120 protein-coding genes, 1 tRNA gene and 1 pseudogene are annotated in these 110,173 nt (G+C 69.1%); 88 read left to right on the forward strand and 34 right to left on the reverse strand.

Annotated features, from left to right (window positions below):
- The first annotated feature begins 80 nt into the window (after positions 1 to 80).
- Complete coding sequence (locus ACZ7IB_RS06740) at positions 81 to 1,136, forward strand: UDP-N-acetylmuramate dehydrogenase (RefSeq protein ID WP_470909799.1); 1,056 nt, start codon at positions 81 to 83, stop codon at positions 1,134 to 1,136.
- Positions 1,137 to 1,148: 12 nt separating this feature from the next.
- Here the strand turns inward: ACZ7IB_RS06740 and ACZ7IB_RS06745 are convergent, their stop codons facing one another.
- Positions 1,149 to 1,784, reverse strand: coding sequence for an NAD(P)-dependent oxidoreductase (locus ACZ7IB_RS06745; RefSeq protein WP_470909801.1), 636 nt, complete (start codon positions 1,782 to 1,784; stop codon positions 1,149 to 1,151).
- 87 nt (positions 1,785 to 1,871) lie between these two features.
- On the opposite strand from ACZ7IB_RS06745, the gene ACZ7IB_RS06750 reads away from it, so the two are divergent.
- Positions 1,872 to 2,477, forward strand: coding sequence for a TetR/AcrR family transcriptional regulator (locus ACZ7IB_RS06750; protein WP_470909802.1), 606 nt, complete (start codon positions 1,872 to 1,874; stop codon positions 2,475 to 2,477).
- On the opposite strand, the gene ACZ7IB_RS06755 is transcribed toward ACZ7IB_RS06750, so the two are convergent.
- Positions 2,384 to 3,547, reverse strand: coding sequence for an adenosine deaminase (locus ACZ7IB_RS06755; protein ID WP_470909804.1), 1,164 nt, complete (start codon positions 3,545 to 3,547; stop codon positions 2,384 to 2,386). The genes ACZ7IB_RS06750 and ACZ7IB_RS06755 overlap by 94 nt on opposite strands.
- A 120-nt stretch (positions 3,548 to 3,667) precedes the next feature.
- Positions 3,668 to 4,894, reverse strand: coding sequence for a pyridoxal phosphate-dependent aminotransferase (locus ACZ7IB_RS06760; protein ID WP_470909805.1), 1,227 nt, complete (start codon positions 4,892 to 4,894; stop codon positions 3,668 to 3,670).
- 225 nt (positions 4,895 to 5,119) lie between these two features.
- Between ACZ7IB_RS06760 and ACZ7IB_RS06765 the strand changes: the two genes are divergently transcribed.
- The 15 genes from ACZ7IB_RS06765 to tuf all read left to right on the forward strand — a co-directional run bounded on the left by ACZ7IB_RS06765 (position 5,120) and on the right by tuf (position 23,764).
- A tRNA-Trp gene (locus tag ACZ7IB_RS06765) sits at positions 5,120 to 5,192 on the forward strand.
- Positions 5,193 to 5,298: 106 nt separating this feature from the next.
- Entirely contained in the window at positions 5,299 to 5,586 is a 288-nt protein-coding gene (secE, locus tag ACZ7IB_RS06770; RefSeq protein ID WP_470909807.1) for a preprotein translocase subunit SecE, read from the forward strand.
- A gap of 73 nt (positions 5,587 to 5,659) precedes the next feature.
- On the forward strand, positions 5,660 to 6,568 hold the full coding sequence (nusG, locus tag ACZ7IB_RS06775; protein WP_470909809.1) for a transcription termination/antitermination protein NusG: 909 nt from the start codon (positions 5,660 to 5,662) through the stop codon (positions 6,566 to 6,568).
- 176 nt (positions 6,569 to 6,744) lie between these two features.
- Entirely contained in the window at positions 6,745 to 7,179 is a 435-nt protein-coding gene (gene rplK, locus ACZ7IB_RS06780) for a 50S ribosomal protein L11 (protein WP_006126872.1), read from the forward strand.
- Positions 7,180 to 7,260: 81 nt separating this feature from the next.
- Positions 7,261 to 7,983, forward strand: a complete 723-nt coding sequence (rplA, locus tag ACZ7IB_RS06785) for a 50S ribosomal protein L1 (RefSeq protein ID WP_266358741.1) — start codon at positions 7,261 to 7,263, stop codon at positions 7,981 to 7,983.
- Between the two features lie 162 nt (positions 7,984 to 8,145).
- Entirely contained in the window at positions 8,146 to 9,045 is a 900-nt protein-coding gene (locus ACZ7IB_RS06790) for an SCO4651 family lipoprotein (protein WP_470909811.1), read from the forward strand.
- A gap of 275 nt (positions 9,046 to 9,320) precedes the next feature.
- Positions 9,321 to 9,851, forward strand: coding sequence for a 50S ribosomal protein L10 (rplJ, locus tag ACZ7IB_RS06795; protein WP_266358738.1), 531 nt, complete (start codon positions 9,321 to 9,323; stop codon positions 9,849 to 9,851).
- 111 nt (positions 9,852 to 9,962) lie between these two features.
- Complete coding sequence (gene rplL, locus ACZ7IB_RS06800; RefSeq protein WP_470909812.1) at positions 9,963 to 10,346, forward strand: 50S ribosomal protein L7/L12; 384 nt, start codon at positions 9,963 to 9,965, stop codon at positions 10,344 to 10,346.
- Between the two features lie 598 nt (positions 10,347 to 10,944).
- Positions 10,945 to 14,430: a DNA-directed RNA polymerase subunit beta gene (gene rpoB, locus ACZ7IB_RS06805; RefSeq protein WP_470909813.1), complete on the forward strand. Its 3,486-nt coding sequence runs from the start codon at positions 10,945 to 10,947 to the stop codon at positions 14,428 to 14,430.
- A 129-nt stretch (positions 14,431 to 14,559) separates the two neighbouring features.
- Positions 14,560 to 18,459: a DNA-directed RNA polymerase subunit beta' gene (locus ACZ7IB_RS06810; RefSeq protein WP_470909815.1), complete on the forward strand. Its 3,900-nt coding sequence runs from the start codon at positions 14,560 to 14,562 to the stop codon at positions 18,457 to 18,459.
- A gap of 147 nt (positions 18,460 to 18,606) precedes the next feature.
- The gene (locus ACZ7IB_RS06815) at positions 18,607 to 19,134 is read left to right on the forward strand and encodes a DUF1707 and DUF4190 domain-containing protein (protein ID WP_351265509.1); all 528 of its coding nucleotides are present in this window, start codon (positions 18,607 to 18,609) and stop codon (positions 19,132 to 19,134) included.
- A 263-nt stretch (positions 19,135 to 19,397) separates the two neighbouring features.
- Complete coding sequence (gene rpsL / locus ACZ7IB_RS06820; protein WP_003948652.1) at positions 19,398 to 19,769, forward strand: 30S ribosomal protein S12; 372 nt, start codon at positions 19,398 to 19,400, stop codon at positions 19,767 to 19,769.
- Positions 19,770 to 19,771: 2 nt separating this feature from the next.
- Positions 19,772 to 20,242, forward strand: coding sequence for a 30S ribosomal protein S7 (gene rpsG / locus ACZ7IB_RS06825; protein ID WP_093897234.1), 471 nt, complete (start codon positions 19,772 to 19,774; stop codon positions 20,240 to 20,242).
- 38 nt (positions 20,243 to 20,280) lie between these two features.
- A complete protein-coding gene (gene fusA, locus ACZ7IB_RS06830; RefSeq protein ID WP_327273519.1) occupies positions 20,281 to 22,410 on the forward strand; it encodes an elongation factor G in 2,130 nt (709 codons plus the stop codon).
- A gap of 160 nt (positions 22,411 to 22,570) precedes the next feature.
- Complete coding sequence (tuf, locus tag ACZ7IB_RS06835) at positions 22,571 to 23,764, forward strand: elongation factor Tu (RefSeq protein WP_093897236.1); 1,194 nt, start codon at positions 22,571 to 22,573, stop codon at positions 23,762 to 23,764.
- Positions 23,765 to 23,868: 104 nt separating this feature from the next.
- On the opposite strand, the gene ACZ7IB_RS06840 is transcribed toward tuf, so the two are convergent.
- The 4 genes from ACZ7IB_RS06840 to ACZ7IB_RS06855 all read right to left on the reverse strand — a co-directional run bounded on the left by ACZ7IB_RS06840 (position 23,869) and on the right by ACZ7IB_RS06855 (position 30,728).
- Positions 23,869 to 25,938: a PIG-L family deacetylase gene (locus tag ACZ7IB_RS06840; protein WP_470910433.1), complete on the reverse strand. Its 2,070-nt coding sequence runs from the start codon at positions 25,936 to 25,938 to the stop codon at positions 23,869 to 23,871.
- Between the two features lie 209 nt (positions 25,939 to 26,147).
- A complete protein-coding gene (locus ACZ7IB_RS06845) occupies positions 26,148 to 26,606 on the reverse strand; it encodes a GNAT family N-acetyltransferase (RefSeq protein ID WP_470909818.1) in 459 nt (152 codons plus the stop codon).
- A 37-nt stretch (positions 26,607 to 26,643) separates the two neighbouring features.
- On the reverse strand, positions 26,644 to 28,857 hold the full coding sequence (locus tag ACZ7IB_RS06850) for a poly(A) polymerase (RefSeq protein ID WP_470909820.1): 2,214 nt from the start codon (positions 28,855 to 28,857) through the stop codon (positions 26,644 to 26,646).
- 200 nt (positions 28,858 to 29,057) lie between these two features.
- Positions 29,058 to 30,728: an RNA ligase family protein gene (locus ACZ7IB_RS06855; RefSeq protein ID WP_470909822.1), complete on the reverse strand. Its 1,671-nt coding sequence runs from the start codon at positions 30,726 to 30,728 to the stop codon at positions 29,058 to 29,060.
- Between the two features lie 509 nt (positions 30,729 to 31,237).
- On the opposite strand from ACZ7IB_RS06855, the gene rpsJ reads away from it, so the two are divergent.
- The 32 genes from rpsJ (at position 31,238) to truA (ending at position 49,526) form a co-directional block, all read left to right on the forward strand.
- On the forward strand, positions 31,238 to 31,546 hold the full coding sequence (gene rpsJ / locus ACZ7IB_RS06860; protein ID WP_003948644.1) for a 30S ribosomal protein S10: 309 nt from the start codon (positions 31,238 to 31,240) through the stop codon (positions 31,544 to 31,546).
- A 13-nt stretch (positions 31,547 to 31,559) separates the two neighbouring features.
- A complete protein-coding gene (rplC, locus tag ACZ7IB_RS06865; RefSeq protein WP_031080467.1) occupies positions 31,560 to 32,204 on the forward strand; it encodes a 50S ribosomal protein L3 in 645 nt (214 codons plus the stop codon).
- 4 nt (positions 32,205 to 32,208) lie between these two features.
- Positions 32,209 to 32,859: a 50S ribosomal protein L4 gene (rplD, locus tag ACZ7IB_RS06870; RefSeq protein WP_093897249.1), complete on the forward strand. Its 651-nt coding sequence runs from the start codon at positions 32,209 to 32,211 to the stop codon at positions 32,857 to 32,859.
- A complete protein-coding gene (rplW, locus tag ACZ7IB_RS06875) occupies positions 32,859 to 33,182 on the forward strand; it encodes a 50S ribosomal protein L23 (RefSeq protein ID WP_014154589.1) in 324 nt (107 codons plus the stop codon). Before rplD ends, rplW begins: the two co-directional genes overlap by 1 nt.
- A 39-nt stretch (positions 33,183 to 33,221) precedes the next feature.
- The gene (gene rplB / locus ACZ7IB_RS06880; RefSeq protein ID WP_093773282.1) at positions 33,222 to 34,058 is read left to right on the forward strand and encodes a 50S ribosomal protein L2; all 837 of its coding nucleotides are present in this window, start codon (positions 33,222 to 33,224) and stop codon (positions 34,056 to 34,058) included.
- 12 nt (positions 34,059 to 34,070) lie between these two features.
- The gene (gene rpsS, locus ACZ7IB_RS06885) at positions 34,071 to 34,352 is read left to right on the forward strand and encodes a 30S ribosomal protein S19 (RefSeq protein WP_003966956.1); all 282 of its coding nucleotides are present in this window, start codon (positions 34,071 to 34,073) and stop codon (positions 34,350 to 34,352) included.
- 43 nt (positions 34,353 to 34,395) lie between these two features.
- Positions 34,396 to 34,743, forward strand: coding sequence for a 50S ribosomal protein L22 (rplV, locus tag ACZ7IB_RS06890; RefSeq protein ID WP_004571827.1), 348 nt, complete (start codon positions 34,396 to 34,398; stop codon positions 34,741 to 34,743).
- Positions 34,743 to 35,579 (forward strand): 30S ribosomal protein S3, encoded by an 837-nt coding sequence (gene rpsC, locus ACZ7IB_RS06895; RefSeq protein ID WP_037688007.1) that lies wholly within the window; start codon positions 34,743 to 34,745, stop codon positions 35,577 to 35,579. Before rplV ends, rpsC begins: the two co-directional genes overlap by 1 nt.
- A gap of 5 nt (positions 35,580 to 35,584) precedes the next feature.
- The gene (rplP, locus tag ACZ7IB_RS06900; protein WP_014047785.1) at positions 35,585 to 36,004 is read left to right on the forward strand and encodes a 50S ribosomal protein L16; all 420 of its coding nucleotides are present in this window, start codon (positions 35,585 to 35,587) and stop codon (positions 36,002 to 36,004) included.
- Positions 36,004 to 36,228, forward strand: a complete 225-nt coding sequence (rpmC, locus tag ACZ7IB_RS06905) for a 50S ribosomal protein L29 (protein WP_124716937.1) — start codon at positions 36,004 to 36,006, stop codon at positions 36,226 to 36,228. The genes rplP and rpmC overlap by 1 nt, the downstream gene beginning before the upstream one ends.
- Complete coding sequence (rpsQ, locus tag ACZ7IB_RS06910) at positions 36,228 to 36,512, forward strand: 30S ribosomal protein S17 (protein ID WP_030977953.1); 285 nt, start codon at positions 36,228 to 36,230, stop codon at positions 36,510 to 36,512. The genes rpmC and rpsQ overlap by 1 nt, the downstream gene beginning before the upstream one ends.
- 107 nt (positions 36,513 to 36,619) lie before the next feature.
- Positions 36,620 to 36,988 (forward strand): 50S ribosomal protein L14, encoded by a 369-nt coding sequence (rplN, locus tag ACZ7IB_RS06915; protein WP_003966950.1) that lies wholly within the window; start codon positions 36,620 to 36,622, stop codon positions 36,986 to 36,988.
- 2 nt (positions 36,989 to 36,990) lie between these two features.
- Positions 36,991 to 37,314, forward strand: a complete 324-nt coding sequence (gene rplX / locus ACZ7IB_RS06920; RefSeq protein WP_003966949.1) for a 50S ribosomal protein L24 — start codon at positions 36,991 to 36,993, stop codon at positions 37,312 to 37,314.
- A complete protein-coding gene (gene rplE, locus ACZ7IB_RS06925; protein ID WP_093897251.1) occupies positions 37,314 to 37,871 on the forward strand; it encodes a 50S ribosomal protein L5 in 558 nt (185 codons plus the stop codon). Before rplX ends, rplE begins: the two co-directional genes overlap by 1 nt.
- Positions 37,872 to 37,873: 2 nt before the next feature.
- Positions 37,874 to 38,059 carry a type Z 30S ribosomal protein S14 gene (locus tag ACZ7IB_RS06930; RefSeq protein ID WP_003948630.1) on the forward strand — a complete coding sequence of 62 codons (186 nt, stop codon included), beginning with the start codon at positions 37,874 to 37,876 and terminating at the stop codon, positions 38,057 to 38,059.
- A gap of 224 nt (positions 38,060 to 38,283) precedes the next feature.
- Positions 38,284 to 38,682 carry a 30S ribosomal protein S8 gene (gene rpsH / locus ACZ7IB_RS06935; protein WP_124716936.1) on the forward strand — a complete coding sequence of 133 codons (399 nt, stop codon included), beginning with the start codon at positions 38,284 to 38,286 and terminating at the stop codon, positions 38,680 to 38,682.
- A 21-nt stretch (positions 38,683 to 38,703) separates the two neighbouring features.
- Positions 38,704 to 39,243: a 50S ribosomal protein L6 gene (rplF, locus tag ACZ7IB_RS06940; RefSeq protein WP_124716935.1), complete on the forward strand. Its 540-nt coding sequence runs from the start codon at positions 38,704 to 38,706 to the stop codon at positions 39,241 to 39,243.
- 2 nt (positions 39,244 to 39,245) lie between these two features.
- Complete coding sequence (gene rplR / locus ACZ7IB_RS06945; protein WP_093540756.1) at positions 39,246 to 39,629, forward strand: 50S ribosomal protein L18; 384 nt, start codon at positions 39,246 to 39,248, stop codon at positions 39,627 to 39,629.
- A 47-nt stretch (positions 39,630 to 39,676) separates the two neighbouring features.
- On the forward strand, positions 39,677 to 40,282 hold the full coding sequence (gene rpsE / locus ACZ7IB_RS06950) for a 30S ribosomal protein S5 (RefSeq protein WP_030914151.1): 606 nt from the start codon (positions 39,677 to 39,679) through the stop codon (positions 40,280 to 40,282).
- Positions 40,282 to 40,464: a 50S ribosomal protein L30 gene (rpmD, locus tag ACZ7IB_RS06955; protein ID WP_018550611.1), complete on the forward strand. Its 183-nt coding sequence runs from the start codon at positions 40,282 to 40,284 to the stop codon at positions 40,462 to 40,464. The genes rpsE and rpmD overlap by 1 nt, the downstream gene beginning before the upstream one ends.
- A gap of 1 nt (position 40,465) precedes the next feature.
- Positions 40,466 to 40,921, forward strand: a complete 456-nt coding sequence (gene rplO / locus ACZ7IB_RS06960) for a 50S ribosomal protein L15 (RefSeq protein ID WP_018550610.1) — start codon at positions 40,466 to 40,468, stop codon at positions 40,919 to 40,921.
- A 215-nt stretch (positions 40,922 to 41,136) separates the two neighbouring features.
- Positions 41,137 to 42,456, forward strand: coding sequence for a preprotein translocase subunit SecY (gene secY / locus ACZ7IB_RS06965; protein ID WP_093540755.1), 1,320 nt, complete (start codon positions 41,137 to 41,139; stop codon positions 42,454 to 42,456).
- On the forward strand, positions 42,456 to 43,112 hold the full coding sequence (locus ACZ7IB_RS06970; RefSeq protein WP_470909829.1) for an adenylate kinase: 657 nt from the start codon (positions 42,456 to 42,458) through the stop codon (positions 43,110 to 43,112). The genes secY and ACZ7IB_RS06970 overlap by 1 nt, the downstream gene beginning before the upstream one ends.
- A 133-nt stretch (positions 43,113 to 43,245) precedes the next feature.
- Positions 43,246 to 44,082, forward strand: coding sequence for a type I methionyl aminopeptidase (gene map / locus ACZ7IB_RS06975; RefSeq protein WP_327273498.1), 837 nt, complete (start codon positions 43,246 to 43,248; stop codon positions 44,080 to 44,082).
- Positions 44,083 to 44,526: 444 nt separating this feature from the next.
- On the forward strand, positions 44,527 to 44,748 hold the full coding sequence (gene infA, locus ACZ7IB_RS06980; protein ID WP_003956442.1) for a translation initiation factor IF-1: 222 nt from the start codon (positions 44,527 to 44,529) through the stop codon (positions 44,746 to 44,748).
- A gap of 60 nt (positions 44,749 to 44,808) precedes the next feature.
- Positions 44,809 to 44,922: a 50S ribosomal protein L36 gene (gene rpmJ / locus ACZ7IB_RS06985; RefSeq protein WP_003956441.1), complete on the forward strand. Its 114-nt coding sequence runs from the start codon at positions 44,809 to 44,811 to the stop codon at positions 44,920 to 44,922.
- Between the two features lie 194 nt (positions 44,923 to 45,116).
- Entirely contained in the window at positions 45,117 to 45,497 is a 381-nt protein-coding gene (gene rpsM, locus ACZ7IB_RS06990; protein ID WP_018519286.1) for a 30S ribosomal protein S13, read from the forward strand.
- 105 nt (positions 45,498 to 45,602) lie between these two features.
- On the forward strand, positions 45,603 to 46,007 hold the full coding sequence (gene rpsK / locus ACZ7IB_RS06995; protein WP_003956432.1) for a 30S ribosomal protein S11: 405 nt from the start codon (positions 45,603 to 45,605) through the stop codon (positions 46,005 to 46,007).
- Between the two features lie 31 nt (positions 46,008 to 46,038).
- Entirely contained in the window at positions 46,039 to 46,665 is a 627-nt protein-coding gene (gene rpsD, locus ACZ7IB_RS07000) for a 30S ribosomal protein S4 (RefSeq protein WP_093897256.1), read from the forward strand.
- Positions 46,666 to 46,772: 107 nt separating this feature from the next.
- Positions 46,773 to 47,795, forward strand: a complete 1,023-nt coding sequence (locus ACZ7IB_RS07005) for a DNA-directed RNA polymerase subunit alpha (protein ID WP_024755423.1) — start codon at positions 46,773 to 46,775, stop codon at positions 47,793 to 47,795.
- 285 nt (positions 47,796 to 48,080) lie between these two features.
- Positions 48,081 to 48,584, forward strand: coding sequence for a 50S ribosomal protein L17 (gene rplQ / locus ACZ7IB_RS07010; protein ID WP_470909833.1), 504 nt, complete (start codon positions 48,081 to 48,083; stop codon positions 48,582 to 48,584).
- Positions 48,585 to 48,671: 87 nt separating this feature from the next.
- The gene (gene truA, locus ACZ7IB_RS07015) at positions 48,672 to 49,526 is read left to right on the forward strand and encodes a tRNA pseudouridine(38-40) synthase TruA (RefSeq protein WP_470909835.1); all 855 of its coding nucleotides are present in this window, start codon (positions 48,672 to 48,674) and stop codon (positions 49,524 to 49,526) included.
- Positions 49,527 to 49,548: 22 nt separating this feature from the next.
- Here the strand turns inward: truA and ACZ7IB_RS07020 are convergent, their stop codons facing one another.
- On the reverse strand, positions 49,549 to 51,444 hold the full coding sequence (locus tag ACZ7IB_RS07020; RefSeq protein ID WP_470909837.1) for a hypothetical protein: 1,896 nt from the start codon (positions 51,442 to 51,444) through the stop codon (positions 49,549 to 49,551).
- Positions 51,445 to 51,461: 17 nt separating this feature from the next.
- Positions 51,462 to 52,313, reverse strand: a complete 852-nt coding sequence (locus ACZ7IB_RS07025) for a hypothetical protein (protein WP_470909839.1) — start codon at positions 52,311 to 52,313, stop codon at positions 51,462 to 51,464.
- Positions 52,314 to 52,371: 58 nt separating this feature from the next.
- On the opposite strand from ACZ7IB_RS07025, the gene ACZ7IB_RS07030 reads away from it, so the two are divergent.
- From ACZ7IB_RS07030 to glmM, 4 genes are all read left to right on the forward strand, one after another.
- Positions 52,372 to 54,000 (forward strand): ABC-F family ATP-binding cassette domain-containing protein, encoded by a 1,629-nt coding sequence (locus ACZ7IB_RS07030; RefSeq protein ID WP_470910435.1) that lies wholly within the window; start codon positions 52,372 to 52,374, stop codon positions 53,998 to 54,000.
- Between the two features lie 227 nt (positions 54,001 to 54,227).
- Positions 54,228 to 54,671 (forward strand): 50S ribosomal protein L13, encoded by a 444-nt coding sequence (rplM, locus tag ACZ7IB_RS07035; RefSeq protein WP_072486702.1) that lies wholly within the window; start codon positions 54,228 to 54,230, stop codon positions 54,669 to 54,671.
- Positions 54,672 to 54,715: 44 nt separating this feature from the next.
- Positions 54,716 to 55,243 carry a 30S ribosomal protein S9 gene (gene rpsI / locus ACZ7IB_RS07040; RefSeq protein WP_030914197.1) on the forward strand — a complete coding sequence of 176 codons (528 nt, stop codon included), beginning with the start codon at positions 54,716 to 54,718 and terminating at the stop codon, positions 55,241 to 55,243.
- A gap of 228 nt (positions 55,244 to 55,471) precedes the next feature.
- Positions 55,472 to 56,830, forward strand: coding sequence for a phosphoglucosamine mutase (gene glmM, locus ACZ7IB_RS07045; protein WP_470909842.1), 1,359 nt, complete (start codon positions 55,472 to 55,474; stop codon positions 56,828 to 56,830).
- Positions 56,831 to 56,977: 147 nt separating this feature from the next.
- On the opposite strand, the gene ACZ7IB_RS07050 is transcribed toward glmM, so the two are convergent.
- From ACZ7IB_RS07050 to ACZ7IB_RS07085, 8 genes are all read right to left on the reverse strand, one after another.
- Complete coding sequence (locus ACZ7IB_RS07050; RefSeq protein WP_470909844.1) at positions 56,978 to 57,934, reverse strand: DUF389 domain-containing protein; 957 nt, start codon at positions 57,932 to 57,934, stop codon at positions 56,978 to 56,980.
- Between the two features lie 27 nt (positions 57,935 to 57,961).
- Positions 57,962 to 58,957, reverse strand: a complete 996-nt coding sequence (gene coaA / locus ACZ7IB_RS07055; protein WP_327273490.1) for a type I pantothenate kinase — start codon at positions 58,955 to 58,957, stop codon at positions 57,962 to 57,964.
- 86 nt (positions 58,958 to 59,043) lie between these two features.
- Positions 59,044 to 59,541, reverse strand: a complete 498-nt coding sequence (locus tag ACZ7IB_RS07060) for a hypothetical protein (RefSeq protein ID WP_470909846.1) — start codon at positions 59,539 to 59,541, stop codon at positions 59,044 to 59,046.
- A 248-nt stretch (positions 59,542 to 59,789) separates the two neighbouring features.
- The gene (locus ACZ7IB_RS07065) at positions 59,790 to 60,773 is read right to left on the reverse strand and encodes a CU044_5270 family protein (RefSeq protein WP_470909848.1); all 984 of its coding nucleotides are present in this window, start codon (positions 60,771 to 60,773) and stop codon (positions 59,790 to 59,792) included.
- On the reverse strand, positions 60,761 to 61,360 hold the full coding sequence (locus tag ACZ7IB_RS07070) for an RNA polymerase sigma factor (protein WP_470909850.1): 600 nt from the start codon (positions 61,358 to 61,360) through the stop codon (positions 60,761 to 60,763). Before ACZ7IB_RS07070 ends, ACZ7IB_RS07065 begins: the two co-directional genes overlap by 13 nt.
- A 151-nt stretch (positions 61,361 to 61,511) precedes the next feature.
- Positions 61,512 to 61,796: a hypothetical protein gene (locus ACZ7IB_RS07075; RefSeq protein WP_470909852.1), complete on the reverse strand. Its 285-nt coding sequence runs from the start codon at positions 61,794 to 61,796 to the stop codon at positions 61,512 to 61,514.
- A 35-nt stretch (positions 61,797 to 61,831) separates the two neighbouring features.
- The gene (locus ACZ7IB_RS07080; protein ID WP_470909853.1) at positions 61,832 to 62,806 is read right to left on the reverse strand and encodes a helix-turn-helix domain-containing protein; all 975 of its coding nucleotides are present in this window, start codon (positions 62,804 to 62,806) and stop codon (positions 61,832 to 61,834) included.
- Positions 62,807 to 63,101: 295 nt separating this feature from the next.
- Positions 63,102 to 63,521: an ATP-binding protein gene (locus tag ACZ7IB_RS07085; protein WP_470909855.1), complete on the reverse strand. Its 420-nt coding sequence runs from the start codon at positions 63,519 to 63,521 to the stop codon at positions 63,102 to 63,104.
- Between the two features lie 144 nt (positions 63,522 to 63,665).
- On the opposite strand from ACZ7IB_RS07085, the gene ACZ7IB_RS07090 reads away from it, so the two are divergent.
- The 15 genes from ACZ7IB_RS07090 (at position 63,666) to ACZ7IB_RS07160 (ending at position 79,081) form a co-directional block, all read left to right on the forward strand.
- Positions 63,666 to 64,529: a helix-turn-helix domain-containing protein gene (locus ACZ7IB_RS07090; protein WP_470909857.1), complete on the forward strand. Its 864-nt coding sequence runs from the start codon at positions 63,666 to 63,668 to the stop codon at positions 64,527 to 64,529.
- A complete protein-coding gene (locus ACZ7IB_RS07095) occupies positions 64,526 to 64,732 on the forward strand; it encodes a DUF397 domain-containing protein (protein WP_470909859.1) in 207 nt (68 codons plus the stop codon). The genes ACZ7IB_RS07090 and ACZ7IB_RS07095 overlap by 4 nt, the downstream gene beginning before the upstream one ends.
- 276 nt (positions 64,733 to 65,008) lie before the next feature.
- Positions 65,009 to 65,836 carry an alpha/beta fold hydrolase gene (locus tag ACZ7IB_RS07100; protein ID WP_470909861.1) on the forward strand — a complete coding sequence of 276 codons (828 nt, stop codon included), beginning with the start codon at positions 65,009 to 65,011 and terminating at the stop codon, positions 65,834 to 65,836.
- Positions 65,837 to 66,298: 462 nt separating this feature from the next.
- Positions 66,299 to 66,445 carry an SCO0268 family class II lanthipeptide gene (gene lanA / locus ACZ7IB_RS07105; protein WP_470909863.1) on the forward strand — a complete coding sequence of 49 codons (147 nt, stop codon included), beginning with the start codon at positions 66,299 to 66,301 and terminating at the stop codon, positions 66,443 to 66,445.
- A 133-nt stretch (positions 66,446 to 66,578) separates the two neighbouring features.
- On the forward strand, positions 66,579 to 69,752 hold the full coding sequence (locus ACZ7IB_RS07110) for a lantibiotic dehydratase (protein ID WP_470909864.1): 3,174 nt from the start codon (positions 66,579 to 66,581) through the stop codon (positions 69,750 to 69,752).
- Positions 69,749 to 71,077: a lanthionine synthetase C family protein gene (locus tag ACZ7IB_RS07115; protein ID WP_470909866.1), complete on the forward strand. Its 1,329-nt coding sequence runs from the start codon at positions 69,749 to 69,751 to the stop codon at positions 71,075 to 71,077. The genes ACZ7IB_RS07110 and ACZ7IB_RS07115 overlap by 4 nt, the downstream gene beginning before the upstream one ends.
- 3 nt (positions 71,078 to 71,080) lie before the next feature.
- Positions 71,081 to 71,275 (forward strand): hypothetical protein, encoded by a 195-nt coding sequence (locus tag ACZ7IB_RS07120; protein ID WP_470909868.1) that lies wholly within the window; start codon positions 71,081 to 71,083, stop codon positions 71,273 to 71,275.
- Positions 71,276 to 71,480: 205 nt separating this feature from the next.
- Positions 71,481 to 73,328: a glutamine--fructose-6-phosphate transaminase (isomerizing) gene (gene glmS, locus ACZ7IB_RS07125; protein WP_470909869.1), complete on the forward strand. Its 1,848-nt coding sequence runs from the start codon at positions 71,481 to 71,483 to the stop codon at positions 73,326 to 73,328.
- Positions 73,329 to 73,348: 20 nt separating this feature from the next.
- Complete coding sequence (locus tag ACZ7IB_RS07130) at positions 73,349 to 73,717, forward strand: holo-ACP synthase (protein WP_093897275.1); 369 nt, start codon at positions 73,349 to 73,351, stop codon at positions 73,715 to 73,717.
- A gap of 4 nt (positions 73,718 to 73,721) precedes the next feature.
- Complete coding sequence (locus ACZ7IB_RS07135; protein WP_470909871.1) at positions 73,722 to 75,182, forward strand: NAD(P)H-hydrate dehydratase; 1,461 nt, start codon at positions 73,722 to 73,724, stop codon at positions 75,180 to 75,182.
- Between the two features lie 61 nt (positions 75,183 to 75,243).
- Complete coding sequence (locus ACZ7IB_RS07140) at positions 75,244 to 75,630, forward strand: DUF488 domain-containing protein (RefSeq protein ID WP_327273480.1); 387 nt, start codon at positions 75,244 to 75,246, stop codon at positions 75,628 to 75,630.
- Positions 75,631 to 75,727: 97 nt separating this feature from the next.
- The gene (alr, locus tag ACZ7IB_RS07145; protein WP_470909874.1) at positions 75,728 to 76,882 is read left to right on the forward strand and encodes an alanine racemase; all 1,155 of its coding nucleotides are present in this window, start codon (positions 75,728 to 75,730) and stop codon (positions 76,880 to 76,882) included.
- A gap of 93 nt (positions 76,883 to 76,975) precedes the next feature.
- Positions 76,976 to 78,250 (forward strand): alpha/beta fold hydrolase, encoded by a 1,275-nt coding sequence (locus ACZ7IB_RS07150; RefSeq protein WP_470909876.1) that lies wholly within the window; start codon positions 76,976 to 76,978, stop codon positions 78,248 to 78,250.
- Positions 78,219 to 78,767 carry a tRNA (adenosine(37)-N6)-threonylcarbamoyltransferase complex ATPase subunit type 1 TsaE gene (gene tsaE / locus ACZ7IB_RS07155; protein WP_470909878.1) on the forward strand — a complete coding sequence of 183 codons (549 nt, stop codon included), beginning with the start codon at positions 78,219 to 78,221 and terminating at the stop codon, positions 78,765 to 78,767. The genes ACZ7IB_RS07150 and tsaE overlap by 32 nt, the downstream gene beginning before the upstream one ends.
- A 131-nt stretch (positions 78,768 to 78,898) precedes the next feature.
- Positions 78,899 to 79,081 carry a hypothetical protein gene (locus ACZ7IB_RS07160; protein ID WP_470909880.1) on the forward strand — a complete coding sequence of 61 codons (183 nt, stop codon included), beginning with the start codon at positions 78,899 to 78,901 and terminating at the stop codon, positions 79,079 to 79,081.
- Positions 79,082 to 79,172: 91 nt separating this feature from the next.
- Here the strand turns inward: ACZ7IB_RS07160 and ACZ7IB_RS07165 are convergent, their stop codons facing one another.
- Positions 79,173 to 79,712, reverse strand: coding sequence for a hypothetical protein (locus ACZ7IB_RS07165; protein ID WP_470910437.1), 540 nt, complete (start codon positions 79,710 to 79,712; stop codon positions 79,173 to 79,175).
- Positions 79,713 to 79,881: 169 nt separating this feature from the next.
- Between ACZ7IB_RS07165 and tsaB the strand changes: the two genes are divergently transcribed.
- Genes tsaB through ACZ7IB_RS07185 form a run of 4 tightly spaced genes read left to right on the forward strand, consistent with a single transcriptional unit; the run spans position 79,882 to position 82,443 of the window.
- Positions 79,882 to 80,544 (forward strand): tRNA (adenosine(37)-N6)-threonylcarbamoyltransferase complex dimerization subunit type 1 TsaB, encoded by a 663-nt coding sequence (tsaB, locus tag ACZ7IB_RS07170; protein WP_470909882.1) that lies wholly within the window; start codon positions 79,882 to 79,884, stop codon positions 80,542 to 80,544.
- A complete protein-coding gene (gene rimI, locus ACZ7IB_RS07175) occupies positions 80,541 to 81,062 on the forward strand; it encodes a ribosomal protein S18-alanine N-acetyltransferase (protein ID WP_383075948.1) in 522 nt (173 codons plus the stop codon). The genes tsaB and rimI overlap by 4 nt, the downstream gene beginning before the upstream one ends.
- Complete coding sequence (gene tsaD, locus ACZ7IB_RS07180; RefSeq protein ID WP_470909884.1) at positions 81,062 to 82,162, forward strand: tRNA (adenosine(37)-N6)-threonylcarbamoyltransferase complex transferase subunit TsaD; 1,101 nt, start codon at positions 81,062 to 81,064, stop codon at positions 82,160 to 82,162. The genes rimI and tsaD overlap by 1 nt, the downstream gene beginning before the upstream one ends.
- On the forward strand, positions 82,159 to 82,443 hold the full coding sequence (locus ACZ7IB_RS07185) for a hypothetical protein (RefSeq protein WP_470909886.1): 285 nt from the start codon (positions 82,159 to 82,161) through the stop codon (positions 82,441 to 82,443). The genes tsaD and ACZ7IB_RS07185 overlap by 4 nt, the downstream gene beginning before the upstream one ends.
- A 44-nt stretch (positions 82,444 to 82,487) precedes the next feature.
- On the opposite strand, the gene ACZ7IB_RS07190 is transcribed toward ACZ7IB_RS07185, so the two are convergent.
- Entirely contained in the window at positions 82,488 to 83,195 is a 708-nt protein-coding gene (locus tag ACZ7IB_RS07190) for a TetR/AcrR family transcriptional regulator (RefSeq protein WP_470909887.1), read from the reverse strand.
- Positions 83,196 to 83,309: 114 nt separating this feature from the next.
- Here ACZ7IB_RS07190 and ACZ7IB_RS07195 point away from each other — a divergent pair, with 114 nt between their 5' ends.
- From ACZ7IB_RS07195 to ACZ7IB_RS07210, 4 genes are all read left to right on the forward strand, one after another.
- The gene (locus ACZ7IB_RS07195) at positions 83,310 to 84,794 is read left to right on the forward strand and encodes an MFS transporter (protein ID WP_470909888.1); all 1,485 of its coding nucleotides are present in this window, start codon (positions 83,310 to 83,312) and stop codon (positions 84,792 to 84,794) included.
- Positions 84,795 to 84,833: 39 nt separating this feature from the next.
- Entirely contained in the window at positions 84,834 to 85,199 is a 366-nt protein-coding gene (locus ACZ7IB_RS07200; protein WP_470909890.1) for a YciI family protein, read from the forward strand.
- Positions 85,200 to 85,240: 41 nt separating this feature from the next.
- The gene (locus tag ACZ7IB_RS07205) at positions 85,241 to 86,512 is read left to right on the forward strand and encodes an RNA polymerase sigma factor (RefSeq protein ID WP_470909892.1); all 1,272 of its coding nucleotides are present in this window, start codon (positions 85,241 to 85,243) and stop codon (positions 86,510 to 86,512) included.
- A gap of 77 nt (positions 86,513 to 86,589) precedes the next feature.
- A complete protein-coding gene (locus ACZ7IB_RS07210; protein ID WP_470909894.1) occupies positions 86,590 to 87,054 on the forward strand; it encodes a VOC family protein in 465 nt (154 codons plus the stop codon).
- Positions 87,055 to 87,072: 18 nt separating this feature from the next.
- On the opposite strand, the gene ACZ7IB_RS07215 is transcribed toward ACZ7IB_RS07210, so the two are convergent.
- Complete coding sequence (locus tag ACZ7IB_RS07215) at positions 87,073 to 87,693, reverse strand: class I SAM-dependent methyltransferase (RefSeq protein ID WP_470909895.1); 621 nt, start codon at positions 87,691 to 87,693, stop codon at positions 87,073 to 87,075.
- 94 nt (positions 87,694 to 87,787) lie between these two features.
- Here ACZ7IB_RS07215 and ACZ7IB_RS07220 point away from each other — a divergent pair, with 94 nt between their 5' ends.
- Together ACZ7IB_RS07220 and ACZ7IB_RS07225 are read left to right on the forward strand one after the other, a co-directional pair.
- Entirely contained in the window at positions 87,788 to 88,453 is a 666-nt protein-coding gene (locus ACZ7IB_RS07220; protein WP_470909896.1) for a hypothetical protein, read from the forward strand.
- A gap of 51 nt (positions 88,454 to 88,504) precedes the next feature.
- Complete coding sequence (locus tag ACZ7IB_RS07225) at positions 88,505 to 88,870, forward strand: hypothetical protein (protein WP_470909897.1); 366 nt, start codon at positions 88,505 to 88,507, stop codon at positions 88,868 to 88,870.
- A gap of 16 nt (positions 88,871 to 88,886) precedes the next feature.
- Here ACZ7IB_RS07225 and ACZ7IB_RS07230 read toward each other — a convergent pair whose 3' ends face one another.
- On the reverse strand, positions 88,887 to 90,059 hold the full coding sequence (locus ACZ7IB_RS07230; RefSeq protein ID WP_470910439.1) for a THUMP-like domain-containing protein: 1,173 nt from the start codon (positions 90,057 to 90,059) through the stop codon (positions 88,887 to 88,889).
- Between the two features lie 228 nt (positions 90,060 to 90,287).
- On the opposite strand from ACZ7IB_RS07230, the gene ACZ7IB_RS07235 reads away from it, so the two are divergent.
- The 4 genes from ACZ7IB_RS07235 to groL all read left to right on the forward strand — a co-directional run bounded on the left by ACZ7IB_RS07235 (position 90,288) and on the right by groL (position 94,147).
- Entirely contained in the window at positions 90,288 to 91,259 is a 972-nt protein-coding gene (locus ACZ7IB_RS07235) for a polysaccharide deacetylase family protein (RefSeq protein WP_470909899.1), read from the forward strand.
- Positions 91,256 to 91,588, forward strand: coding sequence for a hypothetical protein (locus ACZ7IB_RS07240; protein WP_470909901.1), 333 nt, complete (start codon positions 91,256 to 91,258; stop codon positions 91,586 to 91,588). Before ACZ7IB_RS07235 ends, ACZ7IB_RS07240 begins: the two co-directional genes overlap by 4 nt.
- Before the next feature lie 527 nt (positions 91,589 to 92,115).
- Entirely contained in the window at positions 92,116 to 92,424 is a 309-nt protein-coding gene (groES, locus tag ACZ7IB_RS07245) for a co-chaperone GroES (RefSeq protein WP_383970738.1), read from the forward strand.
- Positions 92,425 to 92,524: 100 nt separating this feature from the next.
- Positions 92,525 to 94,147 (forward strand): chaperonin GroEL, encoded by a 1,623-nt coding sequence (gene groL / locus ACZ7IB_RS07250; RefSeq protein WP_470909904.1) that lies wholly within the window; start codon positions 92,525 to 92,527, stop codon positions 94,145 to 94,147.
- Positions 94,148 to 94,753: 606 nt separating this feature from the next.
- On the opposite strand, the gene ACZ7IB_RS07255 is transcribed toward groL, so the two are convergent.
- From ACZ7IB_RS07255 to ACZ7IB_RS07265, 3 genes are read right to left on the reverse strand one after another with little or no spacing between them, the layout of a single operon-like run.
- Positions 94,754 to 95,077 carry a LysR substrate-binding domain-containing protein gene (locus ACZ7IB_RS07255; protein WP_470909906.1) on the reverse strand — a complete coding sequence of 108 codons (324 nt, stop codon included), beginning with the start codon at positions 95,075 to 95,077 and terminating at the stop codon, positions 94,754 to 94,756.
- A complete protein-coding gene (locus ACZ7IB_RS07260) occupies positions 95,065 to 95,478 on the reverse strand; it encodes a LysR family transcriptional regulator (protein ID WP_470909907.1) in 414 nt (137 codons plus the stop codon). The genes ACZ7IB_RS07255 and ACZ7IB_RS07260 overlap by 13 nt, the downstream gene beginning before the upstream one ends.
- Positions 95,475 to 95,648 carry a LysR family transcriptional regulator gene (locus ACZ7IB_RS07265; protein ID WP_470909909.1) on the reverse strand — a complete coding sequence of 58 codons (174 nt, stop codon included), beginning with the start codon at positions 95,646 to 95,648 and terminating at the stop codon, positions 95,475 to 95,477. The genes ACZ7IB_RS07260 and ACZ7IB_RS07265 overlap by 4 nt, the downstream gene beginning before the upstream one ends.
- A 253-nt stretch (positions 95,649 to 95,901) precedes the next feature.
- Between ACZ7IB_RS07265 and ACZ7IB_RS07270 the strand changes: the two genes are divergently transcribed.
- The 4 genes from ACZ7IB_RS07270 (at position 95,902) to ACZ7IB_RS07285 (ending at position 98,888) form a co-directional block, all read left to right on the forward strand.
- A complete protein-coding gene (locus tag ACZ7IB_RS07270) occupies positions 95,902 to 96,558 on the forward strand; it encodes a CatB-related O-acetyltransferase (RefSeq protein WP_470909911.1) in 657 nt (218 codons plus the stop codon).
- Positions 96,555 to 97,490: a Vgb family protein gene (locus ACZ7IB_RS07275; RefSeq protein ID WP_470909913.1), complete on the forward strand. Its 936-nt coding sequence runs from the start codon at positions 96,555 to 96,557 to the stop codon at positions 97,488 to 97,490. Before ACZ7IB_RS07270 ends, ACZ7IB_RS07275 begins: the two co-directional genes overlap by 4 nt.
- Positions 97,487 to 97,834, forward strand: coding sequence for a YciI family protein (locus ACZ7IB_RS07280; RefSeq protein ID WP_470909915.1), 348 nt, complete (start codon positions 97,487 to 97,489; stop codon positions 97,832 to 97,834). The genes ACZ7IB_RS07275 and ACZ7IB_RS07280 overlap by 4 nt, the downstream gene beginning before the upstream one ends.
- Positions 97,835 to 97,952: 118 nt before the next feature.
- On the forward strand, positions 97,953 to 98,888 hold the full coding sequence (locus tag ACZ7IB_RS07285; RefSeq protein ID WP_470909917.1) for a GNAT family N-acetyltransferase: 936 nt from the start codon (positions 97,953 to 97,955) through the stop codon (positions 98,886 to 98,888).
- Positions 98,889 to 99,075: 187 nt separating this feature from the next.
- Here the strand turns inward: ACZ7IB_RS07285 and ACZ7IB_RS07290 are convergent.
- The 7 genes and pseudogenes from ACZ7IB_RS07290 to ACZ7IB_RS07320 form a co-directional block, all read right to left on the reverse strand.
- A pseudogene (locus tag ACZ7IB_RS07290) lies at positions 99,076 to 99,225 on the reverse strand (IS110 family transposase); the annotation flags it as partial.
- A 195-nt stretch (positions 99,226 to 99,420) separates the two neighbouring features.
- Positions 99,421 to 100,149, reverse strand: a complete 729-nt coding sequence (locus tag ACZ7IB_RS07295) for a DUF3995 domain-containing protein (protein WP_470909918.1) — start codon at positions 100,147 to 100,149, stop codon at positions 99,421 to 99,423.
- On the reverse strand, positions 100,040 to 101,068 hold the full coding sequence (locus ACZ7IB_RS07300; RefSeq protein ID WP_470909920.1) for a hydroxyacid dehydrogenase: 1,029 nt from the start codon (positions 101,066 to 101,068) through the stop codon (positions 100,040 to 100,042). The genes ACZ7IB_RS07295 and ACZ7IB_RS07300 overlap by 110 nt, the downstream gene beginning before the upstream one ends.
- Positions 101,069 to 101,103: 35 nt before the next feature.
- On the reverse strand, positions 101,104 to 101,958 hold the full coding sequence (locus tag ACZ7IB_RS07305; protein ID WP_093893467.1) for a carbohydrate ABC transporter permease: 855 nt from the start codon (positions 101,956 to 101,958) through the stop codon (positions 101,104 to 101,106).
- Positions 101,955 to 102,848 (reverse strand): carbohydrate ABC transporter permease, encoded by an 894-nt coding sequence (locus ACZ7IB_RS07310; RefSeq protein ID WP_470909922.1) that lies wholly within the window; start codon positions 102,846 to 102,848, stop codon positions 101,955 to 101,957. The genes ACZ7IB_RS07305 and ACZ7IB_RS07310 overlap by 4 nt, the downstream gene beginning before the upstream one ends.
- Complete coding sequence (locus ACZ7IB_RS07315; protein WP_470909924.1) at positions 102,848 to 104,176, reverse strand: ABC transporter substrate-binding protein; 1,329 nt, start codon at positions 104,174 to 104,176, stop codon at positions 102,848 to 102,850. The genes ACZ7IB_RS07310 and ACZ7IB_RS07315 overlap by 1 nt, the downstream gene beginning before the upstream one ends.
- A gap of 214 nt (positions 104,177 to 104,390) precedes the next feature.
- Entirely contained in the window at positions 104,391 to 105,479 is a 1,089-nt protein-coding gene (locus tag ACZ7IB_RS07320; protein ID WP_470909926.1) for a LacI family DNA-binding transcriptional regulator, read from the reverse strand.
- A gap of 198 nt (positions 105,480 to 105,677) precedes the next feature.
- On the opposite strand from ACZ7IB_RS07320, the gene ACZ7IB_RS07325 reads away from it, so the two are divergent.
- On the forward strand, positions 105,678 to 107,207 hold the full coding sequence (locus tag ACZ7IB_RS07325) for a hypothetical protein (protein ID WP_470909929.1): 1,530 nt from the start codon (positions 105,678 to 105,680) through the stop codon (positions 107,205 to 107,207).
- 35 nt (positions 107,208 to 107,242) lie between these two features.
- Here the strand turns inward: ACZ7IB_RS07325 and ACZ7IB_RS07330 are convergent, their stop codons facing one another.
- Positions 107,243 to 108,016, reverse strand: a complete 774-nt coding sequence (locus tag ACZ7IB_RS07330; protein WP_470909931.1) for an SDR family NAD(P)-dependent oxidoreductase — start codon at positions 108,014 to 108,016, stop codon at positions 107,243 to 107,245.
- Between the two features lie 35 nt (positions 108,017 to 108,051).
- On the reverse strand, positions 108,052 to 108,726 hold the full coding sequence (locus ACZ7IB_RS07335; protein WP_470910442.1) for an MOSC domain-containing protein: 675 nt from the start codon (positions 108,724 to 108,726) through the stop codon (positions 108,052 to 108,054).
- A 90-nt stretch (positions 108,727 to 108,816) separates the two neighbouring features.
- On the opposite strand from ACZ7IB_RS07335, the gene ACZ7IB_RS07340 reads away from it, so the two are divergent.
- The gene (locus ACZ7IB_RS07340; RefSeq protein ID WP_383976119.1) at positions 108,817 to 109,707 is read left to right on the forward strand and encodes a LysR family transcriptional regulator; all 891 of its coding nucleotides are present in this window, start codon (positions 108,817 to 108,819) and stop codon (positions 109,705 to 109,707) included.
- A gap of 86 nt (positions 109,708 to 109,793) precedes the next feature.
- On the opposite strand, the gene ACZ7IB_RS07345 is transcribed toward ACZ7IB_RS07340, so the two are convergent.
- Positions 109,794 to 110,129, reverse strand: coding sequence for a WhiB family transcriptional regulator (locus ACZ7IB_RS07345; protein ID WP_093893461.1), 336 nt, complete (start codon positions 110,127 to 110,129; stop codon positions 109,794 to 109,796).
- Between the last annotated feature and the right edge of the window lie 44 nt (positions 110,130 to 110,173).

The following is a 110,173-nucleotide window of genomic DNA, read 5'->3' on the forward strand; positions in this document are numbered from 1 at the left end:
TAGCGCTGGGACCGGTGGGGGCGGTGCCTGTTTTGTGCCCCCGCCGGGGGGCGGGGCCCACGGACCGTACTCTTGTCCCCGTGCAGGAACTCCACGACGCCCCCCTCGCCCCCCTGACCACCTTCCGGCTCGGCGGCCCCGCCGCCCGCCTTCTCACGGCGACGACCGACGCCGAGGTGATCGAAGCCGTGCGCGAGGCCGACGAGAGCGGCACCCCGCTCCTCGTCATCGGCGGCGGCAGCAACCTGGTCATCGGCGACAAGGGCTTCGACGGCACCGCCCTGCGCATCGCGACCGAGGGCTTCGCCCTGGACGGTACGACGCTGGAACTGGCCGCCGGGGAGGTCTGGACGGACGCCGTCGCCCGCACCGTCGAAGCCGGTCTCGCAGGCATCGAGTGCCTGGCCGGAATCCCCGGTTCCGCGGGGGCGACGCCGATCCAGAACGTGGGCGCCTACGGCCAGGAAGTGTCCTCCACTATCACGGAGGTCGTCGCCTACGACCGGTACACCCGCGAAACGGTGATCATCCCGAACACCGAGTGCGCATTCTCGTACCGGCACAGTCGTTTCAAGGCCGAACCCGACCGCTTCGTGGTGCTGCGTGTCCGCTTCGAACTGGAAGAGGCGGGCGGTCTGTCCGCGCCCCTGAAGTACCCCGAAACGGCCCGCGCCATGGGCGTCGAACAGGGCGAGCGCGTGCCCGCCGCGGCCGCCCGTGAAACGGTGCTCAGGCTCCGCGCCGGCAAGGGCATGGTGCTGGACCCGGAGGACCATGACTCCTGGTCGGCCGGCTCCTTCTTCACCAACCCGATCCTGGAAGAGGCGGAGTACGAGGCGTTCCTCGCCCGCGCCAAGGACCGGCTCGGCCCCGAGGTGACGCCCCCCGCCTTCCCCGCGGGCGGGGGACGCACCAAGACCTCCGCGGCCTGGCTCATCGACAAGGCCGGTTTCACCAAGGGATACGGCGCGGGACCGGCCCGTATCTCCACCAAGCACACGCTCGCGCTCACCAACCGCGGCGGCGCGACCACCGAGGACCTCCTCGCGCTCGCCCGTGAGGTCGTCGCCGGAGTCCACGAGGCATTCGGCGTCACGCTCGTCAACGAACCCGTGACGGTCGGCGTGAGCCTGTAGCAGGCGCGCCGCTCAGTACGCCACGCCCACGCCCTGCTTCACCGCCGCCGGATCGTCGACCAGCGCCAGCATCGCGTGCGCCACGTCGGCCCGCGAGATGGACCGGCCGCTGCGCGGGTTGCTGCCGTAGACCGTGCGGTACGTCCCCGTCAGCGGCCCGTTGGTGAGCTTCGGCGGCCGTACGGACGTCCAGTCCGTCGCGCTGCGGGCCAGCGCGGCCTCCATCAGCGTCAGGTCCGCGTAGACCTCCTTGAGGATCGCCCCGATCACCTTCAGCATCATCCGGTCCAGCAGCGGGTCGTCCGCGGGCTTCGGCGCGACCGGGGCCGCGCTGACCACCAGCAGCCGCCGCGTCCCCTCGGCCTCCATCGCCCGCAGCACCGACCGGGTGAGCCGCTCGGCGATCCCGTCGGCCTTCCGGCCGCGCGAGCCGAGACCGGAGAGCACCGCGTCCCGGCCCGCGACCGCCTCGCGCAGCGCCTCCGGGTCGTCGATGCGCGCCGCCGTGTGGACCTGCACGTCGGAGAGCGGGACGGGCAGTCGCGCCGGATCGCGGACCACCGCCGTCACGTCATGGCCCGCCGCCACCGCCTGGCGGACGATTTCCCGACCGATGCCGCCCGTCGCACCGAACACCGTGATCCTCATTGCGCACCCTCCCAGGGTGGGTAAGTATTCACTCACCCCTAGAGTGAGCGGATACTCACCACCTCGTCAAGCTTCATTGGAGTGCACATGGAGCAGAAGCCGGCCCGCGTCCGCATCATCGACGCCGCCCATCAGCTGATGCTCACCATCGGCCTGGCCCGCGCCACCACCAAGGAGATCGCCAGAGCCGCAGGCTGCTCGGAGGCCGCGCTCTACAAGCACTTCCCCAGCAAGGAAGAGCTGTTCGTGGCCGTGCTCAAAGAGCGGCTGCCCAGGCTGAACCCGCTGCTGAATCGGCTCATCGCGACCCCTGGAGCGGGGGAGCGCACCGTCGAGCAGAACCTCACCGAGATCGCCCGCCAGGCCGCCCTCTTCTACGAACAGAGCTTCCCGATCGCCGCCTCGCTGTACGCCGAGCCCAGGCTCAAGGAACGCCACAACGCGGCGATGAGGGAGCTGGGCACCGGCCCGCACATGCCCATCCGCGGCCTGGACGCGTATCTGCGCTCCGAGCAGGCCGCCGGGCGGGTGCGGGCCGACGCGGACACCTATGCGGCCGCGTCGCTGCTCCTGGGAGCCTGTGCGCAGCGGGCGTTCGCCTACGACGCCACGGAAGGCGGGGGGCCGCCGCAGTCCCTCGACGCGTTCGCCGCGTCCGTGGCCAGGACGCTGGTACAGGGCGTCGGGGCGTAGGCCGGGCCCGTCCGGCGGCCGGGGGAAAACAATCCCGGACCAGGTTCCTGGCCCGCCGGCTTCGACAGCCAGTCATCGATGCCCGCCAGGAGCTCCGTCCGTACCGTGGCCGGCGCTGCGGAGCCGCGTACCGACTGCCTTGCCAGTTCCGCCAGCTCCTCGTCCGTGAACGCGTGGTGGCGCCGTACGAGGTCGTACTGCGCGGCCAGCCGGGAGCCGAAGAGCAGTGGATCGTCCGCACCCAGCGCCATCGGCACCCCGGCTTCGAACAGTTTGCGCAGGGGTACGTCGGCGGGCTTCTCGTAGACGCCCAGCGCAACGTTCGACGCCGGGCACACCTCGCAGGTCACCCCGCGCTCCGCCAGCCTGCGCAGCAGCCGCGGGTCCTCGGCAGCCCGTACGCCGTGCCCGATCCGGGCCGCGTCCAGATCGTCCAGACAGTCCCGCACGCTCGCAGGGCCGGCCAGCTCGCCGCCGTGCGGGGCCGCCAGCAGACCGCCGTCGCGGGCGATGGCGAAGGCCCGGTCGAAGTCCCGGGCCATTCCGCGGCGCTCGTCGTTGGAGAGCCCGAATCCGACGACGCCCCGGTCCACGTACCGCACCGCGAGCCGGGCCAGCGTCCGGGCGTCCAGCGGATGCTTCATCCGGTTCGCCGCGATCACCACCCGGATCGGCAGACCGGTCTCGCGCGACGCGCTGTCCACCGCGTCCAGGATGACCTCGATCGCCGGGATCAGCCCGCCGAGCAGCGGGGCGTACGACGTGGGATCGACCTGGATCTCCAGCCAGCCGGAGCCGTCCGCGACGTCCTCCTGAGCCGTTTCGCGCACGAGCCGCTGGATGTCCTCGGGGGCCCTCAGACAGGACCGGGCGATGTCGTAGAGCCGCTGGAAGCGGAACCATCCGCGCTCGTCCGTGGCCCGCAGCCTGGGCGGCTCGCCGCCGGTCAGGGCCTCCGGCAGATGCACGCCGTACTTGTCGGCGAGTTCGAGCAGGGTCGTGGGCCGCATCGACCCGGTGAAATGCAAGTGCAGGTGGGCCTTGGGCAACAGCCGTACATCACGCTCCATCCCAAGATCCTGCCGCACACGTGGGGTCCAGCGGTAGCCGCTTTCCCCATCGGGTTGACCAACGAACAGACAAGCGACCCCCGGCCGGAGCCGGGGGTCGCCCACTGAATTCAGTACGTGCTAGGCCTTGGCCTCGCCCAGCAGCTTCTGGAGCCGCGAGATGCCCTCGACGAGGTCGTCGTCACCCAGGGCGTACGAGAGCCGCAGGTAGCCCGGTGTGCCGAAGGCCTCGCCCGGTACGACCGCGACCTCGGCCTCGTCCAGGATGAGCGCCGCCAGCTCGACCGCGGTGGCCGGACGCTTGCCGCGGATCTCCTTGCCGAGCAGCTCCTTCACCGAGGGGTACGCGTAGAACGCTCCCTCGGGCTCCGGGCACAGCACGCCGTCGATCTCGTTGAGCATCCGGACGATGGTCTGCCGGCGCCGGTCGAAGGCGGTACGCATCTCGGCGACCGCGTCCAGGTTCCCGGAGACGGCGGCCAGCGCTGCGACCTGGGCGACGTTGGAGACGTTGGACGTGGCGTGCGACTGCAGGTTGGTCGCGGCCTTGACGACGTCCTTCGGGCCGACGATCCAGCCCACCCGCCAGCCGGTCATCGCGTACGTCTTGGCGACACCGTTGACCACGATGCACTTGTCACGCAGTTCGGGCACGATCGCGGGCAGTGAGGTGAACTTCGCGTCGCCGTAGACCAGGTGCTCGTAGATCTCGTCGGTGAGCACCCACAGGCCGTGCTCGACGGCCCAGCGGCCGATCGCCTCGGCTTCGGCCTCGCTGTACACGGCGCCGGTCGGGTTCGACGGGGAGACGAACAGGACGACCTTCGTACGCTCGGTGCGCGCCGCCTCCAGCTGCTCGACGGAGACCCGGTAACCGGTGGTCTCGTCGGCCACGACCTCCACCGGGACACCGCCGGCCAGCCGGATCGACTCGGGGTAGGTGGTCCAGTACGGAGCCGGGACGATGACCTCGTCGCCCGGGTCGAGGATCGCGGCGAACGCCTCGTAGATGGCCTGCTTGCCGCCGTTGGTCACCAGGATCTGGGAGGTGTCGACCTCGTAGCCGGAGTCGCGCAGCGTCTTCTCCGCGATGGCGGCCTTGAGCTCCGGGAGCCCTCCCGCCGGGGTGTAGCGGTGGTACTTCGGGTTGCGGCAGGCCTCGACCGCGGCCTCGACGATGTAGCCGGGGGTCGGGAAGTCGGGCTCACCGGCACCGAAGCCGATCACCGGACGGCCGGCGGCCTTGAGGGCCTTGGCCTTGGCGTCGACGGCGAGGGTGGCGGACTCGGAGATTGCACCGATGCGGGCGGAGACCCGGCGCTCGGAGGGAGAAGTTGCAGCGCTCATGGCCCCCATGGTCCCAGACCGCGATCCCTGTCGGCGCAGGGGTTTCAGGGACCGGACAGGACTCGGACAGCATGCGGACAACATGCGACCAGGAGTTGTCGGGAGCTATCTGTTCGACGCCGGGCCGCTGAACACGTACACTCACCTGTCGTTGGCCTTCACCAGCCGCACCGTTCCTGCACCCGGAGCATCGGGGAAGATGCGGTAGGTTGGTGGAAACCACAAAGGGTCGTAGCTCAATTGGTAGAGCACTGGTCTCCAAAACCAGCGGTTGGGGGTTCAAGTCCCTCCGGCCCTGCTACACACTCCTTCGCCAGGATGTGTGCGCATGTACGTACTTCAATGCATCGCCGTGCGGCTCCACCGGGCGCGGCACGGCCATGACCCGGAATCAGGTGAGAAGCGTGACGGACGCCGTGGGCTCCATCGACATGCCTGATGCCGAGGATGAATTGCCCGAGTCGAAGAAGAAGACCCGGAAGGGCGGCAAGCGCGGTAAGAAGGGTCCTCTGGGCCGCCTCGCGCTGTTCTACCGCCAGATCGTCGCCGAGTTGCGCAAGGTTGTCTGGCCGACTCGAAATCAGCTGACGACGTACACCACAGTGGTGATCGTCTTCGTCGTCGTCATGATTGGTCTGGTGACCGTGATTGACTTCGGATTCCAGCGGGTCATCAAGTACGTCTTCGGCTGATCCCGCGGAGGGCGCCTCATGGGCGCCCCTTTCGCATGTTCCACCCATTTGTATCCAGGAAGAAGCAGCCACCGTGTCTGACCCGAACCTGAACGACGCCGTCGAGCCGACGGCGGGCGCCTTCGAGTCCGCCGAGGACGAGCTCGACATCGTCGAGGGGGCGGACGCCGAGGAGCCGGACCAGGCCGAAGCTGCCGACGCCGCCGCAGACGAGCCCGCCGAGCAGGCCGCCCTGCACACCGAGGACGACGACGAGGCCGCCGAGGCCGACGCCGGTTCCGAGAGCGGCGAGAACGACGAGAGCGACGACGAGTCCGCCGAGGCCGATGAGGAAGCCGGGGAAGAGGCCGAGCCGGCCGCCCCCGTCGATGCCGTCACCGCCCTGCGCGAGGAGCTGCGCGGCCTTCCCGGCGAGTGGTACGTCATCCACACGTACGCCGGTTACGAGAAGCGCGTGAAGGCCAACCTGGAGCAGCGCGCCGTCTCGCTCAACGTCGAGGAGTTCATCTACCAGGCCGAAGTGCCCGAGGAAGAGATCGTCCAGATCAAGAACGGCGAGCGCAAGAACGTCCGCCAGAACAAGCTCCCGGGCTATGTCCTGGTGCGCATGGATCTGACGAACGAGTCCTGGGGCGTCGTGCGTAACACCCCCGGCGTCACCGGCTTCGTGGGCAACGCCTACGACCCGTACCCGTTGACCCTGGACGAGATCGTCAAGATGCTCGCCCCGGAGGCCGAGGAGAAGGCCGCCCGCGAGGCCGCCGAGGCCGAGGGCAAGCCGGTTCCGTCCCGCAAGGTCGAGGTGCAGGTGCTCGACTTCGAGGTGGGCGACTCGGTCACCGTCACCGACGGCCCGTTCGCGACGCTGCAGGCGACGATCAACGAGATCAACGCCGACTCGAAGAAGGTCAAGGGTCTCGTCGAGATCTTCGGCCGCGAGACGCCGGTCGAGCTCAGCTTCGACCAGATCCAGAAGAACTAGCGGCTTCCCGCCAGTTTCTGGACACATGCCTACCCAGCAGGTCAGACCGGCTTCACAGCCTGTCTGACCTGCTCGGTTTTTGGTCGCGCAGCTATACCCGTTATCGTTGTGCGGTATGCCTCCATCCGGATGACCGGACGGCGGCGAAAAACTCTCACTAGGACCCGGAGAGAGCAATGCCTCCCAAGAAGAAGAAGGTCACGGGGCTTATCAAGCTCCAGATCAACGCCGGTGCGGCCAACCCGGCCCCGCCGGTCGGCCCCGCGCTCGGCCAGCACGGCGTCAACATCATGGAATTCTGCAAGGCCTACAACGCCGCGACCGAGTCGCAGCGCGGCATGGTCGTGCCGGTGGAGATCACGGTCTACGAAGACCGTTCCTTCACCTTCGTCACCAAGACTCCGCCGGCCGCGAAGCTGATCCTCAAGGCCGCGGGAGTGGAGAAGGGCTCCGGCGAGCCGCACAAGACCAAGGTCGCCAAGCTGACGGCTGCCCAGGTCCGTGAGATCGCCACGACGAAGCTCCCCGACCTGAACGCCAACGACCTCGACGCCGCGTCGAAGATCATCGCTGGCACCGCCCGTTCCATGGGCATCACGGTCGAAGGCTGATTCAGCCCCTCACGTCCTCAGTGGTAGGGCCAAGCGCTGGCCCGCACCACGACTCCACACCCTGAAACCACAGGAGTAGAAGTGAAGCGCAGCAAGAACCTCCGCGCTGCGGACGCCAAGATCGACCGGGCGCGCAACTACGCCCCGCTCGAGGCCGTCCGTCTCGCCAAGGAGACCGCCTCCACCAAGTTCGACGGCACCGTCGAGGTCGCGTTCTGCCTGGGTGTTGACCCTCGCAAGGCCGACCAGATGGTCCGTGGCACCGTGAACCTCCCGCACGGCACCGGCAAGACCGCCCGGGTCCTGGTCTTCGCGACCGGTGACCGTGCTGCGGCCGCGGAAGCCGCGGGCGCCGACATCGTCGGCGCCGACGAGCTCATCGACGAGGTAGCGAAGGGCCGTCTGGACTTCGACGCCGTCGTCGCCACCCCGGACCTCATGGGCAAGGTCGGCCGCCTCGGCCGGGTGCTCGGTCCGCGTGGTCTGATGCCGAACCCGAAGACCGGCACCGTCACCCCCGATGTCGCGAAGGCTGTCAACGACATCAAGGGCGGCAAGATCGAGTTCCGCGTCGACAAGCACTCGAACCTGCACTTCATCATCGGCAAGGTCTCGTTCGACGACACCAAGCTGGTGGAGAACTACGCAGCGGCGCTGGAGGAGATCCTCCGTCTGAAGCCGTCCGCCGCCAAGGGCCGCTACATCAAGAAGGCCACCCTGGCCACCACGATGGGCCCCGGCATCCCGCTGGACGCCAACCGCACCCGTAACCTCCTCGTCGAGGAGGACCCGGCCGCCGTCTGAGCCTCAGCGCTCGGCAGCAAGCCGCGTCACGTGTGACATTGACGGGCCCCGCAACCTTTCGAGGTGCGGGGCCCGTCCTCGTATCCGTATGTAACCGGTGGCTGTGTCGGAGCTGTGCGTTAGCGTGAGGCTCCGAGAGCCGAACGAGGGGTGGAAGCGGACATGAGGACCAGTACCGTGCGACGTTTGAGTCTGTCGATAGCGGTGGCGGCGGCGCTGACGTCGGTCGCGGCCTGCGGGGGATCTGACGGCAGCGGCGACAACCGCGGCAGCGCCGTGGTGAAGGCCGACCCCATCGCCGCGTTGCGCGACGTACAGAAGAAGACCGGTGGGGAGAACTCGGCGAAGGTCGAGGGCACCACCCAGATGGGCACCACCATGTCCATGAAGCAGAGCGGCACCATCGACTGGACCGACGGTCTCACCGGCACCATGGAGATCACGTACACCGGCGGCAGCATGGCGGACGCCATGAAGCAGAACGGTGGCGGCGGCACGATGCAGGCCCGCTATTTCAAGGACGGCTACGTCGTCAACATGGGCGACGCCTTCGCCAGGCAGGCCGGCGGCAAGCACTGGATCAGCTACGGCTACGCCGACCTCGCCAAGCTCGCGGGCGCCTCCGGCGAGGCGATGAAGCAGCAGATGCAGAACACCACCCCCGACCAGGGTGTGAAGTCCCTGCTGGCCTCCGGTGACGTGAAGAAGGTCGGCCAGGAGGACGTACGCGGGGTCTCCGCCACGCACTACTCGGGCACCGTCGACGTCGCCGAACTGACCGCGAAGAACTCCGCGCTCGATGCCGGCCAGCTCGACCAGCTGAAGAAGCAGCTGAGCGCCGCCGGAATCACCACGGAGAAGGTCGACATCTGGGTCGACGAGAACAACCTGCTGGTCAAGAAGACCGAGCGCGGCCAGATGAAGACCGGCGAGCTCAATTCGACGGTGTACTACAGCGACTACGGCACCGAGGTCTCGGCCGAGAAGCCTCCGGCCGGCGACACGGTCGACTTCACCGATCTTGTGAAGCAGCAGCAGGGGGCCGGTTCGGGCACGAACTAAACCTCCCGCACCGCCCGAAGAGGGACGGATTTGCTCGGCGCGACCCCGGTCGCGTACTCTCCTACAGAAGCCAAAGACCGCTGGTCGTTGCTGTGCTCTCGCAAGAGGGAACAGCAACCGAAGGATCCGTTGAGTACGGGCGACCTGCGCAGGTGACTGTGGAAAGCTCCCGGACTTCGTTCGGTCGAGCTACGCCCTGGCGCCTGCGCCGGGGCGTTTCGTCTTTCCCGGCCCCTTCTGAGCGGTCCTCATCACCCGGAAGGAGGCCGACGCTCATGGCAAGGCCCGACAAGGCTGCCGCGGTAGCCGAGCTGACGGACCAGTTCCGCAGCTCGAACGCCGCCGTGCTGACCGAGTACCGGGGTCTCACTGTGGCGCAGCTCAAGACGCTGCGTCGTTCGCTCGGTGAGAACGCCCAGTACGCCGTGGTGAAGAACACGCTGACCAAGATTGCGGCCAACGAGGCCGGGATCACTTCGCTGGACGACCAGTTCACTGGTCCGACGGCGGTTGCCTTCATCACCGGTGACCCGGTGGAGTCGGCGAAGGGTCTTCGTGACTTCGCCAAGGACAACCCCAACCTCATCATCAAGGGCGGTGTCCTTGATGGTAAGGCGCTGACCGCGGATGAGATCAAGAAGCTCGCGGACCTCGAGTCCCGCGAGGTTCTGCTCGCCAAGCTGGCGGGCGCCATGAAGGGCAAGCAGACTCAGGCTGCTCAGGTCTTCCAGGCGCTCCCGTCGAAGTTCGTCCGCACCGCGGAGGCGCTTCGTGCCAAGCAGGCCGAGCAGGGCGGTGCCGAGTAATTCGGCTCGCGCAATGATCGTCGCTTGACTGAGCGACGGTCGCAGCGGGCCGAACGTACGCCCGCCTACATGTAACTCCGGCACCTGCCGAATTAGTGGAAGGACGCCATCATGGCGAAGCTGTCCCAGGACGACCTGCTCGCGCAGTTCGAAGAGATGACCCTCATCGAGCTCTCCGAGTTCGTGAAGGCCTTCGAGGAGAAGTTCGACGTCACCGCCGCCGCCGCGGTCGCCGTTGCCGCCCCGGGTGCCCCGGGCGCCCCGGTCGAGGCCGCTGAGGAGCAGGACGAGTTCGACGTCATCCTCACCGGCGCCGGCGAGAAGAAGATCCAGGTCATCAAGGTCGTGCGTGAGCTGACCTCGCTGGGTCTGAAGGAGGCCAAGGACCTCGTCGACGGCACCCCGAAGCCGGTCCTCGAGAAGGTCGCCAAGGAGGCCGCCGAGAAGGCTGCCGAGTCCCTCAAGGCCGCCGGCGCTTCCGTCGAGGTCAAGTGACTCAGGGAGTCTGCTGACTCCTTCTGACTGCCTGTGCCGCACGGCACGGACGTCAAAACGTGAAGGGCGATCACCCATCCGGGTGGTCGCCCTTCGGCGTACCCGCGGCGGCTGCCTTGCTCTTCCGGCGGCGACGAGTATGGTGATCTTCGCCGTTGCCTCTCGGGGGCGGCCGGCCGGCGCCGGGAGGCGGTCCGGTGAGGACCGCGCGGCGCTGTCCCGGCAGGGGGGCCTTGACGAACCGCACGCGGCGCGCAATTCTCAGGACGCGTCGTCACATCGATCCGAATCCGAGGCATGGATCGTGGGCGAAGAGGGCAGTAAAGAAAAGCGCACCGCGCGCAAGGGCTAGCCATAGGTGTTGAGAACAGCTGTTGAGAGCAACGTGGGTCTCTGAGAACCCCGACTGGACATCAGTGTGCCGTTTGGCTACACTGACCCTTTGCGCTGCCTGTTAGCTGCCTCCTGCCCGTCACCAGAGGCATGCCCACGCTTGAGCACCGATGGCCGATCCTCCCTGACCTGGGATTTCTGTCTCCGTGTCCAACTTGGGACCGGTACGCGCGTAGTGAGTCCGAGCCCTCGGAAGGACCCCCTCTTGGCCGCCTCGCGCAACGCCTCGACCGCGAATACGAACAACGGTGCCAGCACCGCCCCGCTGCGCATCTCCTTTGCAAAGATCAAGGAGCCCCTCGAGGTTCCGAACCTCCTCGCGCTGCAGACCGAGAGCTTTGACTGGCTCCTCGGCAATGCCGCCTGGAAGGCTCGCGTCGAGGCTGCTCTGGACAGTGGACAAGACGTCCCCACCAAGTCCGGCCTGGAGGAAATCTTCGAGGAGATTTCACCGATCGAGGACTTCTCCGGGTCGATGTCGCTTACGTTCCGCGACCACCGCTTCGAGCCCCCGAAGAACTCGATCGACGAGTGCAAGGAGCGCGACTTCACGTTCGCCGCCCCGCTCTTCGTCACGGCCGAGTTCACCAACAACGAGACCGGCGAGATCAAGTCCCAGACGGTCTTCATGGGCGACTTCCCGCTCATGACCAACAAGGGCACCTTCGTCATCAACGGCACCGAGCGTGTCGTCGTGTCGCAGCTGGTCCGCTCGCCGGGTGTCTACTTCGACTCCTCCATCGACAAGACGTCCGACAAGGACATCTTCTCCGCCAAGATCATCCCGTCCCGGGGTGCCTGGCTGGAGATGGAGATCGACAAGCGCGACATGGTCGGTGTCCGTATCGACCGCAAGCGCAAGCAGTCCGTGACCGTTCTCCTGAAGGCTCTCGGTTGGACCACCGAGCAGATCCTCGAGGAGTTCGGCGAGTACGAGTCCATGCGCGCCACCCTGGAGAAGGACCACACCCAGGGCCAGGACGACGCGCTGCTCGACATCTACCGCAAGCTCCGCCCGGGCGAGCCGCCCACGCGCGAGGCTGCTCAGACGCTGCTCGAGAACCTCTACTTCAACCCGAAGCGCTACGACCTTGCGAAGGTCGGCCGCTACAAGGTGAACAAGAAGCTCGGCGCCGACGAGCCGCTGGACGCCGGCGTTCTCACCACCGACGACGTCATCGCGACCATCAAGTACCTGGTCAAGCTGCACGCCGGTGAGACCGAGACGGTCGGCGAGTCCGGTCGTTCGATCGTCGTCGAGACCGACGACATCGACCACTTCGGCAACCGTCGTCTGCGCAACGTCGGCGAGCTCATCCAGAACCAGGTCCGTACGGGTCTGGCCCGTATGGAGCGCGTCGTGCGTGAGCGCATGACGACCCAGGACGTCGAGGCGATCACGCCGCAGACCCTGATCAACATCCGGCCGGTCGTCGCCTCCATCAAGGAGTTCTTCGGCACCAGCCAGCTGTCCCAGTTCATGGACCAGAACAACCCGCTGTCGGGTCTGACGCACAAGCGTCGTCTCTCGGCTCTGGGTCCCGGTGGTCTGTCCCGTGAGCGGGCCGGCTTCGAGGTCCGTGACGTGCACCCGTCCCACTACGGACGCATGTGCCCGATCGAGACCCCTGAAGGCCCGAACATCGGTCTGATCGGTTCGCTCGCCTCGTACGGCCGCGTCAACGCGTTCGGCTTCATCGAGACGCCGTACCGCAAGGTCGTCGACGGCCAGGTCACCGACGAGGTCGACTACATCACGGCCGACGAGGAAGACCGCTACGTCATCGCTCAGGCGAACGCGACCCTCTCCGAGGAACTGCGTTTCGTCGAGCCCCGCGTCCTGGTCCGCCGCCGTGGCGGAGAGGTCGACTACGTGCCCGGCACGGACGTCGACTACATGGACGTCTCGCCGCGCCAGATGGTGTCCGTCGCCACCGCGATGATCCCCTTCCTGGAGCACGACGACGCCAACCGTGCCCTCATGGGCGCGAACATGATGCGTCAGGCGGTGCCGCTGATTAAGTCGGAGGCCCCGCTCGTCGGCACCGGTATGGAGTACCGCTGCGCCACCGACGCCGGTGACGTGCTGAAGGCCGAGAAGGACGGTGTGGTCCAGGAGGTCTCCGCGGACTACATCACCGTGACCAACGACGACGGCACGTACACCACGTACCGCATCGCCAAGTTCATGCGCTCCAACCAGGGCACCTCGGTCAACCAGAAGGTTGTCGTCTCCGAGGGCGACCGGGTCGTCGCCGACCAGGTCCTCGCCGACGGTCCGGCCACCGAGAACGGTGAGATGGCCCTCGGCAAGAACCTGCTCGTGGCGTTCATGCCGTGGGAGGGTCACAACTACGAGGACGCGATCATCCTGTCGCAGCGCCTCGTGCAGGACGACGTCCTCTCCTCGATCCACATCGAGGAGCACGAGGTCGACGCCCGTGACACCAAGCTCGGCCCGGAGGAGATCACCCGGGACATCCCGAACGTCTCCGAAGAGGTCCTCGCCGACCTCGACGAGCGCGGCATCATCCGTATCGGTGCCGAGGTCGTCGCCGGTGACATCCTCGTCGGCAAGGTCACGCCCAAGGGTGAGACCGAGCTGACCCCCGAGGAGCGCCTGCTCCGCGCGATCTTCGGTGAGAAGGCGCGCGAGGTGCGCGACACCTCGCTGAAGGTGCCGCACGGCGAGATCGGCAAGGTCATCGGCGTCCGCGTCTTCGACCGCGAAGAGGGCGACGAGCTGCCGCCGGGCGTGAACCAGCTGGTCCGCGTCTACGTCGCGCAGAAGCGCAAGATCACCGATGGTGACAAGCTCGCCGGCCGTCACGGCAACAAGGGCGTCATCTCGAAGATCCTCCCGATCGAGGACATGCCGTTCCTGGAGGACGGCACCCCGGTCGACATCATCCTCAACCCGCTGGGTGTCCCGTCCCGAATGAACCCGGGACAGGTCCTGGAGATCCACCTCGGCTGGCTCGCCAGCCGCGGCTGGGACGTCTCCGGCCTCGGTGACGAGTGGGCCAAGCGCCTGCAGGCCATCGGCGCCGACCAGGTCGCCCCCGGCACCAACGTCGCCACCCCCGTCTTCGACGGTGCGCGCGAGGACGAGATCTCCGGTCTCTTCGAGGCCACGATCCCGAACCGCGACGGCGACCGGCTGGTGCAGGCATCCGGCAAGGCCAACCTGTTCGACGGCCGCTCCGGTGAGCCGTTCCCCGAGCCGGTTTCGGTCGGCTACATGTACATCCTCAAGCTCCACCACCTCGTCGACGACAAGCTGCACGCTCGTTCGACGGGTCCGTACTCCATGATCACCCAGCAGCCGCTGGGTGGTAAGGCTCAGTTCGGTGGACAGCGCTTCGGTGAGATGGAGGTGTGGGCCCTTGAGGCTTACGGCGCCGCATACGCCCTCCAGGAACTGCTGACGATCAAGTCCGACGACGTGACCGGCCGCGTGAAGGTCTACGAGGCGATCGTCAAGGGCGAGAACATCCCCGAGCCCGGCATTCCCGAGTCCTTCAAGGTGCTCATCAAGGAAATGCAGTCGCTCTGCCTCAACGTGGAGGTGCTGTCCTCGGACGGCATGTCCATCGAGATGCGCGACACGGACGAGGACGTCTTCCGCGCGGCGGAGGAGCTCGGTATCGACCTGTCCCGGCGCGAGCCGAGCAGCGTCGAAGAGGTCTGACGGGTTGGCCGGCCGGATCTTTGTGATCCGGCCGGCTCTCCCCGGACCCGTTCAGACCATTGCTGAAGTGCCCCGATTTCTCGCGTGACGCGAGGGGGCTCGAACCCCCGAAAGAGGGATTGACGACAAGTGCTCGACGTCAACTTCTTCGACGAGCTGCGGATCGGCCTTGCCACCGCGGACGACATCCGGACCTGGTCCCACGGCGAAGTGAAGAAGCCGGAGACCATCAACTACCGCACGCTCAAGCCCGAAAAGGACGGACTCTTCTGCGAGAAGATCTTCGGTCCGACCCGGGACTGGGAGTGCTACTGCGGCAAGTACAAGCGTGTCCGCTTCAAGGGCATCATCTGTGAGCGCTGTGGCGTGGAGGTCACGCGCGCCAAGGTGCGTCGTGAGCGCATGGGCCACATCGAGCTTGCCGCTCCCGTCACCCACATCTGGTACTTCAAGGGCGTCCCGTCGCGCCTCGGCTACCTGCTCGATCTCGCGCCGAAGGACCTCGAGAAGGTCATCTACTTCGCCGCGTACATGATCACGTTCGTGGACGAGGAGCGCCGTACGCGTGACCTGCCTTCGCTGGAGGCACACGTCTCCGTCGAGCGTCAGCAGGTCGAGAACCGTCGCGACGCCGACCTTGAGGGCCGCGCCAAGAAGCTCGAGACCGACCTGGCCGAGCTCGAGGCCGAGGGTGCCAAGGCCGACGTGCGCCGCAAGGTGCGCGAGGGTGCCGAGCGTGAGATGAAGCAGCTGCGCGACCGTGCGCAGCGCGAGATCGACCGTCTCGACGAGGTGTGGAGCCGCTTCAAGAACCTCAAGGTCCAGGACCTGGAGGGCGACGAGCTGCTCTACCGCGAGCTGCGTGACCGCTTCGGCACGTACTTCGACGGCTGCATGGGTGCCGCTGCCCTGCAGAAGCGCCTCGAGTCGTTCGACCTCGACGAGGAGGCCGAGCGCCTCCGCGAGATCATCCGTACCGGCAAGGGCCAGAAGAAGACCCGTGCGCTCAAGCGCCTCAAGGTCGTCTCCGCGTTCCTGCAGACCAGCAACAAGCCCAAGGGCATGGTGCTCGACTGCGTGCCGGTCATCCCGCCGGACCTGCGTCCGATGGTGCAGCTGGACGGTGGCCGCTTCGCGACCTCCGACCTGAACGACCTGTACCGCCGTGTGATCAACCGCAACAACCGCCTCAAGCGTCTCCTTGACCTCGGTGCCCCCGAGATCATCGTGAACAACGAGAAGCGGATGCTGCAGGAGGCCGTCGACGCGCTGTTCGACAACGGCCGCCGCGGTCGCCCGGTCACCGGTCCCGGTAACCGCCCGCTCAAGTCCCTCAGCGACATGCTGAAGGGCAAGCAGGGTCGTTTCCGTCAGAACCTTCTCGGTAAGCGTGTGGACTACTCCGCGCGTTCCGTGATCGTCGTCGGTCCGCAGCTGAAGCTGCACCAGTGCGGTCTGCCCAAGGCCATGGCGCTGGAGCTCTTCAAGCCGTTCGTGATGAAGCGCCTGGTCGACCTGAACCACGCGCAGAACATCAAGTCGGCGAAGCGCATGGTCGAGCGTGGCCGCACCGTGGTGTACGACGTCCTCGAAGAGGTCATCGCCGAGCACCCGGTGCTGCTGAACCGTGCACCGACCCTGCACCGCCTCGGCATCCAGGCCTTCGAGCCGCAGCTGGTCGAGGGCAAGGCCATCCAGATCCACCCGCTCGTCTGCACCGCGTTCAACGCGGACTTCGACGGTGACCAGATGGCCGTGCACCTGCCGCTCTCCGCGGAGGCGCAGGCCGAGGCCCGCATCCTGATGCTGTCCTCGAACAACATCCTGAAGCCGGCCGACGGTCGTCCCGTCACCATGCCGACCCAGGACATGGTGCTGGGCCTGTTCTTCCTCACCACGGACGAGGAGGAGCGCAAGGTCGTCGGCCAGGGCCGTTCCTTCGGTTCCACGGCCGAGGCGATCATGGCCTTCGACGCCCGCGAGCTGTCGCTCCAGGCGAAGGTCGACATCCGCTTCCCGGTGGGCACCATCCCGCCGCGTGGCTGGGTGCCGCCGGTCGCCGAGGAGGGCGAGCAGGAGTACCAGCAGGGCGACACGTTCCGGCTGCGTACGTCCCTGGGCCGCGCGCTCTTCAACGAGCTGCTGCCCGAGGACTACCCGTTCGTCGACTACTCCGTCGGCAAGAAGCAGCTCTCCGAGATCGTCAACGACCTCGCCGAGCGCTACCCCAAGGTCATCGTGGCGGCGACGCTCGACAACCTGAAGGCGGCGGGCTTCTACTGGGCGACCCGTTCCGGTGTCACCGTGGCCATCTCCGACGTCGTGGTCCCCGAGGCCAAGAAGGCGATCGTCGCCGGCTACGAGGCGCAGGACGAGAAGGTCCAGAAGCAGTACGAGCGCGGTCTGATCACCAAGGACGAGCGCACGCAGGAGCTCATCGCGATCTGGACCAAGGCGACCAACGAGGTTGCCGAGGCGATGAACGCGAACTTCCCCAAGACGAACCCCATCTTCATGATGGTTGACTCGGGTGCCCGAGGAAACATGATGCAGATGCGTCAGATCGCCGGTATGCGTGGTCTGGTGTCCAACGCCAAGAACGAGACGATCCCGCGTCCCATCAAGGCGTCCTTCCGTGAGGGCCTCACCGTTCTGGAGTACTTCATCTCCACGCACGGTGCCCGTAAGGGTCTGGCGGACACCGCCCTGCGTACCGCCGACTCGGGTTACCTGACCCGTCGTCTGGTGGACGTCTCACAGGACGTGATCATTCGCGAGGAGGACTGCGGCACCGACCGTGGCCTCAAGCTGAAGATCGCCGTCAAGGGTGCGGACGGCGTGCTCCGCAAGACGGAGGACGTCGAGACCTCGGTCTACGCCCGCATGCTCGCCGAGGACGTCGTCATCGACGGCAAGGTCATCGCGCCTGCCAACGTCGACCTCGGTGACGTCCTGATCGACGCCCTGGTGGGCGCCGGCGTCGAGGAGGTCAAGACCCGTTCGGTCCTGACCTGTGAGTCCGCGGTCGGCACCTGTGCCTTCTGCTACGGACGCTCGCTCGCCACCGGCAAGCTGGTCGACATCGGTGAGGCGGTCGGCATCATCGCCGCCCAGTCCATCGGTGAGCCCGGTACCCAGCTGACGATGCGTACCTTCCACACCGGTGGTGTGGCCGGTGACGACATCACCCAGGGTCTGCCCCGAGTCGTCGAGCTCTTCGAAGCCCGTACGCCCAAGGGTGTCGCCCCGATCTCGGAGGCGGCAGGCCGCATCCGGATCGAGGAGACCGAGAAGACCAAGAAGATCGTCGTCACCCCGGACGACGGCAGCGACGAGACGCCGTTCCCGATCTCGAAGCGTGCCCGTCTGCTGGTGGGCGAGGGCGACCACGTCGAGGTGGGCCAGAAGCTCACCGTGGGTGCCACCAACCCGCACGACGTGCTGCGGATCCTCGGTCAGCGCGCGGTCCAGGTCCACCTGGTCGGCGAAGTCCAGAAGGTCTACAACAGCCAGGGCGTGTCGATCCACGACAAGCACATCGAGATCATCATCCGGCAGATGCTCCGCCGCGTGACGATCATCGAGTCCGGCGACGCGGAGCTGCTGCCGGGCGAGCTCGTCGAGCGGTCGAAGTTCGAGACCGAGAACCGTCGTGTGGTCCAGGAGAGCGGTCACCCCGCCTCCGGTCGTCCGCAGCTGATGGGTATCACCAAGGCCTCGCTCGCCACCGAGTCGTGGCTGTCGGCGGCGTCCTTCCAGGAGACGACCAGGGTTCTGACCGACGCGGCGATCAACGCCAAGTCGGACTCCCTGATCGGCCTCAAGGAGAACGTCATCATCGGTAAGCTCATCCCGGCCGGTACGGGTCTGTCCCGCTACCGCAACATCCGGGTCGAGCCGACCGAGGAGGCCAAGGCCGCGATGTACTCGGCCGTCGGCTACGACGACATCGACTACTCGCCGTTCGGCACGGGCTCCGGCCAGGCCGTTCCGCTGGAGGACTACGACTACGGTCCGTACAACCAGTAAGCGAGTCGCTTGATCGACCGGAGGGCGGTCACCCCGTTGTGTACGGGGTGGCCGCCCTCCGGCGTACGCGCGAAGGCGCAAAGTCGTTCCCCTCACCCCCGCGGTGACGGATGATGAGGGGATACAGATCTTCCGGGGGAGTTGGTTGTGTCGTATCCGCCGAGGCAGCCGGACCGGCTGCCGGCGCAGAGCCCGTCGATGCTGGCCTCGCACGCGGAGCGCGAGCGCGCTGTCGATGTGCTGCGGGCCGGTTTCGCCGAGGGGCGTCTTGATGACGAGGAGCTGGAGAAGCGGGTCGCGCGGGCCCACGAGGCCCGGACTGTGGGGGAACTGAGCCTTCTCGTCGACGACCTGCCCCAGGGCCCTGTCTTCTCCGGGCCCGCCCCCGCCGGCCACTACGGCCCCGCTGTGCCGGCGACCTTCCTGCCCGCGCCGCAGCTCAGGACGAACGGCAAGGCCAAGGGTGCGCTGGTCTTCGGCATCCTGGCCCCGGTGACCGCGGTGACGGGGGTGCCCGCGGTCGTTCTCGGGCACATGGCACGCAAGGAGATACGGCGCAGTGACGAGCAGGGCGACGGCCTGGCGGTCGCCGGGCTAGTGCTGGGATGGGCGTCGATCATCGGCTGGATATTGCTCGTGGCCGGGTTCGTCACCGCCGTGATCGTCACGCGCTGAGGTCGTCGGCGTGCGGCGTGTGGAGGCGCGCCGCATTTGTTTTGACCGGAGTCGATGAGGTAGGTACGCTCAGACCTTGTGCCTGGGGTGTGCCTGGGCTCCCGTGCGTGTCCTCAACCGCATGCGAGTCCGTCACTGGCCACCGCGATCTGCAGCCTTCCCTGCCTTGCGGCAGGAGCTTGCAGTATTCGACACACCCGACCGCGTGGGTCGGTGACGTTCCAGGTTAGTTTCACGAACGGCACACAGAAACCGGAGAAGTAGTGCCTACGATCCAGCAGCTGGTCCGGAAGGGCCGGCAGGACAAGGTCGAGAAGAACAAGACGCCCGCACTCGAGGGTTCGCCCCAGCGCCGCGGCGTCTGCACGCGTGTGTTCACGACCACCCCGAAGAAGCCGAACTCGGCACTCCGTAAGGTCGCGCGTGTGCGTCTGACCTCCGGTATCGAGGTCACGGCCTACATCCCGGGTGAGGGACACAACCTGCAGGAGCACTCCATCGTGCTCGTGCGTGGTGGCCGTGTGAAGGACCTGCCGGGTGTTCGTTACAAGATCATCCGCGGCTCGCTCGACACCCAGGGTGTCAAGAACCGCAAGCAGGCCCGCAGCCGCTACGGCGCCAAGAAGGAGAAGTAAGAATGCCTCGTAAGGGCCCCGCCCCGAAGCGCCCGGTCATCATCGACCCGGTCTACGGTTCTCCTCTTGTCACCTCGCTGATCAACAAGATCCTGCTCAACGGCAAGCGTTCCACTGCCGAGCGGATCGTGTACGGCGCCATGGAAGGCCTCCGCGAGAAGACCGGCAACGACCCGGTCATCACGCTGAAGCGCGCGCTTGAGAACGTCAAGCCCTCGCTCGAGGTCAAGTCCCGCCGTGTCGGTGGCGCCACCTACCAGGTGCCGATCGAGGTCAAGCCCGGTCGCGCCTCCACCCTCGCGCTGCGCTGGCTCGTGGGTTACTCCCGCGCCCGCCGCGAGAAGACCATGACCGAGCGCCTCATGAACGAGCTGCTCGACGCCTCCAACGGTCTTGGCGCTGCCGTCAAGAAGCGCGAGGACACCCACAAGATGGCCGAGTCCAACAAGGCCTTCGCGCACTACCGCTGGTAGTCGCTACCCACATCGAGACCGAGAGAAGATTGAGCCTTATGGCCACCACTTCGCTTGACCTGGCCAAGGTCCGCAACATCGGGATCATGGCCCACATCGACGCGGGCAAGACGACCACCACTGAGCGGATCCTGTTCTACACCGGCGTTTCGTACAAGATCGGTGAAGTCCACGACGGCGCTGCCACGATGGACTGGATGGAGCAGGAGCAGGAGCGCGGCATCACGATCACGTCCGCCGCGACGACCTGTCACTGGCCGCTCAATGATGTTGACCACACCATCAACATCATCGACACCCCGGGTCACGTCGACTTCACCGTCGAGGTGGAGCGTTCGCTCCGCGTCCTCGACGGCGCTGTCACCGTGTTCGACGGTGTGGCGGGCGTCGAGCCGCAGTCCGAGACCGTCTGGCGTCAGGCGGACCGCTACGGCGTGCCGCGTATCTGCTTCGTCAACAAGCTCGACCGCACCGGTGCCGAGTTCCACCGCTGCGTCGACATGATCGTCGACCGCCTCGGTGCGGTTCCGCTGGTCATGCAGCTCCCCATCGGCGCCGAGGCCGACTTCAAGGGCGTCGTCGACCTCGTGTCGATGAAGGCCTTCGTGTGGCCGGAAGAGGCCGCCAAGGGCGAGATGTACGACACGGTCGACATCCCGGACACCCACATCGAGGCGGCTCAGGAGTGGCGCGGCAAGCTGCTCGAGGCCGTCTCCGAGAACGACGACCAGATGATGGAGCTGTACCTGGAGGGCGTCGAGCCCACCGAGGAGCAGCTGCACGAGGCGATCCGTCGGATCACCCTCGCATCGAAGGGCAGTGCCGACTCGGTCACCGTCACCCCGGTGTTCTGTGGCACGGCGTTCAAGAACAAGGGCGTCCAGCCCCTGCTCGACGCGGTCGTCCGCTACCTGCCTTCCCCCCTGGACGTCGAGGCCATCGAAGGCCACGACGTCAAGGACCCCGAGGTTGTCATCAAGCGCAAGCCCTCGGACGACGAGCCGTTCTCCGGCCTGGCGTTCAAGATCGCGAGCGACCCGCACCTCGGCAAGCTCACCTTCGTCCGGATCTACTCCGGCCGCCTCGAGGCCGGCACCGCGGTGCTGAACTCGGTCAAGGGCAAGAAGGAGCGCATCGGCAAGATCTACCGCATGCACGCGAACAAGCGTGAGGAGATCTCGTCGGTGGGCGCGGGCGACATCATCGCCGTCATGGGCCTGAAGCAGACCACCACCGGTGAGACGCTGTGTGACGACAAGAACCCGGTCATCCTGGAGTCCATGGACTTCCCGGCGCCGGTCATTCAGGTCGCCATCGAGCCCAAGTCCAAGGGCGACCAGGAGAAGCTGGGTGTCGCCATCCAGCGCCTCTCCGAGGAGGACCCGTCCTTCCAGGTGCACTCCGACGAGGAGACCGGCCAGACCATCATCGGTGGTATGGGCGAGCTTCACCTCGAGGTGCTCGTCGACCGCATGAAGCGCGAGTTCCGCGTCGAGGCGAACGTCGGCAAGCCGCAGGTCGCGTACCGCGAGACGATCCGCAAGGCCGTCGAGCGCATCGACTACACGCACAAGAAGCAGACTGGTGGTACCGGCCAGTTCGCGAAGGTGCAGATCGCCCTTGAGCCCATCGAGGGTGGCGACGCGTCCTACGAGTTCGTCAACAAGGTCACCGGTGGCCGCATCCCCCGTGAGTACATCCCCTCGGTGGACGCGGGTGCTCAGGAGGCCATGCAGTTCGGCATCCTGGCCGGCTACGAGATGGTGGGCGTCCGCGTCACCCTTCTCGACGGTGGTTACCACGAGGTCGACTCCTCCGAGCTCGCCTTCAAGATCGCCGGTTCGCAGGCGTTCAAGGAGGGTGCCCGCAAGGCGTCCCCCGTGCTCCTCGAGCCGATGATGGCCGTCGAGGTCACCACGCCCGAGGACTACATGGGCGATGTCATCGGCGACCTCAACTCCCGCCGTGGCCAGATCCAGGCCATGGAGGAGCGCAGCGGCGCTCGCGTCGTGAAGGGCCTCGTGCCCCTCTCGGAGATGTTCGGCTACGTCGGAGACCTCCGCAGCAAGACCTCGGGTCGCGCAAGCTACTCGATGCAGTTCGACTCCTACGCCGAGGTTCCGCGGAACGTCGCCGAGGAGATCATCGCGAAGGCCAAGGGCGAGTAACTCTCCCGAGCTCACGCTTTAGGCTTGTCACCGGAGCCTGGTGGGGCATTCGTCGCAGAGCGCAAGCAATGCGGTGAATGCCCCCGGCCCCGGCATCCCAGCAAAGATCACCTGGCGCCGATGAAGCAAGGCGTACAGAACCACTCCACAGGAGGACCCAGTGGCGAAGGCGAAGTTCGAGCGGACTAAGCCGCACGTCAACATCGGCACCATCGGTCACATTGACCACGGTAAGACGACCCTCACGGCCGCCATTACCAAGGTGCTGCACGACGCGTACCCGGACCTGAACGAGGCCTCGGCCTTCGACCAGATCGACAAGGCTCCCGAGGAGCGCCAGCGCGGTATCACGATCTCGATCGCGCACGTCGAGTACCAGACGGAGTCGCGTCACTACGCGCACGTCGACTGCCCGGGTCACGCCGACTACATCAAGAACATGATCACGGGTGCGGCGCAGATGGACGGCGCCATCCTCGTGGTCGCCGCCACCGACGGCCCGATGCCGCAGACCAAGGAGCACGTGCTCCTGGCCCGCCAGGTCGGCGTTCCGTACATCGTTGTCGCCCTGAACAAGGCCGACATGGTGGACGACGAGGAGATCCTGGAGCTCGTCGAGCTCGAGGTCCGTGAGCTCCTCTCCGAGTACGAGTTCCCGGGCGACGACCTTCCGGTCGTCAAGGTCTCGGCGCTCAAGGCTCTTGAGGGCGACAAGGAGTGGGGCCAGACCGTCCTCGACCTGATGAAGGCCGTCGACGAGTCGATCCCGCAGCCCGAGCGCGACGTCGACAAGCCGTTCCTGATGCCGATCGAGGACGTCTTCACGATCACCGGTCGTGGCACCGTCGTCACCGGTCGTATCGAGCGTGGTGTCCTGAAGGTCAACGAGACCGTCGACATCGTCGGTATCAAGACCGAGAAGACCACCACCACGGTCACCGGCATCGAGATGTTCCGCAAGCTGCTCGACGAGGGCCAGGCCGGTGAGAACGTCGGTCTGCTCCTCCGTGGCATCAAGCGCGAGGACGTCGAGCGCGGCCAGGTCATCATCAAGCCCGGTTCGGTCACGCCGCACACCGAGTTCGAGGCCCAGGCCTACATCCTGTCGAAGGACGAGGGTGGCCGTCACACCCCCTTCTTCAACAACTACCGCCCGCAGTTCTACTTCCGTACCACGGACGTGACGGGCGTTGTGACCCTTCCCGAGGGCACCGAGATGGTCATGCCGGGCGACAACACCGTCATGAACGTCTCGCTGATCCAGCCCGTCGCCATGGAAGAGGGCCTGAAGTTCGCCATCCGTGAGGGTGGCCGGACCGTGGGCGCCGGCCAGGTCACCAAGATCGTCAAGTAATTACCTGACTGTCTGACCTGGTTGCTCCGCACAGAGCACCAAGAAGGGCCCCGGCCCGCCGCGCAAGCGGTGGACCGGGGCCCTTCGGCATGTTCCGAGACTTCTCAGGGGCGCCAGAGCCACGGCAGGGCGTCGACCCCCAGCGCCACCACCGTCGACCGCCCCTCCCTGCCGACATGCAGCGCGGGCCCGTCCAGCGCCACCGGCCCGCGCTCGCGTACGGAGATCCCTTGGGATGTACGGATCTGGATCAGGCCCTTCTCGGTGCGGCCGAGCAGCACCGGGCCGCGCGGCGACCCCGCGGCGGACACCGGCCCGTACCCGTCGAAGCCCACCCGGTCCTTGATCAGCCGCCCGTATCCGTCGATGCCGGTCTTGTCAGCCGTCTCCCCGGTCATTACGGTCGTCAGGCGGGCCTTCGCCGCCGCGCGGTAGAACAGCTCGACCGTCCCGTCCGCACCGGGCAGCGCGGCCGGGCCGTCCCCCGGCACCGGTACGCCGCTGATCTGGGTGCGTGCGGTGACCTCATCCCCGGGCGCGTCCTGCGTCCAGTGATGCACCGCGTAACGGCCCGCCGCGAAGACATGGACACACCCCGCGTCGTCCACCACAGCGGTCAGCCCGTCCTGGACCTCGCCCCCGCCGGTGTCCCGCCATCCGCCCCACCGGCCGTCCGTGTTCCGTACCCGCGTGCTGAGACCCTTCTCCGCGTTCCGTACGAAGAGATGGACGCGCCCGTCGGGGGCGGCGACCGCGACCGGGACGCCGATCCGGCGCCCGCCGTCGTGATCCCGCACCGGGTTCCCCAGCCCCTGCCAGGCCCGGAAGCCGCCGCCCGGAGAGCGCTGCTCCAGGGCGACGATCTCGCGCTCGTTGTCCGCCCCGTGCCCGCTGAGCGCCGCGAACCGCAGTCCGAAGAGCAATTGCCGCCCGTCCGGCAGGGTCGCGCTGCCCAGGATCGGGGCGAGCGGGCCGCCACCGAGGTCGTCCGGCGCGTCCCACACCCCGCTGCCCGGGGCGCTCTCGCGCCAGCGCACCGCCCGCAGCCCCAGCACCCCGTATGCGACGAGCCTGCCGTCCGGGTCGGTGGCGACGGCGGGCCGAGGGCCCGGATAACGGTAATGGGTGGACCGTACCCAGCCCTTCCGGTTGGTCAGCGGCCGGTTGCCGCCCACGCCGTAGTCCCCGCAGCCCGCGGAGTTGCCGCAGCGCCAGTGGATCGAACCCCCGTACGGCACCAGGTGAGAGGCCTTCTCCGCCAGCACGGCGGGCGGCAGATTCTTCGGCCAGTGCCGGTTGTAGTAGCCGCGGAACGCCGTGGTGACGAAGCTCGGCACCTCACCGCCGTCCTCGGTGGCCCGCGCCACCCACCGGATCAGCGCCGTCCAGGTGAACAGCGCGGTCGCGGTGTGGTCGGGGTGGTCGGAGTAGCCCTGCTGCTCGCTGTCCCGGCGGCGGACGGCTTCGCTGCTGTGCTGGATGTCGGGGTCCGGGTCCATGGTGTGCACGGCGGTCGGCCGGAACCGGTCGAACAGCCCGACCAGGACGTCGATCAGCCCGTCGTACGTGTACGAACCGGCCCGCTCCAGCGGGGAGTTGTCGGCGACGACGGTCGGCAGGACGAGCCTCCGGTCCTGCCAGAGGCTGGGCAGCCCGAGACGCCCGTACGAGGTGTGCATGGCGGTGTTGATGAAGATCAGCTCTACCTTGCGGCCGCCGTTGCTGAGGCGGTTGATCTCGGCGCGGTGGTTGCCGTGCAGGCTGATGACGGACTTCTGCCAGTCCGTGAACCTGCCGAGGCCCAGCAGCGTCGCGTACGCCTGCCGGAGCCCCTGATGGCGGGAGGAGGAGTACGCGGCCTTGTCGGGGGCGGGCTGCGGGCGGCCGGGCGCGCGGTTGATGCCGGTGGCCTCGCCCGCGGTCAGATAGACACAGACCAGCGGCGTTCCGGTGTCGAGGGCCTGCTGCGTGTCCGGGTTCATGAAGTACAGGTCGTCGTCCGGGTGGGCGAGGATCTGCATCATCAGGGCCCGGTGCGAGGTGCTGATCGGCAGACCGGGCGTCGGGTCCGCGGTGGGGTTGCGGCGGCGGGGCGGCGAAGGCGCGGTGCAGGCGCTCAGGACTGCCGGGCTCATCGCGCCGGCCGCCGCCGTCAGCAGGGTGCGCCGCGGCACTCCTGTGAGAGATGCGCGCAACGCAGGTCGATCCGTCACACCGTGCTCCGTCCACTTCCCCCGCAGCGGGCGGCTGTGCGGCCCTGCGCTGCGTACCGAATCCGTGCAGGCGGCGGCGGGGGGCGACCGCTGCTGCGGGGGGATAGACGGAGATTCCCAGGGGTGGGTTGCCTGGTTTTTACGGGTGTGGGCCGAAGGGCCCGGACGGCCTAGCGGGCGGGCGTGCGCACCATGAACACGTCGATCGGGTCCTGTCGTTCCTCGGTGAACCCGTGCCGTTCGTAGAGCGCGCGGGCGGCGCTGCCCTGCAGCACGTCCAGGCGCACGGTCACGCCTTCCTCATCGGCCCGCGCGAGCAGCGAGCGCAGCACGGTGGTGCCGATGCCGCGGCCCTGGACGGTGGGGGAGAGGTAGAAGTTCTCCAGCCACAGCCCGTCCTCGACCGGCCGCAGGGTGACGCAGCCCGCGAACTCGCCGTCCGCGACGACGACCGAGGTGTGCTCCGGTGCGTAGACGTCCCGCAGCCGCTGCCGTACGCGGTGCTCGTCGTAGCGCCCGAGCCGCTCCAGGTCGGGGCGCATCACGATGGCCCTGAGCTCGGCGATGACCTCGACGTCCTCCGGTTCGGCGGGGCGCAGGGCCCAGGCCGCAATGGCGCTCCCGTTCACGGCTGGATTCTCGCAGGTGGGCTGCCGCCGGTCTCCGTCACCGCAGCTCCGGTGCCGCGCCCCGGCCCGTCCGGCGCAGGCCCGCTTCCGGGATGCCACCCAGCAGCCGGGCGCCGATTTCCGCGAGCCGGGCCTCGTCCGGCGGGGTCCGTCCCAGACCGATGGCGTACTGGATGTGGGACGCGTCCGCGCCGAACGGGCGGGGCCAGGCATGGGCGTCCGGGGAGCCCGCTTCGGCGAGAGCGGCGAGCAGGGCCAGGAGCCGGCCCCGGAAGCGGCCCTCGTCGGGGCCGGGGCGTACCGAGACGATCGCCCAGGCGGCGTGACGGAGGTGCAGGGGCGGCGGGGCGCAGAGCAGGGTGTGCGGTACGGGGTCAAAGACGGCGACGGACTCCAGGATCTCCCAGGCGCGGAAGAGTTCCTCGGCGATGAGGTCGCGGCCTGCGGGGGAGACCTGCGAGGTGCAGGAGCGGACGGGGGCGGTCGGAGTCAGCACGGTGAGGGGGAGTTCGCCCGCCTCCCCGGAGCCGACCGGCCGGTTCCAGTCCCACGCGGCCCAGGTCGCGAAGAAGTGCCGGAGCAGGGGGAGCGGCGGCAGATCACCGGCCTCGTGGGCGGTGCGGGCCGCCAGTACGGACCAGGCAAGGCCGGGCAGTTGGCCGCACGGAGCGGAGTCCAGGCCGCGTGCCCGGGCCCAGGCCTTCACCTCGCGCGCGAGGCGGGTGAACGCGGCCCGGTGCGGGTCCGCCGCCGCGAGCACCGCGTCCGCGTCGCTCACAGCGCTGAGAGCCGTGGCCGCCGCCTCGCCCAGTTCGGTACGGCGGGCGACCGCCACGTCCGGGGAGAGGTCACCGGTCGCGACGATCACCAGGTCCACCCGGAGCCCGTCGAGGCAGAAACGCAGACCGGGTACGCGCGCACCGGTCACCTCGCGCAGATCGACGGCCTCCGGCAGAGCAGCGGTCAGCCGCTGCCGTATCCCCGGGAGATCCCCGTCACCGGACAGCGCCGCGACCAGGTCCACATCGGCGCCGGGCAGCGCACAGCCCATCCGCCGCGAGCCGACCGGATGGACGCGGCCCTCGGGCAGGGCGGCGGCCACCCGGCGGACGATCTCCGCCACGTCGGCTTCCGATCCGTCCGCCGCCGCCCCGGTCAGCTCCACCCGTACCCCGAAGTGGTCCGACACGTACAGCCCATCCGGCGTCGGTACGTCGCCCAGCAGCGCCGCCGACACGGGCCGCAGCCGCTCCGAGCGGACCAGCACCCGGTCCAGCCGGGACACACGCCCCGTCAGGGAGGAGACGGCGGCCAGCGGATTGACGGACGGATCGAAGGTCGGCGTCCGGTCGCCCGCGCCGTGCACCCGGCTCCAGGCGTCCGCCATCCCCAGCCGGTCCTGCGGAGTGTCGCCGCCGTCGTTGAAGTCGCCGAGCAGCATCACATCGCCCTCGATCGCGGCCAGCCCCGCTGCCAGATCGGCCAGTTCGGCATCGCGCCGGGCGGCGCCGTTCGCCGAGTGGTCGCTGCTGAGGTGGGTGACGGCGACCGAGACCGGTCCTTCCGCGGTCTCCACGACCACGGCGGCGACCGCCTTGTGCGGGCCGAGGACATGCAGGCCCGCCTCCCGCACGGGGACTCTGCTGAGCAGCAGCAGACCGCAGTCGGCGATATCCCGGCCGGCCGGGTCCGACCAGAGGATGTAGCTCTCGCGGACCCAGGGTGTGGCCAACAACAGGCCGAGCAGGGCGGGTTCGGCCTCCTGGAGAGCGATGACATCCGCGTCCGCCGCGCGCAGGGCGTCGAGGAGCAGTGGCCGGCGCCGGGCGGTGTCGATGCGGTCGCCGTCGTAGCGGTCCCAGAGGGTGTTCCAGGTCAGCAGCGCCAGGGAAGCGGACTGCGCGGGCGCCGGTGCGTCCTCGGGCACGGGTGTCCAGGCGGCCTCCGGTCCGGAGTACGCGTGCGGCGTACGGGAGGTGAAGTACGGGGACGGCAGCCGGCGCGGGGTGCGTACCCGTCCGGCGTCCGTCGCGTCGATCCGGTCCACGCCCGAGGACCGGTCCCACACCACCTCACCGTCGGCCTCGAAGAACAGCACCCGGTGCCAGGGAATGTCCCCGCCGGGCGTGAACCGGGGCAGCGGCACCCGCTTGGGCACGGTCCCGCGCTGCGCCACGCCCATCACGAAGCGCGCCGGGTCGAACCGGGCGTCCCAGCGGACCCGGTGGTAGATCTCCTCGCTGGTACGCATTCAGGGCCTTCCGTCTGGATCACGCCGGGCTCGTGTGCCCCGGTGCCGCGCCTCGCGGCGTTGTCGTCACTCGCCATGGCTCCTTCCCCAAGCTCTCGGCTCCGCTCGAGCAGGGGAGACCCCATCGACTCCTTCCTCCGCCTTGCGATCCACGGCACCGGACCCCGCTCCCCGATCCGGCCTGATCCAGACGGAAGGCCCTACGCCCTGTCCTCCACGCTTCCGCTCGCGCCGATGTACCAGGTGCGGTGCGCCTGGCCGGGGTACGGGGGCACGAACCGGTGCAGTTGCGAGGTCAGCACCTGAGGGGGCACGGGGTGGGTGCGGCGTTCGTTGCGCCGGATCAGTTCCGCCTCGTCGACCAGGGCCACGGCGTGGGTGAGCAGCGCGTCCCTGCGCCGGGCGACCGCATGCACCAGGGAGCGCTGGTGCGCGTTGAGCGAGGTGGCGTCCCAGACGACCGTGCCACCCGCGGCGAGCGCGGTGTCCAGCCGGTCGAGCCCCACGCGCAGCACCTCCCCGTTGGCCTTCTGATCGGCGCGCGATCCCCGGGCCAGCCGTAGATCGTCGAGCGAGAGATACGCGTCGACACCGGGCAGAGCGCGCGCGAAGGTGCTCTTGCCGCTGCCGGAGGGGCCGACCAGTTGCACCAGGCGCGGGAAGTCCCCGGTCCGCCACCGCCACGTCGCGGCGACGGCCTCCTCGGCGGTGGTGACCCGGCCCCGGGCGTATGCCTCACGTGCCTGCGCCCGGCAGCGGTCGGCGGCCGCCGGCTCCAGATCCGCGAATGCCTCGCGCAGCCCGTCCGGTTCCCGTACGTCCTGTGCGTGCAGCGCCGACCACTCCACCTGTTCGCGCGCCCCGTCGGTGTCCGCCACGGCGGCGGCCAGCGCGTGCAGCAGTGGCAGATCGGCGGCGAACGACATCCGGACCAGGCCGGTCCTGCGCTCCTCGTCCGGGTACGGGCGGTGCAGTGCGGGGTGCAGTCCGACGAGATCCGCGATGCGCCGGGCCGATGGCATCCCCAGCGCCCCCGCCAGCGCGGGCGCCAGCTCCGCACGCCGTCCGCGGTGCAGCAACGCGGCCAGTACGCCGGTCAGCCGGTCGTCGCCCGTCCGGCCCAACGCGTCGAGGGAATCGCCCATCGCGACGGCAGCCCCGGCGTCACCCGGTGCCGTGCCTGCCGCGTCGGCCAGTGCAGCCGCGTCGACCGGTGCCCCTGACCGTACGGCCCACAGGGCGGCTGCCGGGCCGAGCCCGTTCTCCACGACGGAGGCGTGCATCCAGTGCGTATCGGTCTGTACGTGGCCGGGCCGCACCCACTTCGCCACCCGGCGTCCGAAGTCCGCTGCGTCGAAGCCGTCCGCGGGCCGTACGACGTACCCCTCCTGCCGTCCGGTGTCCGGCCTCAACGCCCGCAGTGCCTTCTCGGCCCGCGTGTCGAACACTCCGCGCCACAGCACCGGCGGCACCGGAATCCCCAGCTCGCGCAGGAAGACGACGGTCCGGTCCCAGTCCAGGCAGTGCTCCCCGTCCCAGACGGAGAAGCCGTAGAAGAAGCTCTCCAGGCCGTCGTACGGGATCGAATGGCGCGCGAACATGTTCTCCCCGCACACCCGCCACCCCTCGGGTATACGGGCACCGATCCGGCCCTGCAGCGCCTTCACCCACCCCCGCGAGGGGTGATGGGCGGAATCGAGCGAGCGGGCGTGGAGTCCGTCGGCGTAGAGCGTGGTGTTCTCGCCGTCCAGCTTCTCGGTGACGACGACCTCGCGACCGGTCAGCCCGGAGAGGTCCGCGATCCGTACGTCGTCCGAGGTGGCCCCCGGGGACCAGGGCAGATGCGCGGTGCGCGGATAGTGCGTACGCATGATCGATGCCCCTGATGACGACGGCGTGCCCGGCGGGTCACTGTAGGGGCGGGGTCGTACGACGCTCGACCGAATTACGATGAGCGGTGCCCGGCACTGCTCCCGCTGCGCGCCCGCGTTTGACCCGGCGATCACGCGGGGTAAGATCCTCCGCCCGATTGGCCAGGCTCACGCCCCGTATGGCACACTGACCAGGTTGCTCGGTTGAGTGTCAATGCTGCGCGCCTCCCGCCGGGAGGACCGGAAGCGAGTCCCACAGTACTCGTCGACCCCCTGCGGGTCGGACGTACGGGAATCTTCCGGGAAGCGTCAGTGGGGCACCGGCCAGGCACCCGGTGGGTGTTCCGCCCCCGGTCTCGCGGTCCTTGGGCCCGCACCCCCTTGGTTGGGAAATCCTTCGGGAGATCTGCGTAGAGGGGATGCGACACGCCCGACCGCGTGGGTCGGAGACGGAGTCCTTAGAACCCCCGGGTTCCAGAGCGTTACGAGAGACAGGACTACTAGTAGCCATGGCGGGACAGAAGATCCGCATCCGGCTCAAGGCCTACGACCACGAGGTCATCGACTCCTCGGCGAAGAAGATCGTCGAGACGGTGACCCGCACTGGTGCGTCGGTCGCGGGCCCGGTGCCGCTGCCCACTGAGAAGAACGTGTACTGCGTCATCAAGTCGCCGCACAAGTACAAGGACTCGCGCGAGCACTTCGAGATGCGCACGCACAAGCGCCTCATCGACATCCTCGACCCCACGCCGAAGACGGTTGACTCGCTGATGCGTCTCGACCTGCCGGCGGGCGTCGACATCGAGATCAAGCTCTGAGGTGACGCGCGAGATGGCTAAGAACATTAAGGGCGTCCTGGGCGAGAAGCTCGGCATGACCCAGGTCTGGGACGAGAACAACCGGGTCGTCCCGGTGACCGTCGTCAAGGCCGGGCCCTGCGTCGTCACCCAGGTCCGCACCAACGACAGCGACGGCTACGAGTCGGTCCAGATCGCCTTCGGCGAGATCGACCCGCGCAAGGTGAACAAGCCCCTCAAGGGCCACTTCGCCAAGGCCGACGTGACCCCGCGCCGCCACCTGGTGGAGCTCCGCACCCCTGACGCCAGCGAGTACACGCTGGGCCAGGAGGTCACTGCCGAGGTGTTCGAGTCCGGCGTCAAGGTTGACGTCACGGGCAAGAGCAAGGGCAAGGGCTTCGCCGGTGTGATGAAGCGTCACAACTTCAAGGGTGGCAAGGCGTCCCACGGTGCCCACCGTGTGCACCGCATGCCCGGCTCCATCGGTGGCTGTGCCACCCCCGGCCGTGTCTTCAAGGGCATGCGCATGGCGGGTCGCATGGGCAACGAGCGTGTCACCACCCAGAACCTGACCATCCACGCGGTTGACGCGGAGAAGGGTCTGCTCCTCATCAAGGGCGCAGTCCCCGGTCCGAACGGCGGCCTCGTCCTGGTCCGTACCGCGGCCAAGGGGGCTTGAGGTAATGAGCACCATTGACATCCTTTCGCCGGCAGGCGACAAGGCCGGTACCGTCGAGCTCCCCTCGGAGATCTTCGACGCGAAGACCAGCGTTCCGCTGATCCACCAGGTCGTCGTCGCACAGCTGGCAGCTGCCCGTCAGGGCACGCACAAGACCAAGACCCGCGGCGAAGTCCGTGGTGGTGGCCGCAAGCCGTACCGCCAGAAGGGCACCGGCCGCGCGCGCCAGGGTTCGACCCGTGCGCCGCAGTTCGCCGGCGGTGGCGTCGTCCACGGCCCGCAGCCGCGTGACTACTCGCAGCGGACCCCGAAGAAGATGAAGGCCGCCGCCCTGCGCGGTGCCCTCTCCGACCGGGCACGCCACTCCCGTATCCACGTCGTCACCGGCGTGGTCGACGGTGCAGTCTCCACGAAGGCCGCGAAGACGCTGTTCGGCAAGATCTCGGAGCGCAAGAACCTGCTCCTGGTCGTCGACCGTGCCGACGAGGCCGCGTGGCTGTCCGCCCGCAACCTGCCCCAGGTGCACATCCTGGAGCCGGGCCAGCTGAACACGTACGACGTGATCGTCTCTGACGACGTGGTCTTCACTCAGGCCGCCTTCGAGTCCTTCGTGTCTGGCCCCCAGACCGCTGAGACCGAAGGGAGCGACGCCTGATGAGCGAGGCGACCGTTACCAGCAAGACCTACTCGGACCCGCGCGACGTTCTCGTCAAGCCGGTCGTTTCCGAGAAGAGCTACGCGCTGCTCGACGAGAACAAGTACACGTTCATCGTCGCGCCCGGCTCCAACAAGACCCAGATCAAGCAGGCCGTGGAAGCGGTCTTCTCGGTCAAGGTCACCGGGGTCAACACGATCAACCGGCAGGGTAAGCGCAAGCGCACCAAGACCGGTTTCGGCAAGCGCGCTGACACCAAGCGCGCCATCGTGACCCTCGCCGAGGGCGACCGTATCGACATCTTCGGCGGCCCGACCTCCTGACGGAGGTCGAGTCGTCCGGAATCGGACGAGGACTGAGAAATGGGTATCCGCAAGTACAAGCCGACGACCCCGGGCCGTCGTGGCTCCAGCGTCGCCGACTTTGTCGAGATCACGCGGTCCACGCCGGAGAAGTCGCTGGTCCGCCCCCTGCACAGCAAGGGCGGCCGTAACAACGCCGGTCGTGTGACCGTTCGCCACCAGGGCGGTGGCCACAAGCGCGCCTACCGAGTGATCGACTTCCGTCGTCACGACAAGGACGGCGTGCCGGCCAAGGTCGCGCACATCGAGTACGACCCGAACCGCACCGCGCGCATCGCGCTCCTGCACTACGCGGACGGCGAGAAGCGCTACATCATCGCGCCGCGTGGCCTGACGCAGGGCGACCGTGTCGAGAACGGCCCGGCCGCCGACATCAAGCCCGGCAACAACCTGGCGCTGCGCAACATCCCGGTCGGTACGACCATCCACGCCATCGAGCTGCGGCCCGGCGGCGGCGCGAAGTTCGCCCGTTCCGCGGGTGCCTCCGTGCAGCTGCTGGCGAAGGAGGGCACCATGGCCCACCTTCGTATGCCGTCGGGTGAGATCCGCCTGGTCGACGCCCGCTGCCGCGCCACGATCGGCGAGGTCGGCAACGCCGAGCAGTCGAACATCAACTGGGGCAAGGCCGGCCGCATGCGCTGGAAGGGCGTCCGCCCGACCGTCCGCGGTGTCGCGATGAACCCGGTTGACCACCCGCACGGTGGTGGTGAGGGCAAGACCTCCGGTGGTCGCCACCCGGTCTCGCCGTGGGGTCAGAAGGAGGGTCGTACTCGCTCGCCGAAGAAGGCATCGAGCAAGTACATCGTCCGCCGCCGCAAGACGAACAAGAAGCGCTAGGAGCGGGTTTAGATGCCGCGCAGTCTCAAGAAGGGGCCCTTCGTCGACGGCCACCTCATCAAGAAGGTGGACGTACAGAACGAGGCAGGCACCAAGAACGTCATCAAGACCTGGTCCCGTCGCTCGATGATCGTCCCGGCCATGCTGGGTCACACCATCGCGGTGCACAACGGCAAGATCCACGTCCCGGTGTTCGTCACCGAGTCGATGGTCGGCCACAAGCTCGGCGAGTTCTCGCCGACTCGCACCTTCCGCGGCCACGTCAAGGACGACCGGAAGTCGAAGCGCCGCTAACCGCGGGGTGGAAACGACTATGACTTACACCGAAGGGACAACCATGGAAGCCAGGGCCCAGGCGCGGTACATCCGCGTCACGCCCATGAAGGCCCGCCGCGTGGTGGACCTCATCCGTGGCATGGACGCCACGGAGGCTCAGGCGGTCCTGCGTTTCGCCCCGCAGGCCGCGAGCGTGCCGGTTGGCAAGGTGCTGGACAGCGCCATTGCCAACGCTGCACACAACTACGACCACACCGACGCCTCTTCGCTGGTCATCAGCGAGGCGTACGTGGACGAGGGCCCGACCCTGAAGCGGTTCCGTCCGCGTGCTCAGGGCCGTGCCTACCGGATCCGTAAGCGGACCAGCCACATCACCGTGGTCGTCAGCAGCAAGGAAGGAACCCGGTAATGGGCCAGAAGGTAAACCCGCACGGGTTCCGGCTCGGCATCACCACGGACTTCAAGTCCCGTTGGTACGCCGACAAGCTGTACAAGGACTACGTCAAGGAAGACGTTGCCATTCGTCGCATGATGACGAAGGGCATGGAGCGAGCCGGTATCTCGAAGGTTGAGATCGAGCGCACCCGCGACCGCGTCCGCGTTGACATCCACACCGCCCGCCCGGGCATCGTCATCGGTCGCCGTGGCGCCGAGGCCGACCGCATCCGTGGCGAGCTGGAGAAGCTGACCGGCAAGCAGGTCCAGCTGAACATCCTCGAGGTCAAGAACCCCGAGGTGGACGCTCAGCTGGTGGCCCAGGCCGTCGCCGAGCAGCTCTCCTCCCGCGTCTCCTTCCGTCGTGCGATGCGTAAGAGCATGCAGAGCTCGATGAAGGCCGGCGCCAAGGGCATCAAGATCCAGTGCGGTGGCCGCCTCGGCGGCGCCGAGATGTCCCGCTCGGAGTTCTACCGCGAGGGCCGTGTGCCCCTGCACACGCTCCGCGCGAACGTCGACTACGGCTTCTTCGAGGCCAAGACGACCTTCGGCCGCATCGGTGTGAAGGTCTGGATCTACAAGGGCGATGTCAAGAACATCGCCGAGGTCCGCGCCGAGAACGCTGCTGCCCGCGCAGGCAACCGCCCGGCCCGTGGCGGCGCTGACCGCCCGGCCGGCCGTGGTGGCCGCGGTGGCGAGCGTGGCGGTCGCGGTCGCAAGCCGCAGCAGTCCGCGCCGGCAGCCGAGGCCCCCAAGGCCGACGCTCCCGCCGCCGCTGCTCCGGCTGAGAGCACCGGAACGGAGGCCTGACCGAAATGCTGATCCCCCGTAGGGTCAAGCACCGCAAGCAGCACCACCCGAAGCGCAGCGGTATGTCCAAGGGTGGCACGCAGGTTGCGTTCGGCGAGTACGGCATCCAGGCGCTGACCCCGGCGTACGTGACGAACCGCCAGATCGAGGCAGCTCGTATCGCGATGACCCGCCACATCAAGCGTGGCGGCAAGGTCTGGATCAACATCTACCCGGACCGCCCCCTGACGAAGAAGCCTGCCGAGACCCGCATGGGTTCCGGTAAGGGTTCTCCCGAGTGGTGGATCGCGAACGTCAAGCCGGGTCGGGTGATGTTCGAGCTGTCCTACCCGAACGAGAAGATTGCTCGTGAGGCGCTTACCCGCGCTGCTCACAAGCTTCCGATGAAGTGCCGGATCGTTCGGCGCGAGGCAGGTGAGTCGTGATGTCGGCCGGTACCAAGGCGTCCGAGCTGCGCGAACTGGGCGGCGAGGAGCTCCTCAACAAGCTCCGCGAGGCCAAGGAAGAGCTGTTCAACCTCCGCTTCCAGGCGGCGACCGGGCAGCTCGAGAACCACGGTCGGCTCAAGTCCGTCCGTAAGGACATCGCCCGGATCTACACCCTGATGCGCGAGCGCGAGCTGGGCATCGAGACGGTGGAGAGCGCCTGATGAGCGAGAAGACTGTGACTGAGACGAACACCGACCGCGGTTTCCGCAAGACCCGTGAGGGTCTGGTCGTCAGCGACAAGATGGACAAGACCGTCGTCGTCGCTGTCGAGGACCGTGTCAAGCACGCGCTGTACGGCAAGGTCATCCGCCGTACGAACAAGCTCAAGGCGCACGACGAGCAGAACGCCGCAGGCGTCGGCGACCGCGTCCTCCTGATGGAGACCCGGCCGCTGTCCGCCACGAAGCGGTGGCGCGTCGTCGAGATCCTCGAGAAGGCCAAGTAATTCCTGAGGGGCATTCCCCTCAGGCAGGTTCCGCCAGGCTCGGTGGGGGTCCGCTCCGGTAACGGAGCGGCCCCCGCCGGGAACCGGCAGACGATCAGGAGATAGACGTGATCCAGCAGGAGTCGCGACTTCGCGTCGCCGACAACACGGGTGCGAAGGAAATCCTCACCATCCGTGTTCTCGGTGGTTCGGGTCGCCGCTACGCGGGCATCGGTGACGTCATCGTCGCCACCGTCAAGGACGCGATCCCCGGTGGCAACGTGAAGAAGGGTGACGTCGTCAAGGCCGTCATCGTTCGCACCGTCAAGGAGCGTCGTCGTCAGGATGGCTCGTACATCCGCTTCGACGAGAACGCCGCCGTCATTCTGAAGAACGACGGCGACCCCCGCGGCACCCGTATCTTCGGCCCGGTGGGCCGTGAGCTGCGCGAGAAGAAGTTCATGAAGATCATCTCGCTCGCGCCGGAGGTGCTGTAAGCATGAAGATCAAGAAGGGCGACCTGGTTCAGGTCATCACCGGTAAGGACAAGGGCAAGCAGGGCAAGGTCATCGTGGCCTACCCCGCTCAGGACCGCGTCCTCGTCGAGGGTGTCAACCGGGTCAAGAAGCACACCAAGGCCGGTCAGACCGCTCGCGGTTCGCAGACCGGTGGCATCGTCACGACCGAGGCCCCCATCCACGTGAGCAACGTTCAGCTTGTCGTGGAGAAGGACGGCAACAAGGTCGTCACGCGCGTCGGTTACCGCTTCGACGACGAAGGCAACAAGATCCGCGTTGCCAAGCGGACGGGTGAGGACATCTGATGGCTACCACCACCACTCCGCGTCTGAAGACGAAGTACCGCGAGGAAATCGCCGGCAAGCTGCGTGAGGAGTTCTCGTTCGAGAACGTCATGCAGATCCCCGGCCTGGTCAAGATCGTGGTCAACATGGGTGTGGGCGACGCCGCCCGCGACTCCAAGCTGATCGATGGCGCCGTGCGCGACCTCACCACGATCACCGGCCAGAAGCCGGCTGTCACCAAGGCCCGCAAGTCCATCGCGCAGTTCAAGCTGCGCGAGGGTCAGCCGATCGGCTGCCACGTCACCCTTCGTGGCGACCGGATGTGGGAGTTCCTGGACCGTACGCTGTCGCTCGCGCTGCCGCGTATCCGTGACTTCCGTGGCCTGTCGCCGAAGCAGTTCGACGGCCGTGGCAACTACACCTTCGGTCTCACGGAGCAGGTCATGTTCCACGAGATCGACCAGGACAAGATCGACCGGGTCCGGGGCATGGACATCACCGTGGTCACCACGGCGACCAATGACGACGAGGGTCGTGCCCTCCTTCGTCACCTCGGCTTCCCGTTCAAGGAGAACTGACCGTGGCGAAGAAGGCTCTGATCGCTAAGGCCGCCCGTAAGCCGAAGTTCGGCGTTCGCGGGTACACCCGCTGCCAGCGCTGCGGCCGGCCCCACTCCGTCTACCGCAAGTTCGGCCTGTGCCGCGTGTGCCTTCGTGAGATGGCTCACCGTGGCGAGCTGCCGGGCGTGACCAAGAGCTCCTGGTAAATCTCCTTCGCCCTTTGGGCGTTGGGATTACCCGGAGACTCTCGGTAAGCATCTGGTCGGCAGGAGCCCCTCCTTTCATGCCGTAGGCTTGAAGGGTTGGGCGCCTGTCGCCCAAGACCGACTTACTACGCCGTAGGTCCCCGCACCGCACCCGTCCTGCCTCTGAGTGGGGAGAGGGATGGCGCATACAGGAAACCCCGGCGAGAGAGGCCGAAGGCCAACTCATGACCATGACTGATCCCATCGCAGACATGCTCACGCGTCTGCGTAACGCGAACTCGGCGTACCACGACGATGTCGCGATGCCGCACAGCAAGATCAAGTCGCACATCGCGGAGATCCTCCAGCAGGAGGGCTTCATCACCGGCTGGAAGGTCGAGGACGCCGAGGTTGGTAAGAACCTCATCCTCGAGCTGAAGTTCGGCCCGAACCGCGAGCGCTCGATCGCCGGCATCAAGCGAATCTCGAAGCCGGGTCTGCGTGTATACGCAAAGTCCACCAACCTGCCGAAGGTCCTCGGCGGCCTGGGCGTGGCGATCATCTCCACGTCCCACGGTCTCCTGACCGGCCAGCAGGCCAGCAAGAAGGGCGTAGGTGGGGAAGTCCTCGCCTACGTCTGGTAGTCGGGAACGGAGGAATAGCTCATGTCGCGAATCGGCAAGCTCCCCATCCAGGTTCCCGCCGGTGTGGACGTCACCATCGATGGCCGCACGGTCGCAGTGAAGGGCCCCAAGGGCACCCTCTCGCACACCGTCGCGTCGCCGATCGAGGTCACCAAGGGTGAGGACGGCGTTCTGAACGTCGCCCGCCCGAACGACGAGCGTCAGAACAAGGCCCTTCACGGCCTGTCCCGCACGCTGGTGGCGAACATGATCACCGGTGTGACCCAGGGATACACCAAGGCGCTCGAGATCAGTGGTGTCGGTTACCGCGTCCAGGCGAAGGGCTCCAACCTGGAGTTCGCCCTGGGCTACAGCCACCCGATCCTGATCGAGGCCCCGGAGGGCATCACCTTCAAGGTGGAGTCCCCCACGAAGTTCTCCGTCGAGGGCATCGACAAGCAGAAGGTCGGCGAGACCGCGGCCAAGATCCGCAAGCTGCGGAAGCCTGACCCGTACAAGGCCAAGGGCGTCAAGTACGCCGGCGAGGTCATCCGCCGCAAGGTCGGAAAGGCTGGTAAGTAGCCATGGCATACGGCGTGAAGATCGCCAAGGGCGACGCCTACAAGCGTGCCGCCCTCAAGCGTCGCCACATCCGCGTCCGCAAGCACATCTCCGGTTCGCCGGAGCGTCCGCGCTTGGTCGTGACGCGGTCCAACCGCCACATGGTGGCTCAGGTCATCGACGACATCGCGGGCCACACGCTCGCGTCGGCGTCGACCCTGGACGTCTCCATCCGTGGTGGCGAGGGCGACAAGAGCACCCAGGCCAAGCAGGTCGGCGCCCTGGTCGCTGAGCGTGCCAAGGCCGCAGGCGTCGAGGCCGTCGTGTTTGACCGCGGTGGTAACCAGTACGCCGGGCGGATTGCCGCTCTGGCTGACGCCGCCCGTGAAGCCGGGCTGAAGTTCTAAGCCCCGGTTCCTACGCACAGCGGACGTAACAGAGAGAGGTAAATCCAATGGCTGGACCCCAGCGCCGCGGAAGCGGTGCCGGTGGCGGCGAGCGGCGGGACCGGAAGGGCCGTGACGGCGGCGCAGCTGCCGCCGAGAAGACCGCGTACGTTGAGCGCGTTGTCGCGATCAACCGCGTCGCCAAGGTTGTGAAGGGTGGTCGTCGCTTCAGCTTCACCGCGCTGGTCGTGGTGGGCGATGGTGACGGCACCGTCGGTGTCGGCTACGGCAAGGCCAAGGAAGTTCCCGCGGCCATTGCCAAGGGCGTGGAAGAAGCCAAGAAGAACTTCTTCAAGGTTCCGCGTATCCAGGGCACCATTCCTCACCCGATCCAGGGCGAGAAGGCTGCGGGCGTCGTCCTGCTGAAGCCTGCTTCCCCCGGTACCGGTGTTATCGCCGGTGGCCCGGTGCGCGCCGTTCTGGAGTGCGCCGGCGTTCACGACATCCTGTCGAAGTCGCTCGGCTCCGACAACGCGATCAACATCGTGCACGCGACCGTGGCGGCCCTCAAGGGCCTGCAGCGTCCCGAGGAGATCGCGGCTCGCCGTGGTCTGCCCCTCGAGGACGTCGCCCCCGCGGCTCTGCTTCGTGCACGTGCGGGAGCGGGTGCGTAATGGCTCGCCTCAAGATCACGCAGACGAAGTCGTACATCGGTAGCAAGCAGAACCACCGCGACACCCTTCGTTCGCTCGGGCTCAAGCGCCTGCACGACGTGGTTGTCAAGGAGGACCGCCCCGAGTTCCGCGGAATGGTGCACACCGTCCGCCACCTCGTGACGGTTGAGGAGGTCGACTGACATGGCGGAGAACAAGCCGCTGAAGGCCCATGACCTCCGGCCCGCCCCGGGCGCCAAGACCGCCAAGACCCGTGTGGGTCGTGGTGAGGCGTCCAAGGGTAAGACCGCCGGTCGTGGCACCAAGGGCACCAAGGCCCGTTACCAGGTTCCGGAGCGCTTCGAGGGTGGGCAGATGCCCCTCCACATGCGTCTCCCGAAGCTCAAGGGCTTCAAGAACCCGTTCCGCACCGAGTACCAGGTCGTGAACCTGGACAAGCTCGCGACGCTCTACCCCGAGGGTGGAGAGGTCACCGTGGCCGACCTGGTCGCCAAGGGTGCGGTGCGCAACAACCACCTCGTCAAGGTCCTCGGACAGGGCGAGATCTCCGTGGCACTGCAGGTTTCGGTTGACGCCGTCTCCGGCTCCGCCAAGGAGAAGATTGCCGCCGCCGGCGGCACCGTCACCGAGCTCGTCTGAGACAACTCGATGGCCTGAACATCCGACCGGGGATGCCTCTTATTTGAGGCATCCCCGGTTGGTCGTTCCTAGGTGGGCATGGTCGCCGGTAAGGTGGCGTGCATTGTTGTGTGGTAACCCCCTGGGCGCCTGCCCGGGGACCTTTGACTGTTACGTATTCGTCGATCCTCAAGACCGTCACCTCTACGCATTGCGCGGGGGTCGCAGGAGGCACCGTGCTCACCGCGTTCGCCCGGGCGTTCAAGACGCCCGACCTGCGCAAGAAGCTGCTCTTCACGCTCGGCATCATCGTGCTCTACCGGCTCGGGGCACACATCCCGGTACCGGGAGTGAGCTACGAGAACGTCCAGACCTGTGTTGATCAGGCCAGCAAGGGCAACAACAGCCTCTTCGGCCTGGTGAACATGTTCAGCGGTGGTGCACTGCTGCAGATCACGATCTTCGCGCTCGGCATCATGCCGTACATCACGGCCAGCATCATTCTTCAGCTGTTGACCGTGGTGATTCCCCGACTCGAGGCGCTCAAGAAGGAGGGGCAGTCCGGGCAGGCGAAGATCACGCAGTACACGCGTTATCTGACCGTCGCGCTCGCCATCCTCCAGGGCACCGGCCTGGTGGCCACCGCCACCAGTGGCGCGCTGTTCAGCGGCTGCCCGGTCGCCGACCAGATCGTGCCGAACCAGTCGATCTTCACGACCATCGTCATGGTGATCACGATGACCGCGGGTACCGCGGCCGTCATGTGGCTCGGTGAGCTCATCACCGACCGCGGCATCGGCAACGGCATGTCGATCCTGATGTTCATCTCGATCGCCGCCAGCTTCCCCGGCGCCCTCTGGGCCATCAAGACCAGCGGCAAGCTGGCGGACGGATGGATCGAGTTCGGCACCGTCATCCTGATCGGCTTCGTGATGGTGGGCCTCGTCGTCTTCGTCGAGCAGGCCCAGCGCCGTATCCCGGTGCAGTACGCGAAGCGCATGATCGGCCGCAGGTCGTACGGCGGTACGTCGACGTACATTCCGCTGAAGGTGAATCAGGCGGGTGTGATTCCCGTCATCTTCGCTTCTTCGCTGCTCTACATCCCGGCCCTGATCGTCCAGTTCTCCAACTCCACTGCGGGCTGGGCGACCTGGATCAAGGACAACTTCGTCAAGGGCGACCATCCGTACTACATCACGGCGTACTTCCTGTTGATCGTCTTCTTCGCCTTCTTCTATGTGGCGATTTCGTTCAACCCCGAGGAAGTCGCCGACAACATGAAGAAGTATGGTGGCTTCATCCCGGGTATCCGGGCTGGTCGACCTACTGCCGAGTACCTGAGCTACGTGCTCAACAGGATCACTTGGCCGGGCTCGCTGTACCTGGGTCTGATCGCTCTCGTGCCGACGATGGCGTTGGCAGGCTTCGGCGGCGCCAACGCGAACTTCCCGTTCGGCGGGACAAGCATCCTCATCATCGTGGGTGTGGGTCTGGAGACCGTGAAGCAGATTGAGAGTCAGCTCCAGCAGCGCAATTACGAAGGGTTCCTCCGCTGATGCGAATCGTCCTCGTCGGGCCGCCCGGTGCCGGCAAGGGAACGCAGGCTGCGTACCTTGCCAAGAACCTGTCGATTCCGCAGATCTCCACGGGCGATCTCTTCCGTGCCAACATCAGCCAGGGCACCGACCTTGGCAAGCAGGCCCGCGCCTTCATGGACGCGGGGCAGTTGGTACCGGACGAGGTCACCATCGGGATGGCCAAGGACCGCATGTCCCAGCCGGACGCCGAGAACGGCTTCCTGCTGGACGGCTTCCCGCGCAATGTGGGTCAGGCCGAGGCTCTTGACGCCATGCTCAAGGACGAGGGCACCAAGCTGGACGCGGTCCTGGACCTGGAGGTCCCCGAGGACGAGGTGGTCAAGCGCATCGCCGGCCGCCGGATCTGCCGGAACGACGGCTCGCACGTCTTCCACGTGACGTACAACCCGCCGAAGACCGAGGGCGTCTGCGACACCTGCGGCGGCGAGCTGTACCAGCGCGACGACGACACCGAGGACACGGTTCGTACTCGGCTGGAGGTCTACCACACGCAGACCGAGCCGATCATCGACTACTACAGGGCCCAGAACCTGGTGGTCACCATCTCCGCGCTCGGCAAGGTCACCGATGTGACCGAGCGGGCGATGGAGGCTCTCAAGTCCGCCGAGGACTGAGAGAAAACCCGCAGTACTTGTGCAGTCGGCCGCGGCGTCCATGGGCGCCGCGGCCGACTGTTTGCGCCGTATCGTTGAGTACGGCCGCACCCGTCACCGTTCTATGCAGTCCGACGCAGAGAGGCGCCGCGCAATGGTGCAGATCAAGACCCCCGAGCAGATCGCGAAGATGCGTGAGGCGGGGCTGGTGGTCGCTGCCATTCACGCGGCCACCCGCGAAGCGGCGGTCCCCGGCGCCACCACGCTGGACCTGGACCAGGTCGCCCGCAAGGTGATCGCCGATCACGGCGCGAAGTCGAACTTCCTCGGGTACGGCGGGTTCCCCGCGACCATCTGCACCTCGGTCAATGAGGTCGTCGTCCATGGCATTCCGGACGACAAGACCGTCCTCAAGGACGGCGACATCATCTCCATCGACGCCGGCGCGATCGTCGACGGCTGGCACGGCGACGCCGCATACACGGCCTTCGTCGGCACCGGTCACGCTCCGGAGCTGATCGAGCTCTCCCGGGTCACCGAGGAGTCCATGTGGGCCGGTATCGCCGCGATGAAGGTGAACAACCGCCTCGTCGACATCTCGAAGGCGATCGAGTCCTACATCCGCCGCCAGCCCCGCCCCGCCACCGGCAAGTACGGGATCATCGAGGACTACGGCGGCCACGGCATCGGTACCGAGATGCACATGGACCCGCACCTGCTGAACTATGTCGCCCGCAAGCGCGGCAAGGGCATCAAGCTCGTGCCCGGCGTCTGCCTGGCCATCGAGCCGATGGTCTCGCTCGGTACGGCGCAGACCGAGGTGCTCCAGGACGACTGGACCGTGATCACGACGGACGGCACGTGGTCCTCCCACTGGGAGCACTCGATCGCCCTCACCGAGCAGGGCCCGCTGGTCCTGACGGCCCCCGACTGCGGCAAGGCGAAGCTGGCCCAGTACGGGATCGAGGCCGCACCGGATCCACTGGGCTGATCATTCGCCCGGCTGACGGAGTCTGCTGCAGCCGGCCGAAGCTTGTGAGGCGCCCCGGCGCCGAGCCCGCGAGGGCTGCGTGAGGGAGGGGCCGGGATCGAGGCGGCGCCGGACCCTTCCCCAAGGTCCTAAGGACCAGGGGAGGCCCCATCGGCTGACGGAGTGCGCCGCAGCCGGCCGAGGCTTGTGAGGCGCCCCGGCGCCGAGCCCGCGAGGGCTGCGTGAGGGAGGGGCCGGGATCGAGGCGGCGCCGGACCCTCCCCATAGGCCGATTTGACCCCCTTGTGGAGGTCTAAGGATCTCCCGTGGTGGGCAAACTTGACGGATTCGTCTTTTGGAGTCCGCTGACGTAGACTGACTCGTCGGCTCTCGTGCATCCGTGTGTCCACATGTCCACATGCGATTCCGAAAGCCGATCAAGGTAGCCGATTCGAAAGGCGAAGCGTGGCCAAGAAGCAAGGTGCCATCGAAATTGAGGGCACCGTGATCGAGTCCCTCCCGAACGCCATGTTCAAGGTGGAACTCCAGAACGGTCACAAGGTCCTCGCGCACATCAGCGGCAAGATGCGGATGCACTACATCCGAATCCTTCCGGATGACCGGGTCGTCGTGGAGCTCTCTCCGTACGACCTGACGCGTGGCCGGATCGTCTACCGCTACAAGTAGATCTTGCCCGCACCCCGCTTCGGCGTGGTGATGGCACTGACCCGGAGAACCTGACATCCCATGAAGGTCAAGCCGAGCGTCAAGAAGATCTGCGACAAGTGCAAGGTGATCCGCCGTCACGGTCGGGTCATGGTCATCTGCGACAACCTGCGCCACAAGCAGCGCCAGGGCTGACGCACGACCCCCTGCATCTCGCAGCACTTCGCGCGACGCACGTAATACGTACATACGCAGAGTCCGTCCAAGCTTCGGCTGACGACACCTCCGGCGGGGGCCGGGGACCCGGGCGTACCACCTCTCGCCACGAGAGGTCGGCGATCGGGAGTGGCACTGCGGAAGACCCCCGAAATAACAACTGGAGCCATTGAATGGCACGCGTTTCAGGTGTTGACATCCCGCGCGAAAAGCGCGTGGAGGTTGCCCTCACCTACGTCTTCGGTATCGGGCGCACCCGGTCCAAGGAGATTCTCGCCACCACTGGCGTGAACCCCAACACCCGCGTTCGTGACCTGGCCGAAGAGGACCTGGTCAAGATCCGCGAGTACGTGGACGCCAACCTCCGCACCGAGGGTGACCTTCGTCGCGAGATCCAGGCCGACATCCGCCGCAAGGTCGAGATCGGCTGCTACCAGGGCCTGCGTCACCGCCGCGGCCTGCCGGTCCACGGCCAGCGCACCAGCACGAACGCTCGTACCCGCAAGGGCCCGCGTCGCGCGATCGCCGGTAAGAAGAAGCCGGGCAAGAAGTAGTCCTCAGCGGACGCACTGCGGCCGTCCGGGCCACCGGCCATCCGCAGCAACCAGCGGTCTTCGCTGTAGGACCGATCACCTCCCCTCTCCATCTGGAGTCAAGACATGCCCCCCAAGGGTCGTCAGGGCGCAGCCAAGAAGGTGCGTCGCAAGGAAAAGAAGAACGTCGCTCACGGCCACGCGCACATCAAGAGCACGTTCAACAACACGATCGTCTCGATCACGGACCCCTCGGGCAACGTGATCTCCTGGGCCTCCGCCGGCCACGTCGGCTTCAAGGGCTCGCGCAAGTCCACCCCCTTCGCCGCGCAGATGGCCGCCGAGTCGGCCGCCCGCCGCGCGCAGGAGCACGGCATGCGCAAGGTTGACGTCTTCGTCAAGGGTCCGGGCTCCGGCCGCGAGACCGCGATCCGTTCGCTCCAGGCCACCGGCCTGGAGGTCGGTTCGATCCAGGACGTCACCCCCACTCCGCACAACGGATGCCGGCCGCCCAAGCGTCGCCGCGTCTGATTCCGTCTGAAGCAACGGAGACAACTGGAAAATGGCGCGATACACCGGGGCCGACTGCAAGCGTTGCCGTCGGGAGAAGCAGAAGCTGTTCCTCAAGGGCAGCAAGTGCGAGAGCGCGAAGTGCCCGATCGAGATCCGTCCTTACCCCCCGGGTGAGCACGGACGCGGGCGCACCAAGGACAGTGAGTACCTTCTTCAGCTTCGTGAGAAGCAGAAGTGCTCGCGGATCTACGGTGTTCTTGAACGACAGTTCGTGAACTACTACAAGGAAGCGAACCAGAAGACCGGCAAGACCGGTGAGAACCTTCTGCGCATCCTTGAGACCCGCCTCGACAACGTGGTCTACCGGGCAGGCTTCGCCAAGTCCCGCGACCACGCCCGTCAGCTGGTGCGTCACGGACACATCGCCGTGAACGGCACGAAGACCGACATTCCGTCGGCCCGCGTAGCTGTGAACGACGTCATCGAGGTTCGCCAGAAGTCCAAGGCCCTGACCCCCTTCCAGGTGGCCCAGGCCGAGGCCGGCGAGCGCACCGTTCCGGCGTGGCTCGAAGCCGTGCCGTCGACGATGCGGATCCTCGTGCACTCCCTGCCCGAGCGCCAGGTGATCGACACCCAGGTGCAGGAGCAGCTGATCGTCGAGCTCTACTCCAAGTAGTAGCTCGTGGGTCCGGGCGGTACGACTCTTTCGGGTCGTGCCGCCCGTACCCTTGTCAGTATCTGGGGGCGTCAAATAGTGGGCGCCCACGACTGAAGGAACACAACATGCTTATCGCTCAGCGTCCGTCGCTGACCGAAGAGGTCGTTGACGAGTTCCGCTCCCGGTTCGTCATCGAGCCGCTGGAGCCGGGCTTCGGCTACACCCTCGGCAACTCTCTTCGCCGTACGCTCCTCTCCTCGATCCCCGGCGCTGCTGTCACCAGCATCCGGATCGACGGTGTCCTGCACGAGTTCACCACCGTGCCGGGCGTCAAGGAGGACGTCACCGACCTCATCCTCAACATCAAGCAGCTGGTCGTCTCCTCGGAGCACGACGAGCCGGTCGTGATGTACCTGCGCAAGCAGGGTCCCGGCCTGGTCACCGCTGCTGACATCGCCCCGCCGGCCGGTGTCGAGGTCCACAACCCGGACCTGGTCCTCGCCACGCTGAACGGCAAGGGCAAGCTGGAGATGGAGCTGACCGTCGAGCGCGGTCGCGGCTACGTCTCCGCCGTCCAGAACAAGCAGGCGGGCCAGGAGATCGGCCGTATCCCGGTCGACTCCATCTACTCGCCGGTGCTCAAGGTCACGTACAAGGTCGAGGCGACCCGTGTCGAGCAGCGCACCGACTTCGACAAGCTGATCGTCGACGTCGAGACCAAGCAGGCCATGCGTCCCCGTGACGCCATGGCTTCGGCCGGTAAGACCCTGGTCGAGCTGTTCGGTCTGGCGCGCGAGCTCAACATCGACGCTGAGGGCATCGACATGGGCCCGTCCCCGACGGACGCCGCTCTCGCTGCCGATCTGGCGCTGCCGATCGAGGAGCTCGAGCTCACGGTTCGTTCGTACAACTGCCTCAAGCGTGAGGGCATCCACTCCGTGGGTGAGCTCGTGGCTCGTTCCGAGGCCGACCTGCTCGACATCCGCAACTTCGGTGCGAAGTCGATCGACGAGGTCAAGGCGAAGCTGGCCGGTATGGGCCTGGCGCTCAAGGACAGCCCGCCCGGATTCGACCCGACGGCCGCGGCCGACGCGTTCGGCGCCGACGACGACGCGGACGCCGGTTTCGTGGAGACCGAGCAGTACTGAAACGCCTCCGGCTGGGGTGCTCGGGTTTTGTCGGGTGCCCCGGACCGGAGTGAGGCTTTGTCCTCAATCGCCGGACGGGCTTGAGTTTGGCTCGGGCGTGAGGCTTTGTCCTCAATCGCCGGACGGGCTTGAGTTTGGCTCGGGCGTGAGGCTTTGTCCTCAAACGCCGGACGGGCTTGAGTTTGGCTCTTGCCTGTTCGGATCTGATCTTCCGTGTGGCGTCCGCTGCACGGGAACTGACACCGGTACCTGATACGGCCGGTGCAGCACACAAGGAGAAAAACCATGCCGAAGCCCGCCAAGGGTGCCCGTCTGGGCGGCAGCGCTGCGCACGAGAAGCTTCTTCTCATCAACCTCGCGAAGGCGCTGTTCGAGCACGGCCGCATCACCACGACCGAGGCCAAGGCCCGCCGCCTGCGTCCGGTCGCCGAGCGTTTCATCACCAAGGCGAAGAAGGGCGACATCCACAACCGTCGCCTGGTGCTGCAGTCGATCACGGACAAGGGCATCGTGCACACGCTCTTCACCGAGATCGCCCCGCGGTACGAGAACCGCCCCGGTGGTTACACCCGCATCACCAAGATCGGCAACCGTCGTGGCGACAACGCCCCGATGGCGGTCATCGAGCTGGTCGAGGCGCTGACCGTGGCCCAGCAGGCCACCGGTGAGGCCGAGGCCGCCACGAAGCGTGCGGTCAAGGAAGACGCCCTCAAGAAGGACGAGGCTCCGGCCGAGGTCGTCGAGGACGCCAAGCCGGCCGAGGCCGACGCGGAGTCCAAGGACGCCTGAGCGTTCTGAGACCACTGGACGGGCCCGCATCACCCTTCGGGGCGGTGCGGGCCCGTTCCGTATGTACTGGCAGAAAAGGATCCTTCGGTGAGTGACGAGGTAGAGCCCGGCTTCGTACGGGTGCGGCTGGACCTGGCGTACGACGGCAAGGACTTCTCCGGCTGGGCCAAGCAGACCGGCAGGCGGACCGTCCAGGGGGAGATCGAGGATGCGCTGCGGACCGTGACGCGGTCCTCGCGGACGTACGACCTGACCGTCGCCGGGCGCACCGATGCCGGGGTGCATGCCCGGGGCCAGGTCGCCCATGTCGATCTGCCGGACGAGGTGTGGGCCGAACACGCGGACAAGCTGCTGCGGCGGATGGCCGGACGGATGGCGCCCGATGTACGGATCTGGCGGATCGCGGAGGCTCCGGCCGGGTTCAATGCCCGGTTCTCGGCGCTGTGGCGTCGTTATGCGTACCGTGTCGCCGATCGTCCCGGTGGGGTGGATCCGCTGTTGCGCGGTCATGTGCTGTGGCACGACCGGCCGTTGGACGTCGACGCCATGAACGAGGCGGCGGCCCGGATGGTCGGGGAGCACGACTTCGCGGCGTACTGCAAGAAGCGCGAGGGTGCGACGACCATCCGTACGCTGCAGAAGCTGAGTTGGGTACGGGACGAGGCGTCCGGGATCATGACGGCGACCGTGCAGGCCGATGCGTTCTGCCACAACATGGTGCGGGCGCTGATCGGGGCGGCGCTGTTCGTCGGGGACGGGCGCCGCCCGGCCGAGTGGCCCGCGCAGGTGCTGGCGGCGCGGCTGCGGGATCCCGGTGTGCATGTGGTGCGTCCGCACGGGCTGACGCTGGAGGAAGTGGCTTACCCGGCCGACGAGTTGCTGGCCGCCCGCTCCAAGGAGGCGCGCAACATGCGCACGCTTCCCGGGGGCGGCTGCTGCTGAGAGCCGCGGGCGGGATTCCCGTTCACTCGGGGGCCGGTGCCGCTCCGCCGGCGGCCCGGCGCCGCTGTCGCCAGGCGCCCGTCAGCCGGGCCGCCACATACAGGGCCGAGATCGTGACCACCGTCGCGCCGACCGGGCTGCCGTCGGAACCCAGCCAGCCGCGGACCGCGGACGCCGTGAACAGCAGCAGGGCCAGGACGCGGACCAGCCACCAGCGTGGTGAGCGGGGCTCGTGGCTGTCCGGGGGCGAGGGATGTTCGCCGTCCTCGGCGGTCATCGTGGACCGCATGCCGGCCAGCAGGCCGCGGCGGGTGAGGACCCGGGCGTCGGGGTGGGTGTCGAGGACTTCCGGGCGATCGCCGAAGCCCGGGGGCAGCGGGGGCAGGGACAGGGCTGCCAGCAGGTCGGACTGGTGGCGGGGCGGGTTGCCCGTGGAGCGGAGGATGTGGGTCAGCGGGCGGGGGTCGGCGAGGGCGAAGGCGCGGGACAGGGCTTCGGCCGTGGCGGTGACCGTGGCGTGGTCGGGGGCCGGGGACGTGGCGTTCCACTCGTGGGTGGCCAGGGGCCTGCCCTTGAGGAACAGGGTGAGCCCGCAGCGCTCGGGCATGCGGCGCAGGACCAGCGTGGGCCACTTCTCGCCGGTGGTGAAGTTGTCGGCCGCCGTGGTCAGCGGGTCCTCCGTGGAGAGGACCGAGCGTTTGGCGGGCCGGGCTTCCGGGACGGCCTCGACGTAGGTGTGCGTGGCGGTGGCCGGGGCGGTGCGGAGCGAGACGCCGCACATCAGTGCCGCCTGTGCCACGTCCGCCGGGCGGGCCGCGGCTATCGCGACCGCGCACGGAGCGCCCGGCGTCCAGACGGGGGTCGTGCGGGGCTGCGGGGGACGGCCGAAGAACGGGGTCCGCGTCGCCACTTGGATACGGACGCCCGAGCGGGTCTCCAGGAACTCCTGGCGCGGGTCGTCGCCGAAGTACCCCCAGGGGTACTTGGTGGCATGGGCGCCGATACTGCGGAACGCGTCCAGCGCTTCGTCCCAGCGCTCCGTACGCAGCAGCATCAGGGCCAGGTGGTTGCGGAAGCCGGCCGCCTCGTGGCTGCCCGGTTCGTACGCGGCCGAGAGGTCCAGTGCGCGGGCGACCGCCGCCGCGACGCGGGGCGCGTACGGGTCGGGGCCGGCGGGTGTGCCGGGGGAGGGGGACACGACCACGTACTCCAGCGCCGCGGACAGCGGCAGCGCGTGCAGCTTCGAACCGGGCGGGGCCGTATCGGCCGCGCTCTCGGCGAAGCCGAACATCTCCTCGTGCGAACCCCACCACTTCGCGCACAGGTACTGCAGGGCCGCGGCATGGCATCCGTAGTGGTGCGGGTCGCGCGCCAGAGCCTGCGCCCAGTACTCGTCGAAGACATCGCGCGGGGCCTGGCTGCCTCTGGCGTGGGTCAGGGCGATGCGCCACGGCACGGGGTCGGCGGGGTTGAGCTCGGCCGCCCTGCCGATCACCGGGGCCGCGTCCTCCAGCAGCGCGAAGAAGGCCCGGAGCTGCTCGCGCGAGACATGCTTGGCACGTTCTGCCGTACGGATCTCCCAGGCCCGGTCGATACAGAGGTCCGCCCGGACCAGAGCCGCGTCCGGGTCCTCGGGGGATCCGGCCAGCCAGGCGTCCAGCCAGCCGGGGTTGTGCAGGGCGGCCTCGGCGAGACGGGACACGTAACCGTCCCTCAGCTCCCACTGGGTGTGCTCACGGGTCGCGGCGAGCAGTTCGCGAGCGGGGCCGTGGTCGCCCTCCGTGGCCGAGGTCAGGGCGGTACGGAGTGCGGCGTCCGGGGCGTCGACGACCACGGCCTCGTCCAGCGGCAGGTCGGCGCCGATGGCCGCACTGTGGCGCAGCACCCGGGGCAGGGTGAGAAGGAACGGAAGACGCACGCGATCCCCCGGGCGGGTCAGCCGGCGGGTGCGGTGGCCGCGGCCGAGGCCTGGAGCTCGCCGCGGTGGCGGATCTGACGGAATGTGAAGTTCGTCAGGTCGTCCCCGGTGGCGTAGGCGTTCTTGTCGGCCGTGGTGACGTTCTTGCCGCTGGTGTACCCGGTGAAGGCGAAGTAGGCATAGCGGCCGTAGGAGTTGGCGGTACGGCGGCACACCGATCCGGCGGGGCAGAAGGCCGGGACACCCGCGCCGCTCAGGGGGGCGATGCTGCCGCCGGCCTGCTGGGCCGCCCTCCTGGCCTGCGCCTCCGTTCCGAAGACCGCGAGGCCGACGGTGACGGCGACGCCGTCCCTGCTGTACGTGGCCCGGATGACCTGGTCGCAGCCGTTCTTGACGAGGACCGAGCCGAGTGCGCCCTTGGTGGTCGCGGCGCAGCTCTTCGTCTGCTGGGTAGCGCCCTTGACGTAGACGCGGTCGCCCATCGTCAGCTTTTTGCCGGGGAAGAACGCGTCGACGGTGATCGGCGCCCGGTCCTTCTTGACGTCGGATATGTAGTCCTTCGGGTCCGGCGGGGGCGGCGGTGCCACCGAGGAGAAGGACGGCTCGGGCTCGGCGGTGCTGCTCGGCAGGTCGGTCGGCGCCGGGAGCTCGCTCGCGTTCTTGCCGGTGCCGGTGGAGCCGTGGTTGCTGGTCGAGACGACCGCCGTCGCCACGATCGCGCCGACCACCGCGGTGGCGAGCACGCCGCCGCCGATCAGCAGCCACTTCTTGCGGCGGCTGCGTGCGGCGGACTCGTCGGCCAGCGCTGCCCAGTCCGGAGTCTGTGTGCCCTCGGGCCCCCAGGAGGGCCCCCCTTGCCCAAAGCTCATGCGGCGAATCCTAGACGGAACATAAACCGGTTGGGCCAGGGCTTCGCGGCCCGTGACAATGCTGTGCATGGGACATCTTGAAGCAGGCCATCTGGAGTACTACCTACCGGACGGGCGGGTGCTGCTCGGCGATGCTTCGTTCCGGGTCGCGGACGGGGCCGTGGTCGCCCTCGTGGGGGCGAACGGCGCCGGAAAGACCACGTTGCTGAGGCTGCTCGCCGGGGAGCTCCAGCCGCACGGCGGGTCCGTGTCGGTGAGCGGCGGGCTCGGGGTGATGCAGCAGTTCGTGGGCTCCGTGCGGGACGACCGTACGGTCCGGGATCTGCTGGTCTCCGTCGCCCAGCCCCGTATCCGGGAAGCGGCTCTGGCGGTCGACAAGGCCGAGGAGCTGATCCTCACCGTCGACGACGAGGCCGCGCAGATGGCGTACGCGCAGGCCCTGAGCGACTGGGCGGAGGCCCGTGGGTACGAGGCCGAGACGGTGTGGGACATGTGCACCATGGCCGCGCTCGGTGTCCCGTACGAGAAGGCGCAGTGGCGCGAGCTGCGCACGCTGTCCGGCGGTGAGCAGAAGCGGCTGGTGCTGGAGGCGCTGCTGCGCGGGCCCGACGAGGTGCTGCTGCTCGACGAGCCGGACAACTACCTCGACGTGCCCGGCAAGCGGTGGCTGGAGGGGAAGCTCAAGGAGACCCGTAAGACGGTCCTCTTCGTCTCGCACGACCGGGAGCTGCTGTCCCGGGCCGCGGAGAAGATCGTCAGCGTCGAGCCGAGCCCGGCGGGCAGCGACGTGTGGGTGCACGGCGCCGGTTTCGATACGTACCACCAGGCCCGCAAGGACCGGTTCGCGCGGTTCGAGGAGCTGCTGCGTCGCTGGGAGGAGGAGCACGCCCGGCTGAAGGCGCTGGTCCACCGGCTTCGGCAGCAGGCGGCGATCAGCCCCGACATGGCGTCGCGCTACCGGGCCATGCAGACCCGCTTCAAGAAGTTCGAGGACGCGGGACCCCCGCCGGAGCCGCCGCGCGAGCAGGACATCAAGATGCGGCTGCGCGGTGGCCGGACCGGCGTACGGGCGGTGACCTGCAAGGGGCTGGAGCTGACCGGGCTCATGAAGCCGTTCGACCTGGAGATCTTCTACGGGGAGCGGGTCGCCGTCCTCGGCTCGAACGGCTCCGGGAAGTCGCATTTCCTGCGGCTGCTCGCGGGCGAGCCGGTGGCGCACACGGGGGAGTGGAAGCTCGGGGCGCGCGTCGTACCGGGTCACTTCGCGCAGACGCACGCCCATCCGGAGCTGCTGGGCCACACGCTCGTCGAGATCCTGTGGACCGAGCACGCCAAGGACCGCGGCGGGGCGATGTCCGTGCTGCGCCGGTACGAGCTCGAGCGGCAGGGGGACCAGCCCTTCGAGAAGCTGTCCGGCGGGCAGCAGGCGCGGTTCCAGATCCTGCTGCTGGAGCTGGCGGGGACCACTGCGCTGCTGCTGGACGAGCCGACGGACAACCTGGACCTGGAGTCGGCGGAGGCGCTGCAGGACGGTCTCGAGGCGTACGACGGGACCGTGATGGCCGTCACGCACGACCGGTGGTTCGCGAAGTCGTTCGACCGCTACCTGGTGTTCGGGTCGGACGGGGTGGTGCGGGAGAGCGCGGAGCCGGTCTGGGACGAGCGCAGGGTCGAGCGGAAGCGGTAGGGCCGGCGCGTTTTGACCCGTCCCGGGCGGGGCGGGTACTGTCGGGGGTTGTTATACGTATCGGCTTCGTCGTTCTCACGCGAAGAGCCCTTACGTAGGTTCTCTGGAGCAGTTACCAGTGGCTCGCATACGGACAGCGTTCCCGGCATTGTGGGCCCCAGCTGCATGATCGCTTCAGGGGTGCCATGTGTCTGGACCTCATCCACTGAAGAAGCGAAGGCTACGAAGTGCGTACGTACAGCCCCAAGCCCGGCGATGTGACGCGCCAGTGGCACATCATTGACGCGCAGGACATCGTCCTGGGTCGTCTGGCCACCACGGCTGCGAACCTCCTCCGCGGCAAGCACAAGGCGATTTACGCCCCCCACATGGACATGGGCGACTTCGTCATCATCATCAACGCCGAGAAGGTTCACCTCTCCGGCAACAAGAAGACCCAGAAGATGGCGTACCGCCACTCCGGGTTCCCGGGTGGTCTCCGCTCCGTCCGTTACGACGAGCTGCTCGCCAAGAGCCCCGAGAAGGCTGTCGAGAAGGCCATCAAGGGCATGATCCCCAAGAACAGCCTGGGCCGTCAGATGCTCTCGAAGCTCAAGGTCTACGCGGGCGACCAGCACCCGCACGCTGCTCAGCAGCCGGTCCCGTTCGAGATCACCCAGGTCGCGCAGTAGTTCCGGCCTCCCCCTAAGACCAAAAGAAAGATCTGAGGAGAATCGTGGCCGAGACCACTGTTGAGAACCCCGTCGAGGGCACCGAGGGCGAAGAGGTCTTCGCCGAGGTGACCACCTTCGAGTCCGAGGTTCCCGTCGAGGGCGAGTACACCAGCGAGTCGCTGGCTTCCCGCTTCGGCGACCCGCAGCCCGCCGCCGGCCTTGGCCGTCGGAAGAACGCCATCGCCCGCGTCCGGATCGTTCCGGGCACCGGCAAGTGGAAGATCAACGGTCGCACCCTTGAGGACTACTTCCCCAACAAGGTGCACCAGCAGGAAGTCAACGAGCCCTTCAAGGTGCTCGAGCTCGACAACCGCTACGACGTCATCGCCCGCATCTCGGGTGGCGGCGTCTCGGGTCAGGCCGGCGCCCTGCGCCTCGGTGTGGCCCGTGCGCTGAACGAGGCGGACGTGGACAACAACCGCGCCCCGCTGAAGAAGGCCGGCTTCCTCTCCCGCGACGACCGTGCGGTCGAGCGCAAGAAGGCCGGTCTCAAGAAGGCCCGCAAGGCCCCGCAGTACAGCAAGCGCTAAACCGCCTGCTCGTTTGCTTTACACGTTCGCCCCGGCGGCACACCTCGTGCTGCCGGGGCGTTCGTCTATCGGCACCCTCGGGCGTATAACGGCATAAGACGTTCATACGCTCGCATACGCAGCGTTGTGTTGCGCTGCCCGGCGACGGACGCGCCGCATCGTGTTGCTGCGTTGCGTCGGTTTGCTTTGGTTTGGTTTGCGGTTTCGGAGCATTTTCGGAGGACACCAGTGGGACGACTCTTCGGCACGGACGGTGTGCGCGGTGTCGCCAATGCGGATCTGACGGCTGAGCTGGCGCTCGGCCTCTCGGTCGCTGCGGCGCATGTGCTTGCCGAGGCGGGCACCTTTGAAGGGCATCGGCCGACAGCCGTGGTGGGACGCGACCCACGTGCGTCCGGAGAGTTCCTGGAGGCCGCCGTCGTGGCAGGCCTCGCCAGTGCGGGCGTGGACGTCCTGCGGGTCGGTGTGCTGCCCACCCCTGCGGTGGCGTACCTCACCGGCGCGCTGGGCGCCGACCTCGGTGTGATGCTCTCCGCCAGCCACAACGCCATGCCGGACAACGGTGTCAAGTTCTTCGCCCGTGGCGGTCACAAGCTCGCCGACGAGCTGGAGGACCGGATCGAGACGGTCTACGAGCAGCACCGCACCGGTGAGCCCTGGGCGCGTCCGACGGGCGCCGGGGTGGGCCGGGTCACCGACTACGCCGAGGGCTTCGACCGGTACGTCGCCCATCTCATCGCCGTCCTTCCGAACCGGCTCGACGGGCTGAAGGTCGTCCTCGACGAGGCACACGGCGCGGCCTCCCGGGTCTCGCCCGAGGCCTTCGCGCGGGCCGGCGCCGAGGTGATCACGATCGGTGCCGATCCGGACGGTCTGAACATCAACGACGGCTGCGGCTCCACCCACCTGGATCTGCTGAAGGCCGCAGTCGTCGAGCACGGCGCCGACCTCGGCATCGCGCACGACGGCGACGCCGACCGCTGCCTCGCCGTGGACGCCACGGGCGCGGAGGTCGACGGCGACCAGATCCTGGCCGTGCTCGCCCTCGCCATGCGCGAGGCCGGGCAGTTGCGCAAGGACACCGTGGTCGGCACGGTCATGTCCAACCTCGGCTTCAAGATCGCGATGGAGCGGGAGGGCATCCAGCTCGTCCAGACCGCCGTCGGCGACCGTTACGTACTGGAGTCGATGAGGGCCGAGGGCTACGCGCTGGGCGGCGAGCAGTCCGGTCATGTCATCGTCCTGGACCACGCCACGACCGGCGACGGCACGCTGACCGGCCTGATGCTGGCGGCCCGGGTCGCGGCCACCGGCCGTACGCTCGCCGAGCTGGCCGGGGTCATGCAGCGGCTGCCCCAGCTGCTGATCAACGTCCCCGACGTCGACAAGTCCCGGGTCGGGACCTCCCCGGAGCTGGCCGCGGCGGTCGCCGAGGCCGAGCGCGAGCTGGGCTCCGCCGGGCGCGTACTGCTGCGTCAGTCGGGCACGGAGCCGCTGGTACGGGTCATGGTCGAGGCGGCCGACATCGACCAGGCGCGGGCGGTCGCCGAGCGGCTGGCCGATGTGGTGAAGTCCGCACTCGGTTAGTCCGGGCCCGGCCGGCCTGTAGTCGGCTGGGCCGGGCTCGGTTGTCGGGGCTCGACCGGGCCGGAGTCGGCTGGTGCGGGCTCGGCAGGTCCCGGCTCGGCGGGACCGTTCGTCGGACGGGTCCGGTTGTGTCGGCCGTGCCGCTCGCTATTCGCCGGACGGGCTCGCAACATGGCCCGTCCGGCGGCGATGCGCCGCCCACAGGGCCTTCTGGACCAGCAGCGTCAACGTTCCCGCGACCACGATCCCGCCGAGGTTCGCCAGCAGCTGGGCCGTTGAGCCCGACATCTGGCTGTAGTCGCTGTAGCTGAATGCCACCGCGGCATTGGCCGCGGCCGGCACGGTGGTCACCGAGATGGCGACCCCGATCAGCGCGCCGGACTTCGCCGAGGTGAGCGAGAGCGTCCCGGCGATCCCGGCCAGGAACGCCACCACGAACGACATCGCGTCCGGCTTCCAGATGAACGCAGTGTTGGGCCGGGCCGCCCCGATCATCGAGCGGTTGAACAGCCCGAAGGCGTCCATCAGCCAGGCGAACCCGGCGGTCAGTATCATCGCGACGGCGAAGCCGCAGATCAGCGCCACCAGCGACCGCCACACCAGTCGCGGAGCGCGCTGCACCAGGGCCGTGGAGATCCCGGCCAGCGGCCCGAACTCCGGACCGACCGCCATCGCGCCCACGATCAGGATCGCGTTGTCGAGCATCACACCGCAGGCGGCGAGCATCGTCGCGACCGCGAGGAATGCCACATAGGTGACGCTGAACGTCGACTCCTCGTGGGTCGCCTCCGTCAGCTCCTCCCACAGCACCGCGTCCGCGCCCTCGCCCGGCGCCTCCTCCTCGGCCCTGTCGGCATGCGCGGAGAGAGTCAGGTCCATGTTCTCGACGGTGATCGAACCGGACTTGTCGATACCGAGCCTGCGCAGCGCGCCGATCAGCTCGTCGCCCGCCTCGCGGGCCACATCGCACAGCACCACGTCGCCCGCCGGGTCACGGGCGACCCCGGACATCACAACGAGATGCGTCGTACCGACGGTGCTCTCCAGCAGGTGCACCACCTCGTCCGTACGGTCGGCGGGGACGATCAGGCGCAGATGCAGCACGCGGCCACTCCCAGGAGGCTCGGAGGATCAGAGTTTGCGCAGGGACAGCCGCTGGACCTTGTGGTCCGGCCCCTTGCGCAGCACCAGAGTGGCACGGCCCCGGGTGGGCGCGACATTCTCCACCAGGTTGGGCTTGTTGATGGTCCGCCACATCGTCGCCGCGTACTCCATGGCCTCCTCCTCGGAGACCTGGGTGTACTTGCGGAAGTACGAGAACGGGTTCTGGAACGCCGTCTCGCGCAGTTTCCGGAACCGGTTGAGATACCAGGTCTCGATGTCCTCGGTCCGCGCGTCCACGTACACACTGAAGTCGAAGTAGTCGGCGAGCCCGACCCTGGTCCGCCCGTCCTTGCCGGGCAGCGCGGGCTGAAGCACGTTGAGCCCCTCGACGATCAGGATGTCGGGGCGGCGTACGGTGAGCCGCTCGCCCGGCACGATGTCGTAGATCAGATGCGAGTAGACGGGCGCCGTCACCTCGTCCTTGCCGGCCTTGATATCGGCGACGAAGCGGGTCAGGGCGCGCCGGTCGTACGACTCGGGGAACCCCTTGCGCGACATCAGCCCGCGCGACTGGAGCTCCTTCATAGGCAGCAGGAACCCGTCCGTGGTGACGAGCTCCACCCGGGGATGCTCGGGCCAGCGGGCCAGCAGCGCCTGGAGGATACGGGCGCTGGTGGACTTGCCCACCGCGACGCTGCCCGCGACCCCTATGACGAACGGCGTGCCCCGCTGCGCACCGTGCCCGTTGCCTGCATCCCCGAGGAAGGTGTTCAGGGCGCCGCGCAGGCCCGAGGTGGCCTGGACATAGAGGTTGAGGAGCCGGGAGAGCGGCAGATAGACGTCCCGTACCTCGTCGAGGTCGATGACGTCGCCCAGTCCGCGCAGCTGCTCCACCTCGTCGGCGGTCAGCGGCAGCGGAGTCTTGTCGCGCAGGGCGCTCCACTCGGCGCGGGACAGGTCGACGTACGGCGTCGACGCGTGCTCGGTGCGTCGGTGGGTGCTCCGTGGCGGCGAAGTGATCACGTGTTCATTGTTGCGGGAGTTTCAACGGAGTGGGGGGTGGGGTCGGTCACGTGGGGGCGGTGCTCGTTCCGGGCTGCCGATACCGATTACGGCTGGGTGTTCACTTTCCTCAGCACACAGAGTTCTCCGCTGTCGGGGTCACCGATGAAGGTCCACAGGAAGGCGGAATCGGCCTTGCCCCTGGCAGTGAGTTCGCCACTGACGTCGCCGGGGGCGAACTCGATGGACACCGACGTCGCGTTGCCTTCGTACTCGGACACACCCGACTCCCAGGTTCCGGTGCCGGTCATGGCGGAGGGGAAACCGAATCCGGAACTGGTGTCGGTGGCGGCGTCCGAGTAGTCGCCGCAGGCGTCCGTGGCGCTGAAGGTGCCGTCGTCGGCGAAGACGAGCTGCCCGCCCCGGTCGTCCCGCCAGGTCCCCTGCAGCCGGCTGCTCGTCAGTACGAGCGGGGGACCGTCCGGCTCCGGCGGGATGTTCACGTAGCGCAGGACGAACAGCAGGGTGAACAGGCCCACGGGGACGAGCACCACGAGGCTCGCACCGATGCACAGCCCCAGCACGACCGCGGTCCTGCTCGACATCCGGCGCTTCGGTGGATGGGGCGGAGGCGGCCAGGGAGCCGGCTGAGAAGGCCGGAGGTCCCATGGCGGGCGTGTCGGTGCGGCTGGTCCCTCGGCGCTGGACATGCGCTCTCACCTCTGGGTTCTCGGCCGGCGGGCTGATGTCCGGCAGCGACATGATGCCCCCGCGGGTATCCGCCGCCGACGGCAGGGGCCGGTGCCCGCACCCCTGTGGCGGGCACCGACCCCGGTTCGCGGCCCTGGTGGCGTCAGGGCTTCTCGCCCTTGGCGTCGACGACGGCGGCCTCGACCCGGGCTTCGCTCAGCGTGATCTGGCCGGCCTTGAACTTCTCCGGCGGCAGTTTCGACTTGCCGGAGGAGAGCCGGTACGTGTAGTCCTCGGTGACCACGAACCGCTGTCCGGCATAACCGAAGGTGGTCGGGTCGATGAGGATCTCGCGCTGCTGGTGCGTGCCGTCCTCCTTCCGGGTGATGGCGATGACCTCGCGCCCGGCCGCGTCCTTCACCAGGTGGTCGGTGACGTGAACCCCGGGGACGGTGGCCAGCGCCCGGTAGACGCGGGCGAGGGCGCGGGGCGCGATCGGGTAGGCCTCGACCATCAGCCCCATCGCGCGGAAGCTGTGCACGGCCTCGGGCTCGGGCGGGCTCTCGGCGGTGTGGCCCGTCGGATAGAACGAACGGACCTTCTCCAACAGGCGCTCCGGGTCGTCGGGCAGCTCATTGGCGGCCCGGTAGATCTGGCGGGACGTGCGGTAGTCGTCGTCCTTGCCGTTCTTCGCCGCAGCGGAGTTGTCGTACGGGACCCAGGAGTCGGGGTCGTACGTGAAGCTCACGGCGGGCGAGCCCCCGGTGCGCTCCGGTGCGGCCATCCTGGTCCTGGTGTAGATCCACTGGTCGTCGCGCGGCTCCGGGGCCGCCTGCTGCTTCTCCAGTGCGTCGGCGGCCCGGTTCAGCACCTCGACCGGGCTGCTCAGCCGCAGAGTTCCGGTGGTCGCAGCGGGTCCGGAGCGGTCGGGGGCGGCGGCATCGACGAGCTGGGTGCCGAGCACGGCAGCCACGGTGATCGCCGCTGCCGCACCGATCGAGGCGATCCGCCAGTCTGCCTTCAGCCGGCGGACACGGCGGCCCGAGGCGACGGTCTCCGTGAGCCGCATCCGGCCCGGAGCGAGTGCGGAACGGTCGGGAACAGGCGCGTCCGCGCGCAGCTCCCGCAGCTGGGTCATTTCGTCCATGACGGGGTCAGCTCCATGACGTCGGGCGTGAACGAGGGATCCATGTCGAGCGCCTCACGGACCTTGCGGCGGGCGCGATTGAGCCGGGACCGCACGGTGCCGAGCGGGATGCCCAGCGCCTCGGCGACCTCCTGGTACCCGAGGTCGGCCCAGGCGACGAGCAGCAGCACATGGCGGTCGCCGGGCGAGAGCGAGGCGAGCGCCCCGGCCAGCGGCGCCTGGGCGGCGATCCGGTCGTCGGAGCGGTCGCTCCAGGACGCGGCCACCGGGTCCTGACCGGTACGGGCCAGGGCCCGCAGTCCCCTCTCCTCGCTGCGCCGCTGCTTGCCGATGAGGTTCGCGGCGATGCCGTACAGCCAGGGGCGGGCGTTGCGATGCGTGCTGTCGTAACGGAGCCGGGAGCGGAAGGCGATGAGAAAGGTCTCCGCCGTGATGTCGTCCGCCGCGCCCTCCCCGAGGCGGCGGGCGGCATAGCGGTGGATGTCCGGGGCGTGGCGGTCGTAGAGCCCGGCGAAGATCTCGGGATGCTCCAGCGACTGCGCGACGACCTCGGCATCGTCCTCGGGACTGGCTGGTGGTCCGGTCACATCGGCTCCTGGGGGCTCGGCGGGTGCGCGTGTCACCCCTTGTTGCCCGCAGGGCTCGGAAAGGTTCACAGGATACGGAGCGCCTTGGCGCGAGGACTCCGGTGCGCCGGTCCTGCGCCATGTCGGTGTCGACCGGTCGCGAGCCGCGGGGTCAGCCGTCCCGCTTGCCGCGGCCCCTGCGCAGGGCGATGAGCAGGACCAGCGGCGGGACGATCAGCAGCCAGATCAGGATGATCGTGACCGCGTCCGGGTTCGGTTCCTCCAGCTCCATGAGCATGGCCACCGTGGCGATCAGGCCCCAGATCGTTGTCGCGATGCCGGACAGCCAGAGGAGGACCGTCCGGGCCAGCCGTGCGCCCTTGGACCGAGGTTTGCCGCCCGGGCGGCCGCCCTGCCGTTGCGGGCGGGGGATGCGCTCCGGGTCGCGGGGCGGCATGTGGATCCTTGCCGAGGGCGGTACGCCCGCGTCGATCACGGCCAGGCGGTCCGCTGTGAGGCCCTTGTGGAGCGTGGGCTCGACGCGGATCTGGAAGCCGTCCAGGCCCGTGAGGTGGCGGCCGCCGTCAGCCCGCTCTCGCAGTCGTGGCAGTTGCCGGGGGTGGGGGAGCGGAAGGCGCGGTCGCAGTGGTCGCAGTTCTGGAGTGGGGTGGGTTGGTGGGTGGGGGTGGTTGGGGGTGGGAGGAGGTGGGTGAGGCGGTGGCGGAGGAGTTTGGCGGGGTGTCTGAGGGGGTGGGGGAGGTCGTTGGTGAGGGTGTGGCGGATGGTGGTGGGTGTGGCGCCTCGTTCGAACCAGGTGGCCACGGCGGGGGCGAGGTCGTGGATGTTGCGTTCGGTGAGGGTGAGTTGGGGTGTGTTGTGGTGGAGGTCGGCGAGGAGGGTGATGGCGGCGTGGTGGCGTTGGGGGAGGGGGTTGTCGGGTTGGGGTAGTGGCGGGGGTGGGGGTTTGGGTGCGGTGCGGGCGGGGATGTGGGGCGGCTGCTCGGGTGGCGGGGGTGCGGGGGCTGGGGCCACCGGGGCCGGGGCTGGGTGGCTGGGCTTGGGGCGTCGTTTGGGTGCAGTGACGGGGCGGGCGTTGGTGGAGCCCGGCTGGTTGTAGGAGCAGGTACGGGTGATGACGCGGCCGTTGGGAAGGCGTTCGCGGGTGCGGCGCAGGTAGCCGTGGGTTTCCAGTTCGCGTAGTGCGGCGGCGATGCGGGCTTCGCTGTCCGGGAAGCGTTCGGTGAGAGGTTTGATCCCGACCTTCGTCCCGGCGGGGAGCGACTGGATGTGGGTGGCGAGGCCGATCGCGAGGAGGGAGAGCTCGCGGTGCTGGGCGAGGTGGTTGCCGACCACGGTGAAGTGGCTGGTGTGACGGGAGTTGATGTGCATGACGCCGGACGAGGGCGTGGCGTCCCCGCGAACGGGAGACGGGGCGCGCGAGGGCGCGCTAACCTGCTGGGTATCCATCGGGAAGGCTCTTCTTCCTCGGTGGTCAGGCCCTCGATCGGGATTGCGAGTCCCGGCCGGGGGCCGACGCATGTCTGGGGTTGTGGGGGCGAGCATATGCCTGCCAACCGGGCGAAAATCCAGCCGAGTTGGTGATCTCACCCGTGTGGGTGACGGGGCCCGTGTGTGCCCCTGTGTGAGACCGGGGTAGGGGGCGGGGTTGGGAAGTTTCTTCTCTTCAAAGCCTTAAAAGCTTTTTACGTCGGGGTCCGCCGGGTCGCGGTTCACCGGGACGTGGCACACCGGGTCGCGACTGTCACGATCCGGTGAGGGCTACCTCCGCCCAGACGGTTTTGCGCGGGAAGGGGCCGACCTGCACGCCCCACCGGATGGCGATCGCCGCGACGAGCAACAGCCCGCGCCCCGCCTCGGAGTCGTTGTTCCGCTCCGGTACTCGGGGCAGTACGTCCCCGCGAGCATCGGCGACCTCGATACGGAGCGTGTCCCCGGTGACGGTCAGCATGATGCGGAAGTCCCGCCCCGGCACGTACCCGTGCAGCGCGGCGTTGGAGGCCAGCTCGGCGATGACATGCCCGGCGTCGTCCAGAGGCAGCCCCCAGGAGCGGAGTTGCTCGGTCGCCAGGAGCCGGGCGAGTCGGGCACCCCGACGGGTGGCGGAGAGCTGCACGGCGAACTGGCCGCTGCGGGCACGCGGTTGGGTGATTTCTCGGTTCACGTCACTCAGCGTGGCCGGAGATGCCTACTCTGAACAGCAATGACGTGCGTACGGACAGTGACTGTCCAGCGGTTGTACGGGTCTGTCCATCCGGTACGGCGTCGAGCGCGAAACGGTGCGGGCACGGGTGGAGGCGGGTGTCGTATGGCGGAGACGGACAACAGGGACAACACGGCGGACGGCCCGGACTGGGAGTTCGACGCCGAGGACGACTCGGGTGCGGTGATCGCGGCGGTCGGCCGACAGATCCGGTTGTGGCGTGAGGCGGCCGGCCTGCGTGCGGCAGAACTGGGCAGGGCGATCGGCTACGGGGAGAACCAGGTCTACAAGGTGGAGGCAGGGAAACGCATCCCCAAGCCGGAGTTCCTCGACAAGGCGGACGAAGTCCTGGGCGCGGGCGGCAAACTCGCCGCGATGAAGAAGGACGTGGCGGAGGCGCGGTACCCGAAGAAAGTCCGTGACGTAGCGAAGTTGGAGTCGGGTGCGGTCGAGATGGGTGCGTACGCCAGCGATGTCGTGGACGGCCTCCTGCAGACGGAGGAGTACGCCCGCGCTTTGTACAGAAAGAGGCGGCCCCTTTATACCGAGGACCAGATGGATCGCCTGGTTGCCGGGCGCATGGCTCGCCAGTCGGTCTTCGAGCGACGCCCTGCCCCGCTGCTGACGTTCGTCCAGGAAGAGGCGACGCTGAGGCGGCCGACCGGAGGCAAAATGGTGTTGCGCAGGCAGCTCGAACACCTGCTGGAGCTGGGCGCGTTGAGGCATGTCGAGATCCAGGTCATGCCGACGGATACGGAGGAGCATGCGGGGCTGGCCGGCTCGCACCGGGTGCTTAAGCTGAGTGACGGAACGGCTGTGGGGCTCAACGAGGTTCAGCTCACCAGCCGACTGATCGCTGATCCGAAGGAAGTCCAGATCCTTGAGATGCGGTACGGCCTGGTCCGATCCCAGGCGCTCACGCCTCGGTTGTCGCGGATCTTCATCACGAAACTGCTGGGAGAGACATGAGTGCCAAGCCCTCGGCCGGGGAGCTGCCCGGGCTGACGTGGTTCAAGAGCAGCTACAGCACCAACGATGGCCCTTCCTGTGTCGAGGTCGCGGAGACCGCGAGCACGATCCACGTACGCGACTCCAAGAACATCCCCGGCCCGCACCTCGGCTTCACGCCGGACGCGTGGGCGGAGTTCGTCACGTACGCGTCCACCAGCTGACCGTCGGACCACGCCCGTCCCGCCCCGGTTGTCCCGGGAGCGGGGTGCGCTGCTGCCCGGGGCAGGCCGAGAAGCGGCCACGATCTTCTTCGCCTCGATGAGTTCGGCCGGTATCGGGGCGAGGGTGCCGTGCGCCAGTGGGCGTCCATCGGCGCCTCCCGTACTTGCGGCGATACCGGGGAAGGTCCGCTCGCCCGACGATTCCGATTTGCGGCTCGGGCGCCCGGCCGCACTCTGGACTGGGGGACCGGCAGTACATCCGAGAGGACAACACGCATGCCCACGGTGACCACGCGTGACGGTGTCGACATCTTCTACAAGGACTGGGGCCGCGGCCGCCCTGTCGTCTTCATCCATGGCTGGCCGCTGAGCGGGGACGCCTGGCAGGACCAGCTCAAGGCGGTCGCGGACAGCGGGTTCCGCGGCATCGCCCACGACCGTCGTGGTCATGGCGGCTCCACCCCGGTCTGGGACGGCTACGACTTCGACACCTTCGCGGACGACCTCAACGACCTGATCACCCAACTGGACCTGCGGGACGTCACGCTGGTCGCGCACTCGATGGGTGGCGGCGAACTCGCCCGCTACATCGGCCGCCACGGCACCGACCGGATCAGGTCCGCGGTGCTGCTCTCGGCGATCTGTCCGCTGATGCTCCAGGGCCCCGACAACCCCGAGGGCGTACCGCAGTCGGTCTTCGACGACCTCAAGAACGGCATCCTCGCCGAGCGTTCGCAGTTCTGGAAGGACACTGCGGTCGCCTTCTTCGGTGCCAACCGCGACGGCAACAAGGTCACACAGGGCAACCAGGACGCCTTCTGGTACATGGCCATGGCCGAGACCATCGAGGGTGGCGTCGCCTGCGTCGACGCCTTCGCGGCCACGGACTTCCATGAGGACCTGAAGAAGTTCGACATCCCCACGCTCGTCGTGCACGGTGACGACGACCAGATCGTCCCCATCGAGGCCACGGGCCGCAAGTCCGCCCAACTCATCCCGGACGCGACCCTCAAGGTCTACGAAGGCGGCCCCCACGGCATCGCCGTCGTCCCGGGCTGCAAGGAGAGGTTCAACAAGGATCTTCTGGAGTTCCTCAAGCGCTGAACCAAAGGGTGTCCCGTACGCGGCAGGGTTCGCCGAACTCGTCGGCAATCTTTTCGAGTTCTGCCGATATGCAGTGAAGCGTGGCGGAGGCAAGGGCCGTATCACGCCGAATAAGCGGGGCGCCGTGCGGAGCGGCCGGATGGTGACGGGTGGAGCCCCGCCGCGCCGTGATTCCGGGGGCCGGGGTCTGCCCGGGGCGGTGATCGCGTTGCGCGGGCGGGCAGGAGAAGCTTCTGTTCACAGACGTAGATCCCGTCGTTACGGGCGCACGCGCGCCTGTACGGCCCCTTTTTTTGTCGCCTGGACGGGGCCGCTTCGCCGTTCTTCCGGTTGGCCGAAAACGGGCTCCCCGTGCGGTGGTGCCGCAGTGAAAAGTGAGCACGGGAGAGCCGAACAGGCGCTCAGGTATTCCAATCATTTGTTCGCTTCAATGACCCTTTGGGGGCACATATGCGCACCGAAATGATTATCGCCAACGACATCGCCGCCGACCTGGACCTCGACCTCCGTATCTCGGAGGTCTCCGACGAGACCCAGGAGTTCGGCGCCGGTACGTACTCCTCGCCGAGCAGCTACGCGATCGGCACCCGTTGTCCCATCTGCTGCTGACGCGGCACACGCGTCGGCCCGACCGGCGCGGGACCCGGCTGAAGTGAGGCGAGGCGAAGCGGGCTCAGCCGCTTCGCCTCGCCGTACCACCGCATCGCTTTCCCGTACCGCCGCACCATGGGGGGCTGCCGACGTGCGACCAGATCTGGAACCGGACCTGGACCTGGATCTCTTCGAGGTCCGCGAGCCGGTGCTCGTGCGGATGGCGAGTGCGCCGCGCGACCGCGCCGAACCCCGCATCGACCCCGACGACCCCGTTCCGGGGCTCCGCCGCCTGGCCGGCGACCCGCTGCTCCGCCAGGCCGTCGAGGTCGCCAGCGGCAGCCTCTCCCTCAGCCTCCAGCGCCTCGCCACCGCCGAGGGTGCCGCCTCCCTCGGCCGGAAGCGGACCCTCAGTGCGGCCAGGACCCTCACCCGGTACGCGCGCCGCGCCGGCGGCCGGCCCACCCCCTTCGGCCTGTTCGCGGGCGTCGGCCGGGCCACCTTCGGCCCCGGCGCCAAGGCCGCGCTCACCGGCCCCGGCGAGGTGTCGGTCCGACTCGACGGCCTCTGGCTGCACCGCCGGGTGCTCGACTGGCTCGCCGTCCCCGAGGTCCGCCGCCGGACCGATGTCGTACTGAACGATCTGTGCGTCCGGCGCGACGGCCGGATCACCCTGCACACCGGCGAGCGCGAGATCTCGGTCCGGGACAACGCCCTCGTTGCCGTCGTCCGCGAGGCCGCCGCGCGTCCCGTCCCGTACGGGGCACTCGTCGACGACCTGAGCGCCCGCTTCCCCTCCGTCGAGCAGGGCCGCATCGACGGCCTCCTCGCGGGCCTCGTCCAGCACGGCCTCCTGCTCACCTCCCTCACGCCGTACCGCATCGACGCCGAACTCCTCGACCGCATCGAGGCCGCCGTCGACGGGGTCGTACCGGGCGCCGCCGAAGGACTGCGCGCCGTCCGCGCCGCCGCCACCACCCACGAGGCGGACCCGCCCGGCCGGGGCCGGGACTCCTGGCACGCGCTGCTCGCGGCCGTCCGCACCCTGGACGGCGACGACGCGGACAGCGGCCGACGGCCCCCCGTCCATGTGGACCTGCGGATGCCCGCCGACATCGTGCTGCCGGAGACGATCGGCGAGGAGGTGCGCCGCTACGCCGCCGCGATCTGGGCGATGACCCCGGAGTGGACCACGCTCGCGTACCTGCGGGACTACCGGGACCGGTTCATCGAGCGGTACGGAACCGCCTCCGCCGTCCCGCTCGCCGACCTCGTCGACCCGCACCGCGGCCTCGGGCTGCCGCCCGAGTACGGCACCCCCGCGCCCGCCCACTCACGCGTCGGCCCCGGCGAGGACGCCGACCGCCCCCGCCGCGCCGCGATCGCCGAACTCACCCAGCAGGCCGTCCTCGACGGCGGCGACATCGAACTCACCGACGCCGACGTGGCGCGCCTGGCCAAGGCCGTCGGGCACACCCCCGGGGGCCGCGCGCCCCGCACCCTCGAACTCTGCTTCCAGATCCTCGCCGACAGCCAGGAGGCCATCGACCGGGGCGAGTTCCTGCTCCTGGGCAGTCCGCACATCGGCTCCTGGACAGCCGGCGCGACCGCGGGCCGCTTCGCCGCCGTCGCCGGTCTCACCGGCGAACTCGCCGAGCTGGCCGCGGGCCCCGCCCCCGGACCCGCCGACGAGGACGTACTCGTGGCCCAGGTCGACACCATGCCGACCGACCCGCGCTCGCTGAATATCGTGCAGGTGCCGCCGCTGCTGCCGTACCGCATACCGGTCGGCGTCGCCGACGACCGCGGCGACCCGCACTGCCTGGACTGGCGGACCCTCCTCGTCGCCGCGGGCGAGGACGGGCTGCGGCTGCTGCACGGGCCGACCGGTCGCCAGGTCGTCCCCGTCTTCCCGCACATGCTGGCCCTCGACGCGCAGGCCCCGCCCGTCGCCCGCTTCCTCTCCGACCTCGCCGCGGCCCGGCCCCGGGTCTGGTCCGGCTGGGACTGGGCGGGGCTCGACGTCCTCCCGTACCTCCCGCGCGTCCGTTACGGCCGTGTGCTGACCTCGCCGCGTCGCTGGCTCGCGGGGCGTCGCCTGATGGATGCGGCACGCTCGGGGAGTACGTCCGTGTGGGAGGAGGGGCTGCGCGAGTGGCGCCGCCGGGGCCGGGTACCCGACCGGATCCAGATAGCCCGCAACGACCAGATGTTCCCGATCGACCTGCGCGAGCCGTGGGACCAGGGGCTGCTGCGCGCCGAACTGACCGCCAGGGAACCCCGGTTCCAGCTGTACGAGGACCTCACCGCGGACGGTGCCGGGCTCGGCTGGAATTCCGGGTACAGCACCGAGATCGTCGTCCCGCTCGTCCGCGCCGCGCGTACCCCGGCGGCCGACGCGCCGGGAGAGGCCGCACCGGCGCTCGCCAAGTCCCGGCTCCGGTACGCGCCCACGGTGTTCCACCTGCCCGGCGAGGACTGGCTGACCGTCAAGCTGTACGCCGAGCAGACCGCCCACGACACCCTGCTCGCCGAACACCTGCCCGCGCTGCTGGCCGACATCGACGCGGACATCGACCGGTGGTTCTTCCTGCGCTACCGCGACCCCGACCCGCATCTGCGGATCCGTCTCCACGGCGACCCGGCCGCACTGAACGGACGGGTCCTGCCCGCCGTCGCCCGGCACGTGCGGCGCCTGACCGAATCAGGCGCGGTGCGGGGGATGACGGTGGACGCGTACCGCCCGGAGACCGACCGCTACCTCGGCCCCGCCGCACAGGAGGCCGTCGAGGGACTGTTCCTGACGGACAGTCAATCCGCGTTGGTCCAGCTCCGGGCGCGCCGCGCCGGGGCGGCGGCCGTTCCCGACGACGTCCTCGCGGCCGCCGGGCACGCGGTGCTGCTGGACTCGCTCGGCGACTGGGACTGGTGCGCCTGGGCGGTCCACATGTTCACCAAGGGCCCCGACCACGAGGTCTACCAGCGCCATCGCGCCCTGGCCGACCGGCTGATCCGCCCCGGAGACATCCCCGGGGACACCGCCCGCCGCGCCGCGGCCGAACTCCGTGTCCCCGCGCTCGCGGAGCTGTGGGCGGACGCGCCCGAACCGGCGGCCTACGGAAAGCTGGTGCTGGCCGCCTCGGAGGCCGACCGCGACGAGGCCGTGCTGTCGCTGCTGCACATGCGGCACAACCGGCTGTTCGGCATCGACCAGGCGGCGGAGGCCCGCGCCTACGCGGTCCTGCGCGGAGCCGCCCGAACCGGCATCGCCCGCCGCGAACACGCGGCCCGGTCCACCGCCGCAGCCGTCAGGAGCGCCCGATGACCGCCCTCGTCCGAACCGAACTGCGCGAGCGCGCCGGACAGGTCTCGGAGCAGATCCTCGACCGGCTGGCCGACCCCGCCGCCACCATGGCCGCCACCCGGATCCCGGCCGAGGCCAACGACACCGGCGAGACCGAGGCCATCTGGGCCGAGATGACCCTCGGCAGCGGCAGCCCCGGCCTGGCCATCGCCTTCAGCGGCGCCACCCGTCCCGGCACCGACCGCACCGCCCGCGCGCACGGGTATCTCGCGGCCGCCACCTCGGCCGCGGCCCTCGGGGACACCACCCCGAGCGGCATCTTCAAGGGGCCGGGGGCCCTCGCCTTCGCCGTCCTGATCGCCCACCGCGCCACGGGTGGCTACGTCTCCGCCCTCCAGCGGCTCGACGGATACCAGCGGAGCCTGGTCCGCAGCGCGCTGCCCGCCGTCCCGGAGAACTCCCCGCTGCCCACCATCGGGCACTACGAGGTGGTGCGCGGGATGACAGGGGTGGGCCGCTACCTGCTGGCCCGCGCCGAGACCTGCGGCGAGGAACTGGAGACCACACTCACCTACCTGACCCGCCTCTCGTTGGGCGAGGTGGAGCACCGCGGCCACAAGGTGCCGCGGTGGTGGGCCCTGGACGCGCCCCGGATCGGCGCGGAGGACCAACTGCCCGACGGCCACCTCAACCTCGGGATCTCGCACGGGGTCGCCGGGCCGCTCGCCCTGCTGTCGCTCGCCTGGCACCAGGGGATCCGCGTACCGGACCAGCGGGAGGCCATCGAGTCGTCCGTCGAACTGCTCACCCGGTGGGCGGTGCACGACGAGTACGGGCTGTACTGGCCCCCGTACCTGAGCCTCACCGAGTGGCTGGCCGGACCCGGCGACTTCGCCGCCCCCGCCGGACGGCCCGCCTGGTGCTACGGCACCCCCGCGGTCTCCCGCGCGCTGCAACTGGCCGGACTGGCACTGGGCCGCGCGGACTGGACCGGCACGGCGAAGGCGTCCGTGGAGCGGCTGCTGACGCTGACCCCGGACCGGTGGGACATCGACGACAACGCGCTGTGCCACGGCTGGGCGGGGGCCCTGCACCAGCTCGGGCGGCTCAACGAGCACTTCGGCGACGACCGGATCGAGGAGGTCCGCGACCGGATCGCGGCCCCGCTCGTCGACGCCTTCGACCCGGAGCTGCCCTTCGGCTACCGCTTCACCATGACGAAGGTGCCGTTCGGGACGGACGTCTCCGGGTACCTCGACGGGGCGGCGGGCCTGGCCCTGGCCCTGGACGCCTACTCCACCGGGGGTGCGCCCTCGGGCTGGGACATGCCGCTGTTGCTGTCCTAGCTGGTGGTCGGCGGCCTGGTCCCCGCCACCGCGGTCACCGGCGCCCGCGCCCACCTGGTCCGTCACCACGACGAGCTGAAGTGCGACGCTCTCGACGTACAGAAGATCGACGAGGCGATGGGCGTGGCCGAGCACCTCGGCGTCGCCTTCTGCGAGGCCACCGAGGTGTACAGCGGCATGGAAGGCAACCTGAACTGATCACGAGAGCCCCTGGCCCGCCCGGGGCCCTCGTGCGGCTGCTGGACGGGTCGCAGCCGACGGGGTGCGGTGGCTTCGGGGGTGTGCCGGTGCGGGTGGGTGCGGGGCTTTGTCCTCGATCGCCGGAGGGGCTCGTTTTCTGCCGCCCCGTTCACCTTCTGCGACGATGCGAAGAAGAGGGGCGGGCGACCAGGAAGGTAATGGTATGTGCGGAATCGTCGGATACGTCGGTGGACAGCCGGCGCAGGACGTCGTCGTCGCGGGTCTCAAACGCCTCGAATACCGGGGCTACGACTCGGCGGGGATCGCCGTCCTCGCGGACGGCGGGCTGGCCGCCGCAAAGAAGGCCGGGAAGCTCGTCAATCTGGAGAAGACGCTGGCCGAGGCGCCGCTCCCGGCCGGGACCACCGGGATCGGGCATACCCGCTGGGCCACTCACGGCGCCCCCACCGACGCCAATGCCCACCCGCACCTCGACAATGCGGGCCGCGTCGCCGTCGTGCACAACGGGATCATCGAGAACTTCGCCGTCCTGCGCGCCGAACTCGCCGAGCGGGGCCACGACCTGGCCTCCGAGACCGACACCGAGGTCGTCGCCCATCTCCTCGCCGAGGCGTTCTCGTCCTGTGCCGACCTGGCGGAGGCCATGCGGCAGGTCTGCCGGCAGCTGGAGGGCGCCTTCACCCTCGTCGCCGTGCACGCGGACGCGCCCGACACGGTGGTCGGGGCCCGGCGCAACTCGCCGCTCGTGGTGGGGGTGGGGGAGGACGAGTCGTTCCTGGCCTCCGACGTGGCCGCGTTCATCGCGCACACCCGCTCCGCGATCGAGCTGGGGCAGGACCAGGTGGTGGAGCTGCGCCGGGAAGGTGTCACCGTCACCGACTTCGACGGGCGGCCCGCCGAGGTCCGTAAGTACCACGTGGACTGGGACGTCTCCGCCGCCGAGAAGGGCGGCCACGCCTCCTTCATGCTCAAGGAGATCGAGGACCAGCCCAAGGCCGTCGCCGACACGCTCCTCGGGCGGATCGACGGCGCGGGCCGGCTCCACCTCGACGAGGTACGGATCACGCCCCGCGAGCTCCGGGAGGTCGACAAGGTCGTCATCGTCGCCTGCGGTACCGCGTTCCACGCAGGGATGATCGCCAAGTACGCCATCGAGCATTGGACCAGGATTCCCTGCGAGACCGAGCTGGCCAGCGAGTTCCGCTACCGCGACCCGATCCTCGACCACCGCACCCTCGTCATCGCGATCTCCCAGTCCGGCGAGACGATGGACACCCTGATGGCCCTGCGGCACGCCCGGGAACAGGGTGCGAAGGTCCTCGCCATCTGCAACACGAACGGCTCCACCATCCCGCGGGAGTCCGACGCCGTGCTCTACACGCACGCCGGGCCCGAAGTCGCCGTCGCCTCCACCAAGGCGTTTCTCACCCAGCTCGTCGCCTGCTACCTCGTCGCCCTGTATCTCGGACAGATCTGCGGTACGAAGTGGGGCGACGAGATCCGGACCGTCATCCGCCAGCTCTCCGAGATCTCCGGGGCGGTCGAACGGGTCCTTGCGGCCATGGAACCCGTACGCGCACTCGCCCGCTCCCTCGCCGACCACGACACCGTGCTCTTCCTGGGCCGCCATGTGGGCTATCCCGTAGCCCTGGAAGGCGCGTTGAAGCTCAAGGAACTCGCGTACATGCACGCCGAGGGCTTCGCCGCCGGTGAGCTCAAGCACGGGCCGATCGCGCTCATCGAGGACGATCTGCCGGTCGTCGTGGTCGTGCCCTCACCGCGCGGCCGGTCGGTGCTGCACGACAAGATCGTGTCGAACATCCAGGAGATCCGGGCCCGCGGCGCCCGCACCATCGTCATCGCCGAGGAGGGAGACGAAGCGGTCGTCCCGTACGCCGACCATCTGATCCGGATTCCCGTTACGCCTACGCTGCTTCAGCCGCTGGTGTCGACCGTGCCGCTGCAGGTATTCGCCTGCGAACTGGCGACGGCCCGCGGCAACGATGTGGACCAGCCGCGCAATCTGGCGAAGTCCGTGACCGTGGAGTAGCGAGCAGTGAAGGAAAACGCGTGATCATCGGGGTCGGGATCGATGTGGCGGAGATCGAACGGTTCGACGCGGCGCTGGAGCGTACGCCGCAGATGGCCGACCGGCTCTTCCTGAAGAGCGAGTTGCTGCTGCCCAGCGGCGAGCGGCGCGGTATCGCCTCGCTCGCCGCGCGGTTCGCCGCGAAGGAGGCCCTCGCGAAGGCGCTCGGCGCACCGAGCGGCCTGCTCTGGACGGACGCCGAGGTGTACGTCGAGGACAGCGGGCAGCCCCGGCTGCGGGTGATCGGCACGGTCGCCGCGCGCGCGGCCGAGCTGGGCGTACGGCACTGGCATGTGTCGCTCAGCCACGACGCGGGGGTGGCGTCGGCCGTGGTGATCGCGGAGGGTTGAGCACATGCGTACTGCGTACAGCGTTCAGACCGTAAGGGCTGCCGAGCGGGCCCTGATGGCCAAGCTGCCGGAGGGCGCCCTGATGCAGCGCGCCGCGGCGGGACTCGCGGCGGCCTGCGCCGATGTGCTGCGGCGGCGCGGCCGGGTGTACGGGTGCCGGGTCGTCCTGCTCGTCGGCAGCGGCGACAACGGGGGCGACGCGCTGTACGCGGGAGCCCGGCTGGCCCGCCGCGGCGCGGGCGTGCGCGCCGTGCTCACCTCGTCGGGGCGCGCCCATGAGGGCGGGCTCGCGGCGCTCCTCGCGGCGGGCGGGCGCGTGGCGGAGGGGGACGCGGTGACGAGCGCCTGGGGCGGGCACATCGATCTCGTCGTGGACGGGATCACCGGCATCGGCGGGCGCGGCGGGCTGCGCGCGGAGGCCGCCGAGCTGGTGCGGGCCTTCGAGGCGACCGGCGCGGCCTTCGTCGCCGTCGATCTGCCCAGCGGGGTCGAGGCCGACACCGGTGAGGTGCTCGGCGACGCGGTGCGTGCCGACGCGACCGTCACTTTCGGTACGTACAAGCCGGGGCTGATCATCGACCCGGCCGCCGACCTGGCGGGCGCCCTGCACCTCGTCGACATCGGGCTCGGGCCCGAGCTGCCCGACGTACCCGACCTGGAGGCCTTGCAGTACGCGGACGTCGCCGCACTCCTGCCGGCTCCCAGCAGCGAGAGCGACAAGTACCGGCGTGGTGTCGTCGGCATCGTTGCCGGGTCGGCGCGGTATCCGGGGGCGGCGGTGCTGGCCGTCTCCGGGGCGCTGCGGGGCGGTGCCGGAGCCGTGCGGTACGTCGGTCCCGGCGCCGGCGCGGTGATCGCCCGCCATCCGGAGACGCTGGTCCACGCGGGGCCGCCGTCGAAGGCCGGGCGGGTGCAGGCATGGGTCGTCGGGCCCGGGCTCGGTGACGGTACGGAGGCCGTCGAGGCGGTCCGTGGCGTGCTGGCCGCGGACGTTCCGGTGCTCGTCGACGCGGACGGGCTGCGGCTGCTCGACGCCACCGCCGTACGCTCGCGCACCGCGCCGACCGTCCTCACCCCGCACGCCGGTGAGGCCGCAGCCCTGCTCGGCGTCCCGCGCGAGGAGGTCGAGGCGGGGCGGCTCGCCGCCGTACGGGAACTGGCCGCCCGCTACCGCGCCACGGTCCTGCTCAAGGGGTCGACGACCCTGGTCGCCACCCACTCCGGAGACACTCCCGTACGGGTCAACTCGACCGGCACCTCCTGGCTGGCCACGGCCGGCAGCGGCGACGTCCTCTCCGGCCTGACCGGCTCCCTGCTGGCCGCGGGCCTCGCCCCGCGCGACGCCGCGTCCGTCGGTGCGTATCTGCACGGCCTGGCCGCCCGCCACGCCTCGAACGGCGCTCCCGTCGCCGCGCAGGACGTCGCCGAGGCGATTGCGGCGGCGTGGCGGGACGTACGGGCCTGAGTGATCCTGGGCGCAGGCAGACGCCGACACGGGCTGACAGGGGTCGACAGGAGGGCCGATCGTGGGCAGCAGCAGCGATGTGCGTGTACGCCGGGTGTACGACCCGCAGGAGGACGGCGACGGCACCCGCGTCCTCGTCGACCGGCTCTGGCCGCGCGGCGTGGCCAAGGACCGGGCCGGGATCGACAAGTGGCTCAAGGACGTCACCCCGTCGAACGAGCTGCGCGCCTGGTACCACGAGGACCGCACGGGCACCCGCTACGACGACTTCGTCGACCGCTACCGCGCCGAACTGGCCGACCCCGCCCACACGGCGGCCGTCGGGGAGCTGGTGGAACTGGTCCGTGCGGGCGGCCCGGTGACGCTGGTCACGGCGGTCAAGGACGTACCGCACAGCCATGTCCCGGTCCTCGTCGACCATCTGGAACACGAGCTGCGCCATCACTGAGGTGTACACACCCGGCACGGCGGGCGACCCCGGCTGCGGGCCCTTCCCGACCCGCCGCCCGAGGGTCCTGTCGTACGCCTCTGAGAGACTGGGCGCGATGAACGAGACAGCGTCCTTGAGAGCCCGTGCCGAGATCGACCTCGCCGCATTGCGCGCCAACGTGCGTGTACTGCGCGCGCGGGCGGCCGGCGCGCAACTCATGGCCGTCGTCAAATCCGACGGGTACGGGCACGGGGCGGTGCCCTGCGCCCGGGCCGCGCTGGAGGCCGGGGCGACCTGGCTGGGCACCGCGACGCCGCAGGAGGCGCTCGCCCTGCGGGCGGCCGGGCTCGGCGGCCGGGTGATGTGCTGGCTGTGGACGCCGGGCGGCCCCTGGCGTGAGGCGATCGAGGCCGACATCGATGTGTCGGTGAGCGGGATGTGGGCCCTTCGCGAGGTCGTGGCCGCGGCCACGGAAGCCGGTATTCCGGCCCGTGTCCAGCTCAAGGCCGACACCGGCCTCGGCCGTAACGGCTGCCAGCCCGCCGACTGGCCGGAGCTGGTCGCCGCCGCCCGCACCGCCGAGGACGCGGGCACTGTCAGGATCACCGGCCTCTGGTCCCACTTCGCCTGCGCCGACGAGCCCGGCCACCCCTCCATCGCCGCCCAGCTGAACGCGTTCCGGGACATGGTCGCGTACGCGGAGAAGGAGGGCGTCGACCCCGAGGTGCGCCACATCGCCAACTCCCCGGCGACGCTGACGATCCCCGAGGCGCACTTCGATCTCGTACGGACCGGGATCGCGATGTACGGCATCTCGCCCAGTCCCGAGCTGGGCACCCCGGCCGACTTCGGGCTGCGCCCCGTCATGACGCTCGTCGCGTCGGTCGCCCTGGTCAAGCAGGTGCCGGCCGGTCACGGGGTCAGTTACGGACACCACTACACGACCACCGCCGAGACCACCCTGGGCCTGGTGCCGGTCGGCTACGCGGACGGCATTCCGCGCCATGCCTCCGGCCGTGCACCCGTCCTGGTCGGCGGTGTGCGGCGGCGGATCGCGGGCCGGGTGGCCATGGACCAGTTCGTCGTCGACCTCGACGGGGACGAGATCGAGGTGGGCAGCGACGCGGTGCTCTTCGGCCCGGGGGACCGGGGCGAGCCGAGCGCCGAGGACTGGGCGCAGGCCTGCGACACGATCGCGTACGAGATCGTCACCCGGATCGGCAGCCGTGTGCCGCGCGTCCATCTGAATGGAACCCCGGCCGAGTCCTGACCGATCAAGCGCCCCTGACCAGGCACGATCTGAGCACGACCGGAACAGACCAGCCCTGACCTGACGGATACGACCGACGAGGAGCGCGGCACGGTGAGCGAGATCGGTGCGGGGGACGCGGTGACGACGGCCGCTACGGCGGTCGGCTGGCGCCGGGCAGGGATCGCCGGAGCCGCCATAGGTGTGATCGCGGCAGGTGCGGCCGCCGGTGTCGCGGTCGAACGGCTGACCGTGGGCCGTGGCATGCGCAGAAGGGCGAGGCTGGCGCTGGACGCCTCGGGGCCGTACGGCTCGCTGCGCGGGCTGCCGGGCCGGGCCGCGGCCGACGACGGCACCGAGCTGTACTACGAGGTCGACGAGGTCGAACCGGACGGCGGTACGGGGGCCGCCGGGGGCGGCGAGAGCGGTACCGGCGCCTCCGGTACCGCCACGGGGGCCGGTACGCGCCGCCGCCGGCTCTTCGGCCGCAAGGCGCCCGCGCCCGTCACCGTCGTCTTCAGCCACGGCTACTGCCTCAGCCAGGACTCCTGGCACTTCCAGCGGGCGGCGCTGCGCGGTCTGGTCCGCACCGTCCACTGGGACCAGCGCAGCCACGGCCGCTCCGAGCGGGGCCGGGCCCAGGCGGACGGGGTGACGGTCGGCATCGACCAGCTCGGCCGTGATCTGAAGGCGGTCATCGACGCGGCCGCTCCGGAGGGCCGGCTGGTGCTGGTCGGGCACTCGATGGGCGGCATGACGATGATGGCGCTCGCCGAGCAGTACCCCCAGCTCATCCGGGACCGGGTCGCCGCCGTCGCCTTCGTCGGCACATCGAGCGGAAAGCTCGGCGAGGTCACTTTCGGGCTGCCGATCGCGGGCGTGAACGCCGTGCGGCGGGTGCTGCCCGGGGTGCTCAAGGCGCTCGGCTCCCAGGCCGAGCTGGTGGAACGGGGCCGGCGGGCGACCGCCGATCTCTTCGCCGGGCTGATCAAGCGGTACTCGTTCGGTTCGCGGGACGTGGACCCGGCGGTCGAGCGGTTCGCCGAGCGGCTCATCGAATCCACCCCGATCGATGTGGTCGCCGAGTTCTACCCGGCCTTCACCGAACACGACAAGAGCCACGTCCTGCCCGCCTTCCGTGACCTCCCGGTGCTGATCCTGGCGGGCGACAAGGACCTGGTGACGCCCAGCTCGCACAGCGAGGCCATCGCGGACCATCTCGCGGACGCGGAGCTGGTCATCGTCCCGGACGGCGGTCATCTGGTGATGCTGGAACACCCGGAAACGGTGACGGACCGGCTGGCGGACCTGCTGGTACGCGTCGGGGCGGTGTCGGCAGCGGCTAACGTTGGCGGGCATGGAAGCACCGCACAACAGCCTGGCGGCTGAGGTGGACGAGGGCGCCGCGCCGGGCACCGTCACCGTGAGCCTCGCCGTCGAGTCACCCGAACAGATGCAGGCCCTCGGCCGCCGGATCGCGGGTGTACTGCGCCCCGGCGACCTCGTGATGCTCACCGGTGAGCTCGGCGCCGGAAAGACGACGCTCACCCGGGGGCTCGGCAAGGGCCTCGGGGTGCGGGGCGCCGTCACCTCTCCCACCTTCGTGATCGCCCGCGTCCACCCGTCGCTGACCGGCGGTCCCGCGCTGGTCCACGTCGACGCGTACCGCCTCGGCGGCGGGCTGGACGAGATGGAGGACCTGGACCTCGATGTATCGCTGCCGGAGTCGGTGGTGGTCGTGGAATGGGGCGACGGCAAGGTCGAGGAACTGTCGGAGGACCGGCTGCAGGTGCTGATCCACCGCGCGGTCGGCGACACGGACGATGAACGGCGCTCGGTGACGCTGGTGGGGATCGGGGCGCGCTGGGCGGGGCTGCGGGGGGCGCGAGAAATGCTGGAGGGCTGAGCGCGGAGCGCACTTTCCGACAGTGTGTCGGCAAATTGTTGCGCCGGGCGGGGCGGGCGTGGTCACATGGATGACGAGAGCGGGTTAGGTCTACCTAACCGCGCCTTCCATCGGAGCCCCAGGAGGCATCCATGACGACGTCCGCCGAACGTGAAGTGCCGCCGCCGCCATCGATGAGAGACCTGCTGGCGGCTTGTGCCGCGGCCACGGCGGTCTCGACGCCGCCACCGCCGTCCACGGACCGGGCTCCGGCCGTTGTCCCGCCCTCCGGTGCCGAAGACGCCGAGTCCGCCCCGGAGCGCCGGGCAGGCTGAACGGATGGGCGGCAACGCGGTGCCGGGTACGCAAACCGTGTGGGTGGAATTTCAAGCCCGTCCGGCGATTGCGGGCATCGTGGCCTGCCGGCTACGGGAGGACGACGACCTTCGTGCGTACCGTCGCGAACTCCCACATCGCATCCCCGTCGGCCCGGGACATCCGCACGCCGCCCGTCTTCAGCGACGGATCCGGGCTCTCCATCGAGCCGTCCAGCGCCGCGCTGAATCCCACGGCCACGCCGTCCGCCATCGCGAACCGCACCACGTGCTCGATCATCACGCCGTCCGAGCCCCTGGTGGCGGGCTCCGAGCGCGTACCCACCTGGTACGTCCCGGGCGGCGGCTTCAGCGCGCTCGGCATGACCGCGAAGGTCCTGGTCACAGCCCCGGCCTCGTCGACGAGCCACACCTGACGGTCCTCCAGGGCGTACACCACACGCTTCCCGGAACCGGAGACGGCAGGGAGCGCGGCCGGAGGCTTCTTGGCCTTCGGCTTGGCATGGCCGGCGGCAGGGGCGCTGCTGGAAACCTTCGGCTTGGGGGCGGCGACGGTGTCGGGGGCGTTCGCCGATGCCTGGTAGGCCAGGAAACCGACCGCGGCGAGAGCCGCCGCAGTGAGCCCGGCCACGATTCCCGAGCTGCCCCTAGCCACCGTGCGCGCCCCTTTCGCTTCCGTATGTAGTACAAGCGTTTACGTCGTACCCGCGTGTACACGGTGACGGTAGCAGCCGGGGCCGGTCGTACCAGGACGCCGTACGGGACGCCGTGCCCGGTCGGAGGAGCCGTAGGCTGTTTGCGTGCTCTTGCTCGCCGTGGATACCGCCACCCCCGCCGTCACCGTCGCCCTTCACGACGGGACCTCCGTCGTCGCCGAGTCCGGTCAGGTCGACGCCCGAAGGCACGGGGAGCTGCTGCTGCCCACCGTCGACCGGGTCCTCGCCGAGGCCGGGGTGAAACTCGACGCCGTGACGGACGTGGTCGTGGGCGTCGGGCCCGGACCGTACACCGGGCTGCGGGTCGGCCTGGTCACGGCCGCGACCTTCGGCTCCGCGCTCTCCGTACCCGTGCACGGGGTGTGCACCCTGGACGGTCTCGCGTACGCCGCCGGGCAGGACGGCCTGGAGGGCCCGTTCGCCGTCGCGACGGACGCCCGCCGCAAGGAGGTCTACTGGGCGAGGTACGAGGACTTCCGTACGCGCGCCACGGAGCCCGCCGTCGACCGGCCCGCCGACATCGCCGAGCAGCTCGCCGGACTTCCCGTCGTCGGGGCGGGCGCGGTGCTCTACCCCGAGGCGTTCCCGGACGCCCGGGGCCCCGAGCACGTCTGTGCAGGTGCGCTGGCAGCCCTCGCCGCCGAGCGTCTCGCCGCGGGCGCGGAACTGCTGCCGCCGCAGCCGCTCTACCTCCGCAGGCCCGACGCCCAGGTCCCGAAGAACTACAAGGTGGTCACCCCGAAGTGACGACCACGACTGCCGTACTGCGCGAGATGCGCTGGTGGGACATCGATCCGGTGCTGGAGCTCGAACACGAGCTGTTTCCGGACGACGCCTGGTCGGCCGGCATGTTCTGGTCCGAGCTGGCGCACTCCCGCGGCCCGCAGGCCACCCGCCGCTACGTCGTCGCCGAGGACCCCGTCACCGGCCGGATCGTCGGCTACGCCGGGCTCTCCGCGGCCGGTGACCTCGCCGACGTACAGACGATCGGTGTCACCCGCGACCACTGGGGCGGCGGCCTCGGCTCCGAACTCCTCACCGATCTGCTGAAGCACGCCACGGCCTTCGAGTGCGCCGAAGTGCTCCTCGAGGTCCGCGTCGACAACACCCGGGCGCAGAAGCTGTACGAACGCTTCGGCTTCGAGCCGATCGGCTTCCGACGCGGGTACTACCAGCCGGGCAACATCGACGCACTCGTCATGCGCCTCCACGTACACGAACACGATCACGTGCAAGAGCTCGCACAGGGAACAGAGACTGACTGATGGCTGACGAACCGCTCGTACTCGGCATCGAGACCTCCTGCGACGAGACCGGCGTCGGCATCGTCCGCGGTACGACGCTGCTCGCCGACGCCGTCGCGTCCAGCGTCGACACGCACGCCCGCTTCGGCGGCGTCGTCCCGGAGATCGCCTCGCGCGCGCACCTGGAGGCGATGGTCCCCACCATCGAGCGCGCCCTGAAGGAGGCCGGGATCAGCGCCCGCGACCTCGACGGCATCTCCGTCACCGCGGGTCCCGGGCTCGCGGGCGCGCTGCTCGTCGGCGTCTCGGCGGCGAAGGCGTACGCGTACGCGCTGAACAAGCCGCTCTACGGGGTCAACCACCTCGCCTCGCACATCTGCGTCGACCAGCTGGAGCACGGCCCGCTGCCCGAGCCGACGATGGCGCTGCTGGTCAGCGGCGGCCACTCCTCGCTGCTGCTCGCGCCGGACATCACCAATGACGTACGGCCACTGGGCGCGACCATCGACGACGCGGCGGGCGAGGCCTTCGACAAGATCGCCCGGGTGCTGAACCTCGGCTTCCCCGGCGGCCCGGTCATCGACCGGCTGGCGAAGGAGGGCGACCCGAAGGCGATCGCGTTCCCACGCGGTCTGAGCGGCTCGCGCGACCCCGCGTACGACTTCTCCTTCTCCGGTCTGAAGACCTCGGTGGCCCGCTGGATCGAGGCCAAGCGGGCGGCGGGTGAGGAGGTGCCGGTACGGGATGTGGCGGCGTCGTTCCAGGAGGCCGTGGTGGATGTGCTCACCCGAAAGGCCGTCCGGGCCTGCAAGGACGAGGGCGTCGACCACCTGATGATCGGCGGCGGTGTCGCGGCCAACTCACGGCTGCGGGCGCTGGCCGAGGAACGGTGCGAGCGGGCCGGCATCCGGCTGCGGGTGCCGCGGCCGGGGCTGTGCACGGACAACGGGGCGATGGTCGCGGCGCTGGGCGCGGAGATGGTGGCCCGCGGTAGGCCGGCGTCGGACCTGGAGCTGTCCGCGGACTCGTCGCTGCCGGTGACCGACACCCACGTCCCCGGTGTCCATGCGCACGACCACGACCATGTGCACGAGATCAGCAAGGACAACCTCTACTCATGAGCGGTACGACCGTTGCGCTGATGTGGGAGGCCCGCGCCGCCGACGGCAGGGGCCCCGAGCTCCTGGAGTGGGCGCGCGCCCGGTCGGCCGAGCTGGCCCGTGAGCCGCTGCGCCGCGAGCTGTTGCGCGCTTCGCAGGACCGGGTCCTGGTCATCACCTGGTGGGAGGGGGCGTACGGCGACGAGCTGCCCGAGCTTCCCGAACCGGCCGCCGAGCTGATCACTCGTCCGGTGCACCGCTGGCGTTTCGAGTCCCTGGGGGCCGTCGGGTCCCTCGGCTGAGGCGAACCGCTGAGCCCGGGAAGTCCCCGGTCCCGGGGGAGTCCCTAGCCCCGGGAAGTTCCTCGGCTGATCAGCCCCTCGATGATCGCGTCGAGTTCCTCCGCCACCTCGTAGTCGGCGGCGTACTCGCGCCATCGGCCCTTGACCTCCGTCAGCCGGGGCAGCGCCGCCGCGTCCTCCTCGGTGATCATCTCGGGGAAGTACCGCCTGCTCGGCGGGTTCTCCGCGCGGCGCTCGGCCGCCCTGCGGAAGACCAGGTCGCCGTAGACGTAACTCCAGATCGTCCGGTACGCGCGTACCGCCCGGGCGGGGGAGAGGCCGCAGGCGAGCGCGGAGCCGATGATCTCCTCGACCATCCACAGCGCGTTCTTGTCGGTGAGCTCGCCCAGCGCCAGGATGTCCAGCACCCAGGGGATCTGCGCCAGGATGCCGTGCATGTGCACCGCCACCGCGAGCAGCCGCTCGCGCGGGTCCTCGGGCAGTTCGGGGCGCGGGAAGGCGGCCGCGGTGCCCGACAGGGTGAGCATCAGCAACTCGTCCTTGTCCTGCACATAGTGGTACAGCGCCATCGGCGTGGAGCCGAGCTCCTTCGCCACGCGCCGCATGCTCAGGGCGTCCAGGCCCTCTTCCTCGATGATGCGGCGCGCGGTGGCGACCATCGCGTCCGGGTCGAGCCTGCGCGGCCGCCCGACGGACCGTTTCGCCGCCGTCTGCTTCTTCGCTGTTCCTGACGCCTTTTCTGTCCCTGACACCCGGGCATTGTCTCCCGTCCCAATGCGTCCGCCTCTTCCCCGGTCCCCTCGCAACTAATTTCTATACGCGTATAGTAATGGCTCGACCGAGTGACCGCGAGGGAAGGGGAAGTCATGAACGACCAGTCACGGCACGTGCGTTGGCTGCTGGTGGTGGCTCTCGTCGTGCAGTTCATGGTGGCGTTGGACATGTCCGTGGTGAACGTCGCGCTGCCGGACATGCGCCGCGATCTCGGCTTCACCCCGGAGGGGCTCCTCTGGGTGGTGAACGCCTATGCGCTGGCGTTCGGCGGGCTGTTGATGCTCGGCGGGCGTCTCGCCGACCTGATCGGCGGCAGCCGGGTCCTGACGGTGGGTCTGGTGCTGTTCGGTGTGGCGAGCCTGGCCGGGGGACTCGCATGGTCGCCCGGTGGGCTGATCGCCGCACGGGCGGTGCAGGGGATCGGCGCGGCCGCGCTCGCCCCGGTCGCCTTCGCCCTGATCGCCATCGCCTTCCCGGCCGGGCCCGCGCGCTCCCGCGCCCTGGGACTGTGGGGCATGGCGGGTGCGGCGGGCGGCGCGGTGGGTGTGCTCGCCGGCGGGGTGCTCACCGATGCGGCGAGCTGGCGTGCGGTGATGCTGGTGAATGTGCCGATCGTGGTGTTCGCGCTGGTGGGAGCCGTACGCTCCGGGCTGGAGAGCCGCCCCGCCCGGGCCGGGGCCCGGCTCGATGTGGCCGGAGCACTGCTGGCCACCGCCGGTACGGCACTGCTGGTCCTCGGGCTCGTACGCACATCGACCCACCCATGGGGGTCGGCCCGGACGCTGAGCACGCTCGGTGCCGCCGTGCTCCTGCTGGTCGCCTTCGCCGCCGTCGAGCTGCGGGCCGGGACTCCGCTGCTGCGTCTCGGCCTGCTGAAGGGGAGGCCGGTCCTGACCGCGAATCTCTTCTGCCTGCTGCTGAGCTCGGGGCAGTTCGCCGCGTTCTACTTCGCCTCGCTCTACATGCAGCAGGTGCTCGCTTACGGGCCGACCGCCGCCGGTGCCGCGTTTGTGCCGTTCTCGGTGGGCGTCGTCGCGGGTTCACTCGTCGCCACCCGTACGGTCGCGGCGCTCGGCACCCGGCGGCTGCTGGCGGCGGGCGGTGGTCTCGCCGCGCTCGGCCTCGCCGGGTTCGCGGCGACGGCGCAGGCGGACGGCAGCTTCCTGTACTCGATCCTCGGCCCGTCCCTGGTCTGCAGCGTCGGTATCGGGATGTGCTTCGTACCGCTCGGCACCGCGGCCACGACCGACGTCGCATCCGACGAGGCGGGAATGGCCTCCGGACTGCTGAACAGCGCCCGCCAGGTCGGCGGCTCGCTGGGGCTCGCGGTCCTGGTCACCGTCGCCGCCCAGGTCACCGGCGACGGGGGCCGGCCGGCCGATCTGGCGGCGGGGTACGCAGCGGCGTTCTGGGTCTGCGCGGGTCTGCTCGCGGCGGCGGCGCTGGTGGCCCTGGTGCTGCTCCCGGCACCGGAACGGACCGCTCCGGTGGCCGCCCCGGTGGCCGCTCCGGAAGATTCTCAGAAGAATTCCGGTGGAGCTGTCGATCCGGCCGTCTCCCGTTCGACGCAAGGGTGAGGCGGGGAAAGACCCCGCCCTTCCGACCGAGGAGCCACCATGCCCCGCTTCATGTCGCTGATCCGCATCGATGAGCAGAACCTCCCCTCCGAGAACCCGGGCCCCGAGTTCGACAAGCGCATGGGCGCCCTGTTCGAGGAGATCACCAAGGCCGGGGTCATGCTGGAGACGGCCGGGCTCACCCCGACCGCCCAGGGCACGAGGGTCACCTGGTCCGGCGGCAAGCTCAGCTGCACCGACGGTCCCTTCACCGAGACCAAGGAGGTCGTCGGCGGCTACGCCATCCTCCAGGCCAAGGACAAGGCCGAGGCCCTGGAATGGACCAAGCGGTTCCTGCAGATCCACCCGGTGAACTGGACCGTCACCTCCGAGGTCCGCCAGATCGACGAGGCCACGGGCCTCTGACCGGTCGCGCTTGCCGCTTCCCGGCACGGCTGCTCTGATGAGTGACCGTGACGGCAGCAAGCGCGAGGACGGCGGTCGAAGCGGTCTTCAGGATCGAGTCCGCGCGGATCATCGCAGGTGTCACCCGCATCGTGCGGGACGTGGGCATCGCCGAGGAACTCGCGCAGGACGCCCTGGTGGCCGCGCTGGAACAGTGGCCGGAGTCAGGTGTCCCGGACCGGCCGGGCGCCTGGCTCATGGCCACCGCCAGACACCGCGCGATCGATCTCGTACGCCGCAAGGAGACGTACGCGCGCAAGCTGGCCGAGGTCGGGCGGGCCCTGGAGGACGTGCCGCCGCCCGAACCCGCCGAAGCGGACGACATCGACGACGACCTGCTCCGGCTGATCTTCACCGCTTGCCATCCGGTGCTCTCCACCGCGGCCCGGATCGCCCTCACCCTGCGTCTGCTCGGAGGGCTCACCACCGATGAGATCGCCCGCGCGTTCCTGGCCCCCGAACCGACCGTCGCCCAGCGCATCGTCCGGGCGAAACGGACCCTGGGCCGAGAGGGCGTCGCCTTCGAGGTGCCCTACGGACCCGAGCGCGCCGGCCGCCTCGATTCCGTGCTCGAAGTCATCTACCTGATCTTCAACGAGGGGTACGCGGCGACCGCGGGCGATGACTGGCTGCGCCCGGCGCTGTGCGAGGACGCGCTGCGGCTGGCCCGGGTGCTCGCGGGCCTGATGGAGCAGGAGCCCGAGGTCCACGGCCTGGTCGCGCTGCTGGAACTCCAGGCCTCGCGCACCGCCGCCAGGACCGGGCCGGACGGCGCGCCGGTGCTGCTCGCCGACCAGAACCGGGCCCGCTGGGACCACCTGCTGATCCGGCGCGGTGTCGCGGCCCTGGAGCGGGCCGTGGCCGCGACCGAGGAGGGCGCCGGTCTCGGCCCGTACGCCGTGCAGGCCGCGATCGCCGCGTGCCACGCCCGGGCGGTGACGTACGAGGACACGGACTGGACGACCATCGCCGCCCTCTACGGCCGCCTCGCCGTGATCGCACCGTCCCCGGTCGTCGAGCTCAACCGGGCCGTGGCGGTCTCGATGGCGCAGGGCCCGGCGGCCGGCCTCGCCCTGGTCGACGCGCTGGCCGACGATCCGGCGCTCAAGGACTACCACCTGCTGCCCAGCGTCCGCGGCGATCTGCTGGCCAGGACGGGCCGTACGGACGAGGCGCGGGCGGAGTTCGTACGGGCGGCCGGACTGACCCGGAACGAACGGGAACGCGCGATGCTCCTGGACCGCGCGGCACTTCAGGGCCGCGCCGACCGGTGAGTTCCGGGCGCCGGACCGGTCTACCCCGCACAGGCTTCGGCACCATCCGACTCCGCGCCACCCGACAGGAGCAGACCATGCAGAAGATCAAGACCTTCCTCTGGTTCGACAACCAGGCCGAGGAAGCCGCGAATCACTACATCTCCATCTTCGGCGGCGACTCGAAGGTGCTGAACACGACGTACTACAACGAGGCGGCGCCCGGCGAGACGGGCAAGGTCATGACCGTCGTCTTCCGGCTGGCCGGCCAGGAGTACATCGCGCTCAACGGCGGCCCGCAGTTCCCCTTCACCGAGGCGATCTCGCTGTCCGTGGACTGCGCGTCGCAGGAAGAGGTGGACACTCTGTGGCCCAGGCTCACCGAGGGCGGCGAAGAGGGGCAGTGCGGCTGGCTCAAGGACAAGTACGGCCTGTCCTGGCAACTCGTTCCGCAGGGGCTGAGCGAGGCGCTGTCCGACCCGGACCCGGCGAAGGCCGAGCGGGCGATGAAGGCGATGCTCGGCATGAGGAAGCTGGACATCGAGGCGCTGCGCAACGCCTGAACGCCGCCCCCGGCCCCCTCAGGGCGCGGCGACGCCCATCGAGTCGGCGCCCATCGGCCTCGGCGCGCCCTTCTCGTAGAACACGTCCAGGTCGACGATCGTGAACCCCGCGGCCGTCAGCATCTCGGCGATCGGCCGGGTCAGACGGCACCCGGCGAAGAGCCGCCGCTCCAGCGGATCGAGGCGGTGCTGCCAGCGGCGTACGTTCGCGTCCTCCTCCGGCGCCAGCCCGTGCTCCAGGAAGTGCAGGGTCGCGCCGGGCTTGAGGACCCGCCGCACCTCGCGCAGCGCCGCATCGGCGTCGGGGATGGTGCACAGCGTCCACGTGGAGAGGGCGCCGTCGAAGGTGTCGTCCTCGAACGGCAGGTACCGGCTGTCCAGACAGGCGCGCCGCACCGGGGTGTGCCCCGCGTCGATACGGTCATGGGCCAGCTTCCAGCCGAGATCGGACGGCTCGACCGCGGCCACGTCGGTGACGGCATCCGGGTAGAACGGTACGTTGTGCCCGGAACCGAACCCGATTTCGATGATCTCGCCGTACAGGCCCTCGCAGACCCGTCGCCGCAGCGGCTCGGCCGACTTCATTCCGCCGACGGCATCGGCGATCCGGGGCACGATCCGCTCGACATAGAACCCCATCGCGAACCTCCGTATGTCCCTTTCCAGCATGGCACTCCGGCGGCCCCGGCGCACTGTGCCCCCGCAGGGGAGGGCGGTCGATAGGGTCGGGCCCATGTTTCGCCGTGCACAACTGCCGCCGCCCCCACCGCCCGTGGAGATACGTACCTGGCCCGACCGTGAGGCGCTGCGCGCCGACCGGGCCGTGGTGCTCGGGGAGTTGGTGAAGATGCATGTCTCACCGGGGCGGCTGGTGGCGCTGTGGCTGTGGGGAGCGCTCTGCGCGGTGGGCTGGTCGCTGGTGGGCGCGGCGCTCATCACGCTGGAGGAGACGTACGACGTCTTCAGCGCCTTGCTCGGCGTGATCCTCGCAGGCATGGGCGTCTGCTGCATGGTGCCCGCGATCGTCCTCGTCGTCATCGGTCTGCGCCGCGACCGCGACATCCGCCGGCTGCTCGCCGCCTGGGGTGAGTTGGACCGCGATCCGGTGCGCGATGCGCGGTTGCGGATGCCGGGCGTCAGCCTCGTCTGGCTGCTGATGTCCTTCGCGCTGTGCGCACTCGGGCTGTACGCGTGCATCGCCGTCCCGGCGACCGCTGAGGCGGCCCGGGACAGTTCCGGGCTGGTCGCCCTGGTCATGGGACTCGGGATGACCGGCTGGATCGTCGGACTGATCGGCATCACCAAGGCGTTCGCCCACCGCCGTTGGGTGCTGCGGGTACTGATCGGGGCGCCCGCTCCGCAGCCGCTGTTCTCCGTCGGGGGCGGCGCGCACCGCTGACCCCGGACCTATCCTGACCGGAGACATGAGTCACGCAGGGGGGAGTGTCACATGGAGTGGTACTGGTGGGTGCTCATCATCTTCTGGGCGGGCGGCTTCGGATGGGCCGTCGACAACGTCCGTACCGCGCTGCGCAACCGGCACACCCGCAAGCTGGAGCTGCTGGAGGCGGCCAAGCAGGAGCGGCTGGCCGTCGAAGCGGCCCGCAAGCCGCCGGAGCCGGTCTGCGGCTGCACGCACCATCTCGCCAAGCACGACAAGCAGGGCAAGTGCCATGAGCGGGTCGAGGTGCCGACCGCCTGGGACGATTCCAAGAAGCCGGTCCGCTTCGAGTCGGGGCAGTGCAACTGCCAGCAGTACGTGGGTCCTCAGCCGCTCTCGCAGGTGTACGCCGAGGACCTGACCGACCTGGCCTGACGGTTGCCCCCGCCGGTCAGGCGGGGCCGGTCAGCGGGTGGCCGATCAGCATCGTCGGGGCTCCGGCCACCCGGGTGAGGAAGACCGTCGCGGCGTTCGGCCCCTGGAGCTTCATCCTGCGGCGCAGCTCCTCCGGTTCGACGGCCGAGCCGCGCTTCTTCACCGTCAGGACGCCGACCTTCCGCTCCCGCAGCAGCGCCTTGAGCTTCTTCATGTTGAACGGCAGCCGGTCGGTGATCTCGTACCCGGCGGTGTACGGGGATTCGTACAACTGGTCGCTCGTGACGTACGCGATGGTCTCGTCGACCAGTCGGCCGTCGCACCGCGCCACGATGTCGGCGACCAGATGGGCGCGGATGACGGCGCCGTCCGGCTCGTACAGATAGCGGCCGACCGGGCCGACGGGCGGGGCGGGCAGGGGGGCGCCGGACCACAGGGTGGCGCGGGCCGGAAGCACGGTGGCGCGGTAGGAACCGGCCGCGAAGCCCTCGCCGAACCAGAGCACCGCCTCCTTCACATCGCCGCCGTCCGAGATCCACTCGGCCTCCGCCTGTGCCGGGATCGCCTCGTGCGGGATACCGGGGGCGATCTTCAGCGCGGCACGGGGCGCATCGAGCGCGGCGCCGGTCGCCCAGGAGAGCGGCGGTGAGTACGCCTCGGGGTCGAAGATCCGGCCCCTGCCGCCGCGCCGGGCCGGGTCGACGAAGACCGCGTCGTAGGGCGAGGTGTCGATCTCGGTGACATCGGCGCACCGCACCTCGATCAGCCCGTCCAGGCCGAGCGCGGCGGCGTTGGCGCGAGCCACCTCGGCGGTCAGCGGGTCGCGGTCCACTGCGAGGACGGAGATGCCCGCCCGTGCGAGCGCGATCGCGTCGCCGCCGATCCCGCAGCAGAGATCGGCGACGCTCCGCACCCCGCCCGCCGCCACGAACCGCTGTGCGCGATGGGTGGCCACCGACGTACGCGTCGCCTGTTCGACGCCGTTCGGTGTGAAGAACATCCGGTACGCGTCCTCGGCACCGAATTTCACCACCGCCCGCTGCCGCAGCCGCGCCTGTCCCAGCGCCGCCGAGACCAGCGAGGCCGGGTGGGTGCGGCGAAGCCGGGTGGCGGTGGCGAGCTCCTGGGCGGGGTCGTACGACCGCAGCCCGTCCAGGAGCGCCGCGCCCTCGGGGGTGCGCAGGGTCATGAAAGCGGCGAGGGGGTCGGACGGGTCGGGGGCGTCGGACCTGTCGTCGGCGTCGGACGGGTCGTTCGGGGCGAAGGCGTTCACGCGCCCATTGTGAGCCAGCCGGGTTGACCGGCGGGGCCGGTGGCGGTGTCGGGCCGGGGCGCCCCTCACGTGCTGGCAGGATGCGACGCCATGCAACTTGTACGACAAAAGGAAAAATTAACCGTGAAAAGGAGCAGATCGGGCATGCCTGAACCGAGGGGCGGGCGGGGCTCCGGCAGGCATCGGCCGGCCTGTGCGGTCCTGGCCGCACTCCTGGTCGCCGCGGTCTGCTCCGGCTGCGCCTCCCAGGCCGGCGGCCCGTCCGGCGACGGCGACGAGCACCGGGTGCTACCCGCCGCCGGACCGCCGGGCGTTCCCGGACCGGGGGCGGGCCCCGGACAGCTTGCCGGCCAGGGCGGCGCACCCGCCGGGCTCCGTGAGAACGCGAGGTTCAGCCCGGCCGTACGGGCGGCCCTCGCCAAGAAGTGGGGGCTGGACAGGCCACCGCTGATCGCACCCCCGCCGCCCGCCGTGAAGCCGCACATCACCACCCGCGAGGGGTTCGAGGTCAACGGCGGCGACGACTCGCTGCCGCCGGTCTTCACCACCGTCCCGACCAAGGATCGGGTCGTCTTCCTGACGATGGACGACGGTGCCGAGAAGGATCCCGAACTGCTGCAGATGATGGACGAGCTGGACATCCCGTACAGCGCGTTCCTCAGCGACTACCTGGTGCGCGACAGCTACGGGTACTTCCTGGAGATGCAGCGGCTGGGTGTCGGCCTCAACAACCACACGCTCAACCACCCCTACCTGCCCGGACTCTCGTACAGCGAGCAGAAGAGCGAGATCTGCGACCAGCAGGCCATCATCGAGGAGCACTACGGGCAGCGGCCCACCCTCTTCCGCCCGCCGTACGGCAACTACAACGCGGACACGCTCCGCATCGCGAAGTCCTGCGGCATCAAGGCCGTACCGCTCTGGAACGCGGAGGCGTTCCCGGACCACATGAAGTGGCGCGAGGTGGACCAGGACCTGCACCCCGGCGACATCATCCTCACGCACTTCCAGGGCCGGAAGGACTGGGGCGGCAGCATGGCCGACATGGTCCGGGCGGTCATGAAGACCATCACGGACAAGGGATACGCCCTGGCCCGGCTGGAGGACTACGTATGAGAAGGGTGCATCGGCTGCTCGCCGGACTGCTGACCGCCGGTGCGCTCCTGGCCGCCACCGCCGGGTGCGCACAGTCGGTGGACCCGATCGAACGGCTGGGCCGCAAGGCCGCACAGAAGGTGACCCACCCGAAGCCGGCCCCAGCGGCGGGCCCGCAGGCGCATCCGCAAGGCGACCACGGGGCGTCGGGGCCGCTGGTCGTCATCGCCTGCCGTCAGCTGAAGGAGTCCAGGCACTCGCGGTTGTCGCCACCGCTGAGGCACTGGTGGCCGGACCGGCCGGGATCGTACGGGGGAGCGGAGGCCGACGCCGGGTGCGAGCGGCGGTAGTCCTCTTGCCCGGTCGGTGCCGCCACCACGCACAGCAGGAGCGCGGCCAGAGGGGCGCCCACGCAGATCAGCCCCTCCAGGACCACCGGCAGCAGGCCCGGCAGCACGTCGAGGCAGCCGTTCACGGGGTGCGAGGAGGCCTGTGCGCCCGAGGGGTGATGCGGGAGCGGGTTCGACGACTGGTACGGAGGTTCGAGTATGAACCCACGGTCGTACGGAACGGTGTGGCCCGTCCCCGCGTTGTCCCTATGTTGCCCGGACCTTTGCGTTGTCCGGACTGCCGCATGCGACCAGCGCCCCGTCGCGCCGTGCGCGAGCGGGGCCCACATGACGCCACGACTGGCTGAATTGGCACTCCGCTTGACCGAGTGCTAATCCCGGTCATAGTCTCGGTGCTGGCACTCACCACTGGAGAGTGCCAGCAGTACTGTGCGACTGGCAGGTCCGGCACCCGCGACGACGGATCCACCTGGTCGCCACTCAAAGACTCTTAACCCCGTGAGATCTCCGAAGGGGGAGACCGGATCGTGTCGACCGTTAGCTCCAAGGTTGCGATCAAGCCGCTCGAGGACCGCATTGTGGTCCAGCCGCTCGACGCCGAGCAGACCACGGCCTCCGGCCTGGTCATTCCGGACACCGCCAAGGAGAAGCCCCAGGAGGGCGTCGTCCTGGCCGTGGGCCCGGGCCGCTTCGAGAACGGCGAGCGCCTTCCGCTCGACGTCAAGACCGGCGACGTCGTGCTGTACAGCAAGTACGGCGGCACCGAGGTGAAGTACAACGGCGAGGAGTACCTCGTCCTCTCGGCTCGCGACGTGCTCGCGATCATCGAGAAGTAATTCACCCACGTTTGCTTCTGTTCTGCGCCCCTGGCCCCCTGCGAAATAACCAGCCGGGTGGTCGGGGGCGCAGTTCGTTTGAGAGGAAAGCTCAGCTCCCATGGCGAAGATTCTGAAGTTCGACGAGGACGCCCGTCGCGCCCTCGAGCGCGGCGTCAACAAGCTTGCCGACACGGTCAAGGTGACGATCGGCCCCAAGGGCCGCAACGTCGTCATCGACAAGAAGTTCGGCGCTCCCACCATCACCAACGACGGTGTCACCATCGCGCGCGAGGTCGAGCTCGACGACCCGTACGAGAACCTCGGTGCCCAGCTGGTGAAGGAGGTGGCGACCAAGACCAACGACGTGGCGGGTGACGGTACGACCACCGCCACCGTGCTGGCCCAGGCGCTCGTCCGCGAGGGTCTGCGCAACGTCGCCGCGGGTGCTTCCCCGGCCGCCCTGAAGAAGGGCATCGACGCCGCGGTCAAGGCCGTGTCCGAGGAGCTCCTCGCGACCGCCCGCCCGATCGACGACAAGTCCGACATCGCCGCCGTGGCCGCGCTCTCCGCGCAGGACACCCAGGTCGGCGAGCTCATCGCGGACGCGATGGACAAGGTCGGCAAGGACGGTGTCATCACCGTCGAGGAGTCCAACACCTTCGGTCTGGACCTCGACTTCACCGAGGGCATGGCCTTCGACAAGGGCTACCTGTCCCCGTACATGGTGACCGACCAGGAGCGTATGGAGGCCGTCCTCGACGACCCGTACATCCTGATCCACCAGGGCAAGATCGGCTCGATCCAGGAGCTGCTCCCGCTGCTGGAGAAGGTCATCCAGGCCGGTGGCTCCAAGCCGCTGCTGATCATCGCCGAGGACGTCGAGGGCGAGGCGCTGTCGACCCTCGTCGTCAACAAGATCCGTGGCACCTTCAACGCCGTCGCGGTGAAGGCCCCGGGCTTCGGTGACCGCCGCAAGGCCATGCTCGGCGACATCGCCACCCTCACCGGTGCGACCGTCATCGCCGAGGAGGTCGGCCTCAAGCTCGACCAGGCCGGTCTGGACGTGCTGGGCAGCGCCCGCCGCGTCACCGTCTCCAAGGACGACACGACGATCGTGGACGGCGGCGGCGAGCCCGGCGACGTCAAGGGCCGGGTCAACCAGATCAAGGCCGAGATCGACGCCACGGACTCCGACTGGGACCGCGAGAAGCTCCAGGAGCGCCTCGCGAAGCTGGCCGGCGGCGTGTGCGTGATCCGTGTCGGTGCCGCCACCGAGGTGGAGCTCAAGGAGAAGAAGCACCGTCTGGAGGACGCCATCTCCGCGACCCGCGCCGCGGTCGAGGAGGGCATCGTCTCCGGTGGTGGCTCCGCTCTGGTCCACGCCGTCAAGGTTCTTGAGGGCAACCTCGGCAAGACCGGCGACGAGGCCACCGGTGTCGCGGTCGTGCGCCGCGCCGCCGTCGAGCCGCTGCGCTGGATCGCCGAGAACGCCGGCCTCGAGGGTTACGTCATCACCTCGAAGGTCTCCGAGCTCGACAAGGGCCAGGGCTTCAACGCGGCGACCGGCGAGTACGGCGACCTGGTGAAGGCCGGCGTCATCGACCCGGTCAAGGTCACCCGCTCCGCGCTGGAGAACGCCGCGTCCATCGCGTCGCTGCTGCTCACGACCGAGACGCTGGTCGTCGAGAAGCCGGCCGAGGAAGAGGCCGAGGCCGGTCACGGTCACGGCCACTCGCACTAGCGTGTAGCTCGGACAGCCACTGAGGCCCGGTACCCCGTCGCGGGGTACCGGGCCTCAGCACGTGCGGCCGAATCGAGCACGCCCGCCCGGCGATTGAGGACCGGGGCCCGGGGCGGAGCCCCGGTTCCGGGAAGCCCGATGTTCCCACGGGGCGCATCTTCGCCGACGATTGGCACCGGGCCGACACCGCAGGAAGGCGCGCGATGGCGGTGGACGCTGGGGCCCGTTCGACCGTCAGGTGGGGCCCGTGGCGGGTGGCGCACGCTGGACCTCCGTCGAATCGAGTTCACCATCAGCGGCGATGGGCCCCGCCATGGCACGGATCGCCGGAACTGCGCCCTTGCGGGTCGCCGCATAGCCCCGTACGGCCTGACACAGCCCCAGCGTCATCGTTGACCGCCGGGGCTTTCCTATGCCCGCACGCGGGCAAGCCGGGCTCGCCGATACGGAAGCCCCACCGGCGGACGCGGCCCTGTTCTCGTACAGCCATACGAGAACAGGGCCGTACAGCCCCGCCACATGGGTCTGGCCGGCGGCCGGAGCGACCGCTCGCGGACGGGTCCGGGACGGGGGCCAGGGGACACGGACACCGGCGCCGGCACATCTCTAACGCGTGGTTGCGTCCCCGCAGTCCGTCGCCGCCTCGGCGAGTGCGTGTACCAGTGGGGTCGCGCGGTCCGTGCGCCAGATCAGGGCCCACTGGACGGGCGGGGCATCGTGGAGGGTGAGGTGGACGACGTCGGTCTGCGCGTTGTAGCGCCGTCCCTCGTCGGGGACCGTGCAGACCGCGTCGCCTGCCGCGACGAGGGAGAGGATCTCGTAGAAGGTGGTGACGGCCGGGCCGCGGCGGACGGGGCGTCCGGCCGGCGTGCGGGTCGGCAGGACGGCGGTCTCCCAGTAGGCGGGCATGGGGCCGTTCAGGCGCGGCACGATGTGGTCGCCAAGTACTTCATGCTCACCGACTCCTGCCGGGCGAGCGGGTGATCCGCGGCCACCATCAGGTTGAGAGGTTCCTCGCGCAGCACCACCCCGACTGTCAGGTCCGGCTCGCGGACCGGCAGCCAGGTGGTCACCGCGTCGACCTTGCCGGCCCGCAAGGCTCCGAACGGATCGCTGAAGAACACTTCCCGGAACCGGAGTTCGGCGGACGGGTGCCGGGCCCGGAAGTGGGTCAGGACCGGGGCCATGTCGTGCATCTGCGCGCCCATGACCCCCAGCGTCAGGGTGCCGGCCGAGTGGCGGGCGACGGTGGTCACCTCCGCTATGGCTTCCTGGATGTCCTCGTACGCCGGCTTCAGCCGCTGGAGCAGTACCTCTCCGACGGGGGTCATCCGCACATGGCGGCTGGTGCGCTCGAAGAGCTGGGCGCCGATGGCACGTTCCTGCTGACACGGGCCGGGGAGACATGCAGGCGTTCGGCGCTGCGGCCGAAGTGGAGCTCCTCCGCGAGCGTCAGGAAGATCTCTATGTCCCGCAGTTCCATCTTGTCCCCCGATTCCACCCTGAACCCCGGATTCGTGAACCTCTGGGTTAACGACCATAACAAGATTGGCCGTTGTTCCCGGCTGCCCCGGTACACATACTGGGGACCAGGCCGGGAGGCCTCCCGCAGATGACATGAGCCGGTGCGAGGTGGCAGGACCGGGCCCGATCAATTCGGCCGACGGCCCGGAAGGCGCGCACCTCATTGGTCATGGGGCCTCGCCGCCCCGTGCTCCGCCGCCGAGCACGAACCCCCACGGAGAGATTCCCGCGTGACACCTGACCCGAGCACCGTCCATCCCCTGCCCGCCCACGAACGGGTCGTCTTCCTCAAGCCACTGGTTGCCGGTACAAACGTCGTGGTGGGTGACTTCACCTACTACGACGATCCCGACAAGGCGACCGACTTCGCGCAGCGCAATGTGCTGTACGCCTACGGTCCGGAACGGCTGATCATCGGCAAGTACTGCGCGATCGCCACGGGCACCCGGTTCCTGATGGCGGGCGCGGACCACCCGTCGATGGGGGTGTCCACCTTCCCCTTCAGCATGTTCGGCGGGGAGTGGACCGAGCAGACCCTCGACCTCGTCACCGGCATGCCCAGCCGCGGGGACACGGTGGTCGGCAACGACGTGTGGTTCGGATACGGAGCCACCGTGATGCCGGGGGTACGGATCGGCGACGGCGCAGTGATCGCGGCCGGAGCGATGGTCACCGCTGACGTGCCGCCGTACACCATCGTGGGCGGGAACCCGGCCCGGACGATCAGACAGCGCTTCGACGACAGCGACGTCGAACGGCTCGTGCGGGCCGCCTGGTGGGACTGGCCCGTCGAACTCGTGACCGCGCACGCCCGGACCATCATGGCCGGTTCCCCGCAGGACATCGAGCGCATCGCCGCCGCCGAAGGTCTGGAGCAGCAGCAGTGACGCCCCCCGCCATCGAGGAGTACGCGGTGTCCGGTCGCGACAGCGGCCCGTACGCGATCACTACCGGCCCGGACGGCGCGCTGTGGTTCACCATGGTGCACAGCGGCAGGATCGGCCGGCTGATCCCGGGACAGGAACCGACCAGTCATCAACTCGCCCCGGACAGCGGTCCGACGGTCATCAGCAACGGGCCGGACGGCGCGCTGTGGTTCACGGAGTACCGGGCGCACCGGATCGGGCGGATCACGACGGCCGGCCGGGTGACGGAGTTCGCGCTGCCGACCGCGGAGTGCGGGCCTTTCGGTATCGCCGCGGGCCCGGACGGCGCACTGTGGTTCACCGAGACCGCCGCCAACCGCATCGGCCGCCTCACCACCGACGGAACGGTCACGGAGTACCCGCTGCCGCGCACCGGCGCGTTTCCCTCCGCGATCGCCGCGGCCGGGGACGCGATGTGGTTCACGCTGAACCAGGCCAACGCCATCGGTCGTGTCGACATGGACGGCTCCATCACGGTCCACGAGCTGCCCACCGAGGCGGCCGCGCCGGTGGGTATCGCCGTGAGCCCGGACGGAAGCGTCTGGTTCACCGAGATCGCGGCCGGTCAGATCGGCCGGATGGCACCCGCCGGCCGGATCACCGAATACGCCCTGCCCGACCGTTCGGCCCGGCCGCACGCCGTCACCACCGACGCCGACGGCACGGCGTGGTTCACCGAGTGGGGTGCCAACCGCGTCGGCTCGGTCACGTCCGACGGCACGGTCGCTGTCCACGACCTACCCACCCCGGCCTCGGAGCCGCACGGGATCACGGTGGGCCCGGACGGCGACTTGTGGACGGCCTTGGAGACGGGCGCACTGGCCCGCATCAAGCCGACCACCACCAGAACCACCATCACCACCAAGAACACCGACCAGAGGAAAGCCTCATGAAATACGCCCTCGTGATCTTCGAGACGCATGCGTCACGCGCTCGGATCCAGGCCGACCGCGATGCCTACCGGAAGGCGTACGAGACCTGGATCGGCGAGCTCGCGGCAGCGGGCAAGCTGGCGGGCGGCGACGCGCTCGACACCGAGCACCGGGGCCCTGTCACCGTGCGCAGGACGGCGGACGGATCCGCGGCGGTGACCGAGGGGCCCGTACACAGCGGCGAGGAGACCCTCGGCGGCTGGTTCGTGCTGGATGTGGCCGACCGCGCCGAGGCCATCGAGCTGGCCCGCGGCTTCCCCACCCCGGAGACGCTCGAAATCCGCCCGGTCCTCGAATCGGCCTGAGCAGCAGCATGCGGCCCTCGACGCCCTCCGCCCGGACACCCGGCCTGCCTGACCAGCACGAAATACTGGGTCCGGAGCGCTGTATCCCTTCACAGGAGTTGACTTGACGCTGACATCGGTGAGCTACCGACCTCTGACCGGCCCCAACGAGATCGATCTCTTCTGCCGGCTCTCCTACGTCCTCGACCACGAACTGACCGACGACTTCGCCAACGGCTGCCGCCGCCCCGAGTGGGCCTGGGTGGCCCTGGACGGCGACCGTCTGCTCGCCCGGCTCGCCTGGTGGACGACCCCGGGCGGTGACGTCCCGCTGCAGTTCGACTTCTTCGACATCGACGACACGCTGCCCCGGGCCGACCGCGACGAGATCGGCCTGCGGCTGTTCGAGACGGCGACGGCGACCGTCTTCCCGGCGGGCGCGAAGCTGCCGGAGTACGGCCGCTTCGTCCCGCCCGACTGGCACGAGGACCCCGCGGCCCGCGAGGTGGTCGACTCCCGCACGCGCGTGCTGGAGAGCACGGGCGCACGGCTGCTGGTCGAGCGGCTGCGGTTGGAGTGGACCCCGTCGTCGCTGCTCCCGGAATCCAGGGGGCGTCTCGTCTTCCGCCCGGTGGCCGACCGTGAGGACCTCCTCGCCCTGATGTCCCCGGTCATGGAGGGCACCCTCGACGCCCACGGCCGGGCGGACCTGGCATCCGGACTGAGCCCGCGCGGGGCGGCGGAACGGCACTACGACGGAGAGTTCGCCGGGTTCAAGAGCCCGCACGAGTGGTGGCGCATCGCCGAACTCCCCGACGGGGGCGGTCCGGTGGGCTTCGTGGTCCCGGCCCGCAACAGCTACCACCCGATCATCGCGTACCTCGGTGTCCTGCCCGCACACCGCGGCAACGGCTACATCGACGAGATCCTCGCCGAGGGCACCCGCATCCTGGCCGCCGAGGGCGTCGACCGGATCAGGGCATCGACGGACCTCGGCAACGTCCCCATGGCGAAGTCCTTCGCCCGCGCCGGATACGTCAACTTCGAACGCTCCCTCAACCTGGTCTGGGACTGAACTGCCGTGGGCCTGACCCGCGATGCGGATCAGGCCCGCACAGCCACGGCCGTGGCGATCGCGCCGGTGAGCCGGACCATCAGCGCCCCGGTCGCCATTGACGGCCCGGTTCCCGTACAGCCAGGCAAGTGGCGTCCGTACGCATCTGCCCTGTTCAGCAGCCTGATCCATCGTCGCGGTGAACCACGCTGTCGCCGTACCCCCCGAGTAAGTCGATAAGGATCTCGTAGCCAGCCGCGTCGTCGGCGATGTGGCGCTTGGCCAACAGCTGGCCGGAGTCGTCAACGAGGGCGACGTCGTGTGCCTTCCCGGCCCAGTCGATTCCACAGTGGACCAAAGTTGCTCTTCCCCTGAGCACTCAGCATTTGCGCTGGTCACGAGCGCATGCGGGCCGCGCGTCACGCTAATCCCAGGCCTCAACCGGTCGACGGCTGGGCCGACACCTCACCAGTCGTTCGCGGCACCAGCGCACTACGCGGGCCTCGGCCTACGCAGGAGCTCAGACGGCTCTCGCGCACGCCAGGCTTCGCCGCTACTCGAGCCCTCCGCTCTTCTGGACCCTCCGTGCGGCCAAACCGAAGACGAGACCACCGACCAGGAACCAGGGATTCCACAGCAGCAGCGTCCACATCCGCTGTTCCGGGCTCACGGCTATCTCCTGGCCCGCGGTCTCGGTCAGCAGCAGCACCTCGACGGCGATGCCGCGCACCAGCAGCACAGCGCAGACACACCAGCCCAGGGCCTTGACCACCCGTCCTGCCAGGCCACGAGACCGCGGCCTGGCGAGAAGCCATCCCAGCACACCGCCGACGAGGCACAGCAGTCCCACGCCCCACAAGCCCACCGCAACGAACCACCCGGGGCGTTCTTCGGCCAGGGGCCCCGCCGAGACACTGAGGCCCCAGCTGCCGCCCAACGCCCAGTAAAAATGAAGCACGGCGAAAGCGACCGCCCAGGCACACGCGATACACCCCCACAACCCCGGCGTTGTCTTGTCTTGCGGATTTTCATACATAGCGAGGAGCATGCCACTGCTGTGACATGCCGCCTCCGGCATCGCTGAGAAACCAGCGCACCCGCCATCGGGTCGTAAGGATGTCACCACCTGCCTACGGGCATCGGGAAGGGGCGGGCAGGGGACAAAGCCCCCGTCACGCCGAGTGCGGCAGCGCCCCTGCCCGGACCGGGTCCGCGAAGGGCAGGCCGGCCGCGAACCGCTCCATCTCGTCCAGCGCCTGGTCGGCCATCCGGTGCAGCTCATCGCCCAGCGAACCCGCGACATGCGGAGTGAGCAGCACATTCGGCAGGTCGTACAACGGCGAGTGCGCAGGCGGAAGTTCGGGCTCCGTCACATCCAGCACCGCGTGCAGCCGCCCGGTGGTCAGCTCGGGCAGCAGCGCCTCCTCGTCGATCAGCGATCCCCGCGCCGTGTTGATCAGCGTCGCCCCGGTCGCCATGGCCGACAGCTGCGCGGCGCCGATCATGTGGTGCGTCTCCGGGAGCTGCGGCGCATGCACAGATACGACCGAGCTGCTCGCGCACAGCTCGTCGAGCGAGGTGAGCCGTACACCGAGCCGCGCCGCCTCCGGACCGTCCACGTACGGGTCGTACAGCAGGACGTCCAGGTCGAAGGGGCGCAGCAGCTCGATCACGCGCCGGCCGATGCGGGAGGCGCCGACGATGCCGACCGTACGGCGGTAGTTGCCGGAGCCGTCGAGCTCCGCGAGCCAGTCGTGGTCGGCGCGCAGGGCGCGATAGCGATCCGCGGAGTGCAGGATGCGCTTGCCCGCGAAGAGGATCGCGGCGAGTGTGAATTCGGCGACCGGCAGCGCGTTGGCCCCGGCCGCCGAGGTGACGGAGATCCCGCGCTCCCAGCAGGCGTCCGTGATGTGGTGCTTCACGGAACCGGCCGCGTGCACCACGGCCCGCAGCCGGGGTGCGGCCGCCAGCACCTCGGCGGTGAGCGGCGTCGCACCCCAGCAGGTGAACAGCACCTCGGCATCGGCGAGCGCGGCGGCCACCTCGGCCGTCGGGTCGGCCAGATCGTGGGCGACGAGGTGCGGATCGGTACGGGTGAGGGTCGCCAGCCGGGTGCGGTGGCGGTCGGCGAGGAGGCGTCCGGCGATGCCGGGGCCCATCGCGAGCAGGGCCGTCGGCCGGTTGTCAGTGGCGTGGGGCATGGTGGAACTCGTACTCCTCAGGTCTCGCGTGAGAGTCACTTGACGCTGCCGGCGGTCAGACCGGCCTTCCAGTGCCGCTGCAGCGAGACGAAGGCGACGATCAGGGGGATGACGGCGAGGAGGGAGCCGGTGACGACGAGCGGATAGAAGCTCGGCTCGCCGTGGGTGTTGGTGTTCCAGGAGTACAGACCGAGGCTCAGCGGGAAGAGCTTGCGGTCCGAGAGCATCACGAGGGGGAGGAAGAAGTTGTTCCAGATCGCGGTGAACTGGAAGAGGAAGACGGTCACGAAGCCCGGCATGACCATGCGCAGTCCGATGGACCAGAAGACGCGCAGCTCGCCGGCCCCGTCGATACGGGCGGCCTCCAGGGCCTCGTTCGGTATGTAGCCGGTGCTGAACACCCGGGCGAGATACACACCGAACGGATTGACGAGCACCGGGATCAGTACGGACCAGTATGTGTTGACCAGGCCGGTCTTGGAGGCCAGGAGATACATCGGCAGCGCGAGCGCGGTGGTGGGGACGAGCACGCCCATCAGCACGAGGCCGAACAGCTTCTCCTTGCCCCGGAATTCGTACTTGTCGAAGGCGTACCCCGCGGCGACACAGATCAGCGAACAGACGATCGCCCCGCCGCCCGCGTAGAAGAGGCTGTTGAGGTACCAGCGGAAGTAGATGCCGTCGCCGTAGGAGGCCAGGTTCGACAGATTCTCGCCGAGGTTGAAGCCCTCGAAGGAGAAGGCGTTGCCCGCGAGCAGACCGCCGGTGTCCTTCGTGGCGGCGGTGACCAGCCAGACGAGGGGGAAGAGCATGTAGACGACGGCGAGCAGAAGGAAGCCGTTGACCGCGGTCTTCGACATCCAGCGGCCGCGGGAAGCGGGGGAGTTCATGCTTTCTTGCCCTTCCGGCCGGTGAAGCGGGTGACGACGAAGGACAGCAGTGCGGCCGTGAGCGCCAGCAGGATGGAGGCGGCCGCGGCGAGACCGTAGTCGTTGCGTTCGAAGGCCGCGGTGTACGCGTACATGTTCGGCGTCCAGGTGGAGGAGACGGCGGAACCGGTCCCCTTGTTGAGGATCAGCGGCTCTGTGAACAGCTGGAGCGAGCCGATGACCGTGAACAGCGCGACCATCACGACCGAGGCGCGGATCAGCGGGACCTTGATGCTGAGTGCGACGCGCCAGGAACCGGCCCCGTCGACCGTGGCCGCTTCGAGTACGGAGCGGTCGATCGCCTGCAACGCGGCATAGAAGATCACCATGTTGTAGCCGAGCCACTCCCACAGGGCGATGTTGACGATGGAGGGGAGGGCACCCTCGGGTGAGAAGAAGTCGAAGCCGATTCCGCCGGATTCCATGGCGCTGACCACCGGGCTGAGCTGGGGTGTGTAGAGGTAGACCCAGATCAGCGCGGCGATGATGCCGGGCACGGCGTGCGGCAGGAAGAGCGCGAGCTGGAAGAACCGGCGGGCGCGGGCCAGCGCGGAGTCCAGCAGCAGGGCGAGGGCGAGGGCCCCGATGAGCAGCAGCGGAATGTAGAACAGGCAGTATCCGAGGAGTACGCCGAAGCCCTCGCGGAACGCCCGGTCGCCCAGGGCCGCCGTGTAGTTGTCGAGTCCGCTGAAGACGGTCTCGGTGCCGCCGAAGCCCAGGCCGGACTGTTTCTCGGTGAACAGGCTGAGCCAGACCGCGTATCCGATCGGCAGCACCATGGCCACGGTGAACAGTACGAAGAAGGGCCCCAGCAGGATGGCGGCGGCTCTGGTCGTCCGGGCGCGCTTCATCAGCCTGCGTCCTCGACCTTCAGACCGCGCTTCTTCAGCTCGGCGACCGTGGCGTCGTGCCCGGCCTTCACCGCGTCCTTGATGGTGGTGCCGCCGCTGGCGACCTTGCCGAACTGGTCCTTGATGGTGGTGTTCGTCGTGCCGGTCGTCGGGCCCCAGTTCCAGTCGGGGCCGATGGACGTCGCGGCGTCCTCGAACACCTGGTAGATGTCCTCGCCGCCGTAGAAGTCCGCGTCGAAGGACTTCTTCGCCACCGGGCGCAGCGCCGCCGCGGCCGGGAAGGCGCTCGAAGTGCCGGACTCGATCCGGGCCTTGATGCCTTCCTCGGTGGTCGACATCCAGGTGGCGAACTCGACCGCGGCCTCGGCCTTCTTGCTGGTCTTCGTCACCGCGAAGGTGGAGCCGCCGAGCATGCCGCTGGCCGGCTTGCCGCCCCAGCTGGGCATCGGGGCGACGGCCCACTTGCCGCTCTGCTCGGGCAGCGTGCCCTTGAGGACGCCCGCACCCCAGGCGGCGCCGAGGTAGCCGACGGTGCCGCCGTTCTTCAGGGAGTTGGTCCACTCGGGGCTGAACGAGGCGTTGGCGCGGATCAGGTCGTCGTCGAGCAGGCCCTGCCAGTAGTCGGCGACCTTGTTGGTGGCCGCGTCGGCCGTGCTGACCTTCCAGGTGTCGCCCTCGGGCTTGTACCACTGGGCGCCGGCCTGCCAGGCCATCGCCTGGAACGTGGTCGGGTCATCGGGGAAGAAGGTGCCGATACGGGCCTTCTTGTCGGCCTTCTTGATCTTCTCGGCGGCCTTGCGGAACTCGTCCCAGGTCTTGGGGACCTCGACGCCGTACTTCTCGAACAGGTCCTTGCGGTAGTAGAAGGACTGCGGCGAGGCGTCGAACGGGACAGCCCAGTTCTTGCCGCCGAGCGTCGTCAGCTCGACCGCCTGCGGCAGCAGCTTCTCCCTGATGTCGTCGGTGAAGTACTGGCCGATGTCCTGGAGCGCGCCCTGACTGACGTACTCCGGAAGCTGCGGGTACTCGATGGAGACCAGATCGGGGGCGTTGCCCGCCTTCACCGCGTTGGAGATCTTGGCGTAGCCGCCCGCGTTGCCGGACGGGATCTCCTCGTACACCACCTTGATGTTCTTGTGCGAGGCGTTGAACGCGTCAACGACCTCCTTGGACCCCTTGGCCCAGCCCCAGAAGGTGATGCTGACGGGCTTGCCGTCGCTTCCGGCGGCGGCATTGTCGTCGCCGCTGCCGCCACAGGCCGTGAGTACGGCGAGGGCGGTGGCGGCGCCGACTACGGCGAGGGACGTTCTGCTCGAACTGCGGCTCACAGCGAGGCTCCTGAACAGGCGACGACATTGGCGTTGGCCGTGATCCTTGGACCAGTCGTGACCGAAGTCAAGAGCGAAAGAGCGAGTGATCGAAAAAAGATCAGATAAGTTACGTACGGAAGCGGGCGGAATGCCCCGCGGGAGGGGCCGCGAGGCCGCGAGGACGCCTGCTGCAAGTCGACTGCAACGCCTGCATCATCGCCTGCTTCATCGCCTATGAGAGGGGTGCTCCGCACGAGTCCCGGACCCGCAGCTGCGGAAGCAGCGTCAGATGACGCCGGGGCGTGTCCGCGCCCCGGCCGAGCCGCTCCACCAGCAGTTCCGTCGCATGACGGCCCACTTCGCGCTTGGGCGGTGCCACCGCCGTGAGAGGGGTGTCCGCGAGGGCCGCCACCTCGTCGTCGTACGCGATCAGCGCCAGATCGTCCGGCACCCGTACGCCCAGCTCGGCCAGGCGCTGCACCACCTGGATCGCGTCCACGTCGTTGTGGATCAGCGCCGCCGTCGCCACCCCCGAGTGGACCGCCTCACGCAGTGTCTGCACGGCCTGTTCGAACGCGTCCGGAGTGAGTTCGGCCGGTACGGAATCGATCACGTCCTGCGGTGCGCGCAGCCCGAGCAAGGCCAGGGCCTCCTCGTACCCGGAGCGCACCGCGACGGCGGTCGGGGAGTCCGCCCGAGCCATCAACAGCGGTGCCCCGTGCCCGAGATCCACCAGGTGGCGTACGGCGAGCAGCACCCCGTGCGCGTGGTCCGAGCAGACCCGGTCCAGGCAGTCCAGCGGGGATCCCGCGGTGGGCCTGCGCTCCAGCAGGACGGTCGGCACGGGCAGCGAGGCGATCCAGTCGCCGAACGCGTCGGGGTCGCCGGGGTGCTGCCAGCCCGGCGCGACCAGCAGCCCCTCGGCGCCCGCGGAGAGCAGGCCCTCGGTGCGGGCGTGGTCCTCCTGCGGCCGGTAGTCGGAGATCCGCAGGATCAGCCGCGCACCCGCCCTGGCTGCGGCCTCGTGTGCCCCACGGATGACCTCGGCGAAGTAGTAGGTCGACGAGGGCGCGAGCATACCGAGGACCAGGCCGGTGCCGGTGCCGCCGGGCCCCGCCGCGGCGGGGGCGGCGTTCTGCGGCCAGGACACCGAGCCGTGGACCCGGTCGAGCAGGCCCCGGCCGGCCAGCTCCTCCACGTCCCGGCGCACCGTGACGGGCGAGACCCCCAGCTGCGAGGCCAGGTCCGAGACCCGGGCCGAGCCCCTTTCCCGTACCAGCCCCAGCAGGCGGTCATGACGTTCAGCAGCACTTTCGCGCACGGCAGCAGTCCCCTCGCAGTGTGTGGCCCGGCCCCCGGTCCGGCCGGTGCCGGAGCCGTTGTCCGACCCTAGACCAACGTGATCGAACGATGGGGGTTTCGATCATTCAAACGCATTCCATTGACGTTCGATCAATCCGAGTCCAGGATTCCGGCGATGCCGACTCGTCCCGTCCCTGACTGTTCGTACGGAGGAATTGTGAGACATCGCGTCACTGCTGCGACGCTCGCGGCTCTGACGGCCGCCGCCGGTCTGACCGTTGCCGGCCAGAGCGCCGCACAGGCCGCACCCACCGGTCGTACCTTCCACGTCGACTGCACAGCCGCCCCGGCCGACGCCACCGGCAGCAAGCAGCACCCCTGGACCACGCTCGCCGAGGCCAACGCGCACACCTATGGCCCCGGCGACCGGCTGCTCTTCAAACGCGGCGCCACCTGCACCGGCACACTCGCCCCCGAGGGCACCGGCTCCGCCCGCGCACCGTTCACCATCGCCGACTACGGCAACGGCCCGGCCCGCGCCAAGCTGGACGGCGCGGGCGCCCACGATGTCGTGCTGCTCTCCAACATGCAGTACGTGCACCTCAAGGCCCTGGAGATCACCAACGCCGACAACCCCGGCAGCGAGCGCAACGGCGTCCGCCTTCGCCTCACCGACTACGGCACCGCCCGCGGCTTCGACATCTCCGGCCTCTACATCCACGATGTGCGCGGCGGCGACTACAAGACGGTGTCCGGCTCCAGCGCGATCCATATCGCGGTCGAGGGCAAGACGAAGGCGAGCCGGTACGACGGCCTGGACATCGGGCACAACCGCATCGAGGACGTCGATCGCGAGGGCATCTACTTCAAATCGACCTTCTCCAAGCGTGATCTGGTCGGCCAGCAGCAGGACCCGAACGTCTACCCGGGGGAGTGGACGCCGAGCACCGGAGTCCGCGTCCACCACAACACGCTGAAGTCCCTGGCAGGCGACGGCATGAAGCTCGACACCACCAGTGGTGCCCGCGTCGACCACAACCGGGTCGACGGCTTCCAGCTGCGCTCGCCCTCCGCCAACGCGGGCATCTGGACCTTCAACACCGACGACACGACCGTCGAGTACAACGAGGTCTCGGGCGGCGGCAACACCCACGACGGGATGTCCTTCGACGCCGACGGCGCCTCGCAGAACACGGTCTTCCAGTACAACTACAGCCACGACAACAAGGGCGGCTTCCTGCTGATCTGCCCGTACAGCGGCGCCAAGACCATCGGCACGGTCGCCCGCTACAACGTCAGCCGCAACGACGGTGCCCGCCTGATCCAGAACTGCTGGGGCCCGATCCTCGGCACGGAGATCAACAACAACACCTTCCACAACAAGGTGCAGATCCCCGGCTACCTCGTCCAGGACGACGCCGGCAGCCCCGCCACCACCCAGCACGAACTGTCCATCCGGAACAACATCTTCGTGAGCGAGGGCACCGGCGGCTACGCCTTCAAGAACCCGACACCCGGGCTCTCCTTCGACCACAACGCCTTCTACGGCATCGACATGACCCGCCCCGACCCCGGCGGCATCACGGCCGATCCGAAGCTCCGACCCGACTTCCGGCTCGGTGCGGGCTCTCCCGCCCTCGCCGCCGGAGCCGTCATCGAGAACAACGGCGGCAAGGACTACTTCGGCAACGAGCTGAAGCCCGGCGCCCCCAACATCGGCGCCTACGCGGGCCGCGGGGTGAGGTAGCCGCCCATTCGGCAACCGCCCACTCGGTAACCCACTCACTGTGGCCCGTACTTGCGGCCTGTCTTGGAGGTGACCCCTCCGAGCAGGCCGCGCGGCGTCACCTTCACGAGCCCCATCAACGCCTTGTACCGCGGGTCCGGGACCGAGACCGACTTACCGTGTGCCAGGTCCGCCAGGGCCGTCGCCACCAGCTTGTCCGCGTCGAGCCACATCCAGCCCGGGATGTTGCCGGTCCCCATCCCGGCCCGCTCGTGGAACTCGGTCCGTACGAAGCCGGGGCACAGCGCCATCAGCCGCACCCCCGAACCGGCCAGGTCCTTCGCCGCGCCCTGGGTGAACTGCACGACCCACGCCTTGGACGCGCCGTACGTCCCGCGCGGCACGAACGCCGCCACCGAGGCCACATTGACGACCCCGCCCCGCCCGCGCTCCCGCATCCCGGCCGCGGCCGCCGAGGTCAGCCGCAGCACCGCCTCGCAGTGCACCTTCAGCATGTTCAGCTCATCGGCCATGGACACATCCAGATAGCGGCCCTTGTTGCCGAACCCGGCATTGTTGACCAGTAGATCGACCGGCTGGTGACGGTCCGTCAACCGGGCCTCGACCGCAGCGATCCCCTTGTCCTCGGACAGGTCGGCCGTCAGCACCTCGGCCTCGATACCGTGCCGGTCGTGCAGTTCGGTCGCCTGCTCGCGCAGCCGCTCGGTGTTGCGCGCCACCAGCACCAGGTTGTGCCCATCGGCCGCGAGCCGCCGCGCGAATGCGGCTCCGATCCCTGCGGTCGCGCCCGTAATCAGTGCAGTCGTCATACGCGGCACGTTAGTGCCTGTCCGGCACGCCGCGATCAGTCGTCCGCCGCCTCCGTCTCCACGTACTTCAGAGCGGCACGCAGCGTCTCGGGATGCAGCGCGTCCCGCGCCGGGAGCAGCTTCGGGAGCAGCTCCCGGCGCGTCGTCGAGGCCAGGAAGTCCAGCTCCACGGTGACGTCGTGGTCCGGCCGGTGCACGATCTCGACCGGGTCCCCGGCGCGGATCTCGCCCGGCTCGATCACCCGCAGGTAGGCACCCGGGGCAGCCGCCTGTGTGAACCGCTTGACCCAGCGCTTCTCGTCGACATGGCCGGCGAACGTACGGCAGGGAATCCGGCTCGACGTGACCTCCAGGACCAGGTCGGGGCCGATCCGCCAGCGCTCGCCGATCTTCGCGCCGCTCACGTCCAGGCCGCTGGTCGTCAGGTTCTCGCCGAACGTGCCATTGGCCAGCGGGCGGCCGAGCTCCCGCTCCCAGACGTCGAGTTCCTCGCGGGTGAACGCGTACACGGCCTGGTCGGAGCCGCCGTGGTGGCGCAGATCGCACACCGCGTCACCGGCCAGGCCGCTGCCGCCGGTGCCTTTGGGGCCGGGGTCGGTGACGCGTACGGGGCCGTCGGCCGGCCGCTTGTCGATCCCGGTCGCGCCGCCGGGGGCGTCGGTGTAGTCGACGGCCTCGGGCCGTCCCACATTCACAGTCAGCAGCTTCATCGGCTTCATACGGAGAACGCTAACCACTCCACCCTCAAAGATGCGCGTCAATAACTCGCACGCAACCCAAGAATCGCTTATGGTTGAGTTGTGATCGAAGCCCGTCATCTCCGTGTCCTGCGCGCCGTGGCCGCCACCGGCTCGTTCTCCGCCGCCGCCCGCGAACTGGGCTGCACCCAGCCGGCGGTCAGCCAGCAGATGAAGGCACTGGAAGCCTCTGCGGGGACCACCCTGCTGATCCGTACGGGACGCGAGATGCGGCTCACTCAGGCGGGCGAGGCCCTCGTCCGGCACGCCTCCGGAATCCTCGCCGGGCTCACCGCCGCCGAGGAGGAGGTTGCTGCGATCGCCGGGCTGCGGGCAGGCCGGGTCCGGCTCGTCTCGTTCCCCAGTGGCAGCTCCACACTGGTCCCCGGCGCCCTCGCGGCGCTGCGCGCGGCCCACCCCGGCACCCGGGTCTCCCTGGTCGAGGCCGAGCCGCCGCGCTCGGTCGAGATGCTGCGAGAGGGCGATTGCGACATCGCGCTGGCGTTCCGTTACGGCGCCTCCGGTGCGGAGTGGGACGACCTGGTCGTACGCCCGTTGCTCACCGACCGGCTGATCGGCCTGGTCCCCGAGGGGCACCGGCTGGCCGGTTCGGCCGCCGTCGGCATCGCCGAGCTGGCCGACGAGTCGTGGATCGCGGGCTGCCCGCGCTGCCGCCGCCAGCTGGTGGAGGTCTGCGAGGAGTCCGGCTTCACGCCCCGGATCGACTTCGCCACCGACGACTACCCGGCAGTGATCGGCCTGGTCGGCGCCGGTCTGGGGGTGGCCGTGCTGCCGGAGCTGGCAATCGAGTCGGTACGCCCCAAGGGGGCCCGTACGGTGACGGTGGAGCCGGCCATCGAGCGCGAGATCGTCGCCCTGACCCTGCCCGACCTGGCCCAGGTGCCGGCGGTGGCGGCCACCCTCGACCGGCTGTCCCTGGCGGCCGCCCGCTGAGCGGGCCTGCCTGTGGCCCGGCCCCCCTCGGTGGCCGGGTGAAATGCGGAAACGTTTTTGTATTTGTTGTGCCGGGCGGGGTGGGATCAGCCGTGCCCCGACGGGGACGGAAGGCCCGACGGCGCCGCTGCCGCGATCAGCCGGTTGCGGGCCCGTCCCATGAGCTCCTCGCGTTCGTCCTCGGTCAGCCCGCCCCACACTCCGTAGGGCTCTCGCACCGCCAGTGCGTGTGCTGCGCACTCGGCACGTACCGGGCATCGCATACAGACCTCTTTCGCCGAGTTCTCGCGGGCGCTCCGTGCCGCCCCGCGTTCACCTTCCGGGTGGAAGAACAGCGAGCTGTCGACCCCGCGGCAGGCCGCCAACAGCTGCCAGTCCCACAGATCGGCGTTGGGTCCGGGAAGCCGGGAGAAATCTGCCATTGCTTGTCCCCTCGAAACCATGCTGAGTCGGAATCGTCGTTGTC

The sequence above is a fragment of the Streptomyces sp. NPDC037301 genome (assembly GCF_055602785.1).

Excerpts from the sequence above, each read along its gene's own strand:
- ACZ7IB_RS07060 (WP_470909846.1), bottom strand. The coding sequence starts at position 59,541 with ATGTCGAGCAGGACCGCGGTCGTGCTGGGGCTGTGCATCGGTGCGAGC.
- glmS (WP_470909869.1), top strand. The coding sequence starts at position 71,481 with ATGTGCGGAATCGTCGGATACGTCGGTGGACAGCCGGCGCAGGACGTC.
- rpsH (WP_124716936.1), top strand. The coding sequence starts at position 38,284 with ATGACCATGACTGATCCCATCGCAGACATGCTCACGCGTCTGCGTAAC.
- ACZ7IB_RS07295 (WP_470909918.1), bottom strand. The coding sequence starts at position 100,149 with ATGAGCTGCACCGGATGGCCGACCAGGCGCTGGACGAGATGGAGCGGT.
- rplQ (WP_470909833.1), top strand. The coding sequence starts at position 48,081 with ATGCCGAAGCCCGCCAAGGGTGCCCGTCTGGGCGGCAGCGCTGCGCAC.
- ACZ7IB_RS07100 (WP_470909861.1), top strand. The coding sequence starts at position 65,009 with ATGCCCACGGTGACCACGCGTGACGGTGTCGACATCTTCTACAAGGAC.
- ACZ7IB_RS07235 (WP_470909899.1), top strand. The coding sequence starts at position 90,288 with ATGCCTGAACCGAGGGGCGGGCGGGGCTCCGGCAGGCATCGGCCGGCC.
- lanA (WP_470909863.1), top strand. The coding sequence starts at position 66,299 with ATGATTATCGCCAACGACATCGCCGCCGACCTGGACCTCGACCTCCGT.
- ACZ7IB_RS07065 (WP_470909848.1), bottom strand. The coding sequence starts at position 60,773 with ATGGACGAAATGACCCAGCTGCGGGAGCTGCGCGCGGACGCGCCTGTT.
- ACZ7IB_RS07185 (WP_470909886.1), top strand. The coding sequence starts at position 82,159 with ATGAGCGGTACGACCGTTGCGCTGATGTGGGAGGCCCGCGCCGCCGAC.
- rplL (WP_470909812.1), top strand. The coding sequence starts at position 9,963 with ATGGCGAAGCTGTCCCAGGACGACCTGCTCGCGCAGTTCGAAGAGATG.
- ACZ7IB_RS06970 (WP_470909829.1), top strand. The coding sequence starts at position 42,456 with ATGCGAATCGTCCTCGTCGGGCCGCCCGGTGCCGGCAAGGGAACGCAG.
- rplW (WP_014154589.1), top strand. The coding sequence starts at position 32,859 with ATGAGCGAGGCGACCGTTACCAGCAAGACCTACTCGGACCCGCGCGAC.
- rplK (WP_006126872.1), top strand. The coding sequence starts at position 6,745 with ATGCCTCCCAAGAAGAAGAAGGTCACGGGGCTTATCAAGCTCCAGATC.
- ACZ7IB_RS07330 (WP_470909931.1), bottom strand. The coding sequence starts at position 108,016 with ATGACGACTGCACTGATTACGGGCGCGACCGCAGGGATCGGAGCCGCA.
- rplX (WP_003966949.1), top strand. The coding sequence starts at position 36,991 with ATGAAGATCAAGAAGGGCGACCTGGTTCAGGTCATCACCGGTAAGGAC.
- ACZ7IB_RS07240 (WP_470909901.1), top strand. The coding sequence starts at position 91,256 with ATGAGAAGGGTGCATCGGCTGCTCGCCGGACTGCTGACCGCCGGTGCG.
- ACZ7IB_RS07135 (WP_470909871.1), top strand. The coding sequence starts at position 73,722 with ATGCGTACTGCGTACAGCGTTCAGACCGTAAGGGCTGCCGAGCGGGCC.
- ACZ7IB_RS07310 (WP_470909922.1), bottom strand. The coding sequence starts at position 102,848 with ATGAAGCGCGCCCGGACGACCAGAGCCGCCGCCATCCTGCTGGGGCCC.
- ACZ7IB_RS06855 (WP_470909822.1), bottom strand. The coding sequence starts at position 30,728 with ATGCGTACGCACTATCCGCGCACCGCGCATCTGCCCTGGTCCCCGGGG.
- ACZ7IB_RS07025 (WP_470909839.1), bottom strand. The coding sequence starts at position 52,313 with ATGAGCTTTGGGCAAGGGGGGCCCTCCTGGGGGCCCGAGGGCACACAG.
- ACZ7IB_RS07005 (WP_024755423.1), top strand. The coding sequence starts at position 46,773 with ATGCTTATCGCTCAGCGTCCGTCGCTGACCGAAGAGGTCGTTGACGAG.
- ACZ7IB_RS07300 (WP_470909920.1), bottom strand. The coding sequence starts at position 101,068 with ATGCCCCACGCCACTGACAACCGGCCGACGGCCCTGCTCGCGATGGGC.
- alr (WP_470909874.1), top strand. The coding sequence starts at position 75,728 with ATGAACGAGACAGCGTCCTTGAGAGCCCGTGCCGAGATCGACCTCGCC.
- rplJ (WP_266358738.1), top strand. The coding sequence starts at position 9,321 with ATGGCAAGGCCCGACAAGGCTGCCGCGGTAGCCGAGCTGACGGACCAG.
- rpsM (WP_018519286.1), top strand. The coding sequence starts at position 45,117 with ATGGCACGCGTTTCAGGTGTTGACATCCCGCGCGAAAAGCGCGTGGAG.
- ACZ7IB_RS07230 (WP_470910439.1), bottom strand. The coding sequence starts at position 90,059 with ATGACCCTGCGCACCCCCGAGGGCGCGGCGCTCCTGGACGGGCTGCGG.
- rplD (WP_093897249.1), top strand. The coding sequence starts at position 32,209 with ATGAGCACCATTGACATCCTTTCGCCGGCAGGCGACAAGGCCGGTACC.
- ACZ7IB_RS07075 (WP_470909852.1), bottom strand. The coding sequence starts at position 61,796 with ATGCCGCCCCGCGACCCGGAGCGCATCCCCCGCCCGCAACGGCAGGGC.
- rplC (WP_031080467.1), top strand. The coding sequence starts at position 31,560 with ATGGCTAAGAACATTAAGGGCGTCCTGGGCGAGAAGCTCGGCATGACC.
- ACZ7IB_RS07080 (WP_470909853.1), bottom strand. The coding sequence starts at position 62,806 with ATGGATACCCAGCAGGTTAGCGCGCCCTCGCGCGCCCCGTCTCCCGTT.
- rpsD (WP_093897256.1), top strand. The coding sequence starts at position 46,039 with ATGGCGCGATACACCGGGGCCGACTGCAAGCGTTGCCGTCGGGAGAAG.
- ACZ7IB_RS07225 (WP_470909897.1), top strand. The coding sequence starts at position 88,505 with ATGGAGTGGTACTGGTGGGTGCTCATCATCTTCTGGGCGGGCGGCTTC.
- ACZ7IB_RS06790 (WP_470909811.1), top strand. The coding sequence starts at position 8,146 with ATGAGGACCAGTACCGTGCGACGTTTGAGTCTGTCGATAGCGGTGGCG.
- map (WP_327273498.1), top strand. The coding sequence starts at position 43,246 with ATGGTGCAGATCAAGACCCCCGAGCAGATCGCGAAGATGCGTGAGGCG.
- rpmD (WP_018550611.1), top strand. The coding sequence starts at position 40,282 with ATGGCTCGCCTCAAGATCACGCAGACGAAGTCGTACATCGGTAGCAAG.
- ACZ7IB_RS07280 (WP_470909915.1), top strand. The coding sequence starts at position 97,487 with ATGAAATACGCCCTCGTGATCTTCGAGACGCATGCGTCACGCGCTCGG.
- ACZ7IB_RS07195 (WP_470909888.1), top strand. The coding sequence starts at position 83,310 with ATGAACGACCAGTCACGGCACGTGCGTTGGCTGCTGGTGGTGGCTCTC.
- ACZ7IB_RS07335 (WP_470910442.1), bottom strand. The coding sequence starts at position 108,726 with ATGAAGCTGCTGACTGTGAATGTGGGACGGCCCGAGGCCGTCGACTAC.
- ACZ7IB_RS07095 (WP_470909859.1), top strand. The coding sequence starts at position 64,526 with ATGAGTGCCAAGCCCTCGGCCGGGGAGCTGCCCGGGCTGACGTGGTTC.
- rplR (WP_093540756.1), top strand. The coding sequence starts at position 39,246 with ATGGCATACGGCGTGAAGATCGCCAAGGGCGACGCCTACAAGCGTGCC.
- ACZ7IB_RS07305 (WP_093893467.1), bottom strand. The coding sequence starts at position 101,958 with ATGAACTCCCCCGCTTCCCGCGGCCGCTGGATGTCGAAGACCGCGGTC.
- ACZ7IB_RS06850 (WP_470909820.1), bottom strand. The coding sequence starts at position 28,857 with ATGCGTACCAGCGAGGAGATCTACCACCGGGTCCGCTGGGACGCCCGG.
- ACZ7IB_RS07115 (WP_470909866.1), top strand. The coding sequence starts at position 69,749 with ATGACCGCCCTCGTCCGAACCGAACTGCGCGAGCGCGCCGGACAGGTC.
- ACZ7IB_RS07210 (WP_470909894.1), top strand. The coding sequence starts at position 86,590 with ATGCAGAAGATCAAGACCTTCCTCTGGTTCGACAACCAGGCCGAGGAA.
- rpsC (WP_037688007.1), top strand. The coding sequence starts at position 34,743 with ATGGGCCAGAAGGTAAACCCGCACGGGTTCCGGCTCGGCATCACCACG.
- rpsK (WP_003956432.1), top strand. The coding sequence starts at position 45,603 with ATGCCCCCCAAGGGTCGTCAGGGCGCAGCCAAGAAGGTGCGTCGCAAG.
- rplF (WP_124716935.1), top strand. The coding sequence starts at position 38,704 with ATGTCGCGAATCGGCAAGCTCCCCATCCAGGTTCCCGCCGGTGTGGAC.
- rpsQ (WP_030977953.1), top strand. The coding sequence starts at position 36,228 with ATGAGCGAGAAGACTGTGACTGAGACGAACACCGACCGCGGTTTCCGC.
- ACZ7IB_RS07345 (WP_093893461.1), bottom strand. The coding sequence starts at position 110,129 with ATGGCAGATTTCTCCCGGCTTCCCGGACCCAACGCCGATCTGTGGGAC.
- ACZ7IB_RS07090 (WP_470909857.1), top strand. The coding sequence starts at position 63,666 with ATGGCGGAGACGGACAACAGGGACAACACGGCGGACGGCCCGGACTGG.
- rpsS (WP_003966956.1), top strand. The coding sequence starts at position 34,071 with ATGCCGCGCAGTCTCAAGAAGGGGCCCTTCGTCGACGGCCACCTCATC.
- ACZ7IB_RS06750 (WP_470909802.1), top strand. The coding sequence starts at position 1,872 with ATGGAGCAGAAGCCGGCCCGCGTCCGCATCATCGACGCCGCCCATCAG.
- ACZ7IB_RS07160 (WP_470909880.1), top strand. The coding sequence starts at position 78,899 with ATGACGACGTCCGCCGAACGTGAAGTGCCGCCGCCGCCATCGATGAGA.
- rplE (WP_093897251.1), top strand. The coding sequence starts at position 37,314 with ATGGCTACCACCACCACTCCGCGTCTGAAGACGAAGTACCGCGAGGAA.
- rpmC (WP_124716937.1), top strand. The coding sequence starts at position 36,004 with ATGTCGGCCGGTACCAAGGCGTCCGAGCTGCGCGAACTGGGCGGCGAG.
- fusA (WP_327273519.1), top strand. The coding sequence starts at position 20,281 with ATGGCCACCACTTCGCTTGACCTGGCCAAGGTCCGCAACATCGGGATC.
- rplB (WP_093773282.1), top strand. The coding sequence starts at position 33,222 with ATGGGTATCCGCAAGTACAAGCCGACGACCCCGGGCCGTCGTGGCTCC.
- tsaE (WP_470909878.1), top strand. The coding sequence starts at position 78,219 with ATGGAAGCACCGCACAACAGCCTGGCGGCTGAGGTGGACGAGGGCGCC.
- rplP (WP_014047785.1), top strand. The coding sequence starts at position 35,585 with ATGCTGATCCCCCGTAGGGTCAAGCACCGCAAGCAGCACCACCCGAAG.
- rpsE (WP_030914151.1), top strand. The coding sequence starts at position 39,677 with ATGGCTGGACCCCAGCGCCGCGGAAGCGGTGCCGGTGGCGGCGAGCGG.
- ACZ7IB_RS06755 (WP_470909804.1), bottom strand. The coding sequence starts at position 3,547 with ATGGAGCGTGATGTACGGCTGTTGCCCAAGGCCCACCTGCACTTGCAT.
- ACZ7IB_RS06760 (WP_470909805.1), bottom strand. The coding sequence starts at position 4,894 with ATGAGCGCTGCAACTTCTCCCTCCGAGCGCCGGGTCTCCGCCCGCATC.
- rpsG (WP_093897234.1), top strand. The coding sequence starts at position 19,772 with ATGCCTCGTAAGGGCCCCGCCCCGAAGCGCCCGGTCATCATCGACCCG.
- ACZ7IB_RS07030 (WP_470910435.1), top strand. The coding sequence starts at position 52,372 with ATGCTGTGCATGGGACATCTTGAAGCAGGCCATCTGGAGTACTACCTA.
- groL (WP_470909904.1), top strand. The coding sequence starts at position 92,525 with ATGGCGAAGATTCTGAAGTTCGACGAGGACGCCCGTCGCGCCCTCGAG.
- rplO (WP_018550610.1), top strand. The coding sequence starts at position 40,466 with ATGGCGGAGAACAAGCCGCTGAAGGCCCATGACCTCCGGCCCGCCCCG.
- tsaD (WP_470909884.1), top strand. The coding sequence starts at position 81,062 with ATGGCTGACGAACCGCTCGTACTCGGCATCGAGACCTCCTGCGACGAG.
- ACZ7IB_RS07260 (WP_470909907.1), bottom strand. The coding sequence starts at position 95,478 with ATGACCCCCGTCGGAGAGGTACTGCTCCAGCGGCTGAAGCCGGCGTAC.
- ACZ7IB_RS07220 (WP_470909896.1), top strand. The coding sequence starts at position 87,788 with ATGTTTCGCCGTGCACAACTGCCGCCGCCCCCACCGCCCGTGGAGATA.
- ACZ7IB_RS06745 (WP_470909801.1), bottom strand. The coding sequence starts at position 1,784 with ATGAGGATCACGGTGTTCGGTGCGACGGGCGGCATCGGTCGGGAAATC.
- rpmJ (WP_003956441.1), top strand. The coding sequence starts at position 44,809 with ATGAAGGTCAAGCCGAGCGTCAAGAAGATCTGCGACAAGTGCAAGGTG.
- rplV (WP_004571827.1), top strand. The coding sequence starts at position 34,396 with ATGGAAGCCAGGGCCCAGGCGCGGTACATCCGCGTCACGCCCATGAAG.
- ACZ7IB_RS07215 (WP_470909895.1), bottom strand. The coding sequence starts at position 87,693 with ATGGGGTTCTATGTCGAGCGGATCGTGCCCCGGATCGCCGATGCCGTC.
- rpsJ (WP_003948644.1), top strand. The coding sequence starts at position 31,238 with ATGGCGGGACAGAAGATCCGCATCCGGCTCAAGGCCTACGACCACGAG.
- ACZ7IB_RS07200 (WP_470909890.1), top strand. The coding sequence starts at position 84,834 with ATGCCCCGCTTCATGTCGCTGATCCGCATCGATGAGCAGAACCTCCCC.